This is a genomic window from Methylobacterium sp. Leaf469, assembly GCF_001424745.1.
Classification (GTDB): Bacteria; Pseudomonadota; Alphaproteobacteria; order Rhizobiales; family Beijerinckiaceae; genus Methylobacterium.
The window spans coordinates 1-115,343 of record NZ_LMRE01000043.1; the positions used below are offsets into that span (position 1 = coordinate 1).

General features: G+C 69.9%; 94 protein-coding genes and 2 tRNA genes (1 of these 96 running past the window's edge). 28 read left to right on the forward strand and 68 right to left on the reverse strand.

The features are described 5' to 3' along the window. Positions 1–92 precede the first annotated feature (92 nt). A complete protein-coding gene (locus tag ASG60_RS18245; RefSeq protein ID WP_056387020.1) occupies positions 93–899 on the forward strand; it encodes an IS5 family transposase in 807 nt (268 codons plus the stop codon). Positions 900–1,276: 377 nt separating this feature from the next. On the opposite strand, the gene ASG60_RS18250 is transcribed toward ASG60_RS18245, so the two are convergent. The 11 genes from ASG60_RS18250 to ASG60_RS18300 all read right to left on the reverse strand — a co-directional run bounded on the left by ASG60_RS18250 (position 1,277) and on the right by ASG60_RS18300 (position 11,070). Beyond that, positions 1,277–1,350, reverse strand: a tRNA-Gly gene (locus ASG60_RS18250). A 75-nt stretch (positions 1,351–1,425) separates the two neighbouring features. Then, positions 1,426–1,509, reverse strand: a tRNA-Tyr gene (locus ASG60_RS18255). 69 nt (positions 1,510–1,578) lie between these two features. Continuing rightward, on the reverse strand, positions 1,579–3,261 hold the full coding sequence (recJ, locus tag ASG60_RS18260) for a single-stranded-DNA-specific exonuclease RecJ (protein ID WP_244476716.1): 1,683 nt from the start codon (positions 3,259–3,261) through the stop codon (positions 1,579–1,581). Positions 3,262–3,487: 226 nt separating this feature from the next. Further along, positions 3,488–4,888 (reverse strand): NAD(P)(+) transhydrogenase (Re/Si-specific) subunit beta, encoded by a 1,401-nt coding sequence (locus ASG60_RS18265; protein ID WP_056168656.1) that lies wholly within the window; start codon positions 4,886–4,888, stop codon positions 3,488–3,490. A gap of 4 nt (positions 4,889–4,892) precedes the next feature. Further along, a complete protein-coding gene (locus ASG60_RS18270) occupies positions 4,893–5,342 on the reverse strand; it encodes an NAD(P) transhydrogenase subunit alpha (protein WP_056168659.1) in 450 nt (149 codons plus the stop codon). A 17-nt stretch (positions 5,343–5,359) separates the two neighbouring features. After that, complete coding sequence (locus ASG60_RS18275) at positions 5,360–6,499, reverse strand: Re/Si-specific NAD(P)(+) transhydrogenase subunit alpha (RefSeq protein ID WP_056387024.1); 1,140 nt, start codon at positions 6,497–6,499, stop codon at positions 5,360–5,362. A gap of 92 nt (positions 6,500–6,591) precedes the next feature. Continuing rightward, positions 6,592–6,885: an aa3-type cytochrome c oxidase subunit IV gene (locus ASG60_RS18280; protein WP_056168668.1), complete on the reverse strand. Its 294-nt coding sequence runs from the start codon at positions 6,883–6,885 to the stop codon at positions 6,592–6,594. A 164-nt stretch (positions 6,886–7,049) separates the two neighbouring features. Further along, entirely contained in the window at positions 7,050–8,414 is a 1,365-nt protein-coding gene (locus tag ASG60_RS18285) for an AarF/ABC1/UbiB kinase family protein (RefSeq protein WP_056306601.1), read from the reverse strand. A gap of 113 nt (positions 8,415–8,527) precedes the next feature. Next, a complete protein-coding gene (locus ASG60_RS18290) occupies positions 8,528–8,914 on the reverse strand; it encodes a type II toxin-antitoxin system death-on-curing family toxin (protein ID WP_056168675.1) in 387 nt (128 codons plus the stop codon). Then, positions 8,911–9,135, reverse strand: a complete 225-nt coding sequence (locus ASG60_RS18295) for an AbrB/MazE/SpoVT family DNA-binding domain-containing protein (RefSeq protein ID WP_056168680.1) — start codon at positions 9,133–9,135, stop codon at positions 8,911–8,913. Before ASG60_RS18295 ends, ASG60_RS18290 begins: the two co-directional genes overlap by 4 nt. Before the next feature lie 60 nt (positions 9,136–9,195). Next, complete coding sequence (locus ASG60_RS18300; RefSeq protein ID WP_056387025.1) at positions 9,196–11,070, reverse strand: M3 family oligoendopeptidase; 1,875 nt, start codon at positions 11,068–11,070, stop codon at positions 9,196–9,198. A gap of 284 nt (positions 11,071–11,354) precedes the next feature. On the opposite strand from ASG60_RS18300, the gene ASG60_RS18305 reads away from it, so the two are divergent. The 3 genes from ASG60_RS18305 to ASG60_RS18315 all read left to right on the forward strand — a co-directional run bounded on the left by ASG60_RS18305 (position 11,355) and on the right by ASG60_RS18315 (position 16,675). Beyond that, positions 11,355–12,845 carry a sigma-54 dependent transcriptional regulator gene (locus ASG60_RS18305; protein WP_056168686.1) on the forward strand — a complete coding sequence of 497 codons (1,491 nt, stop codon included), beginning with the start codon at positions 11,355–11,357 and terminating at the stop codon, positions 12,843–12,845. Positions 12,846–12,959: 114 nt separating this feature from the next. Continuing rightward, positions 12,960–14,933, forward strand: a complete 1,974-nt coding sequence (locus tag ASG60_RS18310) for a L,D-transpeptidase family protein (RefSeq protein WP_056387026.1) — start codon at positions 12,960–12,962, stop codon at positions 14,931–14,933. A gap of 233 nt (positions 14,934–15,166) precedes the next feature. Then, positions 15,167–16,675 carry a DUF882 domain-containing protein gene (locus ASG60_RS18315; protein ID WP_056387196.1) on the forward strand — a complete coding sequence of 503 codons (1,509 nt, stop codon included), beginning with the start codon at positions 15,167–15,169 and terminating at the stop codon, positions 16,673–16,675. A gap of 88 nt (positions 16,676–16,763) precedes the next feature. Here ASG60_RS18315 and ASG60_RS18320 read toward each other — a convergent pair whose 3' ends face one another. Both ASG60_RS18320 and ASG60_RS18325 read right to left on the reverse strand, forming a co-directional pair. After that, positions 16,764–17,030, reverse strand: a complete 267-nt coding sequence (locus ASG60_RS18320) for a DUF2312 domain-containing protein (protein WP_056096607.1) — start codon at positions 17,028–17,030, stop codon at positions 16,764–16,766. A 169-nt stretch (positions 17,031–17,199) separates the two neighbouring features. Then, the gene (locus tag ASG60_RS18325; RefSeq protein ID WP_056267253.1) at positions 17,200–17,538 is read right to left on the reverse strand and encodes a DUF1244 domain-containing protein; all 339 of its coding nucleotides are present in this window, start codon (positions 17,536–17,538) and stop codon (positions 17,200–17,202) included. A 219-nt stretch (positions 17,539–17,757) separates the two neighbouring features. Here ASG60_RS18325 and ASG60_RS18330 point away from each other — a divergent pair, with 219 nt between their 5' ends. Then, a complete protein-coding gene (locus ASG60_RS18330) occupies positions 17,758–18,027 on the forward strand; it encodes a hypothetical protein (RefSeq protein ID WP_056387028.1) in 270 nt (89 codons plus the stop codon). A 70-nt stretch (positions 18,028–18,097) separates the two neighbouring features. On the opposite strand, the gene ASG60_RS18335 is transcribed toward ASG60_RS18330, so the two are convergent. Next, positions 18,098–18,835 carry an N-formylglutamate amidohydrolase gene (locus tag ASG60_RS18335; protein ID WP_056168698.1) on the reverse strand — a complete coding sequence of 246 codons (738 nt, stop codon included), beginning with the start codon at positions 18,833–18,835 and terminating at the stop codon, positions 18,098–18,100. 280 nt (positions 18,836–19,115) lie between these two features. On the opposite strand from ASG60_RS18335, the gene ASG60_RS18340 reads away from it, so the two are divergent. After that, positions 19,116–20,423 (forward strand): glycerate kinase, encoded by a 1,308-nt coding sequence (locus ASG60_RS18340; protein ID WP_056387031.1) that lies wholly within the window; start codon positions 19,116–19,118, stop codon positions 20,421–20,423. Between the two features lie 172 nt (positions 20,424–20,595). Beyond that, a complete protein-coding gene (locus ASG60_RS18345) occupies positions 20,596–20,982 on the forward strand; it encodes a DUF1036 domain-containing protein (protein ID WP_082515202.1) in 387 nt (128 codons plus the stop codon). Positions 20,983–20,989: 7 nt separating this feature from the next. Here the strand turns inward: ASG60_RS18345 and ASG60_RS18350 are convergent, their stop codons facing one another. The 3 genes from ASG60_RS18350 to ASG60_RS18360 form a co-directional block, all read right to left on the reverse strand. Next, on the reverse strand, positions 20,990–21,979 hold the full coding sequence (locus ASG60_RS18350) for an Ldh family oxidoreductase (protein ID WP_056168708.1): 990 nt from the start codon (positions 21,977–21,979) through the stop codon (positions 20,990–20,992). Between the two features lie 118 nt (positions 21,980–22,097). Next, on the reverse strand, positions 22,098–22,463 hold the full coding sequence (locus ASG60_RS18355; protein ID WP_056387039.1) for a hypothetical protein: 366 nt from the start codon (positions 22,461–22,463) through the stop codon (positions 22,098–22,100). Between the two features lie 76 nt (positions 22,464–22,539). Beyond that, a complete protein-coding gene (locus ASG60_RS18360; RefSeq protein ID WP_244476711.1) occupies positions 22,540–23,976 on the reverse strand; it encodes a PAS domain-containing methyl-accepting chemotaxis protein in 1,437 nt (478 codons plus the stop codon). Positions 23,977–24,585: 609 nt separating this feature from the next. Between ASG60_RS18360 and pyk the strand changes: the two genes are divergently transcribed. After that, complete coding sequence (gene pyk / locus ASG60_RS18365) at positions 24,586–26,022, forward strand: pyruvate kinase (protein WP_056168714.1); 1,437 nt, start codon at positions 24,586–24,588, stop codon at positions 26,020–26,022. Between the two features lie 87 nt (positions 26,023–26,109). Here the strand turns inward: pyk and ASG60_RS18370 are convergent, their stop codons facing one another. The 15 genes from ASG60_RS18370 to ASG60_RS18440 all read right to left on the reverse strand — a co-directional run bounded on the left by ASG60_RS18370 (position 26,110) and on the right by ASG60_RS18440 (position 39,475). Beyond that, positions 26,110–27,105 carry an alpha/beta hydrolase gene (locus ASG60_RS18370; protein ID WP_056387043.1) on the reverse strand — a complete coding sequence of 332 codons (996 nt, stop codon included), beginning with the start codon at positions 27,103–27,105 and terminating at the stop codon, positions 26,110–26,112. A 6-nt stretch (positions 27,106–27,111) separates the two neighbouring features. Further along, positions 27,112–27,681, reverse strand: a complete 570-nt coding sequence (locus ASG60_RS18375) for a tetratricopeptide repeat protein (RefSeq protein ID WP_244473118.1) — start codon at positions 27,679–27,681, stop codon at positions 27,112–27,114. Positions 27,682–27,831: 150 nt separating this feature from the next. Beyond that, entirely contained in the window at positions 27,832–27,957 is a 126-nt protein-coding gene (gene ykgO, locus ASG60_RS18380) for a type B 50S ribosomal protein L36 (RefSeq protein WP_055886195.1), read from the reverse strand. Between the two features lie 416 nt (positions 27,958–28,373). Continuing rightward, on the reverse strand, positions 28,374–29,513 hold the full coding sequence (gene pufC, locus ASG60_RS18385; RefSeq protein WP_056267268.1) for a photosynthetic reaction center cytochrome PufC: 1,140 nt from the start codon (positions 29,511–29,513) through the stop codon (positions 28,374–28,376). Continuing rightward, the gene (pufM, locus tag ASG60_RS18390; protein WP_056168726.1) at positions 29,510–30,487 is read right to left on the reverse strand and encodes a photosynthetic reaction center subunit M; all 978 of its coding nucleotides are present in this window, start codon (positions 30,485–30,487) and stop codon (positions 29,510–29,512) included. Before pufM ends, pufC begins: the two co-directional genes overlap by 4 nt. 16 nt (positions 30,488–30,503) lie before the next feature. Beyond that, positions 30,504–31,328: a photosynthetic reaction center subunit L gene (gene pufL, locus ASG60_RS18395; protein WP_056168729.1), complete on the reverse strand. Its 825-nt coding sequence runs from the start codon at positions 31,326–31,328 to the stop codon at positions 30,504–30,506. Between the two features lie 112 nt (positions 31,329–31,440). Next, positions 31,441–31,629, reverse strand: coding sequence for a light-harvesting antenna LH1, alpha subunit (gene pufA / locus ASG60_RS18400; RefSeq protein ID WP_056168732.1), 189 nt, complete (start codon positions 31,627–31,629; stop codon positions 31,441–31,443). A 12-nt stretch (positions 31,630–31,641) separates the two neighbouring features. Then, positions 31,642–31,863: a light-harvesting antenna LH1, beta subunit gene (pufB, locus tag ASG60_RS18405; RefSeq protein ID WP_056096638.1), complete on the reverse strand. Its 222-nt coding sequence runs from the start codon at positions 31,861–31,863 to the stop codon at positions 31,642–31,644. 142 nt (positions 31,864–32,005) lie between these two features. Next, positions 32,006–32,221, reverse strand: a complete 216-nt coding sequence (locus tag ASG60_RS18410) for a hypothetical protein (RefSeq protein ID WP_056168735.1) — start codon at positions 32,219–32,221, stop codon at positions 32,006–32,008. 104 nt (positions 32,222–32,325) lie between these two features. After that, positions 32,326–33,792 carry a chlorophyllide a reductase subunit Z gene (gene bchZ / locus ASG60_RS18415; RefSeq protein ID WP_056267270.1) on the reverse strand — a complete coding sequence of 489 codons (1,467 nt, stop codon included), beginning with the start codon at positions 33,790–33,792 and terminating at the stop codon, positions 32,326–32,328. Further along, complete coding sequence (gene bchY / locus ASG60_RS18420; RefSeq protein ID WP_056387048.1) at positions 33,792–35,366, reverse strand: chlorophyllide a reductase subunit Y; 1,575 nt, start codon at positions 35,364–35,366, stop codon at positions 33,792–33,794. The genes bchZ and bchY overlap by 1 nt, the downstream gene beginning before the upstream one ends. Positions 35,367–35,371: 5 nt before the next feature. Further along, entirely contained in the window at positions 35,372–36,373 is a 1,002-nt protein-coding gene (locus tag ASG60_RS18425; RefSeq protein ID WP_056168743.1) for a chlorophyllide a reductase iron protein subunit X, read from the reverse strand. Then, positions 36,370–37,302: a chlorophyll synthesis pathway protein BchC gene (gene bchC, locus ASG60_RS18430; protein ID WP_056387051.1), complete on the reverse strand. Its 933-nt coding sequence runs from the start codon at positions 37,300–37,302 to the stop codon at positions 36,370–36,372. The genes ASG60_RS18425 and bchC overlap by 4 nt, the downstream gene beginning before the upstream one ends. An 85-nt stretch (positions 37,303–37,387) precedes the next feature. Continuing rightward, a complete protein-coding gene (locus ASG60_RS18435; RefSeq protein ID WP_056387054.1) occupies positions 37,388–38,590 on the reverse strand; it encodes a methyltransferase in 1,203 nt (400 codons plus the stop codon). Positions 38,591–38,605: 15 nt separating this feature from the next. Next, positions 38,606–39,475, reverse strand: coding sequence for a polyprenyl synthetase family protein (locus ASG60_RS18440; RefSeq protein WP_056387055.1), 870 nt, complete (start codon positions 39,473–39,475; stop codon positions 38,606–38,608). A gap of 109 nt (positions 39,476–39,584) precedes the next feature. On the opposite strand from ASG60_RS18440, the gene crtD reads away from it, so the two are divergent. Together crtD and ASG60_RS18450 are read left to right on the forward strand one after the other, a co-directional pair. Continuing rightward, on the forward strand, positions 39,585–41,111 hold the full coding sequence (gene crtD, locus ASG60_RS18445) for a 1-hydroxycarotenoid 3,4-desaturase CrtD (RefSeq protein ID WP_056387057.1): 1,527 nt from the start codon (positions 39,585–39,587) through the stop codon (positions 41,109–41,111). After that, positions 41,108–41,968 carry a carotenoid 1,2-hydratase gene (locus ASG60_RS18450; protein WP_056306644.1) on the forward strand — a complete coding sequence of 287 codons (861 nt, stop codon included), beginning with the start codon at positions 41,108–41,110 and terminating at the stop codon, positions 41,966–41,968. Before crtD ends, ASG60_RS18450 begins: the two co-directional genes overlap by 4 nt. A gap of 36 nt (positions 41,969–42,004) precedes the next feature. Here ASG60_RS18450 and ASG60_RS23220 read toward each other — a convergent pair whose 3' ends face one another. The 20 genes from ASG60_RS23220 to bchF form a co-directional block, all read right to left on the reverse strand. After that, a complete protein-coding gene (locus tag ASG60_RS23220) occupies positions 42,005–42,157 on the reverse strand; it encodes a hypothetical protein (RefSeq protein WP_200918887.1) in 153 nt (50 codons plus the stop codon). Beyond that, positions 42,154–43,299, reverse strand: coding sequence for a phytoene/squalene synthase family protein (locus ASG60_RS18455; RefSeq protein ID WP_056387059.1), 1,146 nt, complete (start codon positions 43,297–43,299; stop codon positions 42,154–42,156). The genes ASG60_RS23220 and ASG60_RS18455 overlap by 4 nt, the downstream gene beginning before the upstream one ends. After that, positions 43,280–44,806 carry a phytoene desaturase gene (locus tag ASG60_RS18460; protein WP_056387060.1) on the reverse strand — a complete coding sequence of 509 codons (1,527 nt, stop codon included), beginning with the start codon at positions 44,804–44,806 and terminating at the stop codon, positions 43,280–43,282. The genes ASG60_RS18455 and ASG60_RS18460 overlap by 20 nt, the downstream gene beginning before the upstream one ends. Before the next feature lie 44 nt (positions 44,807–44,850). Next, on the reverse strand, positions 44,851–45,747 hold the full coding sequence (bchO, locus tag ASG60_RS18465) for an alpha/beta fold hydrolase BchO (protein ID WP_056306616.1): 897 nt from the start codon (positions 45,745–45,747) through the stop codon (positions 44,851–44,853). Positions 45,748–45,757: 10 nt separating this feature from the next. After that, positions 45,758–47,464: a magnesium chelatase subunit D gene (locus ASG60_RS18470; protein WP_056387062.1), complete on the reverse strand. Its 1,707-nt coding sequence runs from the start codon at positions 47,462–47,464 to the stop codon at positions 45,758–45,760. After that, positions 47,461–48,612, reverse strand: coding sequence for a magnesium chelatase ATPase subunit I (gene bchI, locus ASG60_RS18475; protein ID WP_082531827.1), 1,152 nt, complete (start codon positions 48,610–48,612; stop codon positions 47,461–47,463). The genes ASG60_RS18470 and bchI overlap by 4 nt, the downstream gene beginning before the upstream one ends. Positions 48,613–48,675: 63 nt before the next feature. After that, positions 48,676–49,893, reverse strand: a complete 1,218-nt coding sequence (gene hemA, locus ASG60_RS18480; RefSeq protein ID WP_056267292.1) for a 5-aminolevulinate synthase — start codon at positions 49,891–49,893, stop codon at positions 48,676–48,678. 69 nt (positions 49,894–49,962) lie between these two features. Next, the gene (gene puhE / locus ASG60_RS18485; protein WP_082531828.1) at positions 49,963–50,826 is read right to left on the reverse strand and encodes a putative photosynthetic complex assembly protein PuhE; all 864 of its coding nucleotides are present in this window, start codon (positions 50,824–50,826) and stop codon (positions 49,963–49,965) included. 4 nt (positions 50,827–50,830) lie between these two features. Continuing rightward, positions 50,831–51,886, reverse strand: coding sequence for a magnesium-protoporphyrin IX monomethyl ester (oxidative) cyclase (gene acsF / locus ASG60_RS18490; protein WP_274533780.1), 1,056 nt, complete (start codon positions 51,884–51,886; stop codon positions 50,831–50,833). Between the two features lie 23 nt (positions 51,887–51,909). Next, a complete protein-coding gene (locus ASG60_RS18495; protein WP_056168774.1) occupies positions 51,910–52,212 on the reverse strand; it encodes a hypothetical protein in 303 nt (100 codons plus the stop codon). Next, positions 52,209–52,673, reverse strand: a complete 465-nt coding sequence (gene puhC, locus ASG60_RS18500; protein ID WP_244473697.1) for a photosynthetic complex assembly protein PuhC — start codon at positions 52,671–52,673, stop codon at positions 52,209–52,211. The genes ASG60_RS18495 and puhC overlap by 4 nt, the downstream gene beginning before the upstream one ends. A 12-nt stretch (positions 52,674–52,685) precedes the next feature. Next, on the reverse strand, positions 52,686–53,363 hold the full coding sequence (gene puhB, locus ASG60_RS18505; RefSeq protein WP_056387064.1) for a photosynthetic complex putative assembly protein PuhB: 678 nt from the start codon (positions 53,361–53,363) through the stop codon (positions 52,686–52,688). Continuing rightward, entirely contained in the window at positions 53,360–54,136 is a 777-nt protein-coding gene (gene puhA, locus ASG60_RS18510; RefSeq protein WP_056168782.1) for a photosynthetic reaction center subunit H, read from the reverse strand. The genes puhB and puhA overlap by 4 nt, the downstream gene beginning before the upstream one ends. A gap of 17 nt (positions 54,137–54,153) precedes the next feature. After that, entirely contained in the window at positions 54,154–55,593 is a 1,440-nt protein-coding gene (locus ASG60_RS18515) for a BCD family MFS transporter (protein WP_056267300.1), read from the reverse strand. After that, complete coding sequence (gene bchM, locus ASG60_RS18520; protein WP_056168786.1) at positions 55,590–56,306, reverse strand: magnesium protoporphyrin IX methyltransferase; 717 nt, start codon at positions 56,304–56,306, stop codon at positions 55,590–55,592. Before bchM ends, ASG60_RS18515 begins: the two co-directional genes overlap by 4 nt. 14 nt (positions 56,307–56,320) lie before the next feature. Further along, entirely contained in the window at positions 56,321–57,214 is an 894-nt protein-coding gene (gene bchL / locus ASG60_RS18525) for a ferredoxin:protochlorophyllide reductase (ATP-dependent) iron-sulfur ATP-binding protein (protein WP_056168789.1), read from the reverse strand. Further along, complete coding sequence (locus ASG60_RS18530) at positions 57,211–60,972, reverse strand: magnesium chelatase subunit H (RefSeq protein WP_056387066.1); 3,762 nt, start codon at positions 60,970–60,972, stop codon at positions 57,211–57,213. The genes bchL and ASG60_RS18530 overlap by 4 nt, the downstream gene beginning before the upstream one ends. Continuing rightward, positions 60,947–62,524, reverse strand: a complete 1,578-nt coding sequence (gene bchB, locus ASG60_RS18535) for a ferredoxin:protochlorophyllide reductase (ATP-dependent) subunit B (RefSeq protein ID WP_056387071.1) — start codon at positions 62,522–62,524, stop codon at positions 60,947–60,949. The genes ASG60_RS18530 and bchB overlap by 26 nt, the downstream gene beginning before the upstream one ends. Before the next feature lie 4 nt (positions 62,525–62,528). Further along, positions 62,529–63,812, reverse strand: coding sequence for a ferredoxin:protochlorophyllide reductase (ATP-dependent) subunit N (locus tag ASG60_RS18540; RefSeq protein ID WP_056362366.1), 1,284 nt, complete (start codon positions 63,810–63,812; stop codon positions 62,529–62,531). Beyond that, positions 63,809–64,315 (reverse strand): 2-vinyl bacteriochlorophyllide hydratase, encoded by a 507-nt coding sequence (bchF, locus tag ASG60_RS18545; protein WP_056387072.1) that lies wholly within the window; start codon positions 64,313–64,315, stop codon positions 63,809–63,811. Before bchF ends, ASG60_RS18540 begins: the two co-directional genes overlap by 4 nt. Before the next feature lie 308 nt (positions 64,316–64,623). Between bchF and ASG60_RS18550 the strand changes: the two genes are divergently transcribed. The 8 genes from ASG60_RS18550 (at position 64,624) to ASG60_RS22245 (ending at position 72,668) form a co-directional block, all read left to right on the forward strand. Next, on the forward strand, positions 64,624–65,508 hold the full coding sequence (locus ASG60_RS18550) for a cobalamin B12-binding domain-containing protein (protein WP_244476712.1): 885 nt from the start codon (positions 64,624–64,626) through the stop codon (positions 65,506–65,508). A 35-nt stretch (positions 65,509–65,543) separates the two neighbouring features. Next, the gene (gene ppsR, locus ASG60_RS18555; protein WP_082531829.1) at positions 65,544–66,998 is read left to right on the forward strand and encodes a transcriptional regulator PpsR; all 1,455 of its coding nucleotides are present in this window, start codon (positions 65,544–65,546) and stop codon (positions 66,996–66,998) included. 129 nt (positions 66,999–67,127) lie between these two features. Beyond that, on the forward strand, positions 67,128–68,465 hold the full coding sequence (locus ASG60_RS18560; RefSeq protein ID WP_056387074.1) for a BCD family MFS transporter: 1,338 nt from the start codon (positions 67,128–67,130) through the stop codon (positions 68,463–68,465). Positions 68,466–68,479: 14 nt separating this feature from the next. After that, positions 68,480–69,661 (forward strand): geranylgeranyl diphosphate reductase, encoded by a 1,182-nt coding sequence (locus ASG60_RS18565; RefSeq protein ID WP_056387200.1) that lies wholly within the window; start codon positions 68,480–68,482, stop codon positions 69,659–69,661. Continuing rightward, positions 69,661–70,155 carry a TspO/MBR family protein gene (locus ASG60_RS18570; RefSeq protein WP_056168846.1) on the forward strand — a complete coding sequence of 165 codons (495 nt, stop codon included), beginning with the start codon at positions 69,661–69,663 and terminating at the stop codon, positions 70,153–70,155. Before ASG60_RS18565 ends, ASG60_RS18570 begins: the two co-directional genes overlap by 1 nt. 4 nt (positions 70,156–70,159) lie before the next feature. Beyond that, entirely contained in the window at positions 70,160–70,507 is a 348-nt protein-coding gene (locus ASG60_RS18575; protein ID WP_082479323.1) for a hypothetical protein, read from the forward strand. 34 nt (positions 70,508–70,541) lie between these two features. Then, the gene (locus ASG60_RS18580; protein ID WP_056306627.1) at positions 70,542–72,125 is read left to right on the forward strand and encodes a cytochrome c; all 1,584 of its coding nucleotides are present in this window, start codon (positions 70,542–70,544) and stop codon (positions 72,123–72,125) included. Between the two features lie 138 nt (positions 72,126–72,263). After that, positions 72,264–72,668 carry a PilZ domain-containing protein gene (locus tag ASG60_RS22245; RefSeq protein WP_082531830.1) on the forward strand — a complete coding sequence of 135 codons (405 nt, stop codon included), beginning with the start codon at positions 72,264–72,266 and terminating at the stop codon, positions 72,666–72,668. A 172-nt stretch (positions 72,669–72,840) separates the two neighbouring features. On the opposite strand, the gene ASG60_RS18595 is transcribed toward ASG60_RS22245, so the two are convergent. Continuing rightward, entirely contained in the window at positions 72,841–74,100 is a 1,260-nt protein-coding gene (locus ASG60_RS18595) for a glycosyltransferase family 87 protein (RefSeq protein ID WP_056387202.1), read from the reverse strand. A gap of 247 nt (positions 74,101–74,347) precedes the next feature. Between ASG60_RS18595 and ASG60_RS23225 the strand changes: the two genes are divergently transcribed. Then, a complete protein-coding gene (locus ASG60_RS23225; RefSeq protein WP_056387076.1) occupies positions 74,348–74,839 on the forward strand; it encodes a hypothetical protein in 492 nt (163 codons plus the stop codon). A 59-nt stretch (positions 74,840–74,898) separates the two neighbouring features. On the opposite strand, the gene ASG60_RS18605 is transcribed toward ASG60_RS23225, so the two are convergent. The 6 genes from ASG60_RS18605 to ASG60_RS18630 all read right to left on the reverse strand — a co-directional run bounded on the left by ASG60_RS18605 (position 74,899) and on the right by ASG60_RS18630 (position 81,642). After that, positions 74,899–75,759 (reverse strand): transglutaminase family protein, encoded by an 861-nt coding sequence (locus ASG60_RS18605; protein WP_056167310.1) that lies wholly within the window; start codon positions 75,757–75,759, stop codon positions 74,899–74,901. Between the two features lie 134 nt (positions 75,760–75,893). Next, positions 75,894–76,487: an LUD domain-containing protein gene (locus ASG60_RS18610; RefSeq protein WP_056267332.1), complete on the reverse strand. Its 594-nt coding sequence runs from the start codon at positions 76,485–76,487 to the stop codon at positions 75,894–75,896. Further along, entirely contained in the window at positions 76,484–78,028 is a 1,545-nt protein-coding gene (locus ASG60_RS18615) for a lactate utilization protein B (protein ID WP_056387077.1), read from the reverse strand. The genes ASG60_RS18610 and ASG60_RS18615 overlap by 4 nt, the downstream gene beginning before the upstream one ends. After that, a complete protein-coding gene (locus ASG60_RS18620) occupies positions 78,025–78,768 on the reverse strand; it encodes a (Fe-S)-binding protein (RefSeq protein WP_056167303.1) in 744 nt (247 codons plus the stop codon). The genes ASG60_RS18615 and ASG60_RS18620 overlap by 4 nt, the downstream gene beginning before the upstream one ends. A gap of 75 nt (positions 78,769–78,843) precedes the next feature. Next, positions 78,844–80,604, reverse strand: a complete 1,761-nt coding sequence (gene poxB, locus ASG60_RS18625; protein ID WP_056387079.1) for a ubiquinone-dependent pyruvate dehydrogenase — start codon at positions 80,602–80,604, stop codon at positions 78,844–78,846. 243 nt (positions 80,605–80,847) lie between these two features. After that, complete coding sequence (locus ASG60_RS18630) at positions 80,848–81,642, reverse strand: response regulator transcription factor (protein WP_082479327.1); 795 nt, start codon at positions 81,640–81,642, stop codon at positions 80,848–80,850. Positions 81,643–83,276: 1,634 nt separating this feature from the next. Between ASG60_RS18630 and ASG60_RS18635 the strand changes: the two genes are divergently transcribed. Next, on the forward strand, positions 83,277–83,492 hold the full coding sequence (locus tag ASG60_RS18635; RefSeq protein ID WP_056167296.1) for a hypothetical protein: 216 nt from the start codon (positions 83,277–83,279) through the stop codon (positions 83,490–83,492). 146 nt (positions 83,493–83,638) lie between these two features. Here the strand turns inward: ASG60_RS18635 and ASG60_RS18640 are convergent, their stop codons facing one another. The 3 genes from ASG60_RS18640 to ASG60_RS18650 form a co-directional block, all read right to left on the reverse strand. Beyond that, positions 83,639–85,381 carry a tyrosine-protein kinase domain-containing protein gene (locus ASG60_RS18640; protein WP_056387081.1) on the reverse strand — a complete coding sequence of 581 codons (1,743 nt, stop codon included), beginning with the start codon at positions 85,379–85,381 and terminating at the stop codon, positions 83,639–83,641. A 118-nt stretch (positions 85,382–85,499) separates the two neighbouring features. Beyond that, positions 85,500–86,825, reverse strand: a complete 1,326-nt coding sequence (locus ASG60_RS18645; protein ID WP_162244808.1) for a polysaccharide biosynthesis/export family protein — start codon at positions 86,823–86,825, stop codon at positions 85,500–85,502. Between the two features lie 395 nt (positions 86,826–87,220). Further along, entirely contained in the window at positions 87,221–91,837 is a 4,617-nt protein-coding gene (locus tag ASG60_RS18650; protein ID WP_082531833.1) for a MupA/Atu3671 family FMN-dependent luciferase-like monooxygenase, read from the reverse strand. A 298-nt stretch (positions 91,838–92,135) separates the two neighbouring features. Here ASG60_RS18650 and ASG60_RS18655 point away from each other — a divergent pair, with 298 nt between their 5' ends. Continuing rightward, on the forward strand, positions 92,136–98,606 hold the full coding sequence (locus ASG60_RS18655; protein WP_056387086.1) for a type I polyketide synthase: 6,471 nt from the start codon (positions 92,136–92,138) through the stop codon (positions 98,604–98,606). A gap of 102 nt (positions 98,607–98,708) precedes the next feature. Here the strand turns inward: ASG60_RS18655 and ASG60_RS18660 are convergent, their stop codons facing one another. Continuing rightward, complete coding sequence (locus ASG60_RS18660; RefSeq protein WP_056387087.1) at positions 98,709–99,809, reverse strand: hypothetical protein; 1,101 nt, start codon at positions 99,807–99,809, stop codon at positions 98,709–98,711. Continuing rightward, positions 99,796–100,998 (reverse strand): glycosyltransferase family 2 protein, encoded by a 1,203-nt coding sequence (locus ASG60_RS18665; RefSeq protein ID WP_056387089.1) that lies wholly within the window; start codon positions 100,996–100,998, stop codon positions 99,796–99,798. The genes ASG60_RS18660 and ASG60_RS18665 overlap by 14 nt, the downstream gene beginning before the upstream one ends. A 459-nt stretch (positions 100,999–101,457) precedes the next feature. Between ASG60_RS18665 and ASG60_RS18670 the strand changes: the two genes are divergently transcribed. The 3 genes from ASG60_RS18670 to ASG60_RS18680 all read left to right on the forward strand — a co-directional run bounded on the left by ASG60_RS18670 (position 101,458) and on the right by ASG60_RS18680 (position 104,634). Then, complete coding sequence (locus tag ASG60_RS18670) at positions 101,458–102,273, forward strand: WecB/TagA/CpsF family glycosyltransferase (RefSeq protein WP_056167279.1); 816 nt, start codon at positions 101,458–101,460, stop codon at positions 102,271–102,273. Between the two features lie 48 nt (positions 102,274–102,321). After that, positions 102,322–103,599 carry a glycosyltransferase family 4 protein gene (locus ASG60_RS18675; protein ID WP_082531834.1) on the forward strand — a complete coding sequence of 426 codons (1,278 nt, stop codon included), beginning with the start codon at positions 102,322–102,324 and terminating at the stop codon, positions 103,597–103,599. A 192-nt stretch (positions 103,600–103,791) separates the two neighbouring features. Continuing rightward, positions 103,792–104,634, forward strand: a complete 843-nt coding sequence (locus ASG60_RS18680) for an exopolysaccharide biosynthesis polyprenyl glycosylphosphotransferase (protein WP_056387091.1) — start codon at positions 103,792–103,794, stop codon at positions 104,632–104,634. Positions 104,635–104,772: 138 nt separating this feature from the next. Here ASG60_RS18680 and ASG60_RS18685 read toward each other — a convergent pair whose 3' ends face one another. From ASG60_RS18685 to ASG60_RS18700, 4 genes are all read right to left on the reverse strand, one after another. Next, positions 104,773–105,036: a hypothetical protein gene (locus ASG60_RS18685; RefSeq protein ID WP_244473121.1), complete on the reverse strand. Its 264-nt coding sequence runs from the start codon at positions 105,034–105,036 to the stop codon at positions 104,773–104,775. After that, positions 105,033–107,864, reverse strand: coding sequence for a glycoside hydrolase family 9 protein (locus ASG60_RS18690; protein WP_056387093.1), 2,832 nt, complete (start codon positions 107,862–107,864; stop codon positions 105,033–105,035). Before ASG60_RS18690 ends, ASG60_RS18685 begins: the two co-directional genes overlap by 4 nt. A gap of 87 nt (positions 107,865–107,951) precedes the next feature. Next, positions 107,952–109,310, reverse strand: coding sequence for a glycosyltransferase (locus ASG60_RS18695; RefSeq protein ID WP_082531835.1), 1,359 nt, complete (start codon positions 109,308–109,310; stop codon positions 107,952–107,954). Positions 109,311–109,528: 218 nt separating this feature from the next. Next, a complete protein-coding gene (locus ASG60_RS18700) occupies positions 109,529–110,884 on the reverse strand; it encodes an O-antigen ligase family protein (RefSeq protein WP_162244810.1) in 1,356 nt (451 codons plus the stop codon). Between the two features lie 341 nt (positions 110,885–111,225). Here ASG60_RS18700 and ASG60_RS18705 point away from each other — a divergent pair, with 341 nt between their 5' ends. The 4 genes from ASG60_RS18705 to ASG60_RS18720 all read left to right on the forward strand — a co-directional run. Next, positions 111,226–112,572 (forward strand): oligosaccharide flippase family protein, encoded by a 1,347-nt coding sequence (locus tag ASG60_RS18705; RefSeq protein WP_056387097.1) that lies wholly within the window; start codon positions 111,226–111,228, stop codon positions 112,570–112,572. Between the two features lie 10 nt (positions 112,573–112,582). Beyond that, positions 112,583–113,575 carry a glycosyltransferase gene (locus tag ASG60_RS18710; RefSeq protein WP_056387099.1) on the forward strand — a complete coding sequence of 331 codons (993 nt, stop codon included), beginning with the start codon at positions 112,583–112,585 and terminating at the stop codon, positions 113,573–113,575. 404 nt (positions 113,576–113,979) lie between these two features. Further along, positions 113,980–115,098 (forward strand): calcium-binding protein, encoded by a 1,119-nt coding sequence (locus tag ASG60_RS18715; RefSeq protein WP_056387101.1) that lies wholly within the window; start codon positions 113,980–113,982, stop codon positions 115,096–115,098. 156 nt (positions 115,099–115,254) lie between these two features. Next, positions 115,255–115,343, forward strand: the start of a protein-coding gene (locus tag ASG60_RS18720) for a type I secretion system permease/ATPase (protein WP_156398956.1). It continues 1,660 nt past the right edge of the window; 89 of the gene's 1,749 nt are visible here — the first part of the coding sequence; it begins with the start codon at positions 115,255–115,257; the stop codon falls past the right edge of the window.

Sequence of the window (115,343 nt, forward strand, 5' to 3'; positions counted from 1 at the left end):
TCTTAGAGCCCGTCCGATAATGTCCGGCCGGGGTTGAGTGGCCGGGATGGCGGTGATTCCAGAAGGGTGCTGAAGCCTCATCTGGACGTGCCATGTGGACCCCGACCACTCGCCGGCAGCATAGCCGTGCGCGCCTGCGCTACGAAACCGACCTGACGGATACGGAATGGGCGGTGATCGCGCCCATGATGCCAGAGCCTGCCTCGCGTGGCCGCCCGCCCGTCTGGACCATGCGAGAGGTGCTGAACGCGATCTTCTACGTGCTGCGCGGCGGGATCGCGTGGCGGCTGATCCCAAAGGATCTCCCTCCGCGCAGCACGACGTTCGGCTACTTCAGCCGCTGGCGGGACGAGGGATTGTTCGGGCGGATCAACCACACCCTGGTTGTGGCCGACCGGGAGCGGGCCGGGCGCGAGGCCTCGCCGACGGCGGCCGTGCTCGATAGCCAGAGCGTGAAGACCACCGAGAGCGGCGGCCCGCGCGGCTACGACGCTGGAAAGAAGGTCAAAGGCCGCAAGCGTCAGGCGCTCGTCGATACGGACGGACGCGCCCTCGTCCTCGATCCGCAGCCCGCCAGCATCCAGGATCGCGATGGAGCCGGACCGGTGCTATGCCTGTCGCGTCGCACTTTCCCGTTCATCGTCAGAGCCTTCGCCGATGCAGGCTATGCGGGTGACAGGCCGGCCACGATCATCACCGTCGACATCGTGCGCAAACCCAAGGATCAGGTCGGGTTTGCCGTGCATCCGCGCCGATGGGTGGTCGAGCGCTTCTTCGGCTGGATCAGCCGCAACCGACGCCTCTGGAAAGACCCGGAAGCGACCCTCGCCTCCGCACAAGCCTTCCTCTACGCCGCCGCCATCATGATCCTCGTCCGAAGGCTGGGCCGAGCGTCATGACTTATCGGACGGACTCTAAGTGACCCTCGCCTCCGCACAAGCCTTCCTCTACGCCGCCGCCATCATGATCCTCGTCCGAAGGCTGGGCCGAGCGTCATGACTTATCGGACGGACTCTAAGGCTGTCACCGAGACCTTGGTCGTTACGAATCCGATGCAGCGGGCGACCACCGTATGAGCCGCTTCATGGCGAGCAAGGAGGTCAACATCCCCTCTCAGGACCTGGATCGTGGCAGCGGACATGTGACCGTCGTATCCGAATGATTCGCCATGCGGCTGGTATCGGGCTGGTATCAAGGGGGTCACGACGATACCAGCCGGGCCTTGCCGTTGACGGCTAAGGCGCTCATCTGACAGCGGTTTCGGCTGTGAAGGGAGTGGAGCGGGTACCGGGAATCGAACCCGGGTATTCAGCTTGGAAGGCTGCTGCTCTACCATTGAGCTACACCCGCGTCGGAACCGTTTAGCACGATACCGAGGGTCGAGACAGGGAGCCGGACGCGTCGCTCGCGGTCTCGTCAGAGGTTTGGTGGGGGAAGTAGGACTCGAACCTACGAAGCTTACGCAGCGGATTTACAGTCCGCCCCCTTTGCCGCTCGGGACATTCCCCCAAACCGCTGCCCGTGGGCAGCGCGCGGGTCCTTATGATGAGGCCCCGCGCGGGTGTCAACGGGGATCGCTCAATCGATCGGCGCGAGGTCGCAAATCCGGACCTGGGCGCGGTCGGCGCCGCGCCAGGTGTCCACCGCCAGGGTTCCGGCGACGTGGAATTCGCGACCGATACCGGCGAGGATCGCCTGACCGAGGGGGCCCTGTGCCGCGCGGAAGCAGATGGCGCCGACCGCCTGACCGTCGCGGCTGCGCAGGCGCGCCCGGACGTGGCCGTTGCCGACGATGCCCGCATCGACGATGCGGTGGCGCGGCAGGGCGAAGATCGGTTCGGGTGCGCCCGAACCGAACGGGCCGGCGCGCTGGAGCAGGCGGACCATTTCGGCCGTGGCTCCACCCGCGCTCACGGTGCCATCGAGGAGGAGCGCCTCGACGGCCCGGGCCTCGCTCACGGCTTGCGCGAGGTCGTGCGCGAGGTGAGCGGCGAACGCTCCCGTCTCCGGCCCGGCGAGGGTCACGCCGGCCGCCATGGCGTGGCCGCCGCCCTTGAGGGCGAGGCCGGCCTCCACGGCGGCGCGCACGGCCCGGCCGAGGTCGGCGCCGGGGATGGAGCGGCCCGAGCCCGTGGCGGTGCCGTCGGGCCGGAGCGCGAAGGCGAAGGCCGGGCGGCCGAAGCGTTCCTTGAGGCGGGCGGCGATGAGGCCGACGACGCCCGGATGCCATTCTGCCGAGGCCGCCACCAGGACCGGGCGCTCGGGGTCGCCCGTGAGCGCGTGGTCCATCTCGGCCTCGGCGGCGGCGACGGCCTGGGCCTCGATGACCTGGCGCTCGCGGTTGAGCCGGTCGAGCTCAGCGGCGATGCGGGCCGCCTCCGCCGCGTCGTGGGTCGTGAGCAGGCGGGCGCCGAGGCCCGCATCGCCAATGCGCCCGCCGGCGTTGATGCGCGGACCGACAAGGTAGCCGAGGTGCCAGGCTTCCGGCGCTTCGCTCAATGCGGCGGCGTCCAGAAGGGCGGCGAGGCCGATGCGTCCGCGTCCGCGCATCACCTTCAAGCCCTGCACCACGAAGGCGCGGTTGAGGCCCGTCAGGGGCACCACGTCGGCGACCGTGGCAAGGGCCACGAGGTCGAGGGCGGCGGCGAGGTCGGGGAGGTCCGCGACGCCGTCCCGGCGCAGGCGCCGGTTCAGGGCCACCAGGGTGAGGAACACCACGCCCGCCGCGCAGAGGTGGCCGAGGCCCGACAGGTCGTCGAGGCGGTTGGGGTTCACCACGGCGCGGGCGGGCGGAAGGGTCTCGGGGGCGCCGTGATGGTCGAGGACGAGGACGTCGAGACCGAGGGCGCGTGCCGCCTCCAGGGGGGCGTGGCCGCTGGTGCCGCAATCGACGCAGACGAGGAGGGTGGCGCCGGCCTCCCACAGGGCGGTGACGGCGGCGACGTTCGGCCCGTAGCCCTCGGTGATGCGGTCGGGGATGTGGATGCGGACATCGAGGCCGAAGCCGCGGAGATAGCCGGCCAGGAGCGCGGCGCTGGCGGCGCCGTCGACGTCGTAATCGCCGAAGATCGCCACGGTCTCGCGGGTCGAGACGGCTTGGGCGAGGCGGTCCGTCGCGGCCGCCATGTCCACGAGGCAGTCCGGATCCGGCATCAGGTCGCGCAGGCGCGGGTTGAGATGCGCGTCCGACTCCGCCGGGCGGATGCCGCGCCCCGACAGCACCCGGGCGAGGAGGTCCGGCAGGCCGTGGGCCTGGGTCATGGTGGCGGCGTAGGCCTGGAGCACCGGATCGGCGCAGCGGTCGTGCCACGGCCGTCCGAGGACCGAGCGGGTGACGTCGAGGAAGGCGCGGGGGATCTCAGCTGACACGGGGCGACCCTACTCCAGCCCGGCCGGCCCGAACTGCACGAAAACGACGACGGGGCCGGCGATGGACGCCGACCCCGTACGCTGTCCTGGCGGCGCGGGCGAGGCCCGCGCCAGAGGTTCAGAGGTTCTTGACGATGGAGTCGACGACCTTCTTGGCGTCGCCGAACAGCATCATGGTGTTGTCGCGGAAGAACACCTCGTTCTCGACGCCGGCGTAACCGGAGCCCATGCCGCGCTTGATGAACAACACGGTCTTGGCTTTCTCGACGTCGAGGATCGGCATGCCGTAGATCGGCGAGGCCTTGTCCGTCTTCGCCGCCGGGTTGGTGACGTCGTTGGCGCCGATGACGAAGGCGACGTCGGCCTGCGGGAAGTCGCCGTTGATGTCCTCGAGCTCGTGGACCTCGTCATAGGGCACGTTGGCTTCGGCGAGCAGCACGTTCATGTGGCCCGGCATGCGGCCGGCGACGGGGTGGATGGCGTACTTCACGTCGACGCCCTCCTTCTTGAGCATGTCGACCATCTCGCGGAGCGAATGCTGGGCCTGGGCCACCGCCATGCCGTAGCCCGGCACGATGATGACGCGCTCGGCGTTCTTCAGGATGTAGGCCGCGTCGTCCGCCGAGCCCTGCTTGACCGGACGGGTCTCCACGGCGCCCCCGGCCGCGCCTGCCGCGGCATCACCGCCGAAGCCGCCGAGGATCACGGAGATGAACGACCGGTTCATCGCCTTGCACATGATGTAGGACAGGATCGCGCCCGAGGAGCCGACGAGGGCGCCGGTCATGATGAGCGCGAGGTTGCCCAGGGTGAAGCCGATGCCGGCCGCCGCCCAGCCCGAGTAGGAGTTCAGCATCGACACGACGACGGGCATGTCGGCGCCGCCGATGGGGATGATCAGCAGGCCGCCGAGAGCGAACGACAGCAGCACGATGACCCAGAACACCAGCTTGCTCTCGGTGCCGATGAACACCGCGATGAGGCCGACGAGGGCGATGGCCAGGGCGATGTTGAGGGCATGGCGCTGGGGCAGCATGATCGGCTTGCCGGACATGCGCCCGTCGAGCTTGGCGAAGGCGATGACGGAGCCCGTGAAGGTGATGGCGCCGATGGCGACACCGAGCGCCATCTCGAACAGCGACTCCTTGTGGATGTGGCCGTTCTCGAGGATGCCCACCGCCTGCGGTGCGTAGAGGGTGCCGGCCGCACCCGCCACGGCCGCGAGGCCGACGAGGGAGTGGAAGGCCGCCACGAGTTGCGGCATGGCCGTCATCGGCACGCGCTTGGCAATGACGGCACCGGCGCCGCCGCCGATGCCGAGGCCCAGGAGCACGAGGATCCAGGCGCCGAATCCCGCTGGCGGATGGCCGACGAGGGTGGTGAGGACGGCGAGCCCCATGCCGACCATGCCGTACAGGTTGCCCTGCCGGGAGGTGGTCGGGTGCGAGAGCCCCCGCAGCGCCATGATGAACAGGACGCCGGAAACGATGTAGAGGAGTGCCGAGACGTTCTGGGACATCGTCTCAGGCCTTCTTCTTGTACATGCCGAGCATGCGCTGGGTGACGAGGAAGCCGCCGAAGATGTTCACGCTGGCGAGAACGATGCCGAGGAAGCCGAAGAAGCGGGCCCAGCCGGTGCCGTGCTCAAGGAGCGGCACGCCGGCCGCCAGGATGGCGCCGACGATGATCACCGAGGAGATGGCGTTGGTCACCGACATGAGGGGCGTGTGGAGGGCCGGCGTCACCGACCAGACCACGTAGTAGCCGACGAAGATCGCCAGAACGAAGATCGCGAGCTGGAACACCGTCGGGTCGACGGCACCATGCGTCACGGCGCTGAGGCCGTGACCGATGCCATCGGCGTAACTCTGCGCCTTGGCGGCGTGCTGCTGCGCGATATCCGCAGCGGTTCGGGCTGCGGTGGCAGCGGCGCGCGCCTGCTCGGCGGCCTGATCGGGGGGGAGCGTGGCCATCGTATCCTCCGGCGGGATCAGGATTTGGTCTGGAAGGCGGGATGCACGACCTGACCGTCATGGGTCAGGTTCGTCGCCCGGACGAGTTCGTCGTCCCGCTTCACCGCCAGGGACTTCGCCTCCTTGTCGATGAGGGTCTCGACGAAGGCGTAGAGGTTGCGCGCATAGAGGCTCGACGCCGTGGCGGCGAGGCGGCCGGGCACGTTGAGGTGCCCGACGATCTTCACGCCGTGATCCGTGGTGACGATCTCGCCGGCCTTGGCGCCCTCGACGTTGCCGCCACGCTCGACCGCGAGATCGATGAGCACGGAGCCGGGCTTCATGGTGGAGACCATGGCGGCGGAGACGAGCTGCGGGGCCGGCCGGCCCGGAATCAGGGCGGTGGTGATGACGATGTCCTGCTTGGCGATGTGGGTCGCCACGAGGTCGGCCTGCTTCTTCTTGTACTCCGCCGACATCTCCTTGGCGTAGCCGCCCGAGGTTTCGGCCTGCTTGAACTCGTCGTCCTCGACGGCGACGAACTTGGCGCCCAGGGACTCGACCTGCTCCTTGGTGGCGGGCCGCACGTCCGTGGCGGTGACCACCGCGCCCATGCGGCGGGCGGTGGCGATGGCCTGGAGCCCGGCGACGCCGACGCCCATCACGAAGACGCGGGCAGCGGGCACGGTGCCGGCGGCCGTCATCATCATCGGCATGGCGCGGCCATACTCGGAGGCACCGTCGACCACCGCGCGGTATCCGGCGAGGTTGGCCTGCGAGGACAGCACGTCCATCACCTGCGCGCGGGTGATGCGGGGCATCAGTTCCATGGCGAAGGTGTCGAGGCCGGCTTGCGCCATTTCACCCAGGGCGGCTTCGTTGCCGTAGGGATCCATGATCGCCACCACGGTGGCGCCACGCTTCAGCAGCCCGATCTCGTCGCCGTTGGGGCGGCGGACCTTGAGGACGAGGTCGGCCCCGTTGGCCGCGTCCTGGGCCGAGGAGGCGACGGTGGCACCCGCCGCCTCGTAATCGGCATCCGGGACACCGGCGGTCAGGCCGGCACCGGACTGGACGGTCACGTCGGCCCCGAGGGCGATGAATTTCTTGACCGTTTCGGGCACCGCCGCGACCCGCGGCTCCGCGGGATCAGACTCTGTCAGGACAGCGATGCGCATTCAGGAAGCCCCCTCGGCGATCCGTCCGGACCACCGTAACTCGGCAGGAATATAGAGCCCGACGACTGGTATACCAGTGCGCCCGGGCTACGTCACGCGAAGAAGAGGTAGAGCAGAAGCAAGACCGCGACCACGACGGGGGCCTTCCAGCCCACGGCCGGCGCGAGGGCGCCCACGGCACCGGCGGCGCCGGACACCACGACGGCGAGGATCGCAGTCAGCCACGCTTCATGAATGCCGCCGATGGCGAGGGCCAGCACCCAACAGATCACCACGGAGGTGCCGATTTCGACGAAACGAACGAAGCCGCGATAGGTCTGCTCGTGGGTCTTCTCGTCCATGGCGGGGCTGTAATGCACGCCGGACACGGTCTTCATATCGGCCATCGTGTGGTCGTCCCCATGGATCTGTCTTGATTTGTTCCAAGGGGATTTAGCGCAAGCCTCGGCGGCTCGCAATCAGCATGCATGCCACGCAATGGCCACGAACCGGTTTTTGTCGCGCCGGCCAAGTTTCGCAGGGCCAGCCGCGTGACGTCACACCGATAGGGTCACGCCGGCAGGGCGAGTCCCGCCCGCGTGAGAGCCTCGCCCTGCCGGGTCTCGAGTTCGGAAAGCGAGAAGCGCTCGATCTCGGCCTCGAACAACCGGTGGTAGTTCAGTTCCGAGCGCAGGTGGAGGAACACGGCGCCGAGGCCGACGGCGGCGCGGTCCATGAACACGAATTCCTGCGGCACGGTCACGGGTCCCCGGGCTTTCAGGGCCTGATGCACCTCGAAGGCCTGACGCCGGCCGTACTCGCCGGGCTTGACCCCGTCGGCCACCGTGCGGGTGCGGTCCTCCAGGATCGGCCCGTAGATGAAGCGCGCCCAGATGTTGAGGATCTCGATGAGCTCCTTGTTGAGGTTCTTGAAGCCCCAGACCTCGTAGGCGTGGACGATGCGTGCGCCGTCGTTCTCCAGGAGCCCCCGATAGAGATCGACCACGCCGCCCACGAAGCGCGGATGGAAGATGCGCACGCAGCCGTAATCAAGGAGGTTGATGCCCTGCGCCTCGCCACCCTCGGAAAACACCGTGTAGTTGCCGAGATGCGGGTCGCCGTGGATGACGGCGGCGCGGCTGAACGGGTGCCACCACGCCTTGAACATCGCCCGGGCGAGGCGGTTGCGGATCTCGATGGGACTTTGAGAGAAGTTCAGGATGCCCTCGCCCTCGAGCCAGCCGAGGGTGAGGAGGCGCTTCGTGGAGAGATCGGTGTGAATGGCCGGCACGCGGACTTCGGGCACGTCGCGCAGGACGTTGCCATAGAGCACGGCGTGCTTGGCCTCGCGCGCGTAGTCGAGTTCCTCGCGCACCCGGGCGCCGATTTCCTTCGCGATCTCACGTGTATCGAGCCAGGAGCTCATGCGCCGGTGCAGGGCGAAGGCGACCTCCAGCTGCTTCAGATCGGCCTCCACGGCCGATTGCATGTCGGGATACTGGAGCTTGCAGGCGAGCGCCGTGCCGTCGAGGCCGGTCGCCCGGTGGACCTGTCCGAGGGACGCGGCCGCCGCCGGCTTGAGGTCGAAGTTCGTGAACCGCTTCTGCCAGTCGGCGCCGAGTTCGGCCATCATCCGGCGCTTGACGAAGGCCGCGCCCATGGGCGGCGCGTCGGCCTGGAGCTTCTGCAGTTCCGTCGCGTATTCGGGTGGCAGAAGGTCCGGCACCGTGGCCAGCAACTGGGCGACCTTCATGATCGGCCCCTTGAGGCCGCCCAGCGCCTGGGCCAGGGCGGCGGCGTTGCTGGGCGCCTCCTTGCCGCCGAACAGGCGGGCGCCGGCCATGCGGGCGGCGACCCCGCCGACATTGGCACCGACGCGGGCGTAGCGGCTGGCGCGCGCGGAGAAGCGGTTGGCTTCGCTGTCGTGATCGGCCATCGGGTTCTTCGGATCTCGGATAAGGACGCGTCCGGTAAGCCGGCCGCTCCCTTGAGATAAGCCCATCGGCGTCCCGCGCCAGGGCGCTGCGCCGTTGCGGCGCGGGAGAGGGGTCAGGCGGCCGGCCAGTTGTCGCGGATCCAGCGGGCGAGGCCCGCTTCGGTGATCTCGCCAGCGGCGAGGCCACGGATCATGACCACCGCCTCGGCCTCGTCGGTGACGAAGTCGATATCGTTGAGGCCGAGAAAGACGACGAGGGCGAGCAGGGCCGCGCGCTTGTTTCCATCGATGAACGGATGGTTTTTCGCGATCCCGAACGCGTAGGCGGCTGCGAGCTCGGCGAGATCGGCCTCGCCATAGGCGACCCGGTTCACCGGGCGGCCGAGGGCCGATTCGAGGGCACCCTCGTCGCGCAAGCCGCTGGGGCCGCCGAACAACTTGAGCTGGCGGGCGTGGATGGCCTGGACGAGGTCGCTCGTCAGCCAGACAAACGTCGTCATTTGGCCAGCTCGGACAGGGCGTTGCGGTAGGTCTTCATCGCCTTCTCGGCGATTTCCATGCCCTTCTCGAAGGTCGGGTCGAGGGGCGACAGCCGAACGGAACCGTCGCCGCCCTCCGTCAACGAGAGCCAGTCGCCCTGCGCGAGGTTGAGCCGGCTCAGGAGTTCCTTGGGCAGGATCAGCCCGGTGGAATTGCCGATTTTCTTGACTTCGAGTTTCATGACGCTTCGCCTTTCGTTGTACGGAATGTACAACGAAAGGCGGGGCATACCAAGCGGCGCTCAGCCCTCCATCGCCTCCAACTCCGCGATCATCCCCTCGATCATGGTGAGCCCGATCTGCCAGAAGCCCGGGTCGCAGGCGTCGAGGCCGAAGGGAGCCAGGAGTTCGCCGTAGGGCTTGGCGCCGCCGGCCGAGAGCAGGGCGAAATAGCGCTCCACGAATCCGTCCTCGGCCTTGGCGTAGACCCCGTAGAGGGAGTTCACGAGGCAATCGCCGAAGGCGTAGGCGTAGACGTAGAACGGCGAGTGGATGAAGTGCGGGATGTAGGCCCAGAACGGCTCGTAGCCCGCATCCAGGGTGATGGCCGGACCGAGGCTGTCGCGCTGCACCGACATCCACAGGGCGTTGATCGCTTCCGCCGTGAGCTCGCCCTCGGCACGGGCGAGGTGCACCTTGCGCTCGAAAGCGTAGAACGCGACTTGCCGGACCACGGTGTTGATCATGTCCTCGACCTTGGCGGCGAGCATGGCCCGGCGCTGGGTCGCGTTGGTGGTGGCGGCCAGCAGCCGGCGGAAGGTCAGCATCTCGCCGAACACGCTCGCGGTTTCGGCGAGCGTCAGGGGGGTGGGGGCCATCAGGGCGCCGTTGGGGCCGGCGAGCACCTGATGCACCCCGTGGCCGAGCTCGTGCGCCAGGGTCATCACGTCGCGCGGCTTGCCCTGGTAATTCACCAGCACGTAGGGGTGGGCCGAGGGCACGGTCGGGTGGGCGAAGGCGCCGGGCGCCTTGCCGGGCCGGGTCGGCGCGTCGATCCAGTTTCGGTCGAAGAACGTCTTCGCGATGCTCGCCATGCGCGGCGAGAAGGCACCGTAGGCGTCGAGCACCGTGTCGCGGGCCTCCGCCCAGGGAATCGTGCGCTGCTCGACCTTCGGCAGCGGCGCGTTGCGGTCCCAGTACGGCAGGGCCTCGACCCCGAACCACTTCGCCTTCAGGGCGTAGTAGCGGTGCGACAGGCGCGGATAGGCCGCCTGCACGGCCTCGACCAGGGCATCCACCACTTCGGGCTCGACGCGGTTCGACAGGTGGCGGGATTCGGCCACGTCCGTGAACCCGCGCCAGCGGTCATTGATCTCCTTGTCCTTGGCGAGGGTGTTGGTGATCAGCGTGAACGTGCGCAGGTTCGCCCGGAACACCTCGCTGAGCGCGCCGGCCGCCTCCTTGCGCACGGCCCCGTCCGGGTCCTGCAGGCGGTTGAGGGTCGGCTCCAGGGTGAGCTGCTCGCCCTGTACGGGAAACCGCAGGGACGCGATGGTGCCGTCGAACAGGCGGTTCCACGCCGAGCGGCCGGTGACCGACTTCTCCAGGAACAGCTTCTCCGTGCGGTCGTCGAGCTGGAACGGCTTCTCGCGACGAAGGTCCTCGATCCAGGGGGCGTAGGTGGAAAGCGGCCCGTCCGCCATGGCCGCGTCCATGGCGGCGTCGTCGATGCGGTTGAGCTCGAGGGCGAAGAACAGGAGGTGGCTGGACGCCGTCGTCAGGCGCTCCTGGGTGTCGCCGTAGAATTTTTCGCGCGTCTCGTCGGTGGTGTCGCCCGAGTAGACGAGGCCGGCGAACGACATCAGGCGGCCGAGCAGATCCTCGATGGCCTCGTAGGCCTGGACCGCCTCGGCGAGGCGCGCGGAGGCGTCCGGGCCAACGGCGAGGTCCGCCAGCCGGCCGGCATAACGCTCGGAGACCTCGCGGCAGGCCGTCTCGGCGCGGGCGAGGTCGGCGCGGAAATCGGGGGCGTCGATGCCGGAATAGAGGTCGCCGAGGTCCCATTCGGGCAAGGCGCCGAGGTCGGCGGCGAGTGCGGCCGCCCGTGCGGCGCTGGCCCCTTCGGCAATGGCGACGATGCCCGCGCGGCTGGCTTGGGCGACGGCTCGACTCGGCATGATGGGAGGCTTCCTGGGGCTGGGCACTGAGGCGCCGCTCCCCGGTGATATCGAGCGGGCCGGCCCCGCGATCAACCGCCTTGTGGGCGAAAGCCGACGTCCCGGCGCGGGAAAAGCAGGGGTGCGGCGTCGCCGACCGACAATCCCCGGAAAAGTCGGATCGTCGTTAAGCGCGGCTTTACGCTCTTGGGGCACCCTGCGGATCGAAACGAAACAGTCCGGCGCCGCATCACCGAGCCCGTCTCGCGGTGCGGCCACCTCCCCGCGAGACCAAGGCGCCCCCCATGTCGACAACGGTCCTCATCGTCGACGACGATCCCGTGCAGCGCCGCCTCGCCGAGGCGATGGTGCGCCGGCTCGGCTTCGACGCGAAGGTCGCAGAGACCGGCGCCGACGGGCTCGCCGCCTTGCGCTCGGGCGAGCCCATCGACGTGGTTCTCCTGGATCTCGTGATGCCCGGCGGTCTCGATGGCCTCGGCGTGATGGCCGAGATGCGCAAATCCGGCCTCGACGTGCCGGTCATCGTCCAGACCTCCAACGGCTCCATCGATGCCGTCGTCACCGCCATGCGGGCCGGGGCCGTCGATTTCGTGGTGAAGCCCGCCGGTGCCGAGCGTCTGCAGGTCTCCATCAAGAACGCCCTCAAGGTCGATCAGCTCGAGGAAGAGGTCCGCCGCATGCGCCGGCGCGCCTCCGGTTCCCTCTCGTTCAAGGATCTCACCTCGAAGAGTCCCGACATGGAGCGGGTCACGCGGCTCGCCGAGCGGTCGGCCAAATCCAACATTCCCGTGCTCATCGAGGGCGAATCGGGGGTCGGCAAGGAGGTCCTCGCCCGCGCCATCCAGGGCTCGGGCGACCGGCGCGGCAAGGCCTTCGTCACGGTCAATTGCGGCGCGATCCCCGACAACCTCGTGGAATCGACCCTGTTCGGCCACGAGAAGGGGGCGTTCACCGGCGCCACCGAGCGCCACATGGGCAAGTTCGTCGAGGCGTCGGGCGGCACCCTTTTCCTCGACGAGATCGGCGAGCTGCCCCTCGACGCCCAGGTGAAGCTCCTGCGCGCCCTGCAGGAGGGCGAGGTCGATCCCGTGGGCGCTAAGCGCAGCGTGCGGGTGGATATCCGCCTCATCTCGGCGACGAACCGCTCCCTCCTCGATCTGGTCAAGCAGGGCCGCTTCCGCGAGGACCTGTACTACCGCCTCAACGTCTTCCCCATGACCCTGCCGCCCCTCCGGGCGCGCCGCGAGGACATCCCCGATCTCGTGCGCTCGTTCTGCGCCCGGTTCGCGGCGGAAGAGGGCAAGAAGGTTCGCGCCGTCACCCCCGAGGCCATGGCGCTGCTGACCCGCTACGGCTGGCCCGGCAACGTGCGCCAGCTCGAGAACGCCCTGTTCCGCGCCGTGGTGCTGGCCGATGGCGATGAACTCACCGTGGCGGAGTTTCCGCAGATCGCCGCCCAGGTCGAGGGCTTCGACGTGCGCATCCCGGCCGCCCCCGTGCAGCCCATGGTGCAGGCCGGGGCGCCCGAGCCCGTGCGCGAGATCGTCCGGGTCGAGGTCCGCGATCCCCACGCCATGAGCCTGGTGGCCGAAGAGACCGGCGAGATGAAGACCATGGACGGCCTTGAGGCCGAGATCATCCGCTTCGCCCTGCAATTCTACCGCGGCCGGATGTCGGAGGTCTCGCGCCGCCTCGGAATCGGCCGATCCACGCTCTACCGCAAGCTCAAGGACCTCGGGCTCGACGGTGACGACAAGGCCGAAGAGGCCGCCTGAACCAAAATGGCACAGGTGCGCCCTCTCGCGAGGGCGTGCCGTTGCGCACCCGTACGCGCCGGTCGATATCTTTAACTGAAGCGACCGGCCGTCCGGTCCGCAGGAGTTGCACCCATGGGCGTCACGCGCTCCGCCTCCGTCGCCCTGTCGGCCCTCGTCGCGGGCTGCCTCGGCTACGGCGCCCACGCCGAGGTCGCCGCGCCGGACCGGCCGGACACTCCCGTCGTGCAGAAGGCCTCCGTCGATCCGGCGCTCCCGGAGACGGCGAGCCCCGTGGCCGTGCCCGCCTCCCCTGAAGCCGCCGCTCCGCCGGCCGACGCGTCCCCCGCGCCCGTCGCCGAGGCGCCCCCGCCGGTGCCGAGCGATCCCTTGGGCGCCGCCGTGGCGGCGCGTCTCGCCGACCCCGCCCCCCTGCTGCCGCGCCTGACCACGAAGGACCGTGAGGCGATCCAGGCGTTCTACGCGCTCGGCGCCTTCAAGCCCGTGTGGATCGTCGACGGCGCCTACACGGCCGCCGCCAAGGCCGCCGCCGCGCGTCTCGCCGCCGCTGGCGAGGACGGCCTCAAGGCCGCCGCCTACCCGGTGCCGGTGCTCGGCACCCAACCGCTCACCGAGGCCCAGGTGGCCGACGCCGAGCTGAAGCTCTCGGCGGCCGTCGCCCTCTACGCCCGCGACGCACGCGGCGGACGCGTTCACCTGTCGAGCGTGTCGCGCCTCATCACGCCGACCCTCGACCTGCCCGCCGCCGACGCGGTTCTGGGCCGGATCGCGCCGGCCGGCGTCCAGGCCGGCGTCCTCCTCCAGGCCTACAACCCGAGCCAGCCGGGCTATCTCGCCCTGAAAGGCCGCCTCGCCGCCGCCCGGGGCGGGCAGGCCCCGGCGGGCGAGCCCACCGTGCACCTGCCCACCGGCCCCGTCCTGAAGCTCGGCATGCGCGATCCGCGGGTGCCGGCCCTGCGCACCCGCTTCGCCCTCGCGACCCGCACGGCGGGGACCCTCGACACGGCGCCGGGCGAATCCGATGCGTACGATTCCGCCGTTTCGGCCGCCGTCGCCGGGTTCCAGCGCCGCCGGGGGCTGCCCGTCACCGGCACCCTGACCCAGCAGACCGTGGCGGCCCTGGGGCGTCCCGACGCCGCGCCCGTGTCCGACGACAACGAGGCCGCGCTCCTCGTCAACATGGAGCGCTGGCGCTGGCTGCCGGCCGACCTCGGGCGCGACTACGTGATGGTCAACATTCCCGAGTTCCAGGTCCGGGTGTTCAAGGACGGCGTCAAGCGCGACGAGGCCCGGGTCATCGTCGGCAAGACCGAGAGCCCGACGCCGATCTTCTCCGGCCTCATGGAATACGCCGTCGTCAATCCATCCTGGAACGTGCCGCCCTCGATCCTGAAGAACGAGTTCCTGCCCGGCCTCGCCCGCGACCCGAACTACGCGGCGCGGCGCGGCTACGAGGTGGTCTACCGCAACGGCAACGTCTCGGTCCGCCAGCCGCCGGGCGAGCGCAACGCGCTGGGCTTCATCAAGTTCATGTTCCCCAACAACCATGCGGTCTACCTGCACGACACGCCGAACCGGTCCCTGTTCTCCGGCTCGCGCCGGGCGCTGAGCCACGGCTGCGTGCGGGTGGAGGATCCCTTCCGCTTCGCCGATTCGGTGCTGCCCGCGGCCTGGTCGGGGGAGCGTCTGAAGAAGCTCATCGGCAAGGGCGAGCGCACCATCCGCCTCGCCGAGAAGCTGCCCGTGCACCTCGCCTACTTCACCGCTTACGTCGACGATCTCGGCGGCTACCGGACCCTGCCGGATCTCTACGGCTACGATTCCCGCATGAAGATCGCGCTGGGTCTTGCCCCCGGCAGTCTGCTCGTGGCCAAGGCCCCGGCCGGCAAGGCGACGCCGAAGCTCGCGGGATCCAGATCCCCCGCGCCGGCGTCGAACACCACGCCGTCGCCGGAGGTGCGGCGCAAGCCCGTGCGCGAGGTCCGGGCGGTGCAGCCCGCCCGCACCGCCGCGCGACCGCCGGCGGATTTCGGCGAGCCCGGCCTGTGGACCCCGACCCCGTCGCGGCCGTCCTCCGGCTGGTGGTAGGCAGGGTTTCGGCCCGGCGCGGCGCGGCCGCGAACCGGAAAACCCCGGGACAGCCGTCCGGCGTGTGCCGCCGCACGTCGGAGCACGATTTCGCCACGGTTGGATCTTAGCCATAAACGGCATCGACCGGCGGACAGTCGAGGATCCGATAACCGCACGTTCATGGTTTTCGGCAACCTTGCGTTCACCATGATCCGCCCGGCGCGCGGGATCCGGCAGAGGTGAGGACGAACGTGCGTCAGTTCCTGCGACACGGCCCCCGGTCCCGCCCGCGCCCCGCGCGCCTGCGCCGTGCCGCCATCGCCGCCTCGGGTATCGCCCTGGCCCTCGTGGCCGGCACGCGCGGCACCCAGGACGCGGTGGCCAACGGCGACACCCGCACCCTCTCGATCTTCCACAGCCACACCAAGGAAAGCCTCACCGTCACGTTCAAGCGCGACGGGCGCTACGACCGCGCCGCCCTCGAGCAGCTGAACTGGCTCCTGCGCGACTGGCGCGCCGAAGAATCCATCAAGATGGACCCGCGCCTGTTCGACACCGTGTGGGAGGCCTACCGCTCCGTCGGTTCGCAGGAGCCCATCACGGTGGTGTCGGCCTACCGGTCGCCCGGCACCAACGCCATGCTTCGTCGCCGGTCCCGCGCCGTCGCCGAGTACAGCCAGCACATGCTCGGCAAGGCGATGGACTTCTACCTGCCCGACGTCTCCATCGACCAAATCCGCGCCGTGGGCATGCGGATGCAGCGCGGCGGCGTCGGCTGGTACCCGCGCGCGGGTTCGCCCTTCGTCCATCTCGATGTCGGCTCCGTGCGCTCCTGGCCGCGCATGACCCACGACCAGCTCAGCCGCCTGTTCCCCGACGGCAAGACCGTCCATCTCCCCGCCGACAACCGCCCCCTGCCCGGCTACGAACTCGCCCGCGCCGAGGTCCTGGCCCGCGGCGGTACCGTGCTGGGCATCACCCAGGTGGCCCAGCAGGTCGACGAGGAGGACGGCCCGAGCATCCGGGGATTCTTCGCCAGCCTGTTCGGCGGCGGATCGAGCAGCGAGCCGCCCGCACCGGCCCCCGCCCCCGCGACGCGGGCCCGCGCCAAGCCGAGCGTGGTGGTGGCGAGCGCCGACCCGGACGACCAGACCGGCACCCGCGCAGCCCTGGCCTACGCGGCGCCCGCGGCCGACGACACCCTCAAGTCGACCCTCCTGCGCCGCGATGGGCGCGATGCCCAGACCCTCCTGACCGCCGAGAAGTCCACGGAGATCAGGGTGCCCGACGGCAACACCGGGGATGCGGCCAGAGCGACGGCCGAGGTTCCGCTCCCGCCGCGTCGCCCGGCCGAGTTCGCCGCCGTGGCCGCCGCGCTCACGATGCCCCTGCCTCCGCAGCGTCCGCCGGTTCAGGTCGCGGGCCTCGGGACCGCCGGCATGGCCAACCTCGCCCCCGCCCAAGCCCAGATGTCCACGCAGGCGCCCTCGCCTGCCCGCCTCGTTGCCGCCACCGCCGACCCGAAGCTGCAGTTGCGCGCCCTGTTCGCCGCCGCCGCGCAGGGCGCCTCCGAGCCGGCGAGCCGCGCCGCGCCCGTGCGCCTCGCCGTGACCCGGACCAAGCTCGACGGCGCACCCGCCGGCAGCCTGACCCAGCCGGCGGCCGTCGCCACCCGCTTCTCGGCGCGCGCGCCCGGCGATGACCTCAATGCAGGACGTTTCTCGGGTTCTGCCACCCGCCCGGTGCCGGGCGCGCGCTGATCCCCGCTCGGGCGATCCCCGAAACGACGAGGGCCGCGGCAGGAATGCCGCGGCCCTCGTCGTTGTGTGCCATGGGCCGGCGTCCGCCTCACACCATGCCCAGAGCCTGCATGTAGAGTTCGAGGATGGCCTCCTCCTCCTGGCGCTCGGCGTGATCCTTCTTGCGCAGGGAGATGATCTTGCGCAGGGCCTTCACGTCGAAGCCGGTGCCCTTGGCCTCCGCGTAGACGTCCTTGATGTCCGAGGCGAGACCGGCCTTCTCCTCCTCGAGGCGCTCGATGCGCTCGATGAAGCTCTTGAGCTGGTCGGCGGCGACGGACGAAGCATCGACGGCGGGTGCGGCGGAAGCGGCCATTTTCGTCTCAATCCCTGACTGGCGAGGCGCATCGTTCACGAGAATGCGCCGGAACCGCTTCACTAAGCGTTCAAGCTTACCGGGACCTTACGGCCCCGGACCGCAGACCGTCGTGGTCGCGTAAGCTTTTGTTCCTGAACGCGCTTTCGCCGAATCGTCGGGGCCGGCTTCAGTGCGGTTCAGCCGCCGCCCCGGTGAAGGCCGCCTGCTGCTCCGGCGTCGCCTCGCCCTGGTGCAGGCGCTTCCAGGCATCGTAGGGCATGCCGTAGACGGCCTCGCGGCTCGCGTCCTTGGTCAGCGGCACGCCCTTTTCGTCGGCGGCGTCCTTGAGCCAGTTCGACAGGCAGTTGCGGCAGAATCCGGCCATGTTCATCAGGTCGATGTTCTGCACGTCCGTGCGTCCCTGCAGGTGGGCGACGAGGCGCCGGAACACGGCGGCTTCGAGCTCCGTCCGGGTGGCGGCGTCGATCCCGGTCGTGCTGGTCCCGGGCGTGCTGGTCTCGGTCATGGGATGTCCTCGGTGTGACGGGCTGCTCGTTCAGGAAAGGTCGTGTCCAGGCCCGCGCCGTCAAGGACGGACGGCCGATTCGGATTCGGCGCCGCCGCTTCCAGTCTGGTGCCAAACCGCACGCCGTTCGGTTCGGGGCGGGCCTACATCAGCGCTACACAAGAACTCACGGCCCACCGCCTTTTCGACGGAGACCGCGATACTGAAAGGTCCAACGTCATGAACGTCCGTCTTGCTTCCGTCGCCGCCGCCGTCGTCTTGAGCCTGAGTGCCGTTGCTTCGCCGGTTCTCGCGCAGAGCTACACGGCACCCGCCGGTGTCTCGGCCCATGCGGCGCCCGGCTACACCGCCGGCCGCGCCCTCGACGATGAACTCACCACCGGTTCCATCGCCCCGCGCCGGGACGACGCCTCCGCGAAGGAAGGCAATGCCGAGCAGAACAGCTTCCCGGTCTGGCAGTACGGTCGGACCTCGGGCGGCACCCGGTAAGCCCGATCTCGGGATGAATTGGACGGCGGGGCGAGAGCCCCGCCGTTTTCGTGTGCGCGCCGCAGGCCGATCAGGGCAGCAGCGGACGCAGAAGCTTGGCGAACCGCGTCGCCCATTCGATCTGGCCGGGTTCTTCGGCGATGAGGTCCTGGCGGATCTCCACCAGGGCGTTGCGCAGGCCGCGCGCGAGGGCGTGCCGGTCGATGGTGTCTCCGGGAAGCCCTCCCCCGTAGGGTTCGTTGTCGCCGACCGTGAGATCGGCCGGGTCGGCGCGCAGACCCGCGATGAGGGGCGCGCTGAGGCGGTCGTCCCGGTCCCACAGGATGCCGACGTGCCAGGGACGCGGTACGGTGCGCCAGTACGGCGTGAAGCTGTGCATGGTGAGGATCGCCGGCGGCACGCCCGTCGCCTCGGCCGCCGCCACGTGGGCGTCGATGGCCGCGTCGAAGGGCTCGTAGAACCGGCGGATGCGCTCGGCCTTGCCGGCCTCGTCGATGCGGGCGTTGCCCGGCACGATGGCGCCGTCGGAGAGGCGCATCACCAGGGTCGGGTCGGCCCGGCCCCGGTTGGGGTCGATGATGAGGCGTGAGAACCGGGTCAGGATCGCGGGCGCGCCCAATTGCACGGCGAGGTGCCGGGTCACGGCGGCCGCGCCGATGTCGTAGGCGATGTGGCGTGCGTATTCGTGGTCCGGTACCCCGAGCCGGTCGAGGTCGTCGGGCACATGGTTGGAGGCGTGATCGCAGAGGATCAGCAGGCCCCGGGCCGGATCGCCCGGGATGGTCTCGACGGGATGTGGAGGCTGCATGGGCGGCGGGGTCCGTGGATCCGTTCGGGGCTCGGGCGGGCGGAACGCGGACGGAGCCGTGCAAGCATCCGGCCGCGCCATCGCGGGGTGTCCCGCGTCATCGCATGCTTGCCGCGACCTTGCCGCGGCGGCGGGTGTCGGGCACAGCACGTATCGCGGACAAGCGCGGGCACGGCAACAATCCGGCCCGAGGGAATTCGTCCCGCGAAACAATCACGATCCGGCGACGCAACGCCGGGCGGCCTTCCACGACCGTCTTTCCGCGATACACGGACACGCCATGACCGCGCCCTCCCCCGCCGACCACGCCGCCGCCCGCACCCTCCTCCTCGGCATCCTCGACGAGGCCATCGCCGCCGCTCATCCCGCGCGCTGCCTCGTGCCGCACCTGCCCGCCCCCGGCCCCGGCCGGCTCATCATCCTGGGCGCGGGCAAGGCCGGCGGCTCCATGGCGGCGGTGGCGAGCCGGTTCTACCGGGAGCAGCACGGCGTCGCCGCGAGCCGCATCGTCGGCCTGGCGGTCGCCCGCCACGGCTACGGCGAGGAGGCGCCGATGATCCGCATGGTCGAGGCCGGGCACCCGGTGCCCGACCAGGCCGGCATCGACGCGACCGTCGACGCCCTCAAGATCGCCGCCGATGCCGGGCCGGACGACGACGTGCTGGTGCTGCTCTCGGGCGGCGGTTCGGCCAATTGGATCGCGCCGGCCGGCGACCTGACCCTCACCGAGAAGCAGGCCATCACCAAGGCGCTCCTGCGCTCGGGCGCGCCCATCAACGAGATCAACTGCGTGCGCAAGCACCTGTCGCGGATCAAGGGCGGGCGCCTCGCCATGATGGCCCGCAACGCCCGCTCGATCCTGACCCTCGCGATCTCCGACGTGCCCTTCGACGACCCGGCGGTGATCGCTTCGGGCCCGACCGTCCCGGACCCCTCGACCCTGGCGGAGGCCCGTGCCATCTGCGAGCGGCGCGGCATCCCCCTGCCGGAGACGGCGAAAGCGCTGCTGAACGATCCCGTCAACGAGACCCCGAAGGCGGGCGACCCGTCCTTCGCCCGGGCCGAGTACCGCATCATCGCCCGGCCCATCGACGCCCTGGAGGCGGCGGCCGAGGCCGCGCGCCGCGCCGGCTACGAGCCGGTGATGCTCGGCCCCGATGTCGAGGGCGAGGCCCGTGAGGTCGCGGCCGAGCACGCCCGGCTCGCCCTCGACCACCACGCTCGCGGCGCCAAGGTCGCGATCATCTCAGGGGGCGAACTCACCGTCACCATCGTGGGCGAAGGCCATGGCGGCCCGAACCAGGAATACGCCCTGGCGCTGGCCATCGCGCTCGACGGCGCACCCGGCATCCTCGGCATCGCCGCCGACACCGACGGCACCGACGGCGGGCGCGGCGAGGCGACCGACCCGGCCGGCGGCCTCGTCGACCCCACCACCCTGGCGCGTGCCCGCGCCGCCGGCCTCGACCCCGCCGCCATGCTGGCGGACAACGATTCGACCCGGTTCTTCGACACCATCGGCGACCTCGTCCAGCCGGGTCCCACCCGCACCAACGTCAACGATTGCCGGGTCATCCTTGTCGGGTAAGGGCATGGGTCGACAGGGCATGGGCCGACAGGGCATGGGCCGACAGGGCATGGGCCGACAGGGCATGGGCCGACAGGGGATGAGCCGACAGGGCATGGGCCGACGCCGTCGCCCGACCCTTCCTTCCCGCAAGGGGTGGAGCGTCCGGGCGGGCGTGCTCGCCGCTCTCCTCATGACCGCAGCCCCCGCCCGGGCCGACCTGCGCATGTGCAACCTCACGACCAGCAAGGTCGGCATCGCGCTGGGCTACCGCGACACGCAGGGCTGGGTGACGGAGGGGTGGTGGGACGTGGCGCCCAAGGGCTGCGAGACCCTGCTCAAGGGGACCCTGGCGGCCCGGTTCTACTACGTCTACGCCGTGGACTACACGCGCGGCGGCGAGTGGAGCGGACGTTCGCTCATGTGCACCCGGGACCGCGAATTCACCATCCGGGGCGTCGAGGACTGCCTGGCGCGCGGCTACGATCGCAACGGCTTCTACGAGGTCGACACCGGTGAACAGAAGAGCTGGACGATCCAGCTCACCGATCCGAACCAGCCAGCGAATCCCGCGCCCTGAGCGGGCCTCAGAGCGCTTCGATCTCGGCGAGCAGCGCGTCGGAGAGGCTGATGCCCGCCTGCGCCGCGCGGGCGCGGGCGGCGAGCCGTTTGGTGCCGGGCAGCCGGGCACCGTCCTGATCCTCGATCATTCCCGCCAGCACGGCGAAGCGCTCGCACGCATCCGCCGCGAAGGCGGTGGCGTCGAGGACGAGAATGAGCTGGCCGGTGCCGGGCGGGCCGCCCACGGCGTCGAGGAACGAGGTCGCCTCGCCGGCAAAGCGTGCGCCGACGAGGCCGGCCGCGAGCAGCTCGACCATGAGGGCCAGAGCCGTGCCCTTGGCGTCGCCCAGCGGGATCATGGTGCCGGCGAGAGCCGCCGCCGCGTCGGTGGTGGGGTGGCCGTCCGCATCCACCGCCCAGCCCTCGGGGATCGTCTCTCCACGCTGCTTGGCGGCGATGATGTTGCCCCGCGCCACCTTCGAGAGCGAAAGATCGACCACGATGGGGGGCCGCCCCGGCAACGGGCAGGCGAAGGCGATGGGGTTGGTGCCGAACACCGCCCGGTTGCCACCCCAGGGCGCCATGGCGGCCGGCGCATTGGCGAACAGCAGAGCCACCAGCCCCTGCGCCGCCAGGGCTTCGGCCGGCCGCCCGGCTGCACCGCAATGGTGCGAGCGCCGGATGGCCGCGGCCGCCACACCCTGGCTCCGGGCGATCTCCGGGAGTTCGGCGACCGCCCGGTCGAGGGCCGGATAGGCGAAGCCGTGGCCGGCATCGATGGCGAGCAGCCCGGGCCGGGGCCGCGTCACGGCAAGGGTCGCATCGCCCACGACCTTGCCGGCGCGAACCTGCGCCCCGTAGGCCAGCAGGCGCATGAGCCCATGGGTCGCGAGGCCGTCGGCCTCGGCGCCGACCAGGGCGACGGCGGTGCTCTCGGCCTGGTCGTGGCCGGCACCACAGCGTAGGAGCGTGCGCACGGCGAGGTCGTGGGCGGCGGCCAGGGTCAGGGTCGGCATTGTCTAAGGCTCATCCCGTCGCGTCGATCGAACCGGAACCGGACCGGGTCCGATCCGCGGTCCCCCGGGTCGGTTTGACGTGTCCGGGACACGACGTCCACCGCAGGGACGGGTGTCGTCAGGATCGGTCGGTCGTGTCCGGGGCGAAGGTGGCGTCGTAGAGTTCCTGGTGCTGCCCCAGCAGGGCGTCGATCCGGGAACTCAGTTCGGCATAGGCCGCCCGCATCTGCCGGAAGTTCGCGTTCGTTTCCCCCTGAAGCGTACCGAGGCGGCCGCGCTCGTCCGGGTCGGGATGTCCATCGAGCACCCGGCTCGTCTCGCGCAGGGCCAGGGCCCTCACCTGCCGCTCCGCCGCATCCAGGGCCGCGATCTGCTGCGCCAGGTGCTCGGCGGCATCCATGAGTTTCGCAACGCTCGCCCGGAGACTCTGCCGGATCCGCGCCACGTCCGAGAGTTTGTGGATCGCATCGTTCGCCGGCTCCATGAGGCAGGGATTCCCATCCTACAGACGCGGCCGCTCGCCCGTCGGGCAAGGCCACGAGATCGATGGTCGACCGTCGTCAGCGCGCCAGGACGCGGGCCGCATCTTTCGTCATGTCGACGGCCCGGGAGACCGCGTCGATGGATCCGGTGATTGCGAGGGCGTTCTGGGCGATGGCCTGCACGGCCTCGGCCGCCTCCTGCATGCTCGACGACATCTCGCGCGTCACCACGCTCTGTTCCTCGATGGCGGCGGCCGTGCTGACCACGTAGTCGCGCATGGTCCCGACGGAGACCTGGATCGTATCGAGGGAGCCCGCGACCTGTTCGGACGCGTTCTGGACGCTGTCGATCTCGCTCGCGATCTGGTTCGTGGCGTGGGCCGCCTGGGCGGCGAGGTTCTTCACCTCCTGGGCGACGACGGCGAAGCCCCGGCCCGCCTCCCCGGCCCTTGCGGCCTCGATGGTCGCGTTGAGGGCGAGCAGGTTGATCTGGCTCGCGATGTTCTGGATCAGCGCCACGATGCCCGTCATGGCGGTGGCGGTACCCGTGAGCTTGCGGGTGACCGCGCCGGCCGCCTCCACCTGCCCGTGCGCGGCATCCGTCGCCGTACGGGCCTTCGACATGCCGTGGGCGATCTCGTTCACGGAGGCGGCGAGTTCCTCGGCGGCGGCCGCCATGGTCTGCACGTTGTGGGCGGTGCTGCCCGCCGACCGGGTCGCGGCGTTCGAGGCTTCCGACGAGCGCAGGACGGCGCCCTCGATCTCCCCGAAATTCCGATCGATGAGACGATTCAGATCACCCAGCAGGGCCACCTGCGCGGTGACGTCGGTTGCGAACTTCACCACCTTGTAGGGCCGGCCGGCGGCATCGAGGATCGGGTTGTAGGAAGCCTCGATCCAGATCCCGCGACCGCCCTTGCCGATGCGCTTGAACTGACCCTTCTGGTACGCGCCTTGCCGCAACGCGCTCCAGAACGCGGCGTAGGCGGGCGTGTCGCGCAGGGCCGGTTCGACGAGGAGGCGGTGATGCTGTCCGACGAGCTCGGGCAGCGTGTAGCCGACGACGGCGAGGAAGTTCGCGTTGGCGTCGAGGATGGTGCCGTCGAGACCGAAGGCGATGACGGCCTGGGACTTGTGGATCGCATCGATCTGACCCTGGCGATCCGCGTCCTGGGCTTTCTGGCGCGTGATGTCGGTCGCGAACTTGACGATCCCGTAGGGCTTGCCGCTCCGGTCGAAGACGGGATTGTAGGAAGCCTCGATCCAGATCTCGCGGCCGTCCTTGCCGATGCGCTTGAACTGCGCCGCCTGGAACGTGCCGCTCCGAAGGGCCGCCCAGAAGTCCGCGTAGGCCGGGCTCTCCCGCATGGCGGGTTCGACGAAGAGGCTGTGCGGCTTGCCCACGATCTCGTCCAGGCGATAGCCGACGACGGCGAGAAAGTTCTCGTTGGCGCGCAGCACGGTTCCGTCGAGGGCGAACTCTATGATGCCCTGGGATCGATCGAGGGCCGACATCTTCGCGGACGTCTCGGACCTGCCGCGGTGAAACTTCTCGAAGATCATGCGTCGTCCTGCCTTCAGAGCTATACTTGTTTTCGATGCATGCCCGCGGCGTTCGATAGCGAAGACAATGAACGTACTCACGGTTGCTTGTCCGACCGGTGATCACAATCGCGGCATTCCGGTTAAGACTCACTGAAGTTTCGCGAAAATAACAACCTGAATGCGAATGATTCTCATCAGAAGTCTGTTCCGCTGCGTGCCCTTGCGGTGGAAACGGGACGCTGGAGGTGGAGGACGCCCGCGCAAAGGCATTGCGGGCGGCCCGCGCCGGCTCATGGGTACCGCGAAGGCGAAAGCCTGGAGAGGGACCGGGTCGAGGGCGAGACGCCATCTCGTTGCGTCCTGCATCACCGAGGATTCCCCGCGTTGGAACGGGCGCCGAGTCGTTCGCCCGCGCGCGGGTCCGTGCTCGGGCCCATGTCTTGGCCGCATCGCACCGCCGCGGCCGGAACGTCGTCTGCACACCGTGTTCTTGACGCGCTGGCCCCATGGGTGCTTGTGGCCGTTCGCTCAACGCCCGGTCGTTCGAAACCGGCGGGGCCGCTCTCGGAGGAGACTGCTTTGAAACGTTCACGCCGCACGAAGATCATCGCCACGTTGGGCCCGGCCTCCGACACGCCGGAGATGATCGAGAAGCTGTTTCGCGCCGGCGCCGACGTCTTCCGGCTCAACATGAGCCACCTTCCCCGCGAAAAGCTGCCCGAGAAGATCGAGGTGATCCGCACCATCGAGCGCGAGCTGCGCCGGCCCATCGCCGTGCTGGTCGATCTCCAGGGGCCGAAGCTCCGGGTCGCCGCCTTCGCCGAGGGTGCCGCGATGCTGGAGAACGGTGCGTCGTTCGTCCTCGACAGCGACCCGACGCCGGGCGACGTCACCCGCGTGTTCCTGCCCCATCCCGAGATCCTCTCGGCCCTCGAGCCCGGCCACGTCGTCATCGTCGACGACGGCAAGCTGCGCCTCGTCGTGACGGAGGTGTCCGAGGGGCGCGCGGTGACCCGGGTGGTCATCGGCGGCCGCATCTCCAACCGCAAGGGCGTCTCGCTCCCCGACACGGTGATCCCCGTCGCCGCCATGACGGAGAAGGACCGGGGCGACCTCGAAGCCGGCCTCAACGCCGGCGCCGACTGGATCGCCGTCTCCTTCGTGCAGCGGCCCGAGGATGTCGCCGAGGTGAAGAAGGTCGCGGCCGGCCGCGCCCTGGTCATGGCCAAGATCGAGAAGCCGCAGGCCCTGACCCGCCTCGACGAGATCATCGAGATCTCCGACGGCATCATGGTGGCGCGCGGCGATCTCGGCGTCGAGATGCCCCTGGAGCAGGTGCCGGGCGTGCAGAAGCGCATCACCCGCTCTTCGCGCCGCATGGGCAAGCCCGTCGTGGTGGCGACCCAGATGCTCGAATCGATGATCACCGCCCCGGTGCCGACCCGCGCCGAGGTCTCGGACGTCGCCACCGCCGTCTACGAGGGGGCGGATGCCGTGATGCTCTCGGCCGAGAGCGCGTCGGGTGCCTTCCCCATCGAGGCCATCACCATGATGAGCCGCATCGCCGAGCAGGTGGAGCGCGATGCCCTGTACTGGACCATCCTGACGGCCCAGCGCTCCGAGCCCGACGCCACCGCCTCCGATGCCATCGCGGCGGCCGCCCACCAGATGGTGGACGCCCTGAACCTCACGGCGATCATGGCCTGGACCCATTCGGGCTCCACGGCTCTGCGGCTCGCCCGTTCGCGGCCCAACGCCACGATCATCGCGCTGACCCCGAAGCGCGAGACGGCGCGGCGCCTGGCCCTGTGCTGGGGCACGCACCCCATCGTCACCAACGATGCCAGCGATGTCGACGATATGGCGTTCCGGGCGGCGAAGTTCGCCGTGCGCGAGCGCTTCGCCGATATCGGCGACCGGGTGATCGTGGTGGCCGGCGTGCCGTTCGGGACGCCGGGCGCCACGAACCTCGTGCGCATCGCCTTCGTCACCCGCGAGCACGCCGCCAAGGCGTGACGCCCGCTCTCACGGATTTCCAGCCTGTGGTTGGGATCCGTGGGGTCCGGTGGACGGGCGGCCCGCGTCGGCGTCCGGTCCGGAGGCCTACGGCGCGACCGGCTCGCGTGCGGTGATTCCGTCGGCAAAGCGCTCCACCTCATGCACCAGGGCGTCCACGGCGACGTACTGGAGCATGTGGCCGATGCCGGGCAGGAGCACGAGGCGGGCGTCTCGGATCGCGGCCGCGAGGGGCACCGCCTGCCTGTTCACGGGTACGGCCGCATCGGCGTCGCCCGAGATCACCAGCGTCGGGACGGTGAGGCCGGCGTAGCGCGGTGCCTGGGCCTCCAGGGCTGCCGGCAGGCCGGCGAGGTCCTGGAGGTTGGCCACGATCGATCCGGGTCGCACGACGAGTGTCGCACGGCTGCGGTCGAGATAACCCGGAGGCGCCTCCTGGGGGCGGAACACCGCCCCACCGGCGCGCGGCAGGTAATACAACGCCACGGGCGTCGCCACCGTATGGCCGAGGAGCCAGGTCATCGGCGGCCACAGGGCGAGGCGGTAATACCACGGCACCGTTCCCATGCGCGGATACGGCATCGCCACGGGTGCCGCGAGGACGAGGCCCGCCACCCGTTCGGGGTGGTCGAGGGCGAGTGCCGTGGCCAGCGCCCCCGACCAGGAATGGCCGAGCACGATGGCCGGGCCGATCCCGAGACGGGCCAGGGCCGCCGCGATGGCGTGCGCCTGCGCGGCCGGTTCGGCCATGTCGGCGCCCCCCAGCCGGTCGCTCCAGCCCGAGCCCGGCCGGTCGAAGGCGATCACCCGAAACCCGTCCGCCGCGAGGCGCCGGCCGATGCCCTCCATGGGGTCGGAGGCGTTGGCGGAAGCACCGTGCAGAAGGACTACGGTTCCGCGCGTCGACGGGTTCGGGCCTGCTTCGATGCTGGCGAGGCGCCCGCCCGGTACCGGCACGAAAGGCCCCTGCGGCGGGTGCCGTGCCTCGACCCGCCAGGTGATGACGAGGGTCGCCAGGGCACCGGCCCCCAAGACCATCGCGACGAGGCCGAGCAGCCCCGCGAAGACCTTCAGAAGCAGCATGGAGTCTTACAGGTCCCGCCCGTCGACGTCGGGGGCGAGGCGGTCGATGGCGCCCTGCAGCTTGTCCATGCGCGGATACAGGGCGGCGGCCCGGCGGAAGGCTTCCAGCGCCCGGACTTTCTCGTCCATGGAGAGGTAGATCCGCCCCAGAGCCGCCCAGGCCTCGTAGTGCCGGGGCTCGATCACCAGGGTGCGCTTGAGGTCGGTGATGGCGCCGTCCTGGTCCTTGAGCAGCCAGAACACCGTGGCCCGGCGGTTCCAGCCCTCGGACCAGCCCGGCTCCAGGGCGGTGGCCCGGTCGAGCAGCTCGACGGCTAGGGGGAAATCCTGGCCGCTCATGGCCTGGCGGGCGCGCTCCGTCAGAAGGTCGGCCGTGGCGCTGCCCGAGCGCCCGAGGCGCTGCTCGATGAGGCGGGCCACGCCCTTGGCCTCGGCATCGTCCTCCGCCGCCTTGAGGCGGGCATAGAGGTCGTCGAGGCTGACGGCGGTCCGGGGCTTGTCGACCGGCTTCTCGGTCGCTTTGCTGTTGGTTGCCTTGGAAGGCGGCAGCGCGTGGGCGACGGGGACAAAGCCCACGCAAAAAGCCGCGACGAGCGCGGCTTTGAGAGACGTCCGAGGCTGGATCTGGGTTGGAATCTGGCACGGCATGAGGTGAGCTTCCTCGCCCCGCCCGATGCCGTCAACCCGCCGGCTTGCCGCGCCCCGAGAGGAGCGGGCGAACGGGCCTCAGCCCTGGCGCGCCTTGAAGCGCTTCTGGGTCTTGTTGATGATGTAGACGCGGCCCTTGCGACGCACGATCTGGTTGTCGCGGTGACGGCCACGGAGGGACTTGAGGGAGTTGCGAATCTTCATCGGTCTCACGTCGGCCGGACATCTAAGTCCGCCGCCTGTCCATAGGGTCCCGGGAACGAGGCACCCCGAACGGCGGCCTCGGCGATGTGTGTGGACGCATCGCGGAAAGGCGGTTGCCTTATCAGGATTCGTGACGCCAAGGCAAGGCGTACGCGACGCGAATCCCACCACGTGGTGGTTGGTGGCCGCAGCGGGCGACCGTGGTCCATAGCACGGATCGCCAAGCAGGTTTCGCAAAAGTGGTCTCCGGTTTTGCGTCGAAGACCTGCGACAGACCAAGGACCCAAGCAGAGTGAAGCGTTGGCGTGCCAACGCGAGCCTGCTTGGGCCGCCGCCCTTGAAACGGAACGGCCGCCGGGCGGGTGCCGGCGGCCGTGGCTCGGTACGGACAGCGGGGCGGCGGCCCCGCTCTCGTCTCAGGGCTGGGGCGCGGCCGGGGCCGTGGGCGGCGTCGCGGGCACGGCCGGCGTTTCCGCCGGGGGGGCGTCGGGGGCCGGGGCCGGCGTCTTGACCACATCGGCCACGGTCACCTTGGTCAGTTCCGGATAGGCGTCGACCACGTGGGCGCCGTTGAGCGGCTTGCTCTGGCCGTTGTGGCAGGTGGTGCAATTCACCTTGGGCACGTCGCCGAGCACCCCGAGGCGGTTCCTCGGGAAGGTCGAGGTCAGGGGCTCCATGAAGTTTCCGTTGAGGTCCCGCACCATGCGGATGCCGTGCCAGGCGGTGGTGCGCTGGGGCGTGCTCTGCTGCCAGTTCGAGATGGCCCGGGTGTTGTGGCAGAAGGTGCAGTTGACCCCGAGCCCTTCCGACATGTGGATCATCAGGCCGTAGGTCTTCTCCGCATCCTGGATCGGCTTGCCCTTGGTGGTCGGCAGCGCCGTGGTGGCGTTCACCCGGATGGCGTTGTTGTCGATGGACTTGTCGGCGAGATACTCGGTCAGGGTGTCGTAGGGCAGCGAGGCGAGGCCGACGGAGGGGGCGGCCATGTTCTGCCCGTTGTTGCGGGAGACGAACCCGCCCGGACGGTTCGGGCCGGGGTTGGTGAACCAGATGTTGGCCGGCACGGGCTGGCCGCGGTGGCAGGTGTAGCAGGTGACGCCGGCCCCCCCGACGTGGTTCGCCTTCCAGTCGCTGTTGATGTGCTGGGTCATCTGCAGCATCCGGCGGGCGACGCGCTTCTGATAGAGGCTGTCGTCGGCCATGTTCTCGGTGTTGTGGCAGTAGGTGCAGCCCTGTTCGGGCGAGACCCACTCCGTCATCGAGACCATGAGGCGGTTGAATTCGTTGGTCGTGAGGCCGCTGAGAACCTTGACGTTCTCGTAGGTCTGGCCGGCGAGCTCGCCCCCCTCCTCCGCCGGATCGGCCGGCGCGGGCGCCACGTTGGCGTCCTTCTTCTCGGCGACCTCCGCGCGGGTATGGACTTGGTCCATGCCCGTGCCGCGAAAGCCGTTCTGGGTGGTGGTGAGCGGCGGCCGCTCCCAGCCGGAGGTTCCGAACATCGCCACCGTGAGGAAGAAGGCGATGGAGGCCCCGAGGACGACGAAGAAGGTCTTCATGGGGTCCCTCCGGGCTGGCTCAGGGGATCGACGATGGGCGCATAGACCTGCGGGTAGGCCGGGGCGACGCCGTGCTTGACCGCCCAGAGGTACCAGTTGTCGACCACGGTGCCGGTGAGCAGGATGCCGATGCCGCCCGTCAGCGTGGTGAGCACGGCGAACCACCAGGCCCAGCGGTGCACGGATTCCATCGTGGCGTTGAAGCCCATGGTCCAGCGCCAGAACAGGGCGGCGCGTTCCGTCGCCGTGCCGCGATCGACGATCTGGTCGATCTCACGCTCGCCGCCGAAGCGGCTGACCGCCAGGATGGTGCCGCCATGCATGGCGAACAGCAGCGTCGATCCGTACAGGAACACGATCGAGAGCATGTGGAACGGGTTGTAGAACAGGTTGCCGTAGCGGAGCGAGAAGGCGGCGGTCCAATCGAGGTGCGGGAAGATGCCGAACGGCACCGCCTCGCTCCACGAACCCATCATCACCGGGCGGATGAAGCCCAGCACGAGGAACAGCCAGATGGCGGAGGCGAACGCCCAGGGCACGTGGTAGCCGAGCCCCAGGGCCTTGGCCCGGCGGAACAGGCGCAGCCACCACAGCAGCACCGAGGCCGTGAGGAAGAAGCCGGCGATGAGCCACCAGCCGCCCTCGGCCAGCGGCGGCAGGACCTTGAGGCCGTATTGCGGGCGCGGCGGCTCGAGGGCGAGCCAGGGAAGCTGGCGCACGAACTGGACCGGGTCCCAGTTCACGCTCGCCCACATGTTGAGACCGATGATCTCGAAGGCGATGAGCCCGCAGGCGAAGGACAGGGCGCCGAGGTACCCGATGTAGATCGGGCCGACCTGCGAATTGCCGATGAGACCGAACAGGTAGGAGTTGAACGGCTTGCCCCAGCGCTTGTCGGAATCGACGGGGATTCCGAGTTCCGGAATGACGGGCCGGACCTGCACTTCCGTGAAGATGTTCTGATAGTAGGCCATTGTTCGGTCCCCCCTCTCAGCGCCAGACCGGGAGATTGAGCCACCAGCCCCACCATTCCGGCCAGCCACGGGTCCAGAACGGGCCGCTGATGACGATGCAGACGGCGCTCCAGAAGCCCGCCGACAGGGCGAGGAACAGGCCGAGGCGGTGGATGCCGAGCGTTCCGATGGAATACCCGATGGTGTCGCGGAAGAAGGTGTCCTCGTGCTCGGGCGTCTTCACCACTTCGCCCTTGCCCGGATTGGTCGAGGACAGGATCAGCGCGCCGTGGAGCGAGAGCGCCAGCGTCGTCGTGAAGAAGAACGACACCGCGAGCATGTGCGCCGGATTGTAGTGGAAGTGCAGATACTGGTAGCCGGTGTTCGACACCCAATCGAGGTGGGAGAGGATGCCGTAGGGGAAGCCGTGGCCCCAGGCGCCCATGAGGAACGGACGGACCACCACCAGGGACACGTAGGCCAGGATCGCCACCGAGAAGGCGAAGGGCACGTGGTAGCCGATGCCGAGCTTGCGGCAGATCTCGACCTCGCGCAGCGCCCAGGACGAGAACGCCCCGACGGCGCAGAAGGTGATGATCTGCCAGAGGCCGCCCTCCTTGAGGGGGGCGAGCGCCAGGCCGTATTTCAGGTCCGGCGGCGCGATGTTGATCTGCCAGATGTTCCAGGTCGGACCGAGGGCGGCGCCGTAGATGATCAGCGCCGTGCCGAGCACGGAGAAGAACAGCGTCGTCACGCCGAAGAAGCCGACGTAGAACGGCCCCACCCAGAAATCGAACAGGTCTCCGCCCACCAGCGTGCCGCCGCGGACGCGATATTTTCGTTCAAAACTCAGCATCGCCATCGCGAAACCCTCCCGGCGCCAGCGTCACGGTTCGTGTCGGGTTCTTATGGGTGGTGCGGGCGGGGGCCGGGGATCGGCCACCCGCCCGCTGACCTTGGCTCGGGTGTGCCCGTCAGGCGGGCATCGTCGGCAGGACGAGGCTCTGCGCATCGGCGGCGCGCGGGGCCTTGGGGCCTTCCAGCCAGTTGAACCGGTCGGTGCTGAGTAGAATGAAGTGGATCAGCAGGGCCAGGATGAACAGGAAGGTGAACAGCGCCACCAGGGTGCGGCGCGGATCGAACAGAAGCCAGACCTTGTGCATGGTGCGTCCTCCTCAGGAGATGAGCGAGGCGACGGTCTGGGCCGCCGTCTCCAGGGCCGCGTAGCCCTTGGGTCCCGGCAGCCACGGGCGCCACATCCACACGAGGATGTGGGCGACCACGGCGATGGCCGTGAAGATGATGAAGCTCGTCAGGAAGATCGCGTGGAACTCCTTGGCTTCGGGTTCCGTCAGCCCGGACAGGCTGCTGGGTTTCTCGACTATGCCGTTGGCCATCGGTTGAACCTCCGTGGGTCTGGCCGCGCGGGAGCGCGGCGGCTGTCACCGGGGCCTCGACGGACTCCGGCGGTCCTTCCCTCCAGTGCGGATGGGAGGTCGGTGGCGGGCGGGCTCGAGTGGCCGCGCCCGGAGAGGCAAATCATCCCATGAACACGAAGGGGATGGCCGAGACGGCCATGCTGCGCGCCTCGGCGAAGACCGAGCGCCGCTGCGGCACGATCCCGACCGGATGCGTCGGCATCAGGCGCTGGGCGCAGGCGGCGGCGAGGAAGAAAGGGTAGGTCGCCGCCAGGATGAGGCGGAACTGGACCGCGTCCTGATGCAGGCGGGAGACCGGGTTCAGCGAGCGTTGCATGGGGCACGTCTCCTGTGGGCGGATCGTTGCGGCGCTTAGGCTCGGCAGGGGCCGGCCGGACGGCGCCGCGCCGCTCCAGCCGGAAAGGGATGGGGCGCGCGCGCTCATGCGGCCGCTCCGAGGGCGGTGTCGGCGCGCGCGCGCGCCACGTGATCGGGGGTGACGCGGGGCGCATCCTCGCGGCGCGCGGCCCGCTCGGCGGCGTCGCGCAAGCGTTTCGCCGCCGAGATCCGCACCAGGACGGGATGGGATTCGACGAGGGCGTCGAGGTCGGCGCGGGCCGCCTCGTCCCACGGCAGCTCGCGGTGGAACCGCGCCGGCGTCGCCTCGACGGCATCCATGTCGCGGGCGAGCGGCAGGATGTGGAAGAGCATGTCGAACAGGGCGTTGCAGACCTCCTGCACGAGGTAGGTCGCGCCCGAGAACCCCATGAACGGCGTGCCGGTGTGGCGCCGGATGATGGCGCCGGGAAACGAGGCCGGGACGAAGATCGCCCGGGCGCCGGCTTCCGCCGCGTACATCCGCTCGTTGAACGACCCGAACAGCACCAGGGGCGGATTTTTCGCGATGAGGTCGCGGATCGTGGCGTTGTCGGTCTTGGCGCCGGCCTTGCGGGACACAGCGAAGTGGCAGGGCAGGCCCATCTCGTCTTCGAGGAAGTGCCGGACGCCCCTCGCGTAGGTGTCGGACGCCACGATGCCGAAGCTCGCCGTGCCGAAGAAGTCCTGGGTCACCGAGCGCCACAGGTCCCAGACCGGCTTGATGGTGGTGTGCTTCTCCCGCTCGATGAACGGCTCGGGGTCGAGGCCGAGGATCTCGCCGAGCGAGCGCAGGAACTGGGTGGTCGAGTGGATGCCGATGGGGGCCTGGAGGTAGGGCCGCTCCAGGGCCTCGCAGAGCAGGCGCCCGAACTCGCGGTAGAGGCAGATGTTGGCATCCGCGTTGACGAGCTTCGGAACGTCGGCGAGGTGCGAGCCGAGGGGAAACGCCAGGTTCACCTCGGCGCCGATGCCCTCGACGAGCCGGCGGATCTCGGCGAGATCCGAGGGCATGTTGAAGGTGCCGTAGGCCGGGCCGATGAGGTTGACGCGGGGGCGCTCGCCGGCCTTGCGCTCGGGCCGGGCCGGGATGCCCTTCTTGGCGAATTTCCGCGCGCCGTATTCCTGCCAGAGCCAGGACATGGCCCGGTCGGCGGTCTGCCACTGGTCCTCGTCGATGGTGCGCGGCAGGAAGCGCTGGAGGTTGGTGCCCTCCGGGGTGACGCCGCCGCCGATCATCTCGGCGATGGAACCGGTGACGACCACGCTGGGCTGGCCCGGATCGAGGGTGGCGTGCGCCCGCTTCATCGCGGCTTCGGTGCCGTGGCGGCCGAGTTCTTCCTCGGCGAGCCCCGTGACCACGATGGGCAACTCGTGCGGCGGCAGGGCGTCGGTGTAGTGCAGCACCGAGGTGACGGGGAGATTCTCGCAGCCCACGGGCCCGTCGATGACGACCTGCAGGCCCTTGATGGCGGTGAAGACGTAGACGGCACCCCAGTAGCCGCCGGCCCGGTCGTGATCGAGGACGAGCATCAGGCCATCTCCCCGATCGGATCGTGCGCGGCCTTACCCCGGGGCGCGGCGGCGACGTTCTGGCGGAGCTTGGGCACGTCCTCCCAGATGCCGGCACTGTGGCCCTCGCCGACGCCGGCGAAGAAGTCCCGCATGGTGTCGAAGCGGTGCTGGTTGCCGATGGCCGCGTTGATCACCTTGGCCAGCGACCCGGCGCCGGCGACGCCCATGAGCGGGCGGGCCGAGATGAGGTTGGTGAAGTACAGGGCCGGGATCGCCAGGGCCTTGGCCTTCTGCACCACCGGTGTGGTGCCGATGGCGAGATCCGGCCGGTATTCCATCAGGGCGGCGAGGTCGTCCTCGAGGGAGGCGCGGAACCGCACGGCGACGCCGCGCGCCTCGAGCCAGTCGCGGTCGGCCTCGGCATAGGGTGTCCGCGGGCAGGCGGTGCCGACGTAGCGCAGATCCGCGCCGCTCTCGACGAGGAGGCGCCCGACGAGGAGCTCCGAGCCCTCGTAGCCCGAGAGGGTGATGCGGCCCCGGATCGGGGTCGCGGCGAGCGCCCCCCGGATCATCGGCAGCAGCCGGTTCTTGGCGGCCTCCACGGTGGCGCGGGGGACGGCGCAGGCCTCGCCGATCCGGTCGAGCCAGTCGGCGGTGCCGTCATGGCCCACGGGAGCGGAGCCGACGATGGGGCGGCCCGCGGTCTGGAACTCGCGGATGGAGGCGGTGTAGAACGGGTGGATCGCCGCCACCGCCGTGCAATCGAGGGCCGCGTAGAGCTCGCGCCACTCGCGGGTCGGCACCACGGGGCCGGCGGCGAGGCCCAGGGGTTCGAGGAGAGCGCCGATCACCACCGGGTCGGCGGGGAACATCTCGCCGAGCAGCGCCACGGTCGGGCGCTCGGCCCGCCCCGCCCGCGGGGCCTGGACCGGACCCTGCTCGGCTTCGGTGCGGGCGAATTTCAGCATGGCGCCGGCCAGAACGTCCTTGGCCTCGGCATGGGTCGGCACCCCGAAGCCCGGAACGTCGATGCCGATGATGCGGACGCCGTCGATCTGCTTCGGCAGCAGCCGCAGGGGCACGCCCGAGGCGGTCGGCACGCACAGGTTGATCACCACCACGGCGTCGTAATCGGCGGGTTTCGCCACGTCGAACACCGCCTCGCGGATGTCCTCGAACAGCTTGCCGGTGACCAGGGTCTCGGAGTTGAACGGCACGTAGCCCACGCTCCGCTTCGCCCCGTAGAAATGCGACGTGAAGGTCAGCCCGTAGACGCAGCAGGCCGAGCCCGAGAGGATCGTCGCCGTGCGCCGCATGCGCAGGCCGACGCGCAAGCTCCCGAAGGCCGGGCACATGCTCTGGGGCTGGTCGTGCGGCCCCTGCGGATAATCCTTTCGGAGTTGCTCCAGCGTGTCGGACATCCCGGCGGCCTCGGCCGCCGCCCGCATCGTCGCCTTGCCCGAATGGCAACCGAGGCCGTCGCCCTTCGTGGCGGCGAGCACCACCTCGGCCGGGACGGCCGGGGCCGCGAGGCTCGAAGCGGGGCGCTCCTTACGGGCGCGCAGATCGGCGATGTCGAGGGTGACGGCCATGCGCGTCAGACCTCGTCGTAGACGACTTCGAGGGACGGCTTCACCACGTGGGCCGTGCCGCACATGTCCTCGAAGGTGGCGGGTACGAGCGTCACGCCCCTGCCGACCGCCTCGCCCTTGAACAGGCCGAGCAGCCCGTCCTGGGAGAGCGGCGTCGGGTGATTGGGCGCCGCGTCGTGGACGTTCTGCGCGAGATCGGCGAACAGCGAGCCCCACGGGCTCTCGGGCCGGCCGATGATCTCGTAGTTCGCACTCTTCTTGCGGATGTCGTCGTCGGCCGGGATCGAGGCCAGGACCGGGATGCCGACGGCGGCGGCGAAGGCCTGGGCCTCTCCGGTGCCGTCGTCCTTGTTGATGACGAGGCCGCCAACGCCGACGTTGCCGCCGAGCTTGCGGAAGTATTCCACCGCCGAGCAGACGTTGTTGGCGACGTAGAGCGACTGCAAGTCGTTCGAGCCGACGACGATGACCTTCTGACACATGTCGCGGGCGATGGGCAGGCCGAAGCCGCCGCAGACCACGTCGCCGAGGAAGTCGAGGAGCACGTAGTCGAAGCCCCATTCGTGGAAGCCGAGCTTCTCCAGGAGTTCGAAGCCGTGGATGATGCCGCGCCCGCCGCAGCCGCGCCCGACCTCCGGCCCGCCGAGCTCCATGGCGTAGACGCCGTCGCGCTTGAAGCAGACGTCGCCGATGGCGACCTGTTCGCCCGCGAGTTTCTTCTTGGTGGACGTCTCGATGATGGTCGGGCAGGCGCGGCCGCCGAACAGCAGCGAGGTGGTGTCGCTCTTGGGGTCGCAGCCGATGAGCAGTACCTTCTTGCCCTGCTGGGCCATCATGTAGCTGAGGTTGGCCAGGGTGAACGACTTGCCGATGCCGCCCTTGCCGTAGATCGCGATGATCTGCGTCTCCTTGGTGGCCTTCACCGGCACGGGATCGGGCTCGATGCCGGCCTCGGCGCGAAGCGCTTCCGATGCCTTCAGGGCGGCGCCGTTCAGCTGCATGTTCATGCGGCACTCCAATCGAGGATCATCTTGAGGCAGGCGGGCTCGCCGAAGGCCGTGCGGTAGGCTTGCGCCGCGTTGGCGGCCGGCTGGCGATGGGTGACGAGACCGTCGAGCGACAGGTGCCCCGACGCGACCAGCGCCGTGACGGTGGCGAGATCCTCCGGCTTCCACTGCGCCGCGACCCGGATGCGGGCCTCGCGCAGGAAGGCGGGTGGGAAGGTGAAGGCGAGCGGCGCCTCGTAGAACCCCGCCAGCACGATCTCGCCGCCGGCCCCCAGGCGTCCGATCAGGGTGTCGAGGAGGCCGGCATCGCCGCTGGCATCCGTGATCGTGGCGTAGTCGCGCCGGGCGTCGGCATCGGGGTGGAGCACGGCGTAGCCGTCGGCCCCCTCGGCGCGGATGGGATTGGTCTCCCACACCACCGGCGTGCCGCCGGCGGCCACGGTGAGGCGGGCCAGCAGGCGCCCGAGCACGCCGTGCCCGACGATGAGCGAAGGACCGGACGGGGCCGCGCCCAGAGCGTGCTGGGCGGTGGCCGCCAGGGCGAAGAGGATGCCGCGCTCGCCCAAGGACGGGTCGAGGGGGACGAGGCGTGCGCCGGCGCTGACGAGATGGGAGGCGGCGCCACCGAACAGGCCGCGCACCGGGCCGAAACAGCGTGCCCCCGGTACGAACACGGTCTGCCCGACCGCGACGCCGGATTCCGCGCCGGCTTCGATCACGGTGCCGACGGATTCATAGCCGGGCACCAGGGGGTAGCCCATCCCGGGAAACGCCGGCATCCGGCCGGACCAGAGCAGACGCTCCGTGCCGGTGCTGATGCCGCTCCAGGCGACCGCGACCAAGGCGTCGGCTTGGCCGGGGGTATCGAGCGTGAGGGTGTCGAGGGCGATCCGTTCCGGTTCGTGGAGGACGATGGCACGCGCTTGCATGGTTCCGGCCCTCCCCTTGTCCGTGGGGCCATCGACGTGCGGCCCGTATGTGTCATCCTAGATAGACACTTTTATTCGTCAAGCATTACTTACGATTGGTGCTGTCTAATCGGTTGGACACGAGCAGTCGGGTCAGGAGGGGGCGGCGGGTCGGGACCTCGCGGACCCCGCCGAAACCGGCCTCGGCGAGCAGCTGCGTCAGCTCGGCAGCCGTGCGGCAGCGGCCGGTGCCCATGGCGAGGAGGTAGAAGCCGAAATAGGCGTCGGCCATCGCCTCGGCTCCGGGCGTGCCCGCCATGGGTTCGGCGATGAGAAGCGTGCCGCCCGGGGGCAAAGCCGCGTGAGCCGCACGCAGGAGGGCACGGACCTTGCCGTCGTCGTGGTCGTGGACCACCCGTACCAGCGAGACGAGATCGGCCCCGCTCGGCAGGGGATCGTCCGGGAAGGCGCCCCCGAAGGTTTTTGCGCGCGCGCTCAGGCCCGCTTCGGCGAAGGCCCTCTCCGCCCGGGCCGTCACGGCCGGCAGGTCGAACAGCATCAGGCCGAGGCCGGGGGCGTGGCGGGCGGCCTCCCGCAGGAAAGCGCCCTCGCCACCGCCGACATCGAGGATGCGCCGATGGTCGCGGAGTGGATAGGCCTCGACGATGTCTTGCGCGATCAGGGACTGGGACGCGCCCATCAGGGTACTGTAGGCCGCGACCGATTCAGCGCTCGCGGGATCGCCGCGGGCGGCGTCCGCATAGGCCCAGTAGCGCGACAGGTGGGTGGGGCCGGCTTCCCCGCGCAGGAGGGCGACGGGGTCGGCGAGGTCCGCGTAGAGAAGCGCGTGATGCTCGATCATCGCCGCAACCGAGGGGTTGCCGATGAGCGCCGCGCCGAGGTCGGCGAGGGCGAAGCGGCCGTCGGGCAGGCGGGCGAGGAGATCGAGGGCGGCCGCGGCCTTGAGGAGGCGTTCGGCCCGGTCCGGTGCGAGGCCGACGCGCGCCGCCACGGCGTCCGGCGCCAGGGGGCCGTCGAACAGGATGCGGAACAGGTCGAGGCGCACGCAGGCGAACAGGGTCTGCGCGTAGACGAAGCCGGCGCAGAGATCGAACAGGGCCTTCGTGTTCGCCCGGGCGATGGTTCGCGTGAGGGGAAAGCCGGCGGCCCAGCGCTGGAAGCCGGGCTTGGCGATGGTGCGGGTGCGGAAGGCGCGCCACCGCGCCCGCCACGAGTCCTTCGGTGGCGCGCTACCGCCGGGGAGCTTGTCCACGCCCGCCGCCGACGCCGTCACCGGTGGGGTGGCCATGGTGGCCGCCCGCCGTCAGGCCAGTTCCCGCACGAGGTGGGCCGGCAGGAACAGCCGGGTCTGCGCTTCGATCTCGGCCCGGAGGGCATCGGCACCCGGGCAGGCCGGGATCACCTCGACGGCCTCGCGGGCGAGGCGCTTGAGGCGGGCGAGGGCGCCGCCCATGCCCAGCAGGGCGGCGGCGTTGGGCCGGCCCAGGGTCGCGTCGCGGCCCACGGGCTTGCCGACCTCCTCCTGGCGGCAGGCGACGTCGCGCAGGTCGTCGGCGACTTGATAGGCCTCGCCGAGGCATTCCCCCAGCAGGCGCCACGGCAGGGCCGGCGCACCGGCGGCCGCCGCCCCCGTCACGGTGGCGGCGGCGAACAGGGCGCCGGTCTTGGCCTGCTGGTACTCGGTGAGCGCCACGGTGGGCTCCGATTCCCAGGCCTGGCCCGCCACGATGCCGTTGGGCGAGCCCACCGCGCGGGCGACGAGGCCGACGAGGGCGGCGAGGCGTCGCGGCGAGCGCGTCGCCCCCCGCGCCAGGGTTTCGAAGGCCGAGACGATGAGGGCGTCCCCGGTCAGCACCGCCAGGGGCTCGCCGAAGGCGGCGTGGACGGAGGGCTGGCCCCGGCGCAGGGGGGCGTCGTCGAAGCACGGCAGATCGTCGTGGACGAGGGAGGCGCAGTGCAGCAGCTCGATGGCGGCGGCCGCCGCGTCCGAGGCCGCCGGGTCGTCGTCGCCGCAGGCCCGGGCCACGGACAGGCACAGGCGCGGCCGGATACGGTGACCGCCCGGGAACACGGCGTAGCGGATCGCCTCGGCGAGGCGCGGCGGGGCACCGGGTGCTTCCGCGTGGGCCACGGCGGTGTCGAGGGTGCGCTCGATGCGACGGTTGGCATCCATCTGACGTCTCTCCCGGCGGAAGCATCTGTCTTTTTAACTTGCCAACCGAAAGTGTCAGATAATATTGACACTCGTCAAGGACTGGTTTGGGTGACGGAGGAGCCGGCGCGTGCGGGTCGTGGTCATCGGAGCGGGGATCGGCGGATTGGTGGCGGCCCTCCGGCTGGCCCATGCGGGCCTCGACGTGACCGTGCTCGAACGCGCCGCGCATCCGGGCGGCAAGATGCGCAGCGTCTCCGTCGACGGCCGGGCCGTGGAGGCCGGCCCCACGGTCTTCACCATGCGCTGGGTCCTCGACGAGATCTTTTCGGAATGCGGCGCGAGCCTCGAGGGGCGCGTCGCGCTCAGCCCGGCGGCGATCCTGGCGCGGCATACCTGGGGGCCGGACGGCCACCTCGACCTGTTCGCCGATCCGCGCGCCTCCCGCGACGCCATCGGGGCGTTTGCCGGCGCCCGCGAGGCCGAGGGCTACGACCGCTTCCGCGCCCGCGCCGAGGCGGTCTACCGGACCCTCGAAGGCCCGTTCATCCGGGGGCAGCGGCCGAGTCCCCTCGCCCTCACCCGCCGCGCCGGTCTGTCGGGGCTCGGCGATCTCTGGCGCATCCAGCCCTTCACCACCCTGTGGTCGGCGCTGGGGGATTATTTCGCCGATCCGCGCCTGCGCCAGCTTTTCGGGCGCTATGCCACCTATTGCGGCGCCTCGCCCTACCGGGCGCCCGCCACCCTGATGCTCGTCGCCCATGTCGAATCGCAAGGGGTCTGGCATGTCGCGGGCGGCCTCAGCGCCCTCGCCCGGGCGGTGGCGGATCTGGCCGCCGAGCGCGGTGCGCGCCTGCGCTATGGCGCCCACGTGGCACGCATCGTCACCGACCGCACCGGCGTCACCGGCGTGGACCTCGCCGACGGCGAGCGCATCCCGGCGGACGCCGTCATCTGCAACGCCGACGCGGCGGCGCTGGGCGACGGACTCCTCGGCGCGAAAGCCGCCCGGGGGGCCGAGCGGGTTCCGCCGGCCGAGCGCTCGCTCTCGGCCGTGACCCTGTGCATGAACGCCTGCTCCGAAGGCTTCCCGCTCCTGCGCCACACGGTGTTCTTCTCCGGCGACTATGCCGCCGAGTTCGACGCCATCGCCCGGGGGCGGCTGCCCACCGACCCCACGGTCTATGTCTGCGCCCAGGACCGGGGCGACACGGCCCCTGACGTGTCCGGGGCCGAGCGCCTGCTCTGCCTCGTCAACGCGCCTGCGGGCGGCACCTTCACGCCTACGGAGATCGCCACATGCACGAGCGCCCTTCATCGCCGCCTGGGGGCCTCCGGGCTGACACTGACGGATACGCCCGCGACGGTGACGACGGAGCCGGCGGGGTTCGGGGCGCTGTTTCCGGGGACGGGGGGCGCCCTCTACGGGCGGGCCTCGCACGGGTGGATGGCCTCGTTCCAGCGTCCGGGGGCACGGACGGCGATTCCGGGGCTGTACCTCGCCGGGGGCAGCGTCCATCCGGGGCCGGGGGTGCCGATGGCGGCGCAATCGGGCCGGCTCGCGGCGGACAGCCTGCTGGCGGACCGGAGCACCGCCCGCGCTTCGATACGCCGGTCGGCCGCGGCGGCTACGTCTGGTGGTACGTCGATGCCCTGAGTGCCGATGGGCGCCAGGGGCTGACCATCATCGCCTTCATCGGCTCGGTGTTCTCGCCCTACTACGCCTGGGACAGGAGCCGCGACCCGTTCCGGCACTGCGCCGTCAACGTGGTGCTCTACGGGGAGCGGTCGAACCGCTTCTGCATGACCGAGCGCGGGCGCCGGGCCGTGTCGCGGGACGCGACGCATCTCGCCATCGGTCCGAGCGATCTCGCCTGGGACGGCACCACCCTCACCATCAACCTCGACGAGGTGACGGCACCGATCCCCTCACGGGTCCGCGGCACCGTGCGGGTTCGCCCCACCGGCCTCACCCCCGGCCCGTTCAGCCTCGATGGACAGGGCCGGCATCGCTGGTGGCCGATGGCGCCGTCCTCGCCCGTGGAGGTCGCCCTCACCGAGCCGTCGCTGACCTGGACCGGGACGGCCTACTTCGACACCAACCACGGCGATACGCCCCTTGAGGACGCCTTCACGGATTGGACCTGGTGCCGGGCCGATCTCACGGACGGCGCCGCGATTCTCTACGACGTGCGGCGCCGCGACGGCACCGTTCAGAACCTGTCCCTGCGCTTCGACGCCACCGGCGCGCCGCGCGACATCGATCCACCCCGCCCCGCCGCCCTGCCGGCGACTCGCCTGTGGCGCATTCCCCGCTCGACCCGCAGCGACGATGGCACGGCCCGGGTGGTGCGGACCTTCGAGGACACGCCGTTCTATGCCCGCTCCCTGCTGGAGACGACCCTCTGCGGGCAACGGGTGCGCCCGGTCCACGAGAGCCTGTCGCTCGACCGGTTCAAGAACCCCCTGGTGCGCTGGATGCTGCCGTTCCGGATGCCGCGTCCGCTCGGGTGAGGCGGGCCTTCGTGTCCGACGGATGGTCGGTCGCGCTCACGAATCGCCGGCCTCGGCCTTCGCGCGGGCGGCCGCCTCCCGGTCGCGGCGGATGCCGCGCTTGAGCGCCACGAGCTGCCAGAGGGCGAGACCGAGCGCCAGGCCGAACACGAGGCCGATGTCGAGGGCGGCGAAGAACGGGTCGCTCACGGGACGGCGTGCGAGGACCCCTCGGGCGCGAAGGCGGGTCCCGCAAAGGTCTCGCGCTCGCGCAGGGTCTCGACGAGGTCGAGGACCCGGGCCATCTGGCCGGGCACGTCCCACCAGGCCGGACCGGCGGGCACCGGCTGTGCGGCCACGGCCGCGACGAGGAACGTGACCTCGGCCAGGGGCGGCGCATGGCGATCCTGCGCGGGCGCGAAGGTGGGCGTCAGGGTGGCGCGGGCCAGGAGCGCCGCCTTGCGCCGGCCATCGACGCGAGCCCGGGTGGTCACCGGATCGAGGTCCTGGCGCTCCAACTCCCGTCCGATCTCAGCGTAGATGAGCCGAGCCGCGCGGATCGCCGGCCGGCAGGCGCGCGGCAGGCCGGAGAGGCCCGCTTCCGAGCGGATGTAGAGGAGGTCCGCCGCCGCGAGCAGCCGGGCGACGACGCCCGCCAGGGCCGGGCTCGGGTGCGGGTCGGTCAGGAAGGCCTCCGGATCGATCCCGGCTTCTCTCAGCCAGTCGACGGGCAGGTAGAGCCGGCCCGCACGGGCATCCTCACCGACGTCGCGGGCGATATTGGTGAACTGCATGGCGATTCCGAGGTCGCAGGCCCGGGCGAGGACGGCCGGATCGCGTGACCCCATGATCAGGGTCATCATCACGCCGACGCTGGCGGCGACCCGGGCGGCGTAGGCGGTGAGGTCGGAGAGCGTCGCGTAGCGCCGGCCCTCCCCATCCCAGGCCAGCCCCTCGATGAGCGCCATGGGCAGGGCCTGCGGGATGGCGTGGGCGACGACGAGGTCGGCGAGCGCCCGGTCGGCGGGGGCGTCGGCGGGGCGCCCGTCATAGGCGCGGGTCAGGCGGGCGGACAGGCGGGCCGCGGCCGCTGTCCGGGCGACGGGCGCCACGTCGTCGACGGCGTCGTCGGACAGGCGGCAGAACGCGTAGAGCCCGTAGGCCGGGCGCCGGACATGGGCCGGCAGAAGGGCGGAGGCGGCAAAGAAGCTGCGCGAGCCCGCCCGGATCGCGTTCCGGCACGCGGCCCGGTCGGCGGCGTCGGCGTGCGGCGTCGCCCAGAGGGGCGGCCTGTCGGGCTCGGGGGTTGCCCAGAAGGACGGCCTGACGGCCTCAGGCGAAGACGCGCGCATCCGGCACCACGGAATCGAGGACTCGGGCAGAGGAGAGGACGCCGGGCAGTCCGGCGCCCGGATGGGTGCCGGCCCCGACGAGGTAGAGGTTGCGCACGTTCTCGGACGCATTGTGCGGCCGGAACCACGCCGATTGCGTCAGCACGGGTTCGAGGCCGAAGCCGGATCCGCGATAGCTCAGGAAATCGCTGGCGAAGTCGTTGGGGGTCGTGACTTTCGACGTAACGAGGCTCTCGGAGAGCCCCGGCATCACCGTGGCTTCCAGATGCCGCGCGATGGCCTCCCGGTAGGGTTCGGCGAGCGCCGCCCAATCCTGGCCGCCGTCTAGGTTCGGCACCGGCGACAGCACGTAGAACGCGTCGTGTCCGGGCGGGGCCAGCATCGGGTCGGTGGCGGTGGGCCGATGCAGGTAGAGGCTGAAATCCTTCGCCAGACGCTTCTTGGTGAAGATGTCCTCGATGAGGCCGCGATAGCGCGGGCCCATCAGGATGGTGTGGTGGGCGACATCGGGAAATTTCTTGCTGGTGCCGAAGTACCAGACGAACAGGCCCATGGAGGAATGCGCGCGCCCGAGGCGCCGGGCATTCCAGCGTTTGGCGGTGCCGCCGAGCAAAGTCCCGTAGGTGAAGGCCGAATCGGCGTTCGACACCACGATCTCGGCCGGGATCGCTTCGCCATTCGCCAGGGTGACGCCCGTGGCTTTTCCACCCGCCACGGTGATGCGGGCGACGTCGGCGCCGCAGCGTAGCGCCCCGCCCTGCCCCCGGATGAGGTCGCATAGGCCGTCGACGAGGCGTCCGGTGCCGCCCATGGCGAAGTGGACGCCCCAGCGCCGCTCGAGATGGGCGATGAGGCAGTAGATCGCGCTCGCCCGGAACGGGCTTCCGCCGATGAGCAGCGGGTGGAAGGAGAAGATCGTCCGCAGGCGCTCGTCGCGGATGTAGCTGGCGACGAGGTCGTAGACCGAGCGGTGGCCACCGAGGCGCAGCAGGCGCGGCATGATCCGCAGCATGTCGGTGACCGACGAGAACGGCACGTGGCCGAGTTCCTCGAACCCGACCCGGCAGATCGCCTCGGAGCGGGCCATGAAGGCCTCGTATCCGGCGACATCGGCGGATGAGAACTTCGCGACTTCGGCCCGCATGGCGGCGATGTCGCCGCTGTAGTCGAAGGTGGCGCCGTCGTCGAAGCGGATGCGGTAGAACGGCCGCATGGGCACGAGCGTCACATCGTCGTCCATGCGCCGGCCGCACAGGCGCCACAGCTCCTCGAACAGGAACGGCGCCGTGACGATGGTCGGGCCGGCGTCGAAGGTGAATCCGTCCTGGCGGTGGACGCGGGCGCGACCGCCGGGCTGCTCCAGGCGCTCCAGCACCGTGACCCGGTAACCCCGGGCGCCGAGGCGGATCGCCGCCGCCAGACCGCCGAAGCCGGAGCCGATCACCACCGCGTGGGCGCGCGGATCGGAGCTCGTCACAGGGTTCGGCATGTCGGCGAGTGTCAACATAAGGTGACACTAATCCGCGTCCGCGACGGGACGCAAGCGCTGTTTTACGCCTCTGCCGCGGCCCGTGCCGGGCTGAGCTGGCGGATGATCCCGGCGACCGCCGCGGGCGCCTCCTCGTGGGCGAGGTGGCCGAGGTTGCGCAGCAATTCGACCCGCGCATGGGGCAGGCGCTTCTGTAGGGCGAAGGCGGTGTCGGGCGAGATCGCCCGGTCGTCGCCGCCCACCACCAGGGTCGTCGGCACGGTGAGCCGGGTGATGGCGCGGTCCAGCGCCGCCAGATCCCAGTTCGCCATCATGCCGAGTGCTCCGGCGACGTGGCCGGGGCAGCGGAACAAGCGCCGATAGAGATCGAGCCCCCCGGCATCGAGACGCGAGCCGGTGCCGCGGATGAGGCGCTCCACCGCCGGGCGGTCGGCGGTCCAGGCGAAGATTCGCGGCGTCACCGAATTGAGGAACAGCATCCGGGCGAGACTCGGGAACAGCACGGATGCGAGGCCGGGAAACGGCGTCAACGCCCCGTTGAGGGCGACGAGGTGGCGGGGGGCGAGGCCGTCGAGGCAGAGCCGGACGAGGAGCGCGGCGCCGGCAGAGTGGCCGACCATCACCTCCGGGACCACCCCGAGGGCGGAGAGGAGATCACGGATCGCCGCCGCCATGCCGGGCAGGGACAGGCGGTTCGCGGGCAGCGGATCGGTGAAGGCGTGGCCGGGGAGATCCGGCGCCACGACGAAGAAATCCTGCGCCAGCAGGGGAGCGAGGCCGCGCCACGAATGGGTGGCCGCGCCGGTGCCGTGCAGGAGCAGGAGCACCGGAGCAGCGGCGTCGCCGAAGGTCTGGACGTGCCAGGTCAGGCCAGAGGCTTCGACGAAACGGCTGGCCTCGCGGTGGGGCCAATCCGCGCCTTCGCGCTCCCAGGCGGGTCGATCGCTCGGCGCGGACATGATCGCTCCCTCAGGTCGCCGCCCGGATGGCGGCACGCATCGCCCCCGCATCGGCGTAGGGCAAGGGGAGATAGCGCGCACCCATGGCCTCGGCGATGCGGCGGGCGGTGTCCTGCGGCCGGGCCGCCGTGTCGATGAGGATGGTGCGGACCCCGTCGGCCCGCAGGGCCGTGGCTGCCGCGAGGGCGTCGGCGCCTGCCTGCGTACGGCCGGCCGCACCCGCGCGCGTGATGTTGGCGCGTCCGTCCGTGAGCACCACCACCACCGGCGTTCCCCCGCCCCGGTGCACGCTCCGGGCGAGTGCCGCCGCTGCATCGAGGCCCGCAGCCAGCGGCGTGCCCCCGCCTCCGGGCAGCGCGCTCAAACCCCGCCGCGCCCGCGCCAGGGCGCGGGTGGGGGGTAGGATCAACTCGGCCCCGAGCCCGCGAAACGCCAGGACGGCGACGCGGTCCCGGCGGGTATAGGCTTCGGCCAGGAGCAGCTCCACGGCGCCCTTGGCCTCGGCGAGGCGTTCGAGGGCGGCCGAACCCGAGGCATCGACGGCGAAGATCGTCGTGGTCTGCGTGCGCTGGACGAAGCGCGTGACGCGTAGATCCTCCGGGCGGATCCGGATGCCCTGGGGCTCGCCCGCCGTCCGGCGCAAACGCTGCCAGGGTGCGGCGGCGCGCAAGGTGTCGACGAGGGAGAGGCGTCCCTGGCGCGGATCGCCGGCGCGCGTGCCCAGGGGCCGTCCGGCGCGCGGCGACGCGGCGGCGGCCCCCGCTTTGCCGGCCCGCGGTTGGCGCGGGCGTGCTCCCGCCGCGATGAGCCCGGCGAGAAGACCGGGCGGAAGGGCGCTGCGCGCGGCCTCGACCATGCGCTGGTCGAGGGAGGCGGAGGTCTCCTCGTGCTCGGTGGGGGTATCCGGTTCGGGCGTGGTCTCCTCCCGCGCGGACTCCTCGGGCACGGCGGCCTCGGGCGTCGGTTCGGCTGTGGGCATCCGCGTCGCCCTCGGGCCGAGAACGAGGCGTGCGGCCCGGATCGTATCGTTCTCGCCCGGAACCGCACGCCCCTCGAGACGGGCGAGCAGCCGCGCGACCCGGGCGGCCAGGAGCGGACCGCGGAGCGACACCACCCCGAGGGCGTCGGCGGCCCGGCACAGGGCGCCGAGAACGTCCTCTGCCCCCGGATCGGACGCTTCGGCGTGGGACGGGTCGTCCACCGGGACCGCATCGCGCCAGGGGACGTCCGTGAGATCGATGTGCAGGGCGAGGCGGTCGGCCAGGGCGTCCGGCACGGCCTCGTCGTCGCCCTGACCCTCATCGAGAAGGATCACCCCGAGGCGTGCCGGGTGGCATCGTCCGAGGCCGTCGCGCTCCACCCGTACGGTGCCGGTGTCGAGGATCGCGGCGAGACGGGCCGCCTGCCCGGGTGACAGGCGTTCGGCCATGGGAACGACGAGGAGGCCGCCATCGGTCTCGGCCAGAAGCCCGGTCTCCGCCACGGGACGTCCGGCCGCGAGGGTGGCGGGTAGATCGAGGCCGCCGAGCAGGCGCGCATCGGTGATGCTGCCGGGCATCCGCCTCATCGGCCTGTCGCTCGGAAGGGCTACGCGCAGGGCTGCGAGCCAGGCCTCGCGTACGGGGCCCGCGCCGGCACGCACGACCACGCCGCCGACCCCGTGTGGATCGGCCGCCGCGAGGCGCGCCACCAGCACCGCGTCGGCCCAGGTGGTCACGGGGCGAAAACCTCCGCCACGGCCCGGGTGACGCGGGCGGTGGACCCGGATTCGTCGAGCGGATTGCGGCGCAGGCGATGGCGCAGGGCCGCCGGGGCGATGCGGGCGAGGTGATCGACGCCGACGGTGTCGGCCGCCTCCAGGGCCGCGAGCGCCCGGGCCGTGCGCATGAGGGTGAGTTCGCCCCGCAGTCCGTCGGTCCCGAGTGCGAGGCAGAGCCGGGCGGCCGCCTCCAGGGTGGCGTCGGGCACGGTGAGCGACGGCAGGTGCGCGCGGGCGCGGGTGAGGGTCTCGCGGATCGCCGCGTCCGCCCCGGCATGGGCGGCGCAGAACGCCTCCGGATCGCGCTCGTAGGCGTCGCGGCGACGCACCACGTCGATGCGGGTCGGCAGATCCGTCGGCGTCGTCACCTCGACGGCGAGGCCGAAGCGGTCGAGGAGTTGTGGGCGCAACTCGCCCTCCTCCGGGTTGCCGCTGCCCACCAGCACGAAGCGGGCGGGATGGCGGATGCTCAGACCCTCGCGCTCCACGGTGTTGATCCCCGACGCCGCGACATCGAGGAGTAGGTCGACGAGGTGATCGTCGAGGAGATTGACCTCGTCGATGTAGAGGAAGCCCCGGTTGGCCCGCGCCAGCAACCCCGGCTCGAACGCCTTCTGCCCGTGGGCGAGCGCCCGTTCGAGGTCGAGGGCGCCCACCACCCGGTCCTCGGTGGCGCCGAGCGGCAGGTCCACCACCGGCACCGGGACGGTGTGGACCTTCAGGCCGCCGGCGTGGTCGCGGCAGAGGTGGCACAGATCGCCCGGCCGGGCGGGATCGCAGGCATAGGGGCACCCGGCCACCGCCCGCATGGGCGGCAGGAGGGCGGCGAGCCCCCGGATCGCCGTGGATTTGCCCGTGCCGCGATCGCCGAAGACGAGGACGCCGCCGACGGACGGGTCCACGGCCGCGATGAGGAGCGCCTGGCGCATCTCGTCCTGGCCGACGATGGCCGAGAACGGGAAGCTCGGGGCCGGCGCGTACGGCGCCGTGTCCGGACGCGCCGGCTTCGCCCGTCCCGCCGCCCGGATCACGCCGGTCTCCGCGTTCGGGGGTGCGACGGAGGCCGGTTTACGATGCACCGCGTGGGTCGATCCGTTGACGATCATGGGGCCGATTTCACCTTGTCTCGACGCGTCGTTCGCATCTCCCCGTGTGATGGGGAGCAGGGTCTACTCGGCTGCCGCGCGCTCGACGCCCATCCGGCCCCAGATGGTGCTGAGCGCATTCACCAAGTGGTCGATGTCGGCATCCGTGTGGAGCGGGGACGGGGTGATGCGCAGGCGCTCGGTGCCGCGCGGGACCGTGGGATAGTTGATCGGCTGGACGTAGATGCCGAACGTGTCGAGCAGGGTGTCGCTGATCGCCTTGCACAGCACGGGGTCGCAGACCATCACCGGCACGATGTGGCTGTCGTTGGGCAGGTACGGGATGCCGGCCGCGTCGAGGCGCGCGCGGACGGTGGCGACCCGCTCCTGATGCCGGGTACGCTCCGATCCACTGGCCTTGAGGTGACGGATGCTGGCCGCCGCGCCCGCCGCCACGGCGGGCGGCAGCGAGGTGGTGAAGATGAAACCCGAGGCGAAGCTGCGGACGAAATCGCAGAGCTTCGCCGAGGCGGTGATGTAGCCGCCATGCACCGCGAACGCCTTGCCCAGCGTCCCCTCGATGACGTCGAGGCGGTGGGCGAGGCCGTCGCGCTCGGAGATGCCGCCGCCGCGTTGCCCGTAGAGGCCGACCGCGTGGACCTCGTCGAGGTAGGTGAGCGCGCCGTGGGCTTCCGCCACGTCGCAGATCTCCGCGATGGGGGCGATGTCGCCGTCCATGGAATAGACGGACTCGAAGGCCACGAGCTTCGGGCGGGAGGGGTCGACCAGACGCAGCTTGCGGTCGAGATCCTCCGGGTCGTTGTGGCGGAAGATGTGGCGCTCGGCCCGGCTCGCCTTGATGCCCTCGATCATCGAGGCGTGATTCTCGGCGTCGGAAAACACCGCGCAGTTCGGGAGCTTGCCCGCGAGGGTGCCGAGCGCCGCCCAGTTGGAGACGTAGCCGGAGGTGAACAGGAGCGCGGCCTCCTTGCCGTGGAGGTCGGCGAGCTCCTGCTCCAGCAGCACGTGATAATGGTTGGTGCCCGAGATGTTGCGGGTGCCGCCGGCCCCGGCGCCGCAGCGGTCGAGGGCCTCGTGCATGGCATCGAGCACAACCGGGTGCTGGCCCATGCCGAGATAGTCGTTGGAGCACCACACGGTGACCGGGCGGGTGCCGCCGGGGGTGTGATGCGTGGCGTGGGGGAAGCGGCCGTTGTGCCGCTCCAGGTCCGTGAACACCCGGTAGCGGCCCTCGCGGTGGAGGCCGTCGAGTTCGGCGGCGAAGAAGTTTTCGTAGTTCATGGCCTGTCCCCTTCCCGTTCTCTGCAGTGGTCTTTGCCCGTTCTTGTGGCGAAGGTCGCAAGGCGACGCTCAGCCGACGGTTTCGTGCGCCTCCCGGCTCCGGGCCGTGAGGGGTGGCGTAGCGACCGCGCCGTAATCCGCCCCACCGCCCATGGGGGCTGCGCGCGGGGCGGCGTTCTTCCCCGGCAGGCTCCACTGCCACAGGGCGGCCGAGGGCAGCGGCAGCATGAGGAAGCCGTGCTCCAGGGTGGCGAGTGCCATGAGCGTCGTGACGACGGTGAAGCCGACGAGCTCGTGGGTGCCGATGCCCTCCCCCAGGGCGGCGGCGGCCAGCCAGACGGTGCCGGACGCGGCCGCCGCGACGGAGAGCGGGAACAGCGGGTTCATCGCCCGGTTGCGCAGGAAGCCGGCGAGATAGGCGAGGTGGGCGGGCAGGAACTCGGCGTTGAGGTTGCGCACGCCGAGAAACATGTTGAGCCGGGCCGAGAGGTTCATGGCCGCCAGGATGAGGTAGGTCCACAGCGCGAAGCGGTTGGGGCCGCCCCAGGTCAGCCACAGGATCGCCAGGCCGCCGGCGATAATGGCGACTTCGTGCCAGAGGCTGGTGGCCAGCGCCGCCCGGAAGCGGGCGAACCCGCGTGCGCCCGGTGGGCACGCCACCGTGCGTGGCCCGGAGACGAAGCCCATGTAGTAGCTCATCTCCTGCCAGCCCCAGACCAGCAGCGCGCCGGTGAAGGCGGTGTAGGCCCCCGCTTCGGTGGTGTCCGCCGCGCTGGTGCCGATGGCCCACAGGGCTCCGGCGAGCACCAGGGTGCCGCCCGCCATGCTCCAGGGATGGGTGGAGCGCGGGCGGTGATCGAGCAGGATGATGAGCCCGGTGGAGAACCACCAGATCACCACCGCGTAGAGGGCGGGGACGGCGTAGGCGGCCATCGCCCTACCAGACCGGCTCGAGGCGGATTTCGGCCGGCATCGGGTTGTCGAGGGTCGGCAGCGCGTAGAGCCGGGCGAAGTTCACCGCCGAGGCCGCGATCCAGGCGCCGTGCTTGAGCTTACCCATCAGTCCGCCCTGCGCCTTGGCGTCGGCGATGCCGTTGGAGCAGGCGAGCAGCCGGTCGAGGGCCCGCTTGAACTTCGGGCTCTCGAGATCGAGGGTGAGCGGGAAGGTCTGCTTCGAGATTTCCGAGGTGATGCGGAACACCTTGAAATCGTAATCGGTCGGATCGACGCCGAGCGCCTTGTGGAAGGCCGGGCGGCAATGGTCACGCACATACATGGTCGCGAACACGGCGAGCAGGAAGAACTTGATCCAGTAGCGGTTCACGCCCGTGGTCAACTTCGGGTTGGCGCGCATCAGCAGCGCGAAGGCTTCGCCGTGGCGGAACTCGTCGTTGCACCACTTCTCGAACCACTTGAAGATCGGGTGGAAGCGCCGCTCGGGATGGCGCTCCAATTCGCGAAAAATGGTGATGTAGCGGGCGTAGCCGATCTTCTCGGAGAGGTAGGTGGCGTAGAAGATGAATTTTGGGCGAAAGAAAGTGTATTTCTTGGACTTGGTCAGGAAGCCCAGGTCTACGCCGATACCGAAGTCCTTCAGCACGTCGTTGATGAACCCGGCGTGGCGGGCCTCGTCGCGGCTCATGAAGCCGAACAGTTCGCGGATATCGGGGTTCTTGGCGCGCTTGCGCATCTCCGCGTAGAGCACGCAGCCGGAAAACTCGGCGGTGATGGACGACACGAGGAAGTCCATGAACTCCTTGCGCAGCTCCGGGTCGAGGCCAGACATGTCGGCGTCAAAATCGGAATTGCGGGTGAAGTGGCGCTTGTTCGGGTCGTCGCGCAACTCGGCGATGAGCTTGTCCCAGTCCGCGCGCACGGGCTCGACGTCGGTGCGGTCGAGTTCCTCGAAGTCCGTGGTGTAGAAGCGCGGCGACAGGAAGGTGGTCTCGTGCGCGGCCTTGGTGCCCTCATTCATGGGCAGCTTGGGCTTCACGGTCTGGTGCTGGATCGAGACGGTCACAGGCGCCTCCTCTCGGAAAAGCTGACTTCGTAGAGTTCGGTGAGTTCGAGGTGCCCGGCGAGCCTGGTCCAGAACCGCTCCAGGCGTCCGGCCCGGATCACCGTGGCGGTGCGGCGGACCGTGAGACGCTCGCCGTAGGGGACGCTCACGGGGGAATCGTGGACGAGGACCTCGTCGCCGGGCTCGATGTCGAAGTCGGCGTCGAGGGTCACGTGGGCATGGAGGCTCTCGGGCGTCTGCTCGATCTCCACGGTACAGGGCACCTCGACGGTGCGGCGGCCGTTCAGCCAGGCGATCATCGGGGGGCTCCGGGCTCGGGCAGCAGGCGGGCGAACGCGACGAAGTTCGACGGACCGAAGGCGCCGAGATTGACCGCGCGGCCGGTGAGCTCGTCGTCGAGGGCAAGGCTGCCGTCGTCGAAATGGGTGAGGCGGAACGGTGCCTCACGGCCGAACCCGGCACGCAGGCGAGCCTGGCCGAAGCCCCTCAGGGTGGCGCGCATGAAGTTGTCCTGGCCCGGCTCCACGGTGGCGACGAGGGTGCCCTTCACCGCGTCGCGCAGGAGGATCGCCCCGTCCGCCCGGTCCTCGGCGGTCAGGCGCAGGGTACGGACGGGCTGGGCCGGGGGCATTCGCGTCAGGCCGACCCCTTCGTGCCGGGCGATGCCGATGGTCCCGAGGGCGAAGGCGAGGAGAAGGCCGGCGCCGACGGGGAACCAGCTCGCTCGGCCCATGGGGGCGTTCAGAGTGCGTCCACTCACGGGATGGCTCCTTCAGCTGGCGGTGGCGAGACGGGGGCCGCGGGCGCGGGGCCGGATCACCGGGTTGGCGGACTCCTCTTCGACCTCCCGGGCCGCCGCGAGGGCGCGGGCGAGGATGGCCGAGACATCGGCCGCGTCGGGCACCGAGCGCATCATCGGCTCGGGGGCCGTCACGTGCCACGGTCGGGCATGGGGCCAGAGGTGGAGATAGGCGATGCGGTTGCCGGGCTTCACCCGCAGGGCGAGGTCGCCGGTGCCGTCGGAGAAGTGCCGGCAGCCGGCGCCGTCCACGAGGCCGAAGGGCAGGTTCAGGGTCATGGGCAGGGCGATGCCGACCCGCATCACCACCCGGCGGTTGGTGATGGTGTAGGTGGTCGAGCGCGCCGAGAGCCAGCCGAGGAAGCCGAGGAGCGCCACGGCGCCGGTGCCGATGGCGAGCGTCGGCCCGGCGGCGATCGCGGCCTCGACGAGCCGGCCCTCCGCCGCGAGGGGGACGGCCGCCCAGAGGGCCAATCCGAAAAACCACAGGGCCACGAGGCGGATGTGCAGGGCGCGCAGTCCGATGGCGAGGCCGCCGGGGCGGCCCTGCCAGAGGATGTGTTCGCCGGCGGGCAGCGGGGCCGGCAGGCCGGGCGGCGCGTCGAAGCGGTTGGCGGGGACGCCGTGGGTCTGGCTGAGGGCTCGGGTCACAGGAAGGCCTCCTGTCGTCCGGGGGTCGCGTAGAGGGTGCCGGCACCGAAGAAGGCCATGATCCGCTCCTCCTCGTAAAGGGTCACCGAATCCGGGTCCCTGTGGGCGGGGATGTCGGCGAACTGGTGGGCCAGCAGCGCCTCGGTCTTCACGGTGCGCGAGAAGCGGCCCGTGCGGCAGAAGGTGTTGGGCATCAGCACGCGCCGACCGCCGGCACCGAGTTCCACCTCGTAGTAGCGCACCATGGATTCTCCCCGATCGACCCAGAGGTCGGAGACGGTGCCGGCGGGTTGCCGGTCGGCGCCGAACACGGTCATGCCGATGGGGTTGGGGCCGTCCTCGTGGACGACGAAATGCTCGGCCACCCGCAGGGGAACGATCCGCTTGTCGCCGTCCCAGGTGCGGTCGTGGGAATCGTCTCGGTCGGCGAACGAGCCGGGGCCGATCTGGTCGTGCAGACCGTCGGTGTCGGGCTCCAGGGGGGCGCCCGGCCAGACCTCGTGCTTGTGGCCGCGGTAGTTCCAGGTGTTGGGACCCTCGTGCGGCGGAGCGGTCTTCACCTCGCCGTTGGAGAGGTGGAAGAATTTCGGCGTCGGGATCAGGATGGGGTCCGGGGTGGCGCGCCGGCCCGGCAGCCCCTCGGCCTCCAGGGGGTAGCCCTCGCGCCGATCCTCGCGGCGCAGGTAGAAGATCAGGCCGGCGAAGAAGATCCAGAACGCGTAGAGGACCACCTGCGCGACGTCGACATAGCCCGTGATTTCACCTCTGCCCATGACGTGTCTCCCGGTTCTCAAGCTGACGGGTTGGGTAGGGCGACGGGCGAGGCGGAACGCCCCGCGCGGCGCCGGGCGGCGGGGTCGCGCACCAGGGGGCCGATGGCGACGAGGGTCGCGAACAGCAGCGCGATCTCGAGGTGGTAGACCATGAGATAGCCGGTGGAGGGCTGGTTCATCCCCTCCCCCAGGGCGCCGGAGGTGGCGAGGTACGAACCGAGATCGCGCAGGATGCCGCTCGCCGCGATGGCGACACCGGCGGCACTCGCCTGCACGGCGCCCCAGGCGCCGAGCGCCAGCCCCGTCTCCTCCGGGCCCGCCTTGGCCATCGAGGCCGTGAGGGTGCCGTGGGCGAACAGGCCGCCGCCGAGGCCGATGAGGGTGACGCCCAGCGCGAAGAGGGGAATGGAGTTCAGGGGAGCGGCGAAGATCACGGCCGAGAAGGCGAGGATACCGACACCGGAGCCCGCCGCCGCCACCCGGAACGCGTCGCCGCCCCGGCCGAGCCAGCGTGCGGCCAGCAGCAGGCCGAGGCCGCCGCCGGCCGCCAGCATCGCGGTGAGCGCCGTGGTCGCCGCCACCGGCAGGTGGAGGATCTGCCCGCCATAGGGCTCCAGCAGGATGTCCTGCATGGAGAAGGCGGCGGTGCCGAGCCCCGTGGCGACGAGGCGCCGGCGGGCGAGGCCGTTGTTGGCGTAGGCCGCCCAGGATTGCGAGAAGGTCTGGCGCGGCGCGCGCTTGTCGGTGCGCGACGGATCGCGCGCCTCCTGCTTCCACAGGGCGATGCCATTGAGCACGATGGTGACGACGGCCGCGCCCTGGATCACCTTGATGAGGCGGAGCGCCGAGAAATCGGCGAGCAGCAAGCCGAACACCACGGCGCTGACCAGCATGCCGAGGAGGAGCATCACGCAGAGCAGCGCCACCACCTTCGGGCGGACATGGGCGGGCGCGAGGTCGGTGGCCAGCGCCAGGCCCACGGTCTGGGTGGTGTGGAGGCCGGCGCCGACGAGGACGAAAGCCAGGGCGGCCGCCACATGGCCCGGCCAAGTCGGCCCGGTGGTGTCGCCCGACAGGATGAGGAGGGCGAACGGCATGATGGCGAGCCCGCCGAACTGCAGCAGGGTGCCGAACCAGATGTAGGGCACCCGACGCCAGCCGAGCACCGAGCGGTGAGTGTCGGAGCGGAAGCCCACCAGCGCCCGGAACGGGGCGAAGACCAGGGGCAGCGACAGCATCACGGCGACGATCCAGGCCGGCACTTCGAGCTCGACGATCATCACCCGGTTGAGGGTGCCGATGAGGAGCACGGCGGCCATGCCGACGGTGACCTGGAACAGGGCCAGACGCAGCAGGCGCCCCATGGGCAGCTCGACGGTGGCCGCATCCGCGAACGGCAGGATGCCGGGTCCGAGCTTCATGAAGCCCCGGGCCATGGTCTCGCCGAGGCGGGTCATGGCGTCCCCCTCCCCGGCGACGTGCGGGTCAGCTCGAAGGCCTGCGACAGGTAGAAGCCGCTGTTGACCCGGTGCGTCCGGGCGAGCCCGAATCCGGAGAGCACCGGTTCTGCGGCGACCCGGCGGCGCAGGGTCCTCTCCGCCACCGGCACGATGGCGGGCGCCCGGTCGGCGCGGGGAAAGGCGCGGCCGGCCCAGTGCATGAGGGTGAGCAGCGGCGTGCGCGGGGCCACGGTGAACACCACGGAGCCGTCGGTGCGCAGGGACAGTTCGGCGAGCGCCCGGACGATGTCGGGGGTGGCGTAGTGGATCAGGGAATCCATCGCAACGACGTGGTCGAAGCGGCCGAGCCAGGGATCGAGCATATCGCCGACGCGAAAGTCGATGCGGGCGGCTTCGGGGACTTCGGCGAGGCGCTCGCGGGCAAGGCCGACGAGGGTCGGCGAGACGTCGATGGCCACCACCTCGGCGCCACGGCGCGCCGCCTCGATGCTGAGCGCTCCGGTGCCGCAGCCGGCGTCGAGGACGCGCCGGCCGGTGAGGTCTTCCGGCAGCCAGGACAGGAGGTTCGCCCGCATGGCGTCGCGCCCGGCCCGCACGGTGGCGCGGATCTTCGACACCGGCGCGTCGGAGGTGAGGCGCGCCCAGGCGTCGACGGCGGTGCGGTCGAAGTAGGTGGTGAGCTGCGAGCGGCGGGTCGCGTAGCTGGTCATGGCGCGCCCTCCCCTCAATCGAAGCCGAGGAACTCGAACAGGTCGCGGTCCTTCATCGGGAGCGCGGCCAGGGGCTTGCCGCCGGCCCAAAGATGGGCGGCCAGCCGCATGTACTCGTCGGTGACGGCGATGAGCTCGGGCGTCGGCTCCATCTCGAACAGGGTCGATTTCTTGAGGCGCGAGCGGCGCACCACGTCGAGGTCGGGGAAGTGCGCGATGCGCTCCAGGCCGACGGCGGCGTTGAAGCGGTCGATCTCGTCGGTCTTGGCCGAGCGGTTTGCGATGACGCCGCCGAGGCGGACGTTGTAATTCTTCGACTTCGCGTGGATCGCCGCGACGATGCGGTTCATGGCGAAGATCGAATCGAAGTCGTTGGCGGTGACGATGAGCGCCTGGTCGGCGTGCTGGAGCGGCGAGGCGAAGCCGCCGCAGACCACGTCGCCGAGCACATCGAAGATCACCACATCGGTGTCTTCCAGAAGATGATGCTCCTTGAGGAGCTTGACCGTCTGGCCGACGACGTAGCCGCCGCAGCCCGTACCGGCGGGCGGGCCGCCGGCCTCGACGCACATGACGCCGTTGTAGCCTTCCGCCACGAAGTCCTCGATGCGCAGTTCCTCGGAGTGGAACTGCACCGCCTCCAGGGCATCGATCACGGTGGGTGCCAACCGCTTCGTCAGCGTGAAGGTCGAGTCGTGCTTCGGGTCGCAGCCGATCTGGAGGACGCGCTTGCCGAGCTTCGAGAACGCCACCGAGAGGTTCGACGAGGTGGTGGACTTGCCGATGCCGCCCTTGCCGTAGACGGCGAACACCTTGGCGGTGCCGATCTTGAGGTTCGGGTCGAGTTCGACCTGAACGCTTCCTTCAGACTGCCGCGACGCGACCGGGTTCCGGATGGCGATGTTCATGCTGCGACCCCTGCGGTGATGCCTTCGAGACGGTCTTCGAGCTCGTCGCCGGCCTCGCGCAAGGCGTCGAGCATGGCGGCGTCGGGCTGCCAGAAACCGCGTTCGTGTGCCTCGATCAGGCGGTTGGCGACCTTGGCCGACGCCGTCGGATTGAGGGCCGCCATGCGTTCGCGCATGGCCGGATCGAGGACGAAGGTGGCGGTGATCTCGCGGTAGACCCACGGATCGACCTGCGCGGTGGTGGCCGACCAGCCCATGGTGTTGGTGACGTGGGTCTCGATCTGGCGCACGCCCTCGTAGCCGTGGGCGAGCATGCCCTCGTACCATTTCGGGTTGAGGATGCGGGTGCGGGTCTCGATGGCGACCTGCTCGTTGAGGGAGCGGACGCAGCCCTCGCCCCGGGTCTGGTCGCCGATATAGACCGGTGCCTCGACCCCGCCTTTCGCCCGCTTCACCGCCCGGCTGATGCCGCCGAGCGTATCGAAGTAATGGTCCACGGTGGTGACGCCGAGTTCCACGGAATCGAGGTTCTGGTAGGCGAGATCGACGTCGGCGAGCACGCTCTTCAGGAGCGCGGAATGCTGCACCGGGCGCCCGTCGCGGCCATAGGCGAAGCCCTTGCGCCGGGAGTAGGTCTCGGCGAGTTCGTCTTCCGCGTCCCAGCGGCCGTTCTCGACGAGGTGGTTGACGTTGGAGCCGTAGGCGCCCTCGGCGTTGCCGAAGACCCGGAGTGCGGCCGTCTCGAAGTCGCCGCCGTGGACGCGCTGGTATTCGAGGGTGTGGAGGCGGACGAAGTTCCGCTCCACCGGCTCGTCGGCCGAGGCCGCGAGCAGGCAGGCCTCGGCCAGCAACTTGATCTGCAGGGGCAGCAGGTCGCGAAAGATGCCCGAGAGGGTGACCACCACGTCGATGCGCGGTCGGCCGAGCTCTTCGAGGGGGATGAGTTCGGCGCCGGCGAGCCGGCCGTAGCCGTCGAAGCGGGGCCGGGTGCCGAGCAGCGCCAGGACCTGGGCGATGGGGCCGCCCTCGTTCTTGAGGTTGTCCGTGCCCCACAGCACGATGGCGATGGAGCGCGGCAGGGGCAGGCCGTCGGCGCGGTGGCGGTCGAGGAGGCGCTCGGCTTGGGCGGCGCCGTCCTGGACCGCGAAGGCGCTGGGGATGCGGAAAGGATCGAAGCCGTGGAGGTTGCGCCCCGTCGGCAGGATCGCCGGGGTACGCAGGAGGTCGCCGCCGGGGGCGGGGCGGATGAAGCGGGCATCGAGCGCCCGCAGGAGGGCGGGGATCTCGTGGTCCTGCCCGAGCAGCGCGTCGGTGGCCCCGAGCTCGCGAAGGATGGCGAGGTCGGCCGCCCGCGGGATCGGACTGCCGGCCCTTAGGGCGGCCTCCGGGCTCGCCCCCGCCACCAGGGCGGCGACGCTGGCGCGCTCCAGCCGGACCCCGTGGATGGAATCCGCCATGGCGATGAGCATGTCGACCCGCGCTTCCGTCGAGAGCGGCGCGCCGACCACGTGGAGGCCGTGGGGGATCAGGGTGTATTCGAGGTCCAGCACCGCGCGGCCGATGCGGGCGATCTCGGCCCCGGAGTCGGTCCAGGCCGGTTCGGCCGGGGAGAGTTCCACCAGGGCGGCCTGCGCCTGGATCAGGGTGGCGAGGTCGCCGCGCTCACGGTTTGATTCCGGATCCAGGCCGCGCCAGCGCTCGATGGAGCCCTTGAGGTCGACGAGGCCGCGATAGAGCCCCGCATGGGCGATGGGCGGAGTGAGGTAGCTGACCAGGGTCGCGGCCGAGCGGCGCTTGGCGAGTGCTCCCTCGGAGGGGTTGTTGGCGGCGTAGAGGTAGATGTTGGGCACGTCGCCGATGAGGCGGTCGGGCCAGTCGGCGGCCGAGAGGCCGGTCTGGCGGCCGGGCATGAATTCGAGCGCGCCGTGGGTGCCGAAATGGATCAGGGCGTGGGCTTTGAAGTCCTCGCGCAGCCAGCGGTAGAAGGCGCAGAACGCGTGGGTCGGCGCGAACCCCTTCTCGAACAGGAGCCGCATCGGATCGCCCTCGTAGCCGAAGGCGGGCTGGATGCCGACGAAGACGTTGCCGAACTGGGCGCCGAGCACGAAGATCGAGGCGCCGTCCGATTGCTGCCGGCCCGGAGCCGGCCCCCACTGTGCCTCGATCTCGGCGAGGTGGCGCTCGCGCCGCACATGGGTGTCGGTGGGGATGCGGGTGTGGACATTGGCGGTGGCCCCGAACCGGGCCGCGTTGCCCGTGACCACGGCTTCGCGGAGCGCCGCGACGTCGCCCGGCACCGCGACGTCGTAGCCCGCCGCCTTCATGGCCACGAGGGTGTGGTGAAGGGATTCGAACACCGACAGGTAGGCGGCTGTGCCGGTGTTGCCGGCGTTGGGCGGAAAATTGAACAGCACGAGGCCGATCTTGCGTTCCGCCCGCTCGGAGCGGCGCAGGCGCACGAGGCGTTCGACGCGGGCGGCGAGCATCCCGGCGCGCTCGACGCAGGAATGCATGTCCCGGTCGTCCTCGCCCACGGGGAAGACGCAGGCGACGTGGCAGCCCTGGCAGGGCGCGCCCGATTTGTCGGACCGGCCGCCGAACACCATCGGTCCGGTGGCGCCGTCGAGTTCGGGGATCGCCACCATGATGGTGGCTTCCACCGGCAGCAGCCCGCGGTCGGAGGCGCCCCATTGCTCCAGGGTCTGCAATTCGGCCGGATGGGCGGCGATGTAGGGCACGTCGAGGCGGGCCAGGATGTCCTGGGCGGCGGCCGCGTCGTTGTAGGCCGGGCCGCCGACGAGGGAGAAGCCGGTGAGCGAGACAAGGGCGTCGATGGCCGGCACGCCATCCTTCAGGAAGTAGCGCTCGATGGCCGGGCGCGCGTCGAGGCCACTGGCGAAGGCGGGGATCACCGCGAGGCCGCGTGCCTCCAGGGCGGCGATGACCCCGTCGTAATGGGCGGCGTTGTCCGCCAGCATGTACGAGCGCAGGCCGAGCACGCCGACGGTGCCGCGGTTCCCCCGACCCTGGTGACCCGGCAGCGCGCCGGCATCCTCGCCCATCCGGCCGGGCAGGCGCGGATGGTAGACGCCGACCTCGGGGTACTCGACGGGCGGGCTGGCCTTGAGGGTGCCGCGATAGATCCGGCGCGGACCGTCGGCGTAGCGGTCCACCAGGGCGCGGATCATGTTGAGGACGTTCTCGTCCGAGCCCGCGAGCCAGTATTGCAGGGTGAGGAAGTAGGCCCGCACGTCCTGGGCGGTGCCGGGGATGAAGCGCAGGATCTTGGGCAGGCGCTTGAGCATCTTCATCTGCTCGGCGCCCGAACTGGCGGCACGCGTCTTCGGCGAGCCGCGCAGGCGCTTCAGCAGCGCCATCGGCCCGGTCTGGCTGCCGTCCATGCTGAAGGCGCCGATGCGAGTGAGCCGGGTGGCCGGTGTCGCGCTCATCATGCAGACGAGGGCGTCGCAGTTGGCACGCCGGGCCGCGAGATCGGCCAGGACCGGCTGGAAATGGTCCTCCATGAACAGCATCGCGCAGAGCAGGATGTCGGCCGTGGCGATGTCGGCCCGGCAGCGCGCGAGCTTCTCGGGGTCGGTGCTGAACTCGGTGGCCGCGTGCAGGACGATGGAGAGGCCCGGGGCCTCGCGGCGCAGGATCCTGCCCGCCCGCTCGACGGAACTGGCGAGATGCGTGTCCATCGTCACGATGACGACACGCATGGGAATGGCCTCAGCGGCCGAAATGCGCTTTTGCATCGTACAACGTCTCGACGGTGATGCGGGACAGGGCGCGCTCGCGGGCGAACCGCTCGGTGTTGGCGCGGGCCTTGCCGCGCACGAAGAACGGGATCTTCTTCAGTTCCTTCTCGGCCGAAGCCTCCCAGGCGGCCGGTGCGTCGTCGGGAGCCGAGGTCTGCGGTGGCGTGTCGATCACCGGGGCGGCGGGCTCCGGTGCCTCGGGCACGGAGGGGGCCGTTCCGTGTCGTGTGAGATGCGAGGGCGCGGCGCCGTCGTGGAACTCGGCATCCTCGCGGAACATGCCGAGGAGGTGCTCCTCCAGTCCCATCATCAGGGGGTGGACGAGGGTGTCGAACAGGACGTTGGCGCCCTCGAACCCCATCTGCGGCGAGTGCCGGGCGGGAAAGTCCTGTACGTGGATCGGGGCCGAGATCACCGCGCAGGGCACGCCCAAGCGCTTGGCGATATGGCGCTCCATCTGGGTGCCCAGGACCAATTCGGCCTGGGCGGCCTGAATCGCCGCCTCGACGTCGAGGTAGTCGTCGGTGATCGTCGCCTCGATGCCGTGGAGTGCGGCTTCCGCCCGCACCTCCCGGGCGAATTCGCGGGTGTAGGTGCCGAGTCCCACGACCTTGAAGCCGAGTTCCGCCGCCGCGACCCGCGCGATGGCCAGCGTGTGGGTGGCATCGCCGAAGATGAAGACCCGCTTTCCCGTGAGGTAGGTCGAATCGACGGAGCGCGAGTACCACGGCAGACGCGAGGGGGCGCCGGCAAGGACAGGGGCCGGATCGACGTTCGCCAGCGCCGCCACCTCCTCGACGAATCGGATCGTGGCCCCGACCCCGATGGGCACGGTCTCGACCAGGGGCTGGCCGAAGGTCTTCTGGAGGTGCTGGGCCGCCGCGCGGGCGATCTCGGGATAGAGCACCACGTTGAAGTCCGCCGCCGACAGGCGTCCGAGATCGGCCGGGCTGGCGCCCCACGGGGCGACGACGTTCACGTCGATGCCGAGGGCGCCCAGGAGCTTCTCGATCTCGACGAGGTCGTCGCGATGGCGGAAGCCGAGCGCCGTCGGACCCAGGATATTGCAGAGCGGGCGCCGGCCCGCGCGCGGTGCGGGCTCGGCCTTGGGGCCGGCGAGCGCCCGCACCAGCCGATAGAAGGTCTCGGAGGCGCCCCAGTTCTCCTTCTTCTGGTAGGCCGGCAGCTCGAGGGGGATCACCGGGATCGGCAGGTCGAGGGCACGGGCAAGGCCGCCCGGATCGTCTTGGATCAGTTCGGCCGTGCACGAGGCGCCGACGATCATCGCCTCGGGCTGGAACCGGGCATAGGCCTCCGACACGGCGTTCTGGAAGATCGCGGCGGTGTCGGCGCCCAGATCGCGCGCCTGGAAGGTGGTGTAGGTCACCGGCGGGCGGGCGTCGCGCCGCTCGATCATGGTGAACAAGAGGTCGGCGTAGGTGTCGCCCTGGGGGGCGTGCAGCACGTAGTGCAGGCCCCGCATGGCGGTGGCGACCCGCATGGCGCCGATATGGGGCGGTCCCTCGTAGGTCCAGAGCGTCAGCTGCATGGTCCTAGACCTCCAGCCGGGTGCGGCGAACGAGGGGGCGGGCGAACAGCTCGGCGAGGTCACCGGCCTGGTCGTAGCCCTGGATCGGGGTGAACAGCAGCTCGATGGACCACTTGGTGGCGAGCCCCTCGGCCTCCAGCGGGTTGGCGAGGCCGAGGCCGCACACGGTGAGGTCCGGCCGGGCCGCGCGACAGCGGTCCATCTGCGCGTCGAGGCTCTGACCCTCCACGACCTCGGTGCCCGCCGGCAGCAGGGCGAGTTCCGGGGCCATGTGGCCGCGATGCAGGTAGGGCGTTCCGACCTCGATGAGCGTGGCGCCCATTTCCCGCGACAGGAAGCGGGCGAGCGGTAGCTCGAGCTGGGAATCGGGGAAGAAGAACACCCGGCGGCCCCCGAGCAGCGCTCGATAGGGCGCGAGCGCCCGCTCGGCCCGGCGCAGGCCCGGCGCCGTGGCTTCGGCGAAGCGCCGGGGATCGACTCCGAACGCGTCGGCCGCGGCCCGCAGCCATGCGGTGGTGCCCTCGGCCCCGAGGGGGAACGGGGCGGGCAGCCGGGTCGCGCCGCGCGCTTCGAGCGCCCGTGCGGTGTCGGCAAGGAAGGGCTGGGCCAGCAGGATGCGGGTGTTCGGCCCAACGGCCGGCATCGCGCCCGCCCGCCGCGCGGGCAGGAAGGCGACGTGCTCCAGGCCCATCTCGGCAAACAGGCGAGCGAACTGGTCCTCCACCACATCCGCGAGGGCGCCGACGACGAGGAGCGAGGGGACGGCCTCGGCCTCCGTACGCGGCAGTTCGGGGACGAGGGCTGCGAGGCACGCATCCTCGCCCTGCGTGAACGTCGTCTCGATGCCGCTGCCGGAATAGCTCAGCACCCGCACGTCCGGACTGAGGCTCTGCGACAGGCGCTGGGCGGCGCGGGGCAGATCGAGCTTGATCACCTCGGAGGGGCACGAGCCCACGAGGAACAGGAGCCGGATGTCCGGCCGGCGCTCGATGAGGCGGCGGGTGACCCGGTCGAGCTCCTCGTTCATGTCGGCGAGGCCGGCGAGATCGCGCTCGTCGATGATGGCGGTGGCGAAGCGCGGCTCGGCGAAGATCATGACGCCTGCGGCCGACTGGATGAGGTGGGCGCAGGTGCGCGAGCCGACCACGAGGAAGAACGCGTCCTGGATCTTGCGGTGCAGCCAGACGATGCCCGTGAGCCCGCAGAACACCGCGCGCTGCCCGCGTTCCTGGCGGATGGTGACGCCGCAGCCCGCATCGGCCGTGGGGATCGGAGCGTGGGCGTTCATCGGGCGCCCTCCGCGGCGAGGCGGGCGGCGGGTCCGGCATCGAGACGCGCGGCCCGCAGCTTCAGGAGGAACTGCGTCGCGTTGATCGCGTAGGAGCCATAGGCGGCAAGCGCCAGAAGCATCAGGCCGTTGGTCTCGATCCAGCCCGTCGCCAGGGCCACGAGGTAGGCGCTGTGCAGGGCCAGCACCAGCATGCTGACCATGTCTTCCCAGTAGAAGGCCGGGGCGAACAGGTAGCGTCCGAAGACGACTTTCTCCCAGATCGAGCCCGTGACCATGATCGCGTAGAGGAGCCCCGTCTTGGCGACGATCGAGACATTGGCCGCAAAAGCCCCCTCGCCCGTGGCCAGGGTGCGCAGGACGAGGGCGAGGCTGACCAGGAACACGAGAAATTGAAGCGGGGCCAGAATGCCTTGGACAAGGGTCCAGGCCGTGGCGTCGCGGCGCGCCCTTTGCTGCGCGTCGTAGAGAGGCTGTCTGTGCCGGCCCTCTCTCTGGCTCATCGCCCGCGCCCCTGTTCCACCCGTCCGACCCCTCACAGGGGGGTCGCTGAGGGGAGGTTAGGAACGGCCAGGACGAGTGTCAAGCTGGCTTTACGTCAATGGAGATTTACTGATTGAATGCAGAATAGTTACAGCTTTGGGATTGTCAAAATGGTTCCGAAGCGTATCGTCGCGGCCTGCACCGACACGGCCACGGTCGCTGTCGAGGGTTTGAGAAGCCGCCGAAAAGACGTGCTTGAGGACGCGGAAGCTCGACGATCAAGATCGTAGCGAAGCAAGAATGCCGTCAGCGACATTGGGAGATTCCAATGGATGAGATGAGGCAGTCCGTTGAGGGCTTCGCTTACGAGGGATCTGGCGGCGACATGCCGGATCTCTGTCGATCGAGCCTCGAGTCCAGGCTCAGCCGCGTCGCCCAAGGGGGACACTGGGGCGATGAGCTCGCGCGCCTCGTCGAAGCGGAGATCATTCCCCGCCTGATGATCGTTCACCGGCCAGAGCCGCGCGGTGAAGTATGTAGTATATTGCCTAGCGCTGAGCAGATCGAGACCTTTAGCACGCTCATGCTCGCACCCGCGGGCGACGCCGTGGAGGCTCGGATCGCAGCGCTGATCGAAGAGGGGCTCACGCCCGAAAGCCTACTCCTCGACCTCCTGGCGCCGACCGCACGCCACCTCGGCGTCCTCTGGGAAGAGGACCTGTGCGATTTCGCCGAAGTGACCGTGGCCATGGGCCGGCTGCAGCGGATCATGCACGAAGTCACCCGGCGCTTCGGCGGCGAGACCCCGCAGCACCGGCACGGGCGCAGCATCCTTCTGTTGCCGTGCCCGGGCGAGATGCACAGCTTCGGTCTCGCCGTGGTCGAGCAGTTCTTCCGCGATGCCGGCTGGGACGTCACCAGCACCGCGCGCGATCCTGAGGGCGACCCCTTCGCGCGGGTGCGGACCACATGGTTCGATGTCATCGGCCTGTCCCTGGCCTGCGAGGCGCTGCTGCCGAGTCTGAACGACGCCGTCGCCGGCCTGCGGCGGAATTCGCAGAATCGTGGGGTTCGTGTCATGGTCGGTGGACCGGTCTTCACGGCCGCTCCGGATTCCTGCAAATGCGTTGGTGCGGATGCAACCGCAGGTGACGCTCGCCAAGCGATCAGCATCGCCGAAAGCTTGCTTGATCTTCCGGCCAGACCCTGCTGAAAGACCCGCCCGACCACATTACCACGTGGTGCACCTTGAATAGCCTGGCGCTTCCAGCCGCGAGCGACGCGTTCGCGGCGCTTCACAAAACCCTCGGCCCCCTCGACGCTCAAGCCGCCGGGCTCCTCGTCGCGGCCGCGACGGATCTGTCCCTCGTCGTCGACGGTGAAGGCGTGATCTGCGACGCGGCCTTCGGCAGTAGCGATCTCGTGGGCGAGGGCTGCGAGACCTGGCTCGGCCAGCGCTGGGCCGATACCGTCACCATCGAGAGTCGGCCCAAGATCGCTGCCTTGCTGAAGGATGCGCAACCGGGTTCCGTGACCCGCTGGCGGCAGGTCAATCACATGTCGGCCAAGGGCATCGATCTGCCCGTGCGCTACGCCGCCATGCGCCTGAAGAGCGACGGCCCGGTCATCGTCATCGGGCGGAACCTGCGGGCGATGGCCTCGCTCCAGCGCACCCTGGCCGAGACCCAGCAGGCCCTCGAACGCGACTACCTGCGCATGCGCGGAGCCGAGACGCGCTACCGACTGCTGTTCCAACTCGGCGCCGAACCGGTTCTGGTGGTCGATGCGTCGACCCGTCGGGTCACCGAGGTCAATCCGGCCGCCGCACGCCTGCTCGGCAAGGCCGACAAGCGCATCGTCGGCCACGATGCCGTGGACTTGTTCGACGCGACCAGCACCCGCGACCTCGAATCGCTGTTCGCCGGCCTGCGGGTCACGGGCCAGGCGGGCGATCTCGATGCCCGTCTGGGCAATGCGCGCGGCGCCGTGCGGCTCTCCGCCTCCCTGTTCCGGCAGGAGAGTGCGACGAGCGTCCTCCTGCGTCTCACGCCCGACGCGAATCATGCCTCCGAGGCCGGACCGAGTCGCTCCAGTGCCGGCACCTTCGACGTTCTCCACAACCTGCCCGAGGGGTTCGTGGTCACGGATCCAGCGCGGCGCATCCTCGCGGCCAATCCGGCATTCCTCGATCTGGCGCAGCTCGCCACGGAGGAGCAGGTGCGGGGCGAGCCCCTCGACCGCTGGCTCGGGCGCGAGGAGACCGAGGCCGCCGCCCTGTTCGCGACGCTGGTCCAACACGGCTCCGTCCGGCACTATGCGACGAGCTTTCGCGGCGAGTACGGGGCCGTGGAGGATGTCGAGGTGGCCGCCGTCTCGGTCCCGGGTGGTGCGCAGCCCTGCCTCGGTTTCACCATTCGCAGCGCCCCGCGACGCACGACGCCGGTGGCGTCCGGTGGCCGCGAACTGCCGCGCTCCGTCGAGCAGATGACCGAACTCGTCGGGCGGGTCTCGATGAAGAACCTCGTGCGGGAATCCACCGATCTCATCGAGCGTCTGTGCATCGAAGCGGCCCTGCGCATCACACGCGACAATCGCGCCTCCGCGGCGGAGATGCTCGGCCTCAGCCGGCAGGGCCTCTACGCCAAGCTGCGCCGCTACGGGATCGGGGACCTCGACGGACCGGATACCACCGACGAGGCGTGAGCGCTCCGGCACCGGAATCGTGATGCCGAGTGTGTAAATCAAACTTGACACCGATCGGTGTCGGTCACTAGCGTTCCCGGGTGGTGTCGGCCTCGGCCGACGTGCCGATGGCGCCAGGGAGGCCGGTGGATGGCACCGTTCGCATTCAGTTGGTGGCAGATCGTTCGCCTGGGCTTGGTCCAGACCGCGCTCGGTTCGGTGGTCGTCCTGATGACCTCGACCATCAACCGCGTGATGGTGGTGGAACTCGCCCTGCCGGCCATCGTCCCCGGCGGCCTCGTCGCCCTCCACTACGCCGTCCAGATTCTCCGGCCGCGCTGGGGCTACGGTTCCGATGTGCACGGCCGTCGTACCCCATGGATCGTCGGCGGCATGGCCGCCCTGGCACTCGGCGGATTCGGCGCCGCCGTGGCCACGGCCCTCGCCGAGACGCATCAGACGGCCGGTCTCGCCCTCGCGGTGCTGTCCTTCCTCACCGTCGGCATGGGGGCGGGCGCGGCCGGCACCTCGCTCCTCGTTCTCCTCGCCACCGGGGTCGAGGACCGGCGCCGGGGGGCGGCCGCCACCGTCGTCTGGGTGATGATGATCGCGGGCTTCGCCATCACCGCACCGCTCGCCGGCCATTTCCTCGATCCGTTCTCCGGTGCGCGCCTCGTCGCCGTTTCCGGCACGGTTTCGGCCATCGCCTTCTGCGTCGCGGCCCTGGCCGTGCGCGGTGTCGAGCCCGTCGTGGCGGCCCGCGACACGCGGGACGCAACGACGAAGAAGCCGTTCCGGGCGGTGCTCGCCCAGGTGTGGGCCGAGCCGGCTTCGCGGCGCTTCACAGTGTTCATCTTCGTCGCCATGCTCGCTTACAGCGCGCAGGAGCTCATCCTCGAACCCTTCGCCGGCCACGTATTCGCGATGACGCCTGGGGGAACCACCAAACTCGCGGGGCTCCAGCACGGCGGCGTGCTCGCCGGCATGCTTCTGGTGGCCGGGCTCACCATGGGGATCGGCGGCCCCGTCCTCGGCTCCCTCAAGGTGTGGACGACGCTCGGGTGCGTCGGCTCGGCGGCGGCACTCCTCGCCATCGCGGGCGGCGGTCTCGTCGGCCCGGACTTCCCGCTGCGCACCGCCGTGTTCGCCCTCGGGCTCGCCAACGGCGCCTTCGCGGTGGCCGCCATCGGGTCGATGATGGGGCTCGCCGGAGCCGGCGGCGAGGCCGAGCGCGGCACCCGGATGGGCGTGTGGGGCGCCGCGCAAGGCGTCGCCTTCGGTGCCGGTGGCTTTCTCGGCACCGTGGCGGTGGACGCAGCCCGCCTCGTCCTGCCGCCGGTTCAGGCCTATGCCGGCGTGTTCGCGGCCGAGGCCGCACTGTTCCTCGTCGGCGCAGCCCTCGCCCTGCGCGTCGCCCACACCCCGGCCGCGCGCCGCGCGCCCCGCTCCGATCACGCCCCCTTCGCGCCGAGCCTGTCCACGAGGTGACGTCCATGTTCAGCATGTCCGAGCCGGAAACCTTCGACGTGGTGGTGGTGGGCGGCGGTCCCGCCGGGGCCACGGCCGCCACCGATCTCGCCCGGGCGGGACGGCGGGTCCTCCTTCTCGACAAGCCGGGCCGGATCAAGCCGTGCGGCGGTGCGATCCCGCCGCGCCTGATCCGCGACTTCGCGATCCCCGACGATCTGCTGGTGGCCAAGGTCCGCTCCGCCCGGATGATCTCGCCGAAGGACCAGCGGGTGGACATGCCGATCGGCGACGGCTTCGTCGGCATGGTCGATCGCGAGCATTTCGATCCCTGGCTGCGCAATCGCGCCGTCCTCGCCGGGGCGGACCTGCGCGCGGCAACGTTCGACCGGATCGACCGCGATGCCGAAGGGCTGGCGACGGTCCATTACCGGCAGGGCAACGCGCCGCGCCGGGTGCGAGCCCGCCTCGTGATCGGGGCGGACGGGGCGAGTTCCACGGTGGGGCGGGCCGAGATCCCCGGTCACGCCGCCATGAAACAGGTCTTCGCCTATCACGAGATCGTCCGCCTGCCGCCCGAGGGCGGCGACGTCGAGGCGACGCGCTGCGACGTCTATTATCAGGGGAAGCTCTCGCCCGACTTCTATGCCTGGGTCTTTCCCCACGGCGATACCATCAGCATCGGTACGGGCAGCGCCCGCAAGGGGTTCTCCCTGCGCGGCGCCATCCGCGAATTGCGGGCATCCACGGGTCTCGATGCCGGGCAGACCGTGCGCCGCGAGGGAGCCCCGCTGCCCCTCAAGCCCCTGCGCAAATGGGACAATGGTCGCGACGTGCTGCTGACGGGGGATGCCGCGGGCATCGTCGCCCCGGCCTCGGGCGAGGGCATCTACTACGCGATGCTCGGCGGGCGGCTGGCGGCGGAGGCCGCCGAGCGTTTCCTCGTCACCGGCAAGGCCTCGGCCCTGGCCCTGGCCCGTAAGCGGTTCATGCGCCTGCATGGCCGCATCTTCTTCATCCTGCGCATCATGCAGGGCGTCTGGTATCGCAACGATTCCCTGCGCGAGCGCTTCGTCGCCATCTGCCGCGACAAGGACGTCCAGCAGCTGACCTGGGATTCCTACATGAACAAGGAGCTGGTCCGCGCCAAGCCCGTCGCCCACGTGCGGATCTTCTTCAAGGACCTCGCCCATCTGTTCTGGTGGGTTTCACCGTGATGGAATCCGGCCAGTGGAACTGGACGCCGATCGCCGTGGCGGCGGGCATCGCCCTCGTGGTCGCGGTGGCCGGCGGCGTACTCACCACCATCGGTCCCTGGTACCAAAGCCTGCGCCGCCCGGACTGGAAACCGCCGGATTGGGCGTTCGGGCCGATCTGGACCACGATCTTCACCCTCGCGGCGATCTCGGCCGTCCTGGCCTGGAACGCCGATGCGAGCCCGGAGCGGCGCAGCGCGCTCCTGGTCGCCTACGCGGTCAATGCCGTCCTGAACATCGCCTGGAGCGCGATCTTCTTCCGGATGCGCCGACCCGACTGGGCGCTCGCCGAGGTGGTGCTGCTGTGGCTGTCGATCCTCGCCCTGATCCTCGTGACATTGCGGGTCTCCACCCTCGGAGCTGTGCTCCTCCTGCCCTACCTCGCCTGGGTCGGCATCGCGGCCGTGCTCAACCGCGCCATCGTGCGCCTCAACGGCCCGTTCGGGGCGGCGTGAGGCGATGGCTTGGCTGTTCGCTTCCGGGCACGTCGTCGACGCCATCCTCGTCCTCGTCGCCTGCGAAGCCCTCGTCCTCGTGGCATGGGGGCGCCGGCTCGCCCTGCGCCCCCTCCTGTTCAACCTCGCCTCGGGCGCGGCCCTGATGCTCGCCGTCCGGACGGCGCTGACGGGCGGGCCGTGGTGGACGACTGCCGCGTGCCTGTTCCTCTCGTTCCTGGCGCACGCGACGGAGCTCGGACTGCGTCTGCGAACTGCCACCAAAGCGTGCGCCGCCTGCGGCAACGCACCCGGATCGGCTGGCGGAACAATGCCGAAAACCGTCGCGTTCCCGAGCCATGAGTTAATATAGTTCCAGATTTCTGATCGTGTGGAGAACAGGTGTGATGCATCGCCTCGTCGCCCTCGGCCTCGGCCCTGGCCTTCTCCTATGCTCCGCGATCGAGCCGGCAGCCGCCCAGGATGCCCAGGCCGCGTTGATCAAGCGCGGCGAGTATCTCACCACCGCGGGCGATTGCGTCGCCTGTCATACCGCTCCCGGCGGCAAGCCGTTTGCCGGCAACTATGTCCTCGATACGCCCATCGGCAAGATCCGCACGCCCAACCTGACACCCGACAAGGAGACGGGGCTCGGCAATTGGAGTGCCGACGAGTTCTACCGCGCCTTCCACGACGGCATCACCAAGGACGGATCGTATCTCTACCCGGCGTTCCCCTTCGCCTGGTACACGAAGGTCACCCGGGAGGATGCCGACGCGATCTTCGCCTACCTCCAGTCCCTCGAAGCCGTGCGCGAGGTCCGCAAGCCTTCCGAGATCCCGTTTCCGTTCAACATCCGCACGGCTCTGATCACGTGGCGCACGGCGTTCTTCACGCCGGGGGAGTTCAAGCCCGACCCTGAATCGTCCGCCGAAGTGAACCGGGGCGGCTACCTCGTGGAAGGGTTGGGCCATTGTGGCATGTGTCACAACGCCAACAAGATCGTCGGCAACAGCGGCTTGGCGGGCAAGCTCGGCGGTGGCGTCATCGACGGCTGGTATGCGCCCAACATCACGCCCGACGACCACACGGGCATCGGCGCCTGGACCGATGAGCAGGTGGTGACCTATCTCAAGACCGGAACCGCTCCGGGTGACCGCCCCGGCGTCGCCGCTGGCCCCATGCGCCAGACGATCCAGGAATCCCTGTCCAAGATGACCGATGCCGACCTCAAGGCGATGGTCGCGTATCTGCGCACACAGAAGGCCAAGGAAACCTACAAGACCAAGGATCTCCAGGCTTTCAACGCGGCCGGAGCGCCGGGCGCCGGGACTTACCTGAGCTACTGTTCCTCGTGTCATAAACCGGACGGCAAGGGCGTCGAGGGCGCGATTCCGGCTCTCGCCGGCAACACTTCGGTTCAGGCACAAGGGCCCGAGACGGTGATCCGCGTCATCCTGGGCGGCCTCGCCGCCCAGAACGATTACGCCCCGATGCCCGCCATCGGCGCCGGCATGACCGATGCGGAGGTGGCCGACGTCACCGATTACATCCGCAATGCCTGGGGCAACAGCGCCCCCGTCATCACCGAACGCGGCGTGGTGGCCGCGGCGCGGGAGAAGACGCAGACCATGCTGGCCGGCAGTGCGCCATGCGCCGAGGTCGCGCAGCCCGAGGTCGCCAAGGCCCTCGATGAAGCCGGGGCTGACGAAGCTCTGAAAGGCCTGACGCCGGCCGACTTCATTCCGCGTCTCGACGCTCTCTTGCCCCGCATCAAGGCGGCGGCCCCGGGAGCCAAGGACGACGACATCGTCAACGCGGTCACCACGGCCTTCTGCAAGGCGAGCCGTGACGATCCGGCCTACCGGAAAACCGGCTGGCATGCAGTCATCGGAAGTTTTTCGAATGTCGCCTATAGTCAGATCAAGAATCCAGAGAAGCAGGCTTCGACCCCTGGACCGATTTCTCCCGGAGCGCCCCGTCCGAACTAGACTCGCGACTGCAGCTGGGGGTGGAATTCCATCGAACTTGTTTGCGATCACGGGGCTGTGATCGCAAAGCGTTTGTACGGTATCGCTTCGTAAATCTCTCCCGCTCACTGTGCTTGGTGAGGAGTTCAGCGAAGGACGATGCGCGTGACAGCGAGTGCCGAGAGCGCGACGGAATTGGCGCGGCGCGAAGTGCGCAGCGAAACGAACTGGATCGCGACGATTCGGTTTCGCGACGGCACAGAGGTTCCGTGCACCGTAAAGGACGTATCGAAATCGGGTGCGAAGATCGGCGTTCCGGCGAGTTTGGCGTTGCCGGATGTCTTCATGCTGCGGATCATCGGCCGCGATTTCCTCTGCCTCGTCCGTCTGGCCTGGCGCCGGGGTGATTACGTCGGCGTGCGAATCGAGCGTGTCGGCAAGGTGCCGACGCCGGCCGCCCCGGTGGAGGCGCCGGTGCTTAACCCTACCCCGCCCGTGAACGAGCCGCAGAGCACGCCTTCGTCCGGGGGCCTTCGGCGCGCACGCGGTATCTCGGCGTTCTAGGCTTCTGCCCGCTCGTTTCGAGCCGGATCGCGGATGTGGGTCACGCGCCTTCCGAACATCCGGCCTTCGCATCGTCGAAGCGCTCTACAGCGAAGACGGCACGCCTCACGCGCGAAGGCTCGGCATATCCGACCGCTCCGGTTCCCGGGCCGCGTGAACCGCAGCGCCGGTCTCACAACATCTCCGGTACGGCCTGTGCGGGCGGGCGCTGGAGTACCCGCCAGATCAGTCCCACCAGTCCCACCAGTCCAACACCGGCCAGAGACAGGGGCATCGCCCCGAGGGCGAGGCCTTCTTCGCCGTACCAGACACGCAACGCACCCGTCATGGCCAAGCCCCATCCGGAGGCGATCCAGGCGAGGGTGAAGACGGCCATCCGTTCGCGCGCCGTCGTGCGCGCCATGAGATCGGGGGCGAGGAGCGCCAAGCCGACACCGAGGATCGGAAGATCGTAATCGTAGGCGTAGGGGCTCACCAGAAGGCTCGCGACGGCAGTGAGCCCGATCACCTGGCGGGTCGGCATCCGGCGGCGGATGGCGAGGGCCACCAGACCGAGGGCGAGGAATGCGACGCAGGCCTGAACCGCCATGGCCACCGCGGCGGACGCGCCGAGGGTCCGCACGACGGCATAGGCCGAGATCATCCGGAACAGGGGATAGAGCCCCTGTTCCAAGAAGGCCCCTGCCTCGGCGACACCACCGAGGAACGCCCTCCAGACGGACGGGCCGAGCACCAGGGTGGCGAGCGCGGCCGATGCGCCTGCCACGCCCGCGGCGATGAGTGCCGTGCGCCAATCGCGGGTCATCGCGGCCTGGAGCGCGAAGCCGACGGCGAGATGCGGCTTGATCGCCATCAGGCCCAGGGGCAGCCCGGCGCGCGGGTCGTGGCGCGCGAGATAGAGGCAGGCCAAGCCGATGAGGCTGCCGCTCAGGAACCCGTTCTGGCCGCAGGCGATGGTGACGATCAAGGCGGGAAACACGAGGGCGAGGAGCGCGCCGAGATGCTGTGGGGCCAGACGCCGCAGGACCATCAGATAGGCCGCCAGGGTGCCGCCCGTGAACAGCAGGTAGGCCAGTCCACGGGGGAGGAGCGCGAAGGGCGCCACCACCAGGTTGAAGACGGGCGGGTAGGTCCAGGGCAGGAAGGTATCGGGCGCCCCGAGGGTGCGCTGTGCCAGAAGCAGCGTCGTGAAATGGTACGCCTGTTCGACCTCTCCGCGCCAGACAAGGCGGCCCGCGATCAGGAACGCGTCGAAATCGATGAGCGCCGTGATCCGCCCAAGCGGTGGCCAAGTGAGCTCGATCGCCTTCGTGACCAGCAGCACGAAGAAGAGAGAGAAGATCACCCTTTGCAGCAGGGGCGACCGGATCGGACCCGCGACGGATCGGGCGACGGCCGGATCGTTGGAGGCTCCGGCCAGGGCAGTGCGCATGATCTTCGTCTCGGTTGGGACCGGCGGCGAGCCGAACCCCGTCATCGTGCGCCGACCCTTGCCGATAGGCCTTTAAGAGTCCGTGAAATGGGCCGTGCCGCTGCTTTGCGTGGGCCCTCGGCGGATCGCTGGCGCGGGCCGGCGGACGTGATAGGACATCGGCACGTCGGCGGCGGGGTGCGGCCCGCGTTGCGCAGGTGCGGCCGATCCATGTCGGCGGTCGGCACCATCGGAGAGGATCGAGATCGTGCGTTCTGGACTTGCCGTCTTCCTCGGTGCCCACCTCGGGGCGGCCCTCCTCGGTTCGGTTCCGGCCCGGGCGCAGCTCGATATCGACGATCTCGTTCCCTGCGCGCAGGAAGGGCAGGTCTGCCGCATGCCCCACGCGACCAACGTCTATTTCGGCGTCACCGGCCGCACGAACGGGCGCCCCTTCCCGCAGGGCGGCTCGATCCTGTGCGCCGTCTCGACCTTCGGCGATCCGGCTCCGGGCCTCAGCAAGATGTGCTGGTACGCGCCGCTGGCCGCCTCCGGCCGTCGCGAGGAGCCCCGGGGACGGGATCTTCGCGATGACGACGGGCGTGGCCGCCGCGACAATCGCCGGGATGAGCGCGACGACGACCGTGATGATCGCGTCCGCGGGCGGGGCGATTCCGAGCGCCGGTCGGACGGCTACGACCGGCGCGGCTCGGATGCCTACGAGCGTCCCCGGCGCGATCGGGATTCCGGCCGGTACTGAATCTGTGGCTCGGTCACGCTCCGGCGGGGCGACCAGCCGCGTCGGCGCTCCGATGAACGTCAGGCGGCACCCGCATGCGGCGCCGGCACCTCCGTCGAGATGGCGTCCACCGTTCGCTGGGGCGGGCTGCCCAGACCGTCCGAGCGGACGATGCGGATCTGCTGGTTGATGGGCTGCATGTTGCCGTAGGGCGTCGAGAATGCGATCTCGGCGGCATCCCGGCCGACGCCGATGCGGACGAGACCGTCGAGGTCGGCCTGTCGCGTCGCGTCGAACAGCCACCAGCGCCCGTCGAGATAGGCCTCGAAAACCGCGTGGAAGTCGCTCGGCACGAGGCCGTGGGCGTAGCAGCTCACGAAGCGGGCGGGGATGCCGAGCGCCCGGCAGAACGCCGTGCCGATATGTGCGAAGTCGCGGCAGACGCCGGCGCGCTTCAGCAGGCTCTCGTCGGCGGTGGTCTCGCCGTCGCTGGTGCCGGGCTGGTAGGTCAGGTGGTCGTGGATCCAGTTGCAGATCTGGTTCACGCGGGCATGGCCCTTGGGCAGGGCGCCGAACTCGGCCTGGGCGAAGGGTGTCAGGCGGTCCGACGAGACGAAGCGGCTCGGCAGCAGGAAGGGCAGGATGTCGAGGGGCAGTTGGCCGATCGGCGTCTCGTTGATGGTGGCCGGGTCGGCCCGGTGGACGGTGAGTTCGACCTCGGCGTTGTATTCCAGCGCGAACTGCCCCATCGGCACGTTGACGCCGAGATAGCGGTTCAGGAGATCGGGCGTCGTGTAGATGTCGCGCTTGAGATTGGGGGTCAGCACCAGGGATTCACTGAGGATCTCCAGGCTCCGCAGCTTGGCGACTTCCAGGTTGAAGATGAAGGTCGTGTCCGAGAGGATGTTGTACGACAGGCTGCAGCCGAGGGTGTAGCGCATGGAAGCTCCTTCCTTTGTGCCCGCACGGGTGCAAGCCTTTGTGCCCGCACGGGTGCAAGGTTTACGCCCGTTCGGACGGAAAAGCTCCGCGATCGAGCCACCGCTGCCCTTCCCGCGCGCCATGCGCGGATCGCTCAGGCCCGGGGCAGCAGGATCACCGTGAGGGAGCGCACGCCCTGCGCCCCATGGATCAGCACACCCTCGATATCGGCGGTGGCCGAAGGGCCGGTATGGAGCACGGCGTAGGCGGCGCGGCCGAAATCGGGCCGGCGATAGGCCGCCTGGATGTTGACCAGGATATCGGCCGGATCGAGCAACACCACGAGGTGCTGGGCGAGGTAGGCCACGGCGTTCACCTGCAACTCGTCCTGGGTGAACAGCACCGAGCCGGTCTCGGCGACACCGAACACCGCGCGCACGATGGCGACATCGACGTCGGCGAGGTCCTGCGGGCGGGCGACCGCTCCGAGATCACGGTTTCCCGTGATCTCCGGCACGGCGGAGGCGATGACGGCCGCCGTGTCGAGACGCTCGCGCACGGCGGCGAACGGATCGGCGCCTGGGACCGGGGCGGCGATGCGGCCGCCCATGCGCTTCAGGCGCTCGCCGAACTCCGCCACGTGGTCGTCGCCCACGAGGGGGGGAAACACCGGCACCTCCGGCAGGGGATGGTCGCCCGCCGGGCGGTTCTTCCGGATGCGGGCCAGGGTGTCGTCACGGGCGCTCATTTGGCGCCGTCCTGCTTGGTCATCCGGTTCTGCTTGTACCAGCTATGGAAGCTCTGGCGCGGGGTCTCGGGCATCTCGCGGCCCTTCCCCCAGGTGTTGAGCGGGTTGTAGACGGCGAAGCGCGGCAGGGCCCTGAGGGCCGAATCGGCCGCCCCGATGGCGGCACGGTAGGCGGCCGGCCGGCTCAACACCTGACCCGCCGCCTTCATCATTCCCTGCTTCAGGAGCGGAATCTGGTGCTCCTCGGCCAGGACCTTGCGCCACGCGAAGATCTGCTCGTGAATGTTGATCTTCACCGGGCAGACGTTGGTGCAGGAGCCGTTCATGGTCGAGGAGAACGGCAGGGTCGAATACTTGCGCTTGTTGAAGGTCGGGTCGATGATGAGCCCGATGGGCCCCGAATAGGTGGCGCCGTAGGACAGGCCGCCCGAGCGCCGGTAGACCGGGCAGGTGTTCATGCAGGCGCCGCAGCGGATGCATTTGAGCGAGGTCCAGAACTCCTCCATCCCGAGGCGCTCGGAACGGCCGTTGTCGACCAGCACCATGTGCATTTCGGTGCCTTCACGCGGCCCCCTGAAATGCGAAGTGTACTGGGTGATCGGCGAGCCCAGCGCCGAGCGCGACAGCAGGCGGATGAACACGCCGAGATGCTCGATGCGCGGGATCAGCTTCTCGATGCCGATGGAGTGGATCTGAAGCTTGGGCACGTTGCCCGAGAGGTCGGCATTGCCCTCGTTGGTGCAGGTGACGACGGTGCCGGTTTCCGCGATGGCGAAGTTGCAGCCGGTCATCCCCGCATCCGCCTCCAGGATAAGGGGACGCGTGTGCATGCGCTGGCTCTCGGCCAGGTAGTGGGCGTCGTCGTTCTCCGGGTCGGTGCCCATGGTCCGGGCGAAGACTTCCGCCACGTCGAACCGGGTCTTGTGCACCGCCGGCACGACGACGTGGCTCGGCTCCTCGTTGTCGAGTTGCTGGATGCGCTCGCCGAGATCGGTCTCGATCACTTCGATGCCGGTGCCGGCCATGTAATGGCGAAAGCCGCACTCCTCCGTGAGCATGGATTTGGACTTGATCAGCGTCTTCGCGCCGTGATCCTGGAGAATGCCGTGGACGATGCGGTTGTGGTCGGCCCCGTCCGCCGCCCAGTGGACGTGAACACCGTTGGCCCGGGCGTTCGCCTCGAACTCCTCGAGGTATCGGTCGAGGTTCGACAGGGTGTGGGTCTTGATCCGGGAGGCGAGTTCGCGAAGCTCCTCCCATTCGGGAATGCCGAAGGCCGCGACATCGCGCTTGCCGCGCAGGTCCCACAGGCGGGCGTCGTGCGCCTTCTGGTGCAGGGGGGCGGCCAGAAAGCGCTCGGCGGCCTCTGCCTGGTCGATGGGCCGGTCGCCGCGGATCTTCGCGCCGCGCGGCTGCGGTTCGCGGGGCGCCTTCACCGCCACAGGCTTCGTCGCGGCTTCCGCGTGCTGGAGGCGCCGGCCGTCCTGGCCGTGGTCGCTCTCGAGAGCCGTCTCGCGCAGGCCCTGATCCTCAATGCTCATGCGGCGGCTCCGTTGAGGATGCGGGCGATGTGGATGAACTTCAGGGGCGTGCCGAGCCGGGCGGCGCAGCCCTTCTGGTGCATCATGCAGGAGGAATCGGCCGAGACCACGTAGGCGGCGCCGGCCTGGGCGTGGTCGGTCACCTTGTCGTAGCCCATCTTGGCCGAGACGGCCGGCTCGAACACCGAGAAGGTGCCGCCGAAGCCGCAGCACTCGTCGGGGCGGGCGGGCGTGACGATCTCGATGCCCTTGACCTTGCTGAGGAGGTCGAGGGGCTTGGAGTAGTAGGGCTTGTTCAGCTCGGACGGCCGGGCGTGGTGGATGCCCCGCAGGGCGTTGCAGTTCGAGTGGTAGCCGACCTTGTGCGGGAAGGAGGCCCAGGGGAATTCCTCGACCTTCAGGATGTCGTGCAGGAATTCCACCAGTTCGAAGGTCTTTGCCCGGACATCCTTCACGTCGTCCGTCTGCGGGATGGCGGTCAGGTGCTCGCGGACCTGATGCGCGCACGAGCCCGACGGCGTGACGACGTAGTCGAACCCGGTGAAGTTCTTCACGAACAAGGCTTCGGTGGCGGCCGCCTCGGCATGGCAGCCGGTGTTGGTCATCGGCTGGCCGCAGCAGGTCTGGTCGAACGGGTAATGGACGTCGAGGCCGAAGCGTTCGAGCAGTTCGAGGGTGGCGATGCCCACCTCCGGCTCGAAGGCATCGACGTAGCACGGCACGAACAGTCCGATGCGCATGGCGTTTTTCTTCATTTCGTGGGCGGCGCCGGAGCGCCGCCCACCCTGGAAACATTCGAAACGATGGTTCCGGTTCTAGCGAAGCAAGTTCGTCTTGGCGAGGTCGAGGACGGAATCGCCGCGCCCGCTCATGACCGCACGCATGACGTAGAGGCTGAACCCCTTGACCTGCTGACCGTCGATCTTGGGCGGCATCGACAGCTCCTGGCGGGCCACCACCACGTCGAGGAGCGCGGGGCCGTCATGGGCCAGTACCTCCCGCACGGCGTCCTCCAGTTCGGCCGGGTCCTCGACCCGTACGGCATGGATGCCCGCACCCCGGGCCATGGCGGCAAAGTCCGGATTGTCGAGGGCGACCCCGGTCTCGATGTAACCGGCAGCCTTCATCTCCATCTCGACGAAGCCCAGCGTGCCGTTGTTGAACACCACCACCTTCAGGGGGAGCTTCTCCTGTCGCAGCGTCAGCAGGTCGCCCATCAGCATGGTGAAGCCGCCATCGCCCGAGAGCGAGACCACCTGCCGCCCCGGCTGCGCCGCCTGCGCACCGATGCCCTGCGCCATGGCGTTGGCCATGGAACCGTGGACCCACGAACCCAGCAGGCGGCGCTTGCCGTTCATCTTGAGGTAGCGCGCCGCCCAGATCGTCGGCGTGCCGACATCGGCGGTGAAGACCGCGTCCTCGGCGGCCGCTTCGCTCAGGAGCTTGGTGAGGTATTGCGGGTGGATGTGGTTCGTTCCGGCCTTCAGTCCGAACCAGCCCTTCTTCGGGGCGCCGGTGGCGAGGTCGTCCAGGTCCTCGCGGGCCTTGGCGTAGTGCTTGAGCGCCGCGTCGAGGTGCTTGCGGTCGTCCTTCGGGGCGAGCTTCGGCATCAGGGCCGCGATCGTGTCCTTCACGTCGCCGACGAGGCCGAGATCGAGCTTGCACCGGCGGCCGAGCTGTTCGGGGCGGAGATCCACCTGGGCGATCTTCGCATCCGTCGGGTAGAACTGCCGGTAGGGAAAGTCGGTGCCGAGCATCAGCAGGGTATCGCAGCCCATGATGGCGGCGTAGCCCGACGAGAAGCCGATGAGGCCCGTCATGCCGACATCGTAGGGGTTGTCGTACTCGACGAACTCCTTGCCGCCGAGCGCGTGGACGATGGGGCTCTTCAGGGTCTCGGCGAGCTGCAGCAACTCGGCATGCGCTCCGGCGCAGCCCCGACCGCACAGGAGTGTGACGCGGCGCGAACCGTTGAGGAGGTCGGCCAAGGCGTCGAGTTCCCGGGTGGCGGGGCGCACCATCGGCTTTCTCGGAATCAGGCCGGCATTCGGCGCGATGTCCCGCTCCGGCGCGTCCTTCAGGGCGACATCGCCCGGGATCACCACCACGGCGACGCCGGACAGCCCGATGGCCGCCCGCATGGCGTTCTCCAGAACCTGTGGCAGTTGCGAGGGGTCCGAGACCATCTCGCAGTAATGGCTGCATTCGCGGAACAGGTTTTCGGGGTGGGTCTCCTGGAAGTACCCGGAGCCGATCTCGGCAGACGGGATGTGGGCCGCGATGGCAAGCACCGGCGCCCGCGAGCGATGGCAATCGAACAGGCCGTTGATGAGGTGCAGGTTGCCCGGGCCGCACGAGCCGGCACAAACGGAGAGTGCGCCGGTGATCTGGCTCTCCGCTCCGGCCGCGAAAGCCGCGACCTCCTCGTGGCGCACATGCACCCACTCGATGGTGTCGCGGGCCCGCAGGGATTCCGTCAGGGCGTTCAGGCTGTCGCCGACGAGGCCGTAGATCCGGCCGACGCCCGCCTGCTCGAGGGTCTCGACGATAAGGTCTGCGACGGTGACGATCTTCATGGGCTTGATCCCTCTGCTGGGATTTCAAACCGTACGGGATCGCCGCGCGTTCCCGGATTGCTGCGTTGCGGCAAAGTCAAGCGCGCTGTCCGCCGGGCCGTCGCGGAAATTGCCGGCGGACGGAGGTGGTGCGCGGCCAAACCCCGAAGTGTCTGCGCCGAACGTCGCCGCAGCCGGTTCTTGCACCGCGCAACGACCTCGGACGCTCCGAGACGAGCACCCGGAGGGTATCGTCACCGACAGCTATTCGTTGGTAAAGTATTTGTTCGTGAGGTAGGCGACCTCGGTGCGGTTCTTGGCCTTGAGCTTCTTCATTATGTTGCGAACGTGAACCTTTACGGTACTCTCGCACATGTTGAGTTCGTATGCGATGATCTTGTTCGGCGTGCCTTTCCGCAGGGCGCGGGCGACGCTCATCTGTCGCGGGGAAAACGCTTCATCGTCCGTCCTCACCGGTTGTGGCTTCGCGGAAGCGTTGGCCAGGGCGTTCAGCATGCAGGCCGCGGGCACATAGACGCCGCCGGCACGGACGAGATGCAGGGCCTGCACGGCAACGTCGAGGGAGCTGGTCGTCGGGATATAGCCCTTCACGCCCAACTGAAGAATCTTGACGATGGTTTCGGGGCTCTCGCTGTCCGACATCACCATGGTCGGGATCGTCTCGTTCCAGGCGCCGAGCTCGGCCAGGTCGTGGCTGATGGCGGCGAGGTCCGCGTCCGCCGCCTGGTGTCCAGGCAGGCAGAACACCACGAGGCAGGCAGCCAGACGCGAGACCTCGCTCTTCCATTGGTCGAGACTTGGATACAGTTCGAAGGTCGAGATCTTGTCGGCAGTGCGAAGCGAGGCGAGGAGGCACTGTCCGACCAGAGGACGGCGATCGATCAGAATGATCGTGTTGCCGATCGCGTTGGCCAGAACCACGCCGGCCGCCGTCAGGTCATTCTCCGAGGGGAGCGTATGATGACGATTCAAGTGACTTTCGAACTTGAAATTTTGTCCGGACGAGAGGCCGGCACGCACAATATCAATATTGCTCATGATAAAGCCCCTCTTTAATATAAATCTAGATACCAATACTATTTTCTAACAATTTTTAGTTTTTGCCCGAGCCTTGACGCTCGTACCCATCTCCACGATCCGACACGCCATCGGCGATGAGAGATGTTAGTGAAATCTTAACGGATTTGTCAAGCTAACTCATTACCCCTTTTGGCGTATTCGCGTCCTTGTCCTGGTGTTCGTCTGGTCGAATGCCTTGGGATGGAATCACCGAATGCAGTCTCGGCCGTGTTTTCGATGAAATGGTGCCTATCGCATTTCTCCAGCCGCGGACGACAAACCCATTCGTAGGAGCCATGTCTTCTGTCGGTTTCTCATCATCGGGAAAAAGGATCGTCCTTCGCGGGGCCGACCCATACGCTTCAGTTCGAGTTCCTGGGGGCGGCAGTCGACGGCGATACTGATGACGCAACGGTCGTCCACTGCCGCCCCCGCTTCCACCCGTCGCGATCGCCGGCTTCCTGTGTAGGGCGTTGCTGGGTTTCCCCGGCATCCCGACGGGCGCCTGCCGCGCATCGTGCACCGCCTGCCGCCCCTCGGCGACGGCTCCTACGCTCTCTGCCTGCTCCACAACCTCATACTCGATCTCGCCTTCGCCGCCCTCGTGGCGGTGGGCGCGAGCGACCGCTACGGCTGGGGGCCACCCTGGCGGTCCTCATCTGCCGTATCGCCTCCACGTTCGCCCAACGCTTCGCCGAGGCACCGTCGACGGCGGGCCTCATCCGGTTTCGCCGCGCCCCAGTGGCCGGCGTCACCGTGGGCTGAACAGCCGATCGCCCGCATGCAGAGACGAAGTCAGTAATCATCCGCACCCGAAACATGCCGCATCCGGTGGCGGGCTTGGGATTCGCTCGCCTTGAGACTTAAATTCTCCGTTGCGAGATGATAGTGTCCGTCTTACGGCGAAACATCGCTGCATTTGATGTCTGCTTTTGGACGTACGGATATCCCGGGTGTTCTAATCCCGACGACAGATTTCAAGGGAGGTCTGAGCCGATGTGGGCCCTCGTTCATGACAATGGTAGTTCCACACCGGACCCCATCGCCGATGAGCGTGAGGCAGTGCGCGCGCATCTCCGCAAGATTTTGAAGCGCCTGTCGCGGAGCGGGAAATCGAACGACAATCAGCCCTAGATGCCATGGCGCGTCGCCTGTGCCGCTCGACGGCACTGGATCTCCGCAAATAGATCGCGCACTCGAGCCCCTTATCCGGGGTAGAAGGCACTGGCCTGGCTCGTATAAGTCTCGCCTCCGGGGCGACAGGATCGATGTCCATACTCGGGCCGAACCGCCTGCGGCTCGCCTTGGGGAACGACGGGATCCGATGTGCATCGCGATCTCGATGCGCGTTCTCCGGTGCAGCTTGCGCGTGGATCGTGCAGGGTGGGCCTACCGACGCACGTCGATCGGGATGAGACCGTGATACCGGTCCGTACCTCCAAAGTGCATGCCTCGGAAGTATATTGCAATGATATCGGCCTGATCAATATCAGACAGTAAATTAATTTATATGATCTGATGAGTATCGGTCGGATTTGGTACGGGAGCCTTCTCCGGATACGAAGGTATTCTTCCCGTTGTCGAGATGCAGCCTGCATCCATGGGAGGTTGAATTGCAGTCTCGCTTTCACTTCGACCTCGAGAACAAGCGTGAGGCGATCCGCGACGAGGAGGGCGTTCTGGCGGCCGATCTTGCGTGCGCGCTCGAACAGGTCGTCTCCGGCGTCGAGGAGATGCGCGCCTCCGGTGAATTGGAGGGGGCCGGCCGGGGCTGGTTCCTCGTCGTCCGGGACGCGGACGGCATCGTCAGGAAGCGTGTGCCGGTCTGAGCGACATCGCCCATCAGACAGGCCGAGCCCCCGCATCCGCCTGACCGCTGGGCATCCGCCTGACCGCCCGGCATGGACGGCAACCCGCTGCCCCGGAAGCACCGGGGAAATGAGACCGGGTCCGCCGGTCCGATCCAATGCACCGATCAGGCGCGAGCACCGGCCCGGCCGCTCGCACGGTACAGGAAGGCGGCGGCCGGGGAGCCCGCACGGCGGAGTGCGGCGACGTTCACCCGATTGAGGACGGTGCCCAGCAGCTTGTCCCGAAGCAGGCCGGCTTGCGCGACGCCGATACCCAGATGCTCCGCCTCGACCTGTCCCCAGCCCGCGACCAGGATGACGCCGCCGAGATACTGTACCGCCGCTCGCACCTCGGCGCCGGACGCGAGGGGGGCGAGGTCGCAGATGACGTAATCGTAGTCCTTCTTCGTCCCCTTGAGCAGGGTGTGCATCGCCTCGGTCCAGATCGGCGCGCTGCAGTGGGACGTGGCGTGGCCGATGGGCAGGAAGTGGAGCCCGTCCGCGGGGTCGGTCTGCACGAGGTCGGCGGGCCGCGCCTTGCCGACCGCGAGGCATTCGATCAGGCCGTCCTGCGACTGGCGCAGCAGCCGCTTCGTGAGCCCGGAATCCGTGGCGTTGCAGTCGATGAGCAGCACCCGCTCGCCGCACGCCGCGATGACGTGCGCGAGGTTGGCGGCCACCGTGGAGGCGCCCTCCCCCGGGAAGGTCGAAGTCACACCGATCCAGCGCGGAGCCCGGCCGGCGAGGCCCGCGTCGATGGCGACCTTGGCGTGGCTCATGGTCTGGGCGAAGGCCGAGAACGGATGCTTCGCGGCGTAGCCGCTGAGCGGAAGCTGCCGCAGCAACGGGCCCTTGCGGCGCAGGCGCTCGCGCCAGCTGCGCAACCGCGCGACACGGTGCAGCCGCGGCACGATGCCGAGACATTCGGCCCCGGTGGCCCGCACGATCTGCTCGGGGCTCTGCACGGTGCGGTCGAGCATCTGCCGCAGCAGGGCGTAGGTGACCCCGAAGGCGCATCCGGCCAAGGCCGCGAGCGCGACGATCAGGAGACCGCGCGGGTTGCTCTTGTCGGTGGGAGGGGCGCCCTGGGCGATGATGCGCGTCTTCGGCCCGACATCGCGCAGACGCTCGCGCAGCCAGATGCTCGCCGATTGCGCCGCCTCGATCCGCGCGGCGACCTGATCGTCGACATAGGCTCGAGCGATCTCGTTGGCGATCCGCGCCGCCTCTTCGGGATCCGGGGCGGTGGCGACGATCATCACGATGTTGCTCATGCCGACCCGTTCGACGCTGTAATCCTGCTGCAGCCGTCGCATGGCAGCGCGACGCATCTCCCCCGGGTTGCGGGGCCCATCCGCTGCGGCGGGCTGGAGCGCCTCCGCGATGCCGCGCAATGCGCCGTCGAGGGGGCTGCGTGCCGCACCGTCCGGTTCTTCGGGGATGAGCCCGGAGACCCAGCTCGCGGCGCCTTCACGGAGCCGCTCGACGAGACCGGGCATCTCCGTGCTGCTCTCGGCGAGCCGCAGACGATCGACCACCGCAAGGGCGATCCTCTCGGAGCGCACGATCTGCATCTGCGTCTCGAGGAAGGACGGATCGGGCAGCGATTCGGCGAAGAGCGCGTCGTCCCGGCTGAAGGTCAGCTTCAGGTTCGTCAGCAGGAGTTGGGTGTGCGACTTGTAGATCACCGGTCGCATGACGACGTAGACCGCCGCCAGCGCCGCGCAGACCAGCGCCAGCTTGACGATGAGACCGAGCCGGCGGTGGACCGCGCTCATCATCCAGCGCCAGTCGATCGTTTCGCCCTCCCCCCCGAGGAAGAGCGGGTTGCCCACGAGGCTGGCGGGACTTCCCTTGACGTGCAGCATCGTTCTCGGCCTTCGATTGAAGCGGGTTTCGTCGGGGGCGTCAGGGCCGTTTCGCCCCGGGTTGCCCGTATGAATACCTGCCGCGGAGCGTCCGGCGCCCGGCTCTCCCTCGACGGTTTCAGCGCACCACGTCGGCGGTGCGCTTCGCCCGCGCCTCCTCGGCGACGCGCGGGACCGGGGGGCGGGTCTGAGCCATGGCGGGCGTCGATCCCTCGCGGCGCTGCAGCTGCACCTTGAGGATGTCCCCGGGCAGCACGGGCGTCGTCTCGAACGCCTCGAACTCCCGGGTCTCGCCATCCTCGACCCGCACGACCGAGAACGTGAAGTGCACGGTGGGCTCGCCCCGAGCGCTCAAGGTGCCTTCGCCGGCCTGAGCGAGGCTTTCGCGCACGATGCGCTCCGCCGAGGCGATCCGGCCGTTGGTCTCGGTGATCTGCGTCTGGGTTTCCAGAAGGTCGCGCAGGGCGGCCACCGTACGCTCGGAGCGAACGGTGGCGAGGGTCCGCTCGGCGGTGTTGATGTTCTGGCGGGCCCGCAGGGCCAGGGTGTCGAACTCCTTCTGCTCGCGCTCGATCTGGGCCAGGGTGCGCTCCAGCGGCAGGACGCGCGACGTCGCGGTCAGGCCACGGACGATGAGATCACGCACTTCGGCAAGCTCGCGCAGGACCGACTGCCGGAGCTTCTCCGTCGCCTCGCGCTGTCCCTTGAGGGAGACGATCTCGTCTTGATGCAGGGTGATGGACTGCTGCAGGGCCCGCAATTCGCTCTGCTGGTGCCCGCGCTGAGCGCGCAGCATCGACTGTTCGCTGCCGGAAAGGCCCGGCGCGGTCTCAGGCGCGGCCTCCGCCCCACCGATGGCGGCCGGTTTCTCGAGCCAGGCGATCTCGGCCTTGAGCCGCGTCTCGCGGGCGGCGAGTTCCCGGCTCTTCTGGGCGAGGATCGGCAGCTCGCCCTCGGTCTTCAGCCGCTCCTGGACCACCGAGAAGGTCATTGCGTCCGGCCGGCGGTAGGCCCCCCCGGCGATGCTGACGGCGTTGAGCACCAGCATGCCCGGCCGATAGGCGTACTCGCCCGAGCGCTCGACGCTTCCGATGATGTAGTAGGGGCGGTACTGCGCCACCCCGACGGCGGTGTTCGGCGGTTCCGACAGGCCAGCCCGCGTCCTGAGGCGCGTCGAGATCTCCTGGGCGAGGTCGGCCGGCTGGAGGCCGGAGACCGGCACGTCGCCGATGAGCGGCAGCGAGATCAGCCCGTCCGCGCCGACGGTGAATTCGCCGGTGAGGGCCGGCCATTCGTAGACGTGGATGCGCAGGCGGTCCTGGGCGCCGAGCCGGTACTGCACGGCATCGGTGGCCCGAAGCGGGGTCGATCCGATGACGCACAGCCCGAGGCACAGGGCGGCGCGCAGGTGATTGACGGACGAGGTGATGCTTGAGGGGAACATGGCCAACCCATCGCTGCCGGTCGCCGGAGGATCATAGCTGCGGCCAAGATCGGGCCCGGACTCGGCCATTCGAGGATCGGAGCGCAAAGGACGGATCACCCGTGGGACAGGGATCCGTCCAATGGGGCCGGGACTACCCCCTTGGACTGAGGGCCCGGCGCGGGGCGGTCGCACGGTGACTTCCAGCCGGGATCTCCGGGACGGCGTAGGGCCGGCCCCCGGCGAATCGCTCGCCGTGAAGCCGGCCCCGTGATGGCCGGTCCGCATGCCGTCGATGGGCATCGCGGGTGTCGTCGGAACCCGGCGTGCCCCCTTCGCTCGGGAACGCCGCCGACCTGAGACGCCCCGGTGATTTGGGACGCTCCGCCGGCTCAGCGATACGGCGTCCGGCCGCTTCAGCCGGATGCCGTATCGCGCACCGAACCCGCGCGGGCCCGGAGCGCGTTGCGCCGCTGGGCGGCACGGTCGGAGACGCTCGCCAGCGCCGCTCCGGCGGCGGCGCCGTCGGCGAGGTGGCGGGCCAGCGCCCGTGCCGTGGGGAAGCGGAACAGGTCGGTGATGGCGAGACGGGGCGCGAGGCCGGCCTTCAGGTCGCGATGGGCCTGAACCGCGAGGAGCGAGTGACCGCCCAGGGCGAAGAAGCTGTCGCCCGGACCGACCCGCTCCAGGCCGAGCACCCGGCGGAAGATCTCGGCGATCGCGACTTCGAGGGCGTTGCCCGGCTCGCCGGCCTCCGCGACCGCGGGCGCCACCATCGCCGCGACGGGCGCCGGCAGCGCCTTGCGGTCGATCTTGGCGTTGGGCGTCAGCGGAAGGCGGTCGAGGGCGACGAAATGGGTCGGGACCATGATCTCCGGCAGGGTGCGGCCGAGCGCTGTGTGCAACGTCTCCGCCGCCGGGGCCGGCCCGTCCGGGACGAGGTAGCCGACGAGGCGCTGATCGCCCGGCCTGTCCTCCCGCACGGTGACGACCGCCTCACGCACCCCCGGACAGGCCCGCAGGGCCGCCTCGATCTCCCCGAGTTCGATCCGGTGGCCGCGCAGCTTCACCTGATGGTCGAGGCGTCCGAGGAAATGCAGGGTGCCGTCCGCCTCGAACTGCGCCAGATCGCCGGTCCGGTAGAGCCGTCCGCCCGACACGAAGGGATCGTCGAGGAAGCGCTCGGCCGTGAGGTCCGGGCGATCGAGGTAGCCCCGCGCGACCCCGGCGCCCCCGATGTAGAGTTCGCCCGGGCAGCGGGGTGGCATGGGCCGCATCCGCGCGTCGAGGACGTAGAGCCGCGTGTTGGCGATGGGGCGGCCGAGGGGCACCGTCCCGGCGCAGGCCACGGCCTCCTGCGTCGCGGACCAGATCGTCGTCTCGGTCGGGCCGTACATGTTGGTGATCTCGGCAATGCCCGCCGCCCGCAGATCGGCGAGCAGATCCCCGGACAGCACCTCGCCGCCGACGTAGAGGTGGGACAAGCCCGCCAGCGCCGCCCGGTCCTCGGGCGCCATCAGCATCATGCCGGCCATGGACGGCGTGCATTGCAGGTGCGTGACCCGGTTCCGCCGGATCTGTGTGCCGAGCCCTTCGGGCTCGCTCGTTGCCGAGGAAGGGACGTTGCAGGCGGCCACCACGGCGGCGAGCGGGCGGAGGCCGTCGAGCACGGTCGCGGTCGCGAGGCCGAAATCGATGAGGCAGGCGATCTCGTCGACGCCGACGTCCTTGAGCTGCGCCACCCGCGCCAGGGCGTCGGCCTCGGTTCCGAACAGGCCGCTGTCCTCGAAGTAGCGTTCGAAGGCGAAATCGAGGATCGCGTCCATCTCCTCCGGGGCGACGGCCCGCAGGTCTATGGCCATCGGCTGGGTGATGCCGGTCGGGCGTTTGAAGGCCGGGAATGCCCAGGCGTACTGCTTGATGAGGGCCGCGGCACTGCGCAGGTAGTCCCGCATCGGTTCCCGCGTCAGCGCCCGCACGGCGTCCCGGTCCTCACCGAGGAACGTGTGGAGCATCAGCGTGACGGTGTGGGCGGCCGGGTCGTGGCCGGCCTCGACCAGGGCGCCGCGATAGAGGGCGATCTTCTCGGCCAGTTCGTCGATGGACTGCCCGAGCAGATGGGTCAGCAGGTTGGCGCCGAGGCGTCCGGCCTCGCGAAAGCTCTCGGGGTTGCCGGCGGTGGTGATCCAGACCGGCAACTCTCTCCGGACCGGGCGCGGCTGCGTCACCACGTCGACCGTTCCTCCGCCGGGCGCCTCGAACGGCACGGCCTCGCCGCGCCACAGGCGCCGCACGGTCTCGACATCGCGCAGGAGGGCCTCCTTGTTGCGCGGCGGCGCATTCTCGGGCCGCAGCACGAAATCCTCGGGCATCCAGCCGGACGCGAAGGCGATGCCGGCACGTCCCCCGCTGAGGTTGTCCACCACCGCCCATTCCTCGGCGACGCGGGCCGGATGATGCAGGGGCAGGACGCAGCTGCCGCCCCGGATCTCGACCCGCCGCGTCACCGCCGCCACCGCCGCACCGGTCACCGCCGGGTTCGGGTAGGGCGCACCGAAATCGTGGAAGTGGCGCTCGGGGGTCCAGACCGCCGTGAAGCCGTGGGCGTCGGCAAAGCGCGCGCTCTCCAGGAGCAGATGATACATCTGCGCGTCGGACCGGTCCGATTGGCCCCAGTGGAACAGGCTGAAGGCCATCGGACCGGCAGTTCGCGCCCGTGCCGCACCGGTCGGGGCCGCGGCGACGACGACCTTGAAGCCGCGCGCGAGGGTCCAGAACAATTCCAGCACCGAGATGTCGAAGGACAGGCTCGTCACAGCGAGCCAAGTCGGCTCAGCCTCGTCGTGTGCGATCCGCGCATCCATGCCGGTAAAGAAATTCGCGACGTTGCGATGCTCGATCACCACGCCCTTCGGACGCCCCGTCGAACCCGAGGTGTAGATGACATAGGCGGCGTGCGCCGCCGTGACGCCGGATTCGGGGCGAGTTTCCGGGAGATCCGTCGCGTCGGCGTCCTCGATGGACAGAACCGTCCCGGGCGTGCCCGGCACCAGACCGGCGAGGGCCTCCTGTGTGAGGACGACGGACAGGCCGCTATCCGCGATCATCAGGGCGAGGCGCTCGCGCGGGTAGTCGGGGTCGAGGGGCACGTAGGCGCCGCCGGCCTTCTGGATCGCCAGCGCCCCGACCACGAGGTCGAGCCCCCGGGCGACGTAGAGCCCGACGGGCTGGTCCGGCCCGACGCCATGGGCCCGAAGCGCGTGGGCGACCCGGTTGGCGCGCGCGTCGAGGTCGCGGTAGCGCAAGGTCTGTGTACCGCACACGAGAGCGGTGGCATCGGGCGTGCGATCGACCTGGCGCTCGATCAGCGTGTGGAGGCAGGCGGTCTCGTCGTACGCCGTCCCGGTGCTGTTCCAGTCGAACAGCATCCGCTCGCGCAACGCCTCCGAGATCAGCGGAAGGTCCTCCACCGGACGATCGGGTTCGGCCGCGTAGGCGGCCGCCAATGTCTCGAGACGCTCGGCCAGGGCCTCGGCCTCCGCCGCCGGCAGGCGACCGGCATCGTAGACGATCAAGGCCTGCCCCGTGCCCGCCACCAGGGTGAGCGGACAATCCGGGAGCGCGTGCTCCGGCGCGGGGGCTGTGGCCTCGACGAGGCCGATCCCGTAGCGCGAGGGGGAGAGCCCCGGGGTACGCCGTGGCAGGTCGGCGAAAGCGGTGGCATGCGCCCGCAGGGAGGCGATCTCGGCCGCGACCGCGCGTTCCAGGGCCGCCCCGGACACGCCCTCGGCCTCGATCCGCATCGGCTGGACGGCGGCGAACAGCCCCGGATCGGTGCGCCCGGCCGCCCCCACCGTCGCGTCCGCGTAGGCGACGTCGAAGCGGGGCTCCCCGGAGACGCGGGCGAGATAGGCGGCGAGCGCCGCGATGGCGCGGACGCCCGACAGCTCCGGCGGCAGCGCGAGCGGCAGGCTCCGCATGACCGCCGCGCCCGTCCCCGGGGGCCGGATCTCCGGCAGTGCCAGCGGTGCCAGACTGGCGAGGCGTGCCCGCGTCCAGGCCTCGTTGCGGGCCGCCCCATCCGTCATGGCGGCGAGGCGTTCGAGTTCGTCGGCATCCGGCACCCCCAGGGTATCGCCGACGGCACACCGTGTGTCTGGATTCACGGGTGCGCCGTCCCCATCGGTCAAACCCTCGATCCGAATGGCCTGGTCCAGGGCCGCCACCGTGAGCCCGTCCGAATCGACGCCCAGCACCGTCCCGGGGGGCGACAGCGTCAATGCGCCGGTGGGCGCCACGGAGGCGACCGCGTAGGCGTCCGCGCCGATGCGGATCTTCGGAGTCACCAGGGGATTGGCGTATCCGGGCCCGAAATCGAGGGCGCGGGCGAACCTGGCGAGATCGGCGCCGGACCGGTCGAACCGGAGCAGACCGGCGGCGGCCGGGCGCCGATGCCGGCGGTACATCGTGAGGGCGCCCGCATCCTGCGGCCGGGGCACGAGCCCGCCCGCCTCGATCCGATCGAGCAATTCGCCGAAAGCTTCGATCCCGGCCTCGAAGCAGCGGCTGTTGAGGGTGAAACCGGTCTCGTCCGGGGCGATGTCGAAGTGGCGCGCGACGTAGATACCGCCCGCATCGATCGTGTCGGTCATGGCGTGCCAAGTGATCGCGTGCGCCGTCTCGCCGTTCAGGATCGCCCAGGCCGGTGTGTTGACGCCGGCGTAGTGCGGTAGCGGACCGTCGTGGAAGTTCGCCGCTCCCTCCAGGGCTCTGCCCCAGACGCTGCGGGGCACGATGCGCAGGTTCGCGATGGAGAGGAACCAGTCGTAGTCGAACTCGGCCAGCGAGGCCGCGACCTCGCCCTCCGCGCCGACGACGCTCAACCCGACGCCCTCGGCCCAGCGCGCGACCGCATCGCTCCCCGTGACCACCGCCCTCACGCGGTACCCGCGGTGGAGCGCGATCGCGCCGCACTGCACGAGCAGAGACTGGTCGCCCATGAGAACGAGCCGGATTTCGGAGGGAGCCCTCATCGCACGTCACCTCGGTTCGGAATGCGCTGGCCCAAACGGCTGCGGCCCGTGTCCGGGGCCTTTTTCGAGCCGGGCCGCCTCCGGTCTAGGTCGGGGGCCGAGCGAGGCTCCACGCCTTCAATCGGGCGACGCCTACGCCTTGTGGACAGGGGGATTCACCGCATGGGGAACGGGCAGGCCGCCTTTTTGGCCGGACCGCCCATGGGGCCGGCCTCGCTAGCGTGAGGTCCATGCCCGGTGCCCCGCCGCGAGGAGGAGCCGGAACCAGGGTCACGTCGAAAGGGAGCCCGTACGTCCCATGTCCGCGTTCACGCAGCAGGCACCGGAAGCCGAAATCCACGACGTCGACAGCTCGGAGACCGACATCGCCGTCATCGGTATGGCGCTGCGGGTCCCGGGGGCCCGCAACACGCGGGAATTCTGGGAGAACCTGCGCGGCGGCGTCTCCTCGATCCGCCGGCTCTCGACGGAGGAGCTCGACGCCGCCGGCGAATCGCCCGCCCGCTATAGCCTGCCGAACTATGTGCCGGTCTCCGCCGACTTGCCCGACATGGAGATGTTCGACGCCGACTTCTTCGGGATGAGCCCGAAGGACGCCGCCGTGATGGACCCCCAGCACCGCCACTTCCTCGAATGTGCCTGGGAGGCGATTGAGAGCGCCGCCCGACCGCCGGAGTGCGAGGCCGGGCCGGTCGGCGTCTTCGCCGGCTGCGGCATGGGCAGCTACTTCTACGACAACGTCCTCAGCCATCGCGATCTGGTCGAGCAGACCGGCCTGTTCCTGCTGCGGCACACCGGCAACGACAAGGACTTCCTCACCACGCGCGCCTCGTTCCTGTTCGACCTGAAGGGGCCGAGCGTGAGCGTGCAGACGGCCTGCTCGACCTCCCTCGTCGCGGTCCACGCCGCGTGCCAGAGCCTGCTCGCCCGCGAATGCGACATGGCGCTCGCCGGCGGCGTCACCATCGAGCTGCCGCACCGGCGCGGCTACCTCCATCAGGACGGCGAGATCCTCGCTCCGGACGGTGTCTGTCGCGCCTTCGATCATCGGGCCGCCGGCACCGTCTTCGGCTCCGGCGTCGGCGTCGTGGTGCTGCGCCGGCTCGCCGACGCCCTGCGCGACGGGGACCCGATCCAAGGCATCATCAAGGCGACGGCGATCAACAACGACGGTGCCGAGAAAGCCGGCTACCTCGCCCCCAGCATCGACGGGCAGGCCCGCGCCATCGTCGAGGCGCAGGGCCTCGCCGGGATCGGCGCCGACGCGATCCAGTACGTCGAGTGCCACGGCACCGGTACCTACTTGGGCGATCCCATCGAGATCGCGGCGCTCACCCAGGCATTCCGCCAGAGCACCGGGCGCAGCGGCTTCTGCCGCGTCGGCTCGGTCAAGACCAATATCGGGCATCTCGACACGGCGGCGGGTGTCGTCGGCCTGATCAAGGCCCTGCTCGCCCTGCAGCACGGGGAGATCCCCGCGAGCCTCGGCTTCGAGCGGCCGAACCCGTCCATCGATTTCGCCGGCAGCCCGTTCGCGGTCGCCGATCGGTTGACGCCCTGGCCGCGGATCACGGGGCCGCGCCGGGCCGCCGTGAACGCCCTGGGCGTCGGCGGCACCAACGCCCATGCGATCCTCGAAGCCCCTCCCAAGATCGCCGCATCACCCGCCGGGTCCGGCGGCCCGGAGCTGATCCTGCTCTCGGCCCGGAACCGGGCTACCCTCGACGCGGCGGGCCGCGACCTCGCGGCCGAGCTCGAACGCCGGCCCGAACTATTGCTCAGAGACGTGGCCTACACGCTGTTCTCGGGCCGCCGGCACTTCGAGCACCGCCGGGTCCTGGCGGTCGCCGACCGGGCCGAGGCGATCGTGCTCCTGACCGGCGGGGACAGCCGCCGCAGCCACACCCATACGGTGGTGCCGGAGGCGTCCGGCGCCGTCTTCCTGTTTCCGGGCGGAGGTGCGCAGCACCCCGGCATGGCGCGCGGACTCTACGACGGCGAGCCGGTCTTCCGTGCCGCCGTCGACGAGGGCCTCGGCTACCTGCCGCCGGCGGTCGCTTCCGAAATCCGAGCGCATTGGCTCGGCGCGTCGTCGCACGGGGCGGAGGCCGCCGCGTGGCTGCTGCGCCCCTCCCGCCAGCTTCCGGCGATCCTGATCTGCGAGGTCGCCCTCGCCCGGCTCTGGTCGAGCCGGGGCCTCACGCCCGCGGCGCTGATCGGCCATTCCATGGGCGAGAACGCCGCCGCCTGCGTCGCCGGGGTCATGACCTTCCGCGAGGCGGTCGGTCTCGTGCGCCTGCGCGGCGAATTGTTCGATACGGTGACGGGCGGCGGCATGCTCAGCGTCGCCCTCGACGCCAGCCTCTTGCGCACCCGGCTGCCGGCGGACCTCGACCTCGCCTCCGTGAACGGGCCGGGGCTGTGCGTCGTCTCGGGGCCCGAGGCCGCGCTCGCGGCGTTCGCCGCGGCGCTCGCCGCCGAGGGCGTCGAGGCGGCCCCCGTCGCCATCGCCATCGCCGCGCATTCGCGGATGCTCGACCCGATCCTGCCGCGCTTCGAAGCCTACCTGCGCACGCTGGACCTGCGCACGCCCATGATCCCGGTGGTCTCGAACCTCACCGGAACATGGCTCACCGATGCCCAGGCCCGCGATCCGCACTACTGGGTCTCGCACCTGCGCGGGACGGTGCGCTTCGCCGACGGGCTCGCGCTCCTCGCCGCCGACCGGGCACGCGTCTACGTCGAGGTCGGCCCCGGTCGCGCCCTGTCGTCCCTCGTGAAAGCACAGGGGACGATCCCGGCCGGTGCCATCCTCAACACGCTGCCGCATCCCGACGAGGCGACGGATGTCCGCCTGTCGTTCCTCGCCGCGTTCGGCCGGGCGTGGGCGACGGGCCTGACGCTCGATCCGGGCCGGCTGTGGGCCGGGCGCGGTTGCCGGCGCGTCGCGCTGCCGACCTACCCGTTCCAGCACAAGCGCTACTTCCTCGATGCCGTGGCACGGCGTGCGTCCGACCCGGCCGAGGCGGTGCCGACGCGCCGGCCCGATATCGCCGAATGGGGCTACCGACCGGTCTGGCGCCAGTCGGCGGCGCCCCTGGAGGCACAGTGCGATCCCCTGCCCCGCACGTGGCTGGTGTTCCACGATGGGGAGGGCGTCGGCCTGGATCTCATCGCCCGCCTGCGCACCGCCGGCCATAGGGTCACCGAGGTGGTGCCGGGCGATCAGTTCGGCCGCCGTGGCCTCGACTCTTACGCACTCTGCGCCGAAGAGGGCCGGCCCGCCTACGAAGCCCTGGTCCAGGCCCTCGACGCGGATGGACGCCGGCCCGACCGGATCCTCCACCTGTGGCTGCTGACCCGTGAAGAGCGGGTCCGGCCCGGGTCGAGCGCCTTCCACCACACCCTGGAACGCGGCTTCTCCTGCCTCGTCGGGCTGATGCAGGCGTTGGGCGAGGCCGCGCCGGTCCACGTCACCGTGGTGACGAACGGGATGCAGGCCGTCGGCGGTCGTGTGCCCGCCCATCCGGACAAGGCGACGGTGCTCGGGCCCGCCCTGGTCATTCCGAAGGAGATGGCGGGCGTCACCATCCGCACCATCGACATGGATTGGCCCGAACCCGCCGCTCCGGCACGCCTCGGCCGGCGGCCCCGCCCCGCAGCGCCGGAGGGCGGCGACCTCGAACGGCTGTGGGACGATCTCATCGCCGAGCCCGGCACCGAGACGGTGGCCTACCAGCGTGCGCGGCGCTGGACGCAAGGTTTCGCCCCCCTCGCCCTCGACGCGGCGGAGGCGGGCCGCGCGCGTCTGCGCGAGGGTGGCGTCTACCTCGTCACCGGCGGCCTCGGCGACATCGCGGGCACGATCTGCGAGGCGCTGGCGCGGCAGTACCGGGCGCGCCTCGTGCTGGTCGGACGCTCGATCCTGCCCGAGCGCGACCTGTGGGACGATCTCCTGCGGGTCCATGGCATCGAGGGGCGGACCGGCCGCTCGATCGCGCGGATCCGCCAGCTGGAAGCCCTTGGGGCGGAGGTGCTCTACGGGTGCGCCGACGTCAGCAATCCGGAGGAACTGCGCGCGATCCTCGCGCAGGCACACGCCAGGTTCGGGCCGATCAACGGCGTGATCCATACAGCCGGCCTGGTGCGGGACGGCCTCGTCGCCATGAAGTCCGAGGCCGACATCGAGGCGGTGTTCGCCCCGAAGATTCAGGGCACGCAGAATCTGCACGCCCTGCTGCGCGACGACCCCCTCGATCTGTTCGTGCTGTTCTCCTCCACCAGCGCCGACACCGCGCCGGCCGGTCAGGTCGATTACGTGGCGGCCAACGCCTACCTCAACGCCTTCGCGGAGGCGGCCGCCGGGCACGGCACCTGCCGGACGGTGGCGATCCACTGGGGCATCTGGAACGAGATCGGCCTCGCCGCCCGCTCCGTCGCGCCCGCGCGGACGCCGCCGGTGCGGCCGACACCGCGCGGTCCGCTGTTCACGGCCTGGACCGAGGACGGGGCCGGCGGCACTTGTCTGGAAGGGCGCTGGAGCGCCACGGACCATTGGATTCTCGACGAGCACCGGATGGCCACGGGCGAGGCGATCTGGCCCGGGACCGGCTATCTGGAAATCGCCGCCCAGGCCCTGCGCGAGCACGGCATCGAGGGCGGGTTCGCCCTCGAGGATCTGATCTTCCTGCGCCCGCTGCACGTGCCGGACGGTGAAGCCTGCCGGGTTCAGGTGCGCCTGGAGCCCGAACGGGACGGTTTCCGCCTCGACGTGCGCAGCCTCGTGTCGGCGGGCGCCCGGACGGGGTTTCGCCGCCACGCGCGCGCCCGGATCCGTCTGCTCCCTGCCGCATCCCCGCGCGGAGATGCGCCACAGGCCACCGGGACGTTGCCGTCGGCCATTCCCTCCGTACAGGAGGCGCATCTGCGCTTCGGGCCGCGCTGGCGTGTCCTGCGCGACCTTGCCATCGCGGACGGTACCGCGACGGCGCGCCTCGCCCTCGATCCGGCCTTCCGGGCCGATCTCGACACGGGCTACCGCCTGCATCCGGCCCTCATCGACATCGCCACCGGCTGCGCCATGGCCCTCGTGCCGGCCTACGATGCGGGCGCGGCCCTCTGGGTGCCCGTCTCCTACGGACACGTACGGGTGCATGCCTCGATGCCCGCGGAGGTGACGAGCCGGATCCGGCTCGGCGTCGCCGAGGGCGGCGAGGGCTTCGCGAGCTTCGACATCGTGATCACCGATGCGGCGGGCGAACCCGTGCTGGAGATCGAGGGCTTCACCGTGAAGCGCCTCGACGGCGGCGTCACCCTGGGCGCGTCCGATGCCGGCATCGAGTTCGTGGCCCCGCGCGCCGATCCATCGCAGGCGTCGTCGCCGGCGGTGCAGGCCCTCGCCGCGATGGTCCGCCAGGGCATCCGGCCGGAAGAAGGTGTCGAGGCGCTGTTCCGGGCGATCGGGGCCGGGCGGCCGCAGGTCATCGTCAGCTCGATGGATCTCGAGGCCCTGCGCGCCCGCGCCGCCGCACCGCAAGCCGAGGCCGCCGCCCGGACCGAGCTTTTCGAGCGGTCCGGGAACGAGGACGCCTACGTGGCGCCCCGCTCCGAGACCGAGCGGGTGCTCGCCGGCTTCTGGACGGAACTCCTCGGCATCGGCCGGGTCGGCATCGAGGACAACTTCTTCGACGTCGGTGGTCATTCCCTGATCGCCGTGCGCCTCCTGCGCAAGATCCGCACGCGCTTCGCCACCGATCTGCCGATCTCGGTTCTGTTCGAGGCGCCGACGATCGCGGCCTTCGCGGCCCTGCTCGGAGACCGGCCCGAGGCGGCGGTACTTTCCGGGACGGGCGACGCGGATCCGGCCCCGGCGGAGGCGGCGCCCAGACGGCTGCACGTCGTGCCGATGCGGGTACAGGCGGACGATGCGCGCACGCCGTTCTTCCTCTGTGCCGGCATGTTCGGCAACGTGCTCAACCTGCGCCACCTCGCGCTCCAGCTCGGGAGCGAGCGGCCGGTCTACGGCCTGCAGGCCCGCGGGCTCTACGGCGAGCACGCTCCCCACGAGACCTTCGAGGACATGGCACGGGACTATTGCGCGGAGATCCGCGCGGTCCAGCCGCGGGGGCCCTATCTGCTCGGCGGCTTCTCCGGCGGCGGCCTCGCGGCCCTGGCGATGGCCCGGCGCTTGGCGGAGGAAGGCGAGGCGGTGCCGGTCGTCCTGCTCCTCGATACGCCGGTTCCCCAGCAGGTGACGCTCTCCCTCTCCGACCGCCTCGCGATGAAGGTGCAGGAATTCCGGTCGCAGGGGGGGAGCTTCCTCGGCGCTTGGATCAAGCGGCGCGCCCGCTGGGAGGCGATGCGCCTGCGCGAGCGGATGCAGGCGCCCGAAACACTCGGGACCGAGCAGTTCCACGACGGCGCCATCGAGGCCGCCTTCCGTCGTGCCCTCGAGCGGCTCGTGCTGGAGCCGTATTCCGGACGGGTCGTCCTCTACCGGCCGGAGGTCCAGGTCGCCCACCGCCTCTCGGGAGGACGCCGATTGGATGTGAACCGCTCCCTCATCCTGGAGGACAACGGCTGGGCGCCCTACGTGCCGGACCTCGATATCGTTCACGTCGCCGGCAACCACGACAGCATGGTGCTGGAGCCCAACGTCCGGGTGCTCGCCGCCCGGATGCGCCGCCATCTCGCCGATGCCGAGGCGGCCCCGGCCGAGCCCTCCCGCTTCGACCCCTCCCGATCCGCGCCCGCCGCGGCCCTCGCCTGATCGGCCACGCCCGATGCGGCGTCGAAGGCCCGGCCGCCGGACAGGCGGCCGGGCTTTCGTACGGTCGGCCTCCCGTTAGCGTCGGTCGTCGATGGGCTGCCTTCAGCCCGTGCCGTCGGAGGATGGGTCGAACGGCGTCCAGCCGGGTGCGCGCCACAGTTTCCAGCGCCAGCGCAGGGCCTTGCTCAGCCGTTCGACCCGGGCGCCGAGGAGGCCCGCCTGCGGGCGCCAGTGCGCGCGCTCCATGTAGGGCCAGAAGATCTCCGTCGCCTGGCTCCGCAAGCGTGCCGCGCAAGCCGCCGGATCGGGTTCCGGCTCACGCGCGGCGGTTGCGGCGACGGTACCGGCGAAGTCCTGCAACGCCCTCGCCGTCTGCGGGTCGATCCCTTCGGGAGCCCAGGTGCCGATCGGTGCACGCCCGGTCATCGCCGCATAGGTGACGAGGGCCAGGGCGTAGTGGCCGAGGCGCGTCGGATGAACTTGGTCTTGGATGAGCAGCGCAGTGGTTCGGCCGGCATCCTTTTCCGGCCATCCCGGAGGCGCGGACCCGTTCGCCGCCCGCTCGATCAGCGTGACGAGGGCGGTGGCGGCGGGGAGGATGGCGATGGGGTTGCCCCGCCGGGCGGCCACCGAGCGCCGGTTGGCCGCCGCAACGAGGCAGTGCCAGAGCGGAGCCGCCGCGCGCTCGTAGGCGATCCAGGCGCTCGGCTCATCCTTGTCGTCGAGGGACATCCACGGAACGTAGAACCATGTCTTGATCCCCGGATTGGCGGCAGAGGCGCAGTCGTGCAGCCGACCGAGCGCGCCGATGGTGTCGTTCCACAGGAACGCACCCATGAGGTCGTGCTGCTCGGTCACCACGAGGGTGTCGTAGAGCCCGCCTGGCCCGTCCGGGTCCGAGGCCTCGTCGGTCACGAACGCGCCGTCACGGCAGGCACGCTGCCGGATCGTCGATCCGGAGCCGTGGCGCCGGCCCCAGGCGAGCGGCTGTCCCAGGCTTGCGGCGATCCGTACGAGATCGTCGGGAATCGGCCGGTCGGTCAGGCTGTGTCCCGAGATGAAGATTCGCGCCGGAGCGGCCGCCTCGTCCGCCCGGGCCGGTCCGGTGCTCGGAGCGAAATGGCTCACGGCCAGGAGGTGAGCGGCGAGGCCGGCGGCCGCGAGACGGCGCGGACGCCGGCCCGGACGGTCACGGCGTTCCACTGCGATCGGTCCTGGTCCAGGCGACCGGCGTCCGTGCCAGGAGCCGCTGGTAGAGGACGGCGTTGCCCGCGAGGTAGGCCATGAGCGCACGTGGCCCGCCGCCGCCATGGCCCTCGGCATCCGCCAGTCGCCAGCCGGCGACGATCGCGACCATAAGGGACGCCGCACTCGCCGCACCGATGGCGAACGGCACCGGCGAAGCGCCCGCCACGGCCGCCGCGGCGGCGATCGCCACGAGGGCGGCATTGGCCAGAAGCAGCAGCGTCAGGGGCGGCACCATCGCGTCGAGCATCTGGGCCACGCATGCGCGGTCGCCGCGGCGCAGACCGGTGATGAGCTGCGGCAGCGCCGTGCGGATCTGTCCCAGATGCCCCCGCTGCCAACGCTCGCGCTGACTCGCGACGGCGGGTTGCGCCGTCGGAAACCGGCTCGTCACGAGCGCCGCGTCGCACAGCATCGGCGCGTGGCCCGCCAGGGCGCAGTCGAGGCCGAGCTTCAGGTCCTCGACGATCTCGCCGCTGTCGAGGCGGGCCTGCGCGATGATCGGCCAGGGGAAAGCCATGCCGCTGCCCGTGAGCTGGCAGGGCAGGCCCAGGGCGGCGAGTCCGCGCGGCCGGAGCGCGTTCTTCACGAAAAAGGCGAACTCCGCCACTTTGAGGCCCGGACGGGCACCGGGCGGGGCGAGGCAGAGGTAGCGCGCCTGGACGGGACGCCCGTGGGCCAGCGCTTGCCCCGCGAGGGCGTCGAGGGCGCCGGTGCCGAGATGGCAATCGGCATCGACGAACACCACCACGCGCGGCGCCGCAGCCTGCAGGTGCCGGATTCCCGCATCCATGGCGTAGCCCTTGCCGCGCGCGAACGGGTTCTGCCGTACCACCACCTCGGCGCCGGCCGCTGCCGCGACCTCCGCCGTGCGGTCGGTACAATTGTCGGCCACGACGACGAGCCGATCGTCCGGCAGCAGCTGTGCCCGGACGCTGTCCAGGGTCGCGCCGAGGTGCCGCTCCTCGTCATGCGCCGGGACGACCACTGCGAGCGAGCGCCGATCCCGCGAGGGAGGCAGGGGCGAAGGCCGTGATCGCGGCCGATGGGCGGCCGCGATCTCCAGGCAGAACAGGGCGGCGGGAATGGCCAGGATCACCGCCACGAGACCGAGGAGGCCTGACAGCAGGAAGAGCGGCACGGTCATCGGAGCCTCGCATCGTTTCGGCCCCCGAGCGGGCGCCCCGCCTCAGGGTTTGCCGATCCGAATCGCGCTCCAAGGCTTCGTCGTGCCTCAAAAGGAAGGCGTCCCTACCGCCTTCGCGTGAGACCGTTCGCCTGCATCGACCCCTTCGCCCACCTTCCGGGGACGGGCCTCTCCGGAGGGCGCATCGAAGCCGTTCAGCAACGCGCCCGATGGAACCGTCCGTAGCCGAGCATCGAGAATTCGAGGTATTCGGAAGTCGTCCGGTGAAGTGGAGATCTTTTATTGCAATAATATACCCACGATTTCGATCGCTTTTCCGCGAATGTTCGCCCGATATGCGTAGTTTGTGACCCTGCGGCTGCGTGCATCTGTGTCCAGCGAAGTCTTCGGTGCGGGGCCGGCCAACGCGACGCGGGTGGTCGGCATGCACCGCGTTCGAGTCCTTCGTGGAGCGGAACCATGCCGATCGGTCTGGCCGGCGCAGTCAGCCTGCGCGAACATTTCCTCAATGCACCCTTCGACGGTCTCGATCGGTCCGAGGTTCTCTCGCTGCTCGCTCAGGATCCGCCGCGAGACTTCGAGGCGCGATCGTTCCGCTACGTCGTCACCCCCAATGTCGACCACGTGGTCCGCCTGAGCGCGGACCCGTCCCTCGCCCCCTGCTACGAGGCCGCCTGGCTCTCGCTCTGCGACAGCAAGCCGATCCTGGTGATGTCGCGGTTGCTGACCCGCGGCGGATTTCTGCACCTTCCGGGCTCGACGCTCACCGAGATCCTGTTCCGGACCGTGATCCGCCCGGGGGATCGCATCGCCCTGGTGGTCGCCAGCGACGCCATCGCGGCGGATATGCGGGTTGCCTTCCCGGACCTCGATCTCGCGATCCTCACGGCACCGCCCGACATCGACGGCGACCCGGCGGCCTTCGCGACCTGCGTCGCTTTCGTCGCCCGCAGCCGCGCCCGCTTCACCTTCATCGCCATCGGCGCGCCGCGCTCCGAGCGGATCGCCTTCCAGGCCTCCCTCGATCCCGACGCGTGCGGAACCGCCCTGTGCATCGGCGCTGCGCTGGAATTCCTGCTCGGCCGCAAGCGCCGCGCTCCGCTCTGGATGCAGCGGACGGGCATCGAATGGCTTCATCGCCTCGCCAGCGAGCCGCACAGGCTCTGGCGTCGCTACCTCCTCGCGGTGCTGCCGTTCGGACGCCTCCTGCTGAAGGAGGGTCTCGCGCGGCTGCCGGCCCGGCGCGCCCTGCCGCCCCGGACGGTCAAGTCCTGAGCACCCGACGCTCCCCATCGGAACCACGGATCGAAGGACGTGCCGGCGATGAAGATCGCGTACCTGATGAACACCTATCCGTTGCCGAGCACGACCTTCATCCGGAGGGAGATCGAGGCGATCGAGGGACTCGGGCACCGGATCCGGCGCTATGCCGTGCGTGCCTGGCCGCAGGCCCTGGTCGATCCCCGCGATCGCGCCGAGCGGGCCGCGACGCATTACCTGCTCACCCGCAACCTGCGTGGTCTGCTGGGCGCGGCCGTGCGCGAGATGCTGGGCAATCCGCGCGGCCTCGCCCGGAGCCTCGGACCGTGGCTGACGCTCGCGCGCGCCGCTCGCAACGGGCCGGTGCGGCCGGTCGCCTACCTCCTGCAGGCGGCCTACCTTCGCCAGCGCGCGGCGGCCGAGGGGATCGACCACATCCACGTGCACTTCGCCACGAATGCCACCACCGTGGCGATGCTGGCGCGGCTCATGGGCGGGCCGAGCTACAGCTTCACCGCCCATGGCCCGGACGAATTCGAAGAGCCGGAGCGGCTGGGCTTCTCCGACAAGATCGCGCAGGCCCGCTTCGCGGTGGCGATCTCGCGGTACTGCCAGGATCGCCTCATCGGACTTGCCCGCCCGGAGGACGGTCCGAAGATCCGTGTGGCGCGCTGCGGGCTCGCCCTCGAGGAGTTCGCGGCGGTGCGCCCGCGCTGGACCGACACCCAGACCCTCGTCTGTGTCGGACGCCTCTGCGCCGCCAAGGGCCAGGTGATGATTCCGGCGGCGGTCGCGGCCCTGCGCGGACGCTTCCCCGACCTCAAGGTCGTCCTGGTCGGCGACGGCGATCGCCGGGCCGAGATCGAGGCGGCCTGCCGCCGCCACGGCGTCGCGGACCGGGTGATCCTGCACGGCTGGGCGAGCAACGCGGAGGTACGCTCCCTCGTCGCCGCGAGTCGCGCCCTTCTGCTCCCAAGCTTCGCCGAAGGCCTGCCCGTCGTGATCATGGAGGCCTTCGCCCTCGGTCGCCCGGTCATCTCGACCCATGTCGCCGGCATTCCGGAGCTGCTCGATGCGCGGTGCGGCTGGCTGATCCCGCCCGGCGACGTCGAAGCGCTGACGCAGGCGATGGAAGCGGCCCTCCTCGCGACGCCCGACGAACTCGCCGCCAAGGGTGCGGTGGGACGGGAGCGCGTCGCGCGCTTGCACGATCGCCGCGCCCTCGCCCGAACCCTGTGGCGGCTGTTCGAGGAGGCCGGCGCAATCCGTCGCCCCGCTTTCGCCGACGAACGCGCGGGTGCGAGCACCATATCGTCGGCCGGACTGGCTGATCAGGTTTGACGTCCGAGTCCGTGGTTTCGATCGAAATACTCGATGTCACCTCGACAGTAAGTATTCATACATGTAGCTGCGATGTCTGAAATTATAAATAACAAGCTGTCTAATATTCAGACGTGAGACGATTATTTATTTATAATTTATTTCTATGTTCCCGCAACGTCCATCGTCCATTCGTTGTCAACGAGGCCGGTCATGAGCGCGCAGGCTGCCGCAACGTCACAGGGCATCGCATCGCTGGCGCAGCCCTGGCTGCTCGGGGCCGAGCAAATGGGACTTCCGACCGCCGGCGAGGCGATAGGCCTCGACCGGCCGGTTGGCACGATGGTCGCGCTCGAGGCGGCCATCCTCGACGCGCTTCCCGCCAGTGCCGGACAAGCCGCACTGCTCGACGCCGGGGCCGGCGAGGCGTGCGGGCTCACCCTGCCGCGCTCGCCGCTCGACGAGACCGATCTGGCGCTCAAGCGCGGCTTCGACCTCGTGGTCGCGGCGCTGCTGGTCTTCCTGCTGGCGCCCCTCCTCGTCGCCGTCGCACTCCTGATCCGCTTCACTTCGGAGGGACCGGTCCTGTTCCGGCAGACGCGCGGCGGCCTGCACGGGCGCCCGTTCGAGATCTACAAGTTCCGGACGATGACGGTTCAGGAGAACGGCACGGCGGTGGTCCAGGCCCGGCGGGGCGACCCGCGGGTGACGCCGCTCGGTCGCTTCCTGCGCAGCAGCAGCCTCGACGAGCTGCCGCAGCTCTTCAACGTGCTGAAAGGCGACATGTCGATGATCGGCCCGCGGCCGCACGCGGTCGATCAGGAGCGGGACTTCGCCCTCCGGGTCGCCGATTACGCCCTGCGCCACCATGTCAGGCCCGGCATCACCGGCTGGGCTCAGGTCTGCGGCTATCGCGGCGAGACCCGGACCGAGGACGCCCTCGCCCGCCGGATCGCGTTGGATCTGCAATACATCGAGCGCTGGAGCTTCTGGCTCGATCTGTGGATCATGGTCCGGACCTGCCGGGCGGTGCTCGCTCCGCAGAACGCCTACTGATCCCGATCACGCGGGCTCGGGTCGAAGCCCCTCGCGGGCCTCGAACCTCCGGGTTGCCCCTGGGCGCGCGCCAAGCGGACCGCAGGGACAGACCATGTCACGCGCGACGGCCGCCGACGGTACGCGCCGCCCCGCAGCTCAGGGTCGAACCGGGAGCTGCGCGAGGACCGCGCCGGCCTGGTCCCGGATCACCAGCGACCAGCCGACCTCGTAACCGTGCAGCTCCCCCAGTACCGCGTCGGCTTCCGCGAGGGCATGGTCGAGATCGGTGACCTCGACGCCCTCCTCGTCGCGCAGGATGGTCTGGCCATCGGTCAGGTCGAAGTACAGCCGCAGTTTCGCGCCCGCCGCCGTACCGGGGTCGGCCATGGGCCGACGGCTGGAATCGGAGGCGCGCGTCATCGAGCCGGGCTCCGGGCCTGTGTCGCGAGCTTGGCCTGCGCCGCGAGATGGAGCCACAGCGCAGCGGTGGTGACGATGGTTTGTTGTACGGTGTATTCCTGCTGCATCACCATCCCGGGGTGTTCGATCAGGTATTCGAAATAGGGCATCGCGAAGCGGGCGGGATGAATGCGCCGATGGGCCGGCGCGGTCGAATCGCCCTCCGGGAAGATAGCCCAGGCCGGACCGAACAGCCATTCCGGAGAGAAGGCCGATTGAGGCCCGAACCCGTAGATCGTGATGCCGGGTGGCACCGGCACGCCCATGGCACGATGGTCCTCGTGAAGCGGATGCCGGACCTGCCGGACCCCGATTCCCGTCGTCAGGCTCAAGCCCAGCTGGTTGGTGCCGAGCAGCCCTTGCGCGGTCTGCATCATCAATCCTAGCAGCTCGGGGTTCCCGCTCAACCGGTGAGCGCGGAGGAACAGGCGGGTCATTCCTTCGCCCGGCGCGGTGCCCTGGCCCCAGCCCGCGGGCGCGTAGGGGTGCTTCATGCTGGGATAGGTCCCGCCGCGCTGAACGGCCGCGAACCCGGTCGCCTCGCGGACCAGGCCCACGTCGATCCGTGTGCGGATCTCGGGTTCGGCCTGCGCGGCCCGGGCGTAATCCCAGGCCGCATCCGCCCGGCGCTCGGCGATCCCGAACCCCGTGCTCCAGGCCTCCTCGAAGAGCTGCCCGAACGCCCGTCCCTCGCCCAGCCGGAACAGGGCCGCGGCGGCGGCGACGCGGAATTCCCCCGTCAGCCGCTGCAGCGTCGCCCGGCGTGTTTCCCAGGGCACCGCCGCGAACAGGTCGGTGCGCCGTGCCACCGCGAGGGCATCCGCATAGGCCGCGTCGGGGGCGTTGAAACCGGCCTCGGCCCAGCGCCACGCCCGCAATGCGCTTTCGCGGAACAACTCCGCCAACGCGGCCTGCCCGGCCTCGCGCAGGACCCGCGCGAGGCCGGCGGCCGCGCCGGCGTAACGGTAGGTGGCGAGGGGATCGGGGGCGTAGGCGAAGACCCTGTGGTGTTCGAGAAAGCTCGGCTCGCCGAGGAGCGGGTAGCGGGCACTCTCGATGCCGCCGCTCACGCCGCCGTCCGGCCCCTGGAGACGGCGGAAGAAGTCGAGGAGCCAGATCGGCTCGTGCAGGAGATTGGGCAGGGCGTCGGCGGTGGCGTAGATCGGATCGTCCAGCACCTCGCTCGAACGGGGCAGGCCGAAATCGGCGGTCCGGAGGTGTGGCGGAAGGCCCTCGAATACCTCGAGGAGGAGCGTCGCCACATCGACGTGCTGGATCCGGCGGTCCCAATCGCCCGCATCCATGTAGCCGCCCCAGACGTTCGACGGGGCATTCCCCCCGGTGAGCCATGCCGGCTCGGCCCCCACCTCCGACGAGGCGAACCCGTCCAATCCCTCCGTGGACCAGGCAAGCGGCATCCGGCTCCGGCGGACCGGGGCCTCGGGCGTCGGCCGGAAGGCGGCGGGGCGGCGATAGCCGAAGCGTCCGTCGAGGGCGATCCCGCTGCGGTGATTGTACAACCCCCCGATCGCGACCCGCGCCGCGCCGAGCCAGACCTCGTCTCCGACCGGGAAGGGATCGGAAACGCCGAGCCCGGGGATCCAGAGGCGGTAGCGGCCGGGGCGCTTCGGCTGCCAGGCCGAGTAGTCGAGTTCGAACACGAACGTGCCGGCGCGGTTCGCCGCATGGGCTGGCGCGACGGTGCCGCCGGTGCGGTCGGAGACCGGGAGCGGTCGGTCCGGCCTTGCCGCCACGAAGCCGTCCGGGGTCGGCTGCGCCACCGTGGCGAAGATCGGAATCCGGTCGCCGCCGAGTCCTTCGAGGGCGATCCGCTGGCCGTCCCGCAAGCCATGGGCCCGGGCCGAGACCTGTCCGTCGCGGGCCCGGAACGTGCCGATGGGTCGACGGAGGCCGTCGGCGTCCACGCTGTCGGCCAAGGGTTTGGGCAGGCCGTTGGTGGGCTCCGGTGTGTCGGGTGTGGCCCGCAGGCCGATGTCGCCGGAGAAGGCCGCCGCGCCATTCTCATCCAGGATTGCGAAGCGCTTCACCCCGTAGCGGCGAAAATCCACGGCCCCCAGGTCGGGGCCACCCGGCAGCCAGAGGGCGAGGTAGGCGGTCTTGGCGATGTCGGCCGGGGCGTGCCCGAGTTGGGTGCCGCGTAGGGCGAGGGCCCGGGTGGTGCGGTCGTCGTAGGTGAAGGCCGTCGGTGGCAGCAGGTTGCCGGGCCACGCGAGGGTGTGGGTTCCGCGCGGAACCGGGCCGTCGAGCTTGAGATAGATCTGATGGCGGAAGCTCGCGCCCGTCCGGGTCGCGCCGCCCTCATCGTAAAAGATCCCCGATTCGTAGGGCATCGATTTGCGGTAGACGGCCACCACCCGGCGGCCGCCGATCCGGCCGTAGCCCGCAGCGGCGTCGATCGCCCCCCGATCGAGGTGATGACCCGGCGGCGCGTCGCTCGAACGCAGGTGGTCGCGCTTGGGGCCGATCACCTGGGCCCACGCGTCCCCGTGCCGGACCCAGGTGCCGGGCGCCTCGGATCGGGGCACATCGAGGGCGAGGATGCGGCCCGGCACGAAGGGCGGGTCGCGCACCTCCACGGCGAGGATGTCCGGGGTGGCGACCGTGATCTCCTGAACGCTCACCAGGCCGGGAGCCGGTTCGGTCCGGGCGGGTTGAACGCTCGGGGCCGCCGCGAGGAGCAGGCTGGCGAGGATCGAGCGGGTGACCACCCTGCCCCCCCCGATGCCTGCCGGGGGGGGCAGGGTGAGTCGTGCGCTGCCCACTTTCATCGGCCATCCGGAACCCGAGCCGATGTTCCGGCCAATCCAGTATCGAGCGCGGGTGACTCGCGCGAGGACGACGCGGCCGGGCACGGTTCAGAGATACCGCCGCAGGAGTTCGGCGCGGGTGCGATAGACCGTATCCTCGTCGAACCGCGTGCCGGTGCGGGCCGCGGCCCGTATCAGGCCCGCGAGACCCGCGCGGTCGCGGTCGAGGTCCGTGAGCCCGGAAACCAACGCATTCCCATCGTCCATCCGAACGAGGCGCCCTCCTCCGTCCTGGCCTACCAGGTCCTCCGAGTAGGGACTGCCGTAGCCGATGAGCGGCGTGCCGCAGACGAGAGCCTCGATGAGACATCGCGGGGATTCGGGCGTGCGATGGCAGAACAGGAACAGGTGGGCCGCGCGCATGGCAGCCAGAAGCTTCTGGCGATCACCCTCGAAGCCGGGCAGCGCCACACAATCGGCGAGGCCGAGTTCGCCCGCCCGTGCCTGCATGGTCTCGCGCAGGGGGCCATCGCCCCACCAGGTCGCCGTGAACCGCATCCCGCTCTGCCGAGCCCGATGGAGCGCGTCCAGCCAGTCGAGCGGCCCCTTCATGGCGTCGGCCCTGCCGACATAGACGATCTTCAGCGGCTCGCCCTTCAGGAGAGCGCGGCATTTGTCCGCGAGCGCGGTCTCCGTGACGAGGTCGTCGCGGGTGGTGTGGGTGTCGTAGACACAGAACGGGTTCCGCGCATGGGGGGCGTAGGTCCGGAACGTATCCTGCCCCTGGAACAGGCCGAGATGGCTGCGCGCGATCAGGTGCTGATGGTAGCGTACCATCAGTGGCAGCGTGAGCGCGTTCTTCATGCGTCTGCGGAGCGGTGCATCCGTCCCTGTCCGGCGGATCACCTCGTGCTCGACCCGGTCGAACCAGACGGCGTAGGGCCGCCGTCGGCGGATCGATTCGAGGGCGGCGACGCCGCCCCAGTCTCCGGCGAGTGAGCCGAGGGTGTAGCAGAGATAGCGGCTTCTCCGGACGAGGTCCGTCAAGCGGCGGCGCGTCCCGGCGTACCGCGCCGCGAACGTCGCGATGCGGTAGGCCTCCGGCAGGGCGACGATGGACAGGCGATCCGCGCAGGCGAGATCGTCGACCGGACGCCAGACGGTGGAAGCCTCACCAACGACGGGCGGACCCGCGCCCGCGTCGATGCCCGTATAGGTGATCCGAGCGAAGTTCTCGCCCCAGCGATCGAGGCCCGCGCAGGTCTGATCGTCGAGGCACAGCCGCCCCCCGATCCGCCGCAACGGCACGTGGGTGACGAGAAGCACGCTGTCCGGGACCGGGTCGGAGGCCGGGAGGGCGATCGCTTCGCCGTGCGTACCGAAACCTCCGTCGCCGTTCGTGTGCGATCGCGCTGCGACGGCGAACGGGTCTCGTGCGAGAATCGTGGAATCCGATCGGTGGGACATCTGCGGTTCGCCTGCCGGTGGAGATCGGCCCGACGACGCTAGGAACGCGTAAGGATCGGCACAACACCTTCTTTGTACGCGGTGCCCGCATGGCCTCGTCCCGAAGTGGTACGATGGCCGGTGGTCCGGTCGAGCCCTCGCCGCGGCCGCCGAGCGCTCCTGCCCTGCTCGGCCGAACCGGAAGCGAAGTCATCCCTGCTCCCCTCGTGTCGCACGGGTTACGTCGCGGGCCGGAGCGCCTTGCGTTCGGGCCTTGGCGACAAGGATCGCATGGACGCCGGCATGTGTGCCCGCACTTGCACTTGATAGGCCACGCCGAGGATCAGTCCGATCGCCACCGCGAGGAGGTAAAGACTATCGCGCAACAGCAGGATGTATTCGAGGGTCGAGTGAAGGCAGACCATCAGGAGGCCGACGCCGAGGCCGATGAGCAGATCGCCCTCCGGGCCGGCTCGGCTCGGCCAACCGATCCGGAAGGTGGTGACGAGAGGGTAGCCCAGCAGAAGCACGAAGGCGACGAGGCCGAACCAGCCGGTCTCGGAGGCGGCCAACAGGTAGGCGTTGTGGACGAGGTTGTTCCGGTTGCCCTCGTTGGCGATGACGCCGGCGCGTTCCGAGTAGCCGAAGTTCTTGGCGACATAGACGTAGTGGTTCGCGCCAACTCCGAGCGGGTTGCCGAGCAGGATGGCGGTCGCTGCCCGCTCGAAGGCCGCCCGCTCGTCGTATTCCTCCTCGCGTAGGGGATCGCGTTCGAAGCGCTTCTCGAACGAGGTGACGGCGAGCGGTGCGAAGCTCAGGGCGACGCAGCAGCCGGCGATGCCGAGCAGGCCCTTGCGCAGGGTCAGATGGCGCAGGCTCGACAGCACGTAGATCAGCACGAGGCCGAGAGCCGCGTAGAGCAGCGCGGCCCGCGACGTCGTGAGCACCACGGTCGCCATGCCGGTAAGCGGTACCAGGATGGTGGCCCAGCTTCGACGGCCGGCGAGCAAGAGCGCGACTTGAGGCAGCACCGCGAGGTGGAGGACGAGGCCCAGGGTGTTCTGGTGAGCGAAGGTTCCGCTGGTTTGCACGATGCCGAGGCCGAAGCGTTGGTAGGCCGTGATGGCGCATTCGAGGACGACGCCGAGCGCCATCCCGGTCAGCAGGTTGCCCGCCACCTTCGGATCGGTGCTCGCCCGTGCCACGACGATGAGCAAGAGCGCGGCGCGGCAGATCTGCCAGAAGTAGAAGAAGGCCGCCGTGGGCTCCGCCGCCTGGCCGATCGAGAGCAGGACGGCGACGAGGTAGAGCGCCAGAATGATCGAGAAGGACGAGCGCAAGGGCGGCCGCGCGAGCCCGACATAGATCGCCAGACCGAGGAGATCGAAGGCGCTGACCTCGATTCCGCTGACGAGGCCGGGCCAGTCCGCCCCCCAGCTCAGCACTGCGAAGTCGAGCTGTGGCAGCCCCGGCTGCAGGAACGGCAGCAGGCCCATCAGAATCCACAGCCGCTTGCCGAGCACAGCACCGCCGCGGACCCAGACGGCGAACGGCACCATCATGCCGAGGCCGGTGGCGAGGATCAGCTCTTTCACCACGGTCGCTCGTTCCCGTTCATGCCATCGAATGCCTGACATTCGTGACGCGACGATAGCGGCCCACGCTCACGGGGCGTGCCTGCGTCGTTCTGAGGAGCCGGCTCACCCGAGGTCGGTAGGCCCTACGCCCTTCGGCGCGGGTTCGGAGAAGCCGTCCTGCGAATGGCGGCGTTCGCGGGCGCCGGACCCCTTCTAGGCTGACCGCCGCAGCAGCCGAGGCCGGCTGGCGAACGGATCAGGCGGGCAGGGCGACACGTGATCCCTCGGCACGCGTGATCCCGGCCGGCCGGCCGTTCTGTCTGATTTCCGGCGAGTGACTTGTTCCAGGAGCGTACCCGATGAGCACACTGACGATCTCGCGTGGCGCGATCCTCAGCGGCAGCGCGTGGATCATCGGCATCTACGGCGTCAGCGTGATCGTGCGCTTCGCCTCCAACGTCCTGCTGTCAAGGCTCATCGCGCCGGAGATCTTCGGGATGGTGGTGGTGATCCTGGCGATCCGGATGGGGGCCGAACTCCTGTCCGACGTCGGCCTCGGTCAGAACGTGGTCACCAATCCCCGCGGTGATCAGCCGGCCTTCTACAACACGGTCTGGACCCTGCAGGTGCTGCGCGGGCTGCTGCTGTGCGGGCTGTGCTGCGCCTTCGCGGGCCCGCTCGCCGAGCTCTACGGGGTGCCGGCGGCCGCCATCCAGTTCGGGGCGCTCACCCTGGCGGTCCTCGGTATGACCTCGACCTCGCAGTTCCTTCTGCAAAAACGCTTGCGCGTTCAGACCCTCACCCTGTTCGATTTCTTCCAGGATACCATCGGCACCGCCTTGATGCTGCTCTTGGTCTATTGGAGCCCGACGATCTGGTCGATCTTGCTCGGAAACCTGTTGAGCGCGCTGCTGCGCGTCGGTGGCAGCTTTCTGCTCCCCGAGGGCGGCAACCGCCCAATGCTCGACCGACGTCATGTGGGCGAGATCTTCTCGTTCGGGAAGTGGATCTTCCTCTGGTCGATGCTTGGGTTCTTCAGTCTCAACTTCGATCGTCTGTATCTCGGCAGCGTCGCACCCCTGGCGCTGCTCGGCATCTACGGCATCGCCCGCACCATGGCCGAATTGCCGGCGCTCCTCGCCGGACGGCTCGGCCACTCCCTCGTCTTTCCCCTGGTGTCCGCGGCCGGAGAGATGCCACCCGCGCGGCTGCGACGGGAGATCGGCTCGATCCGCCTCTGTTTCCTGCTCGCCGCGGCGGTTGGGATCGGGGCCGCGGCGGCGGGCGGCGATTTCGCCATCCGGGCGATCTACGACACGCGTTACGCGCTCGCGGCCGCCATGCTGCCGCTGCTGCTGCTCGGCACCTGGGCAACGGTGCTTTGCACCACGAACGAATACGTTCTGATCGGACGCGGCAAACCGCAATACGGCACCGCTGCGAGCAGCGTGAAGCTCGCCTATCTGGTGATCGGCTTGCCGCTCGCCTTCACGGCCGGCGGCATGCTCGGAGCGATCCTCATCCTGGTGACCGCCGACGCGGTCCGTTACGCGGTACTCCTCGTCGCGCAGGTCCGAACGCGCGTCAGCTTCGGCGCGCAGGATCTTCTCGCCACCGCTGTGCTCCTCGCAACGCTGTTGATGCTGACCGCTCTGCGCGCGGGGCTGTCCCTCGGAACGGCCTTCGACGGCCTGTGGCACCTGTGAGGGGGCCGCGATGATCGAGCCTGCGTGCCGGACCCCGATCCTGGGTGTCGTCGTGATCGGGCGCAACGAGGGGGAGCGGCTGCGAGCCTGCTTCGAATCGATCGACCGCACCATTGGTCCCGTGGTCTACGTCGATTCCGGCTCGACCGATGGCAGCGTCGCCCTCGCGGAGAACCTCGGCGTCGCCGTCGTTGTTCTCGATACGGCCCGGCCTTTCACGGCGGCCCGGGCGCGCAACGCCGGTTTCGCGAGGCTGCGGGATCTCGCGCCAAGCCTCGCCTTCGTGCAGTTCATGGATGGCGATTGCGCCCTCGTGCCGGGCTGGCTCGGCGCGGCCCACACCTCTCTCTCGGCACGCCGCGATGTCGCCGTCGTCTGCGGGCGGCGGCGGGAACGCCACCCCGACCGTTCCGTGTTCAATCGCCTGTGCGATCTCGAGTGGGACACCGCCCCCGGGGAAGCCCTGGAATGCGGTGGCGATTTCCTGGTTCGCACCGAGGCCTTCGCGGCAGTGGGCGGCTTCAACGGTGGCCTCATCGCCGGCGAGGAGCCGGAACTCTGCGTCCGATTGCGCGCGCGAGGCTGGCGGATCTGGCGCCTCGACGCCGAGATGACCTTGCACGACGCCGACATCACGAGCCTGCGTCAGTGGTGGTGGCGCATGGTCCGCAGCGGCCATGCCTTCGCCCAGGTCGCACGGGTCCATCGCGGCTCGCCCCACGCCATCTGGCGGGCGGCGGTGCCGCGGGCGGTCTTCTGGGGCGTGGGCCTGCCGGTTCTGAGCGGCCTCGGCGTCTTCGTCCACCCCGCTGCGGCCCTGCTCACGCTGCTCTACCCGGTCCAGCTCTGCCGCATCGCGCGCCGCCGGAGCGTCGCCGGACGGGGGGCTTGGGCCTATGCGGGCTTCACGCTCCTGGGTAAGCTCCCGGAAGTCTTCGGAATCGCGACGTTCTACGCAAATCGAATGAGCCGACGCTCGGCAGCCTTGATCGAGTACAAGTGACCGGGAGACTTGTGACCGGGAGACTTGCCGAAGTTCGCTGCGGGCATGAACCCCCGCCGTGTCACCGCCATGCGACGCCCGTGGTGTCGCTCGTCGCGGATTGAGGACGCGGGGGCCCTTTCGTGGCCAAATCGAATCCCAACAAGCGCCTGGAACACCCTGGACGATCGACAACCGCACGCGAATGGACATCGAAAGTCAGGATTTCTCACGAACGAAGGCTGTATCTTGCGGCTTGATGCCACAACTCGACATTCGGATCCGTGGCTCTATCCCCTCCCGACAGGAAAGCTTATCGATACGCTTTTTCCCATAGTAATAATACCGATTAACATATGCGAAATCGTGTTTTTTTGTGGCGAATTACAGTGGATGGGCAGGTCCATCAAATGTGAGGATACGCAGTGGCTAGCATTTCGGGTACGAATATCGGCGACCAGCTCACTGGAACGGCCGAGGACGACATCATCCTCGGTTTGCTGGGGAACGATACGATCACCGATCCGGGTGGCTTCAACCGGATCGACGGCCAAGACGGCAACGATTCGATCTTCGGCGGGCCGAACGTGGATTACATCGCTGGCGGTCCCGGCGACGACCTGATCCGGGGCGGCGCCGGTTCGGACCAGATCATCGGTGAGGCTGGCAACGACACCATCTACACCGATGATGGAAATGATTACGCCGCCGGCAATCCTGGTGACGACATCCTGTATGGGGGCGCCGGCAACGACTTCCTTATTGGCGAGGCGGGACGAGACCAGGTCTTCGGCGAGGCTGGCAACGATCTCGTTGCCGGCGGGGACGATGACGATCTCGTCGATGGCGGTGATGGCGACGACTACGTCGATGGCGATCTTGGCAACGACACGTTGTTGGGGGCCGCTGGTAACGATACGGTTTTCGGCGACTTTGGCGACGACAGAATGTCGGGCGGCTCCGGCACCAACACGCTCGACGGTGCGGCCGGGTACGATACGGCGGTCTTCAATTTCAACTTCAGGGATGCGGGCGTCATCGACTCCGCCGGGTCGCTGGCGAAGATCTCCGGAACCGGCAGCTCTGACACGGTCAAGAATACGGAGGCTTTCGAGTTTCAGGACAGGACCATCGTGCAGGCCGATGGGCAGCCCGGCGTGGACGATCTGTTCTACCTCAGCCGGAATGGCGATGTGTTTGACGCCGGTCTCGATGCCGATGCGCATTTCGCCGAGTACGGATGGCGTGAGGGACGCGATCCAAATGCCTTCTTCGACACCAAGGGGTATCTCGCCGCCTACGGCGACGTCGCCGCTGCGGGGATCAATCCCCTCGAACATTACCTGACCTATGGCTGGAAGGAGGGACGTGACCCGTCCGCGAACTTCGATACCAAGGCTTATCTTGCGCAGAACGGCGACGTCGCTGCAGCCGGGCTCAATCCGCTTCAGCATTTCCTCGAGTACGGCGCCGGCGAAGGTCGTGCCGTGGTTGCGGGGGATGGGGCCTTCGCTCAGGCGGCCGGGGTCGGCATCTACGTCTGACCTCGAGCTTTTGCTTCAGTAGGCAGACGACGGTCCCGCAGCTCTCGCGGCTGCGGGACCAGACTTGCGCCCGAATCCGCTCGACCGAGGCACACCGCCGATGCCTCGCGCTGTCGAACGTATTTGATGGCAACCCCCTCGCGAAAGACCGTGACGATGCAGAAGGACTCCGCCGAGTTGGTTTCGGCACTGTCGCGGTGCCGTACGGCATTTCTCGGCGTGGCCGCCATGAGCGGTTTCGTGAA

Bases quoted from the DNA above. Each gene is read 5' to 3' on its own strand.
- ASG60_RS18705 (WP_056387097.1), top strand. From the start codon at position 111,226: ATGAGCACACTGACGATCTCGCGTGGCGCGATCCTCAGCGGCAGCGCG.
- ASG60_RS18630 (WP_082479327.1), bottom strand. From the start codon at position 81,642: ATGAGCAATATTGATATTGTGCGTGCCGGCCTCTCGTCCGGACAAAAT.
- ASG60_RS18530 (WP_056387066.1), bottom strand. From the start codon at position 60,972: ATGCAAAAGCGCATTTCGGCCGCTGAGGCCATTCCCATGCGTGTCGTC.
- ASG60_RS18575 (WP_082479323.1), top strand. From the start codon at position 70,160: ATGGCTTGGCTGTTCGCTTCCGGGCACGTCGTCGACGCCATCCTCGTC.
- ASG60_RS18425 (WP_056168743.1), bottom strand. From the start codon at position 36,373: ATGAACATGCAGCTGAACGGCGCCGCCCTGAAGGCATCGGAAGCGCTT.
- bchB (WP_056387071.1), bottom strand. From the start codon at position 62,524: ATGCAGCTGACGCTCTGGACCTACGAGGGACCGCCCCATATCGGCGCC.
- ASG60_RS18290 (WP_056168675.1), bottom strand. From the start codon at position 8,914: ATGACGACGTTTGTCTGGCTGACGAGCGACCTCGTCCAGGCCATCCAC.
- ASG60_RS18360 (WP_244476711.1), bottom strand. From the start codon at position 23,976: ATGTCGGCCCTCGATCGATCCCAGGGCATCATAGAGTTCGCCCTCGAC.
- bchY (WP_056387048.1), bottom strand. From the start codon at position 35,366: ATGGCCGTCACCCTCGACATCGCCGATCTGCGCGCCCGTAAGGAGCGC.
- ASG60_RS18610 (WP_056267332.1), bottom strand. From the start codon at position 76,487: ATGAGCGCCCGTGACGACACCCTGGCCCGCATCCGGAAGAACCGCCCG.
- puhE (WP_082531828.1), bottom strand. From the start codon at position 50,826: ATGGCCGCCTACGCCGTCCCCGCCCTCTACGCGGTGGTGATCTGGTGG.
- hemA (WP_056267292.1), bottom strand. From the start codon at position 49,893: ATGAACTACGAAAACTTCTTCGCCGCCGAACTCGACGGCCTCCACCGC.
- ASG60_RS18335 (WP_056168698.1), bottom strand. From the start codon at position 18,835: ATGCAGCCTCCACATCCCGTCGAGACCATCCCGGGCGATCCGGCCCGG.
- ASG60_RS18565 (WP_056387200.1), top strand. From the start codon at position 68,480: ATGTCCGAGCCGGAAACCTTCGACGTGGTGGTGGTGGGCGGCGGTCCC.
- ASG60_RS18515 (WP_056267300.1), bottom strand. From the start codon at position 55,593: ATGACCCGCCTCGGCGAGACCATGGCCCGGGGCTTCATGAAGCTCGGA.
- ykgO (WP_055886195.1), bottom strand. From the start codon at position 27,957: ATGAAGATTCGCAACTCCCTCAAGTCCCTCCGTGGCCGTCACCGCGAC.
- ASG60_RS18560 (WP_056387074.1), top strand. From the start codon at position 67,128: ATGGCACCGTTCGCATTCAGTTGGTGGCAGATCGTTCGCCTGGGCTTG.
- ASG60_RS18310 (WP_056387026.1), top strand. From the start codon at position 12,960: ATGGGCGTCACGCGCTCCGCCTCCGTCGCCCTGTCGGCCCTCGTCGCG.
- ASG60_RS18285 (WP_056306601.1), bottom strand. From the start codon at position 8,414: ATGGCCGATCACGACAGCGAAGCCAACCGCTTCTCCGCGCGCGCCAGC.
- bchF (WP_056387072.1), bottom strand. From the start codon at position 64,315: ATGAGCCAGAGAGAGGGCCGGCACAGACAGCCTCTCTACGACGCGCAG.
- ASG60_RS18350 (WP_056168708.1), bottom strand. From the start codon at position 21,979: ATGCCGACCCTGACCCTGGCCGCCGCCCACGACCTCGCCGTGCGCACG.
- ASG60_RS18280 (WP_056168668.1), bottom strand. From the start codon at position 6,885: ATGGCCGATATGAAGACCGTGTCCGGCGTGCATTACAGCCCCGCCATG.
- bchM (WP_056168786.1), bottom strand. From the start codon at position 56,306: ATGACCAGCTACGCGACCCGCCGCTCGCAGCTCACCACCTACTTCGAC.
- ASG60_RS18300 (WP_056387025.1), bottom strand. From the start codon at position 11,070: ATGCCGAGTCGAGCCGTCGCCCAAGCCAGCCGCGCGGGCATCGTCGCC.
- ASG60_RS18655 (WP_056387086.1), top strand. From the start codon at position 92,136: ATGTCCGCGTTCACGCAGCAGGCACCGGAAGCCGAAATCCACGACGTC.
- ASG60_RS18550 (WP_244476712.1), top strand. From the start codon at position 64,624: ATGGATGAGATGAGGCAGTCCGTTGAGGGCTTCGCTTACGAGGGATCT.
- recJ (WP_244476716.1), bottom strand. From the start codon at position 3,261: ATGACCCAGGCCCACGGCCTGCCGGACCTCCTCGCCCGGGTGCTGTCG.
- ASG60_RS18370 (WP_056387043.1), bottom strand. From the start codon at position 27,105: ATGCTGCTTCTGAAGGTCTTCGCGGGGCTGCTCGGCCTCGTCGCGATG.
- ASG60_RS18270 (WP_056168659.1), bottom strand. From the start codon at position 5,342: ATGGCCACGCTCCCCCCCGATCAGGCCGCCGAGCAGGCGCGCGCCGCT.
- ASG60_RS18275 (WP_056387024.1), bottom strand. From the start codon at position 6,499: ATGCGCATCGCTGTCCTGACAGAGTCTGATCCCGCGGAGCCGCGGGTC.
- ASG60_RS18355 (WP_056387039.1), bottom strand. From the start codon at position 22,463: ATGGAGCCGGCGAACGATGCGATCCACAAACTCTCGGACGTGGCGCGG.
- ASG60_RS18665 (WP_056387089.1), bottom strand. From the start codon at position 100,998: ATGACCGTGCCGCTCTTCCTGCTGTCAGGCCTCCTCGGTCTCGTGGCG.
- pufB (WP_056096638.1), bottom strand. From the start codon at position 31,863: ATGGCCAACGGCATAGTCGAGAAACCCAGCAGCCTGTCCGGGCTGACG.
- ASG60_RS18690 (WP_056387093.1), bottom strand. From the start codon at position 107,864: ATGAAAGTGGGCAGCGCACGACTCACCCTGCCCCCCCCGGCAGGCATC.
- ASG60_RS18640 (WP_056387081.1), bottom strand. From the start codon at position 85,381: ATGCTGCACGTCAAGGGAAGTCCCGCCAGCCTCGTGGGCAACCCGCTC.
- ASG60_RS18325 (WP_056267253.1), bottom strand. From the start codon at position 17,538: ATGACCGAGACCAGCACGCCCGGGACCAGCACGACCGGGATCGACGCC.
- ASG60_RS18455 (WP_056387059.1), bottom strand. From the start codon at position 43,299: ATGCGCGCGTCTTCGCCTGAGGCCGTCAGGCCGTCCTTCTGGGCAACC.
- ASG60_RS18620 (WP_056167303.1), bottom strand. From the start codon at position 78,768: ATGCGCATCGGACTGTTCGTGCCGTGCTACGTCGATGCCTTCGAGCCG.
- bchI (WP_082531827.1), bottom strand. From the start codon at position 48,612: ATGATCGTCAACGGATCGACCCACGCGGTGCATCGTAAACCGGCCTCC.
- pufC (WP_056267268.1), bottom strand. From the start codon at position 29,513: ATGAAGACCTTCTTCGTCGTCCTCGGGGCCTCCATCGCCTTCTTCCTC.
- pufL (WP_056168729.1), bottom strand. From the start codon at position 31,328: ATGGCGATGCTGAGTTTTGAACGAAAATATCGCGTCCGCGGCGGCACG.
- ASG60_RS18265 (WP_056168656.1), bottom strand. From the start codon at position 4,888: ATGTCCCAGAACGTCTCGGCACTCCTCTACATCGTTTCCGGCGTCCTG.
- ASG60_RS18460 (WP_056387060.1), bottom strand. From the start codon at position 44,806: ATGTTGACACTCGCCGACATGCCGAACCCTGTGACGAGCTCCGATCCG.
- ASG60_RS18440 (WP_056387055.1), bottom strand. From the start codon at position 39,475: ATGGATGCCAACCGTCGCATCGAGCGCACCCTCGACACCGCCGTGGCC.
- puhA (WP_056168782.1), bottom strand. From the start codon at position 54,136: ATGGGCAGAGGTGAAATCACGGGCTATGTCGACGTCGCGCAGGTGGTC.
- bchO (WP_056306616.1), bottom strand. From the start codon at position 45,747: ATGTCCGCGCCGAGCGATCGACCCGCCTGGGAGCGCGAAGGCGCGGAT.
- ASG60_RS18320 (WP_056096607.1), bottom strand. From the start codon at position 17,030: ATGGCCGCTTCCGCCGCACCCGCCGTCGATGCTTCGTCCGTCGCCGCC.
- ASG60_RS18595 (WP_056387202.1), bottom strand. From the start codon at position 74,100: ATGCGCACTGCCCTGGCCGGAGCCTCCAACGATCCGGCCGTCGCCCGA.
- poxB (WP_056387079.1), bottom strand. From the start codon at position 80,604: ATGAAGATCGTCACCGTCGCAGACCTTATCGTCGAGACCCTCGAGCAG.
- ASG60_RS18330 (WP_056387028.1), top strand. From the start codon at position 17,758: ATGAACGTCCGTCTTGCTTCCGTCGCCGCCGCCGTCGTCTTGAGCCTG.
- ASG60_RS18570 (WP_056168846.1), top strand. From the start codon at position 69,661: ATGGAATCCGGCCAGTGGAACTGGACGCCGATCGCCGTGGCGGCGGGC.
- pufM (WP_056168726.1), bottom strand. From the start codon at position 30,487: ATGGCCTACTATCAGAACATCTTCACGGAAGTGCAGGTCCGGCCCGTC.
- ASG60_RS18495 (WP_056168774.1), bottom strand. From the start codon at position 52,212: ATGATCGCCTGGCTGAACGGCCGCCGCACCGTCGAGGTGCCCTGTACC.
- ASG60_RS18540 (WP_056362366.1), bottom strand. From the start codon at position 63,812: ATGAACGCCCACGCTCCGATCCCCACGGCCGATGCGGGCTGCGGCGTC.
- ASG60_RS18615 (WP_056387077.1), bottom strand. From the start codon at position 78,028: ATGAGCATTGAGGATCAGGGCCTGCGCGAGACGGCTCTCGAGAGCGAC.
- bchZ (WP_056267270.1), bottom strand. From the start codon at position 33,792: ATGCTCGTCCTCGATCACGACCGGGCCGGCGGCTACTGGGGTGCCGTC.
- ASG60_RS18580 (WP_056306627.1), top strand. From the start codon at position 70,542: ATGCATCGCCTCGTCGCCCTCGGCCTCGGCCCTGGCCTTCTCCTATGC.
- pufA (WP_056168732.1), bottom strand. From the start codon at position 31,629: ATGCACAAGGTCTGGCTTCTGTTCGATCCGCGCCGCACCCTGGTGGCG.
- ASG60_RS18650 (WP_082531833.1), bottom strand. From the start codon at position 91,837: ATGAGGGCTCCCTCCGAAATCCGGCTCGTTCTCATGGGCGACCAGTCT.
- ASG60_RS18680 (WP_056387091.1), top strand. From the start codon at position 103,792: ATGAGCGCGCAGGCTGCCGCAACGTCACAGGGCATCGCATCGCTGGCG.
- bchL (WP_056168789.1), bottom strand. From the start codon at position 57,214: ATGAACATCGCCATCCGGAACCCGGTCGCGTCGCGGCAGTCTGAAGGA.
- ASG60_RS18245 (WP_056387020.1), top strand. From the start codon at position 93: ATGTGGACCCCGACCACTCGCCGGCAGCATAGCCGTGCGCGCCTGCGC.
- ASG60_RS18645 (WP_162244808.1), bottom strand. From the start codon at position 86,825: ATGTTCCCCTCAAGCATCACCTCGTCCGTCAATCACCTGCGCGCCGCC.
- ASG60_RS18435 (WP_056387054.1), bottom strand. From the start codon at position 38,590: ATGGCCACCCCACCGGTGACGGCGTCGGCGGCGGGCGTGGACAAGCTC.
- bchC (WP_056387051.1), bottom strand. From the start codon at position 37,302: ATGCAAGCGCGTGCCATCGTCCTCCACGAACCGGAACGGATCGCCCTC.
- ASG60_RS18410 (WP_056168735.1), bottom strand. From the start codon at position 32,221: ATGCAACGCTCGCTGAACCCGGTCTCCCGCCTGCATCAGGACGCGGTC.
- ASG60_RS18695 (WP_082531835.1), bottom strand. From the start codon at position 109,310: ATGTCCCACCGATCGGATTCCACGATTCTCGCACGAGACCCGTTCGCC.
- ASG60_RS18295 (WP_056168680.1), bottom strand. From the start codon at position 9,135: ATGAAACTCGAAGTCAAGAAAATCGGCAATTCCACCGGGCTGATCCTG.
- ASG60_RS18685 (WP_244473121.1), bottom strand. From the start codon at position 105,036: ATGACGCGCGCCTCCGATTCCAGCCGTCGGCCCATGGCCGACCCCGGT.
- ASG60_RS18605 (WP_056167310.1), bottom strand. From the start codon at position 75,759: ATGCGCTACACCCTCGGCTGCAGCCTGTCGTACAACATCCTCTCGGAC.
- ASG60_RS18675 (WP_082531834.1), top strand. From the start codon at position 102,322: ATGAAGATCGCGTACCTGATGAACACCTATCCGTTGCCGAGCACGACC.
- ASG60_RS22245 (WP_082531830.1), top strand. From the start codon at position 72,264: ATGCGCGTGACAGCGAGTGCCGAGAGCGCGACGGAATTGGCGCGGCGC.
- ASG60_RS18670 (WP_056167279.1), top strand. From the start codon at position 101,458: ATGCCGATCGGTCTGGCCGGCGCAGTCAGCCTGCGCGAACATTTCCTC.
- ASG60_RS18345 (WP_082515202.1), top strand. From the start codon at position 20,596: ATGACCGCAGCCCCCGCCCGGGCCGACCTGCGCATGTGCAACCTCACG.
- ASG60_RS18305 (WP_056168686.1), top strand. From the start codon at position 11,355: ATGTCGACAACGGTCCTCATCGTCGACGACGATCCCGTGCAGCGCCGC.
- ASG60_RS18340 (WP_056387031.1), top strand. From the start codon at position 19,116: ATGACCGCGCCCTCCCCCGCCGACCACGCCGCCGCCCGCACCCTCCTC.
- ASG60_RS18710 (WP_056387099.1), top strand. From the start codon at position 112,583: ATGATCGAGCCTGCGTGCCGGACCCCGATCCTGGGTGTCGTCGTGATC.